Origin of the sequence: Gardnerella sp. DNF00109 (assembly GCF_049262845.1) — a bacterium.
Lineage (GTDB): Bacteria > Actinomycetota > Actinomycetes > Actinomycetales > Bifidobacteriaceae > Bifidobacterium > Bifidobacterium vaginale.
Window position 1 is genome coordinate 692,058 of sequence record NZ_CP058406.1, and the last position, 115,343, is coordinate 807,400.

At 39.8% G+C, this 115,343-nt stretch carries 88 protein-coding genes, 6 tRNA genes, 1 pseudogene, 1 CRISPR repeat array and 2 riboswitches (2 of these 98 cut by a window edge); of the genes and pseudogenes, 68 read left to right on the forward strand and 27 right to left on the reverse strand.

The window, feature by feature from the left end; all coding sequences use genetic code 11:
- The 4 genes in view from cas5e to cas2e are tightly spaced (at most 25 nt apart) and all read left to right on the forward strand, a layout consistent with a single transcriptional unit that may run on beyond the window.
- Positions 1-700: the 3' portion of a type I-E CRISPR-associated protein Cas5/CasD gene (gene cas5e, locus HXT20_RS02600; RefSeq protein WP_004138504.1), read on the forward strand. 176 nt of this gene lie to the left of the window's left edge; only the last 700 of its 876 coding nucleotides appear in the window; its start codon lies off the left edge, out of view; the stop codon is at positions 698-700.
- The gene (gene cas6e / locus HXT20_RS02605) at positions 701-1,348 is read left to right on the forward strand and encodes a type I-E CRISPR-associated protein Cas6/Cse3/CasE (RefSeq protein WP_004112674.1); all 648 of its coding nucleotides are present in this window, start codon (positions 701-703) and stop codon (positions 1,346-1,348) included. It abuts the gene before it with no gap.
- 25 nt (positions 1,349-1,373) lie between these two features.
- The gene (gene cas1e, locus HXT20_RS02610) at positions 1,374-2,315 is read left to right on the forward strand and encodes a type I-E CRISPR-associated endonuclease Cas1e (protein WP_004112676.1); all 942 of its coding nucleotides are present in this window, start codon (positions 1,374-1,376) and stop codon (positions 2,313-2,315) included.
- A gap of 1 nt (position 2,316) precedes the next feature.
- Complete coding sequence (gene cas2e / locus HXT20_RS02615; RefSeq protein WP_004112679.1) at positions 2,317-3,396, forward strand: type I-E CRISPR-associated endoribonuclease Cas2e; 1,080 nt, start codon at positions 2,317-2,319, stop codon at positions 3,394-3,396.
- A 107-nt stretch (positions 3,397-3,503) separates the two neighbouring features.
- A CRISPR array of direct repeats spans positions 3,504-4,875; the repeat unit is 28 nt; unit sequence GTATTTCCCGCATACGCGGGGGTGATCC.
- 216 nt (positions 4,876-5,091) lie between these two features.
- Here cas2e and HXT20_RS02620 read toward each other — a convergent pair.
- The 3 genes from HXT20_RS02620 to HXT20_RS02630 form a co-directional block, all read right to left on the reverse strand.
- Positions 5,092-5,421: a hypothetical protein gene (locus HXT20_RS02620; protein WP_032836392.1), complete on the reverse strand. Its 330-nt coding sequence runs from the start codon at positions 5,419-5,421 to the stop codon at positions 5,092-5,094.
- 12 nt (positions 5,422-5,433) lie between these two features.
- Complete coding sequence (locus HXT20_RS02625; RefSeq protein WP_004138100.1) at positions 5,434-5,595, reverse strand: hypothetical protein; 162 nt, start codon at positions 5,593-5,595, stop codon at positions 5,434-5,436.
- A 104-nt stretch (positions 5,596-5,699) separates the two neighbouring features.
- Positions 5,700-5,984 (reverse strand): hypothetical protein, encoded by a 285-nt coding sequence (locus HXT20_RS02630; RefSeq protein ID WP_013399556.1) that lies wholly within the window; start codon positions 5,982-5,984, stop codon positions 5,700-5,702.
- 170 nt (positions 5,985-6,154) lie between these two features.
- Between HXT20_RS02630 and HXT20_RS02635 the strand changes: the two genes are divergently transcribed.
- The 4 genes from HXT20_RS02635 (at position 6,155) to HXT20_RS02650 (ending at position 6,542) form a co-directional block, all read left to right on the forward strand.
- A tRNA-Gly gene (locus HXT20_RS02635) sits at positions 6,155-6,227 on the forward strand.
- Positions 6,228-6,255: 28 nt separating this feature from the next.
- Positions 6,256-6,326: transfer RNA gene (locus HXT20_RS02640), tRNA-Cys, on the forward strand.
- Between the two features lie 31 nt (positions 6,327-6,357).
- Positions 6,358-6,429, forward strand: a tRNA-Val gene (locus tag HXT20_RS02645).
- A 40-nt stretch (positions 6,430-6,469) separates the two neighbouring features.
- Positions 6,470-6,542, forward strand: a tRNA-Val gene (locus HXT20_RS02650).
- Positions 6,543-6,813: 271 nt separating this feature from the next.
- Here the strand turns inward: HXT20_RS02650 and HXT20_RS02655 are convergent.
- The 3 genes from HXT20_RS02655 to HXT20_RS02665 all read right to left on the reverse strand — a co-directional run bounded on the left by HXT20_RS02655 (position 6,814) and on the right by HXT20_RS02665 (position 9,585).
- Positions 6,814-7,746, reverse strand: a complete 933-nt coding sequence (locus HXT20_RS02655) for a LysR family transcriptional regulator (protein ID WP_004111907.1) — start codon at positions 7,744-7,746, stop codon at positions 6,814-6,816.
- Between the two features lie 106 nt (positions 7,747-7,852).
- Positions 7,853-8,539 carry an HAD family hydrolase gene (locus tag HXT20_RS02660; protein WP_180964952.1) on the reverse strand — a complete coding sequence of 229 codons (687 nt, stop codon included), beginning with the start codon at positions 8,537-8,539 and terminating at the stop codon, positions 7,853-7,855.
- Positions 8,540-8,553: 14 nt separating this feature from the next.
- A complete protein-coding gene (locus HXT20_RS02665) occupies positions 8,554-9,585 on the reverse strand; it encodes an ADP-dependent NAD(P)H-hydrate dehydratase (RefSeq protein ID WP_422114439.1) in 1,032 nt (343 codons plus the stop codon).
- A 326-nt stretch (positions 9,586-9,911) separates the two neighbouring features.
- On the opposite strand from HXT20_RS02665, the gene HXT20_RS02670 reads away from it, so the two are divergent.
- The 5 genes from HXT20_RS02670 (at position 9,912) to thrS (ending at position 16,015) form a co-directional block, all read left to right on the forward strand.
- Positions 9,912-11,096 carry a metal ABC transporter solute-binding protein, Zn/Mn family gene (locus tag HXT20_RS02670; RefSeq protein ID WP_004115334.1) on the forward strand — a complete coding sequence of 395 codons (1,185 nt, stop codon included), beginning with the start codon at positions 9,912-9,914 and terminating at the stop codon, positions 11,094-11,096.
- A gap of 94 nt (positions 11,097-11,190) precedes the next feature.
- Positions 11,191-12,003, forward strand: a complete 813-nt coding sequence (locus tag HXT20_RS02675; protein ID WP_004115331.1) for a metal ABC transporter ATP-binding protein — start codon at positions 11,191-11,193, stop codon at positions 12,001-12,003.
- The gene (locus HXT20_RS02680) at positions 11,993-12,937 is read left to right on the forward strand and encodes a metal ABC transporter permease (protein ID WP_004138003.1); all 945 of its coding nucleotides are present in this window, start codon (positions 11,993-11,995) and stop codon (positions 12,935-12,937) included. Before HXT20_RS02675 ends, HXT20_RS02680 begins: the two co-directional genes overlap by 11 nt.
- Positions 12,938-12,939: 2 nt before the next feature.
- Complete coding sequence (locus HXT20_RS02685) at positions 12,940-13,839, forward strand: metal ABC transporter permease (protein WP_004111893.1); 900 nt, start codon at positions 12,940-12,942, stop codon at positions 13,837-13,839.
- A 145-nt stretch (positions 13,840-13,984) separates the two neighbouring features.
- Positions 13,985-16,015 (forward strand): threonine--tRNA ligase, encoded by a 2,031-nt coding sequence (thrS, locus tag HXT20_RS02690; RefSeq protein WP_004115326.1) that lies wholly within the window; start codon positions 13,985-13,987, stop codon positions 16,013-16,015.
- A gap of 118 nt (positions 16,016-16,133) precedes the next feature.
- Here the strand turns inward: thrS and HXT20_RS02695 are convergent, their stop codons facing one another.
- The 5 genes from HXT20_RS02695 to HXT20_RS02715 form a co-directional block, all read right to left on the reverse strand.
- Positions 16,134-17,048 (reverse strand): dihydrodipicolinate synthase family protein, encoded by a 915-nt coding sequence (locus tag HXT20_RS02695; protein WP_004115323.1) that lies wholly within the window; start codon positions 17,046-17,048, stop codon positions 16,134-16,136.
- A 123-nt stretch (positions 17,049-17,171) separates the two neighbouring features.
- Positions 17,172-17,945 (reverse strand): amidohydrolase family protein, encoded by a 774-nt coding sequence (locus HXT20_RS02700; protein WP_004111888.1) that lies wholly within the window; start codon positions 17,943-17,945, stop codon positions 17,172-17,174.
- Between the two features lie 66 nt (positions 17,946-18,011).
- Complete coding sequence (locus HXT20_RS02705; protein WP_004111886.1) at positions 18,012-19,298, reverse strand: MFS transporter; 1,287 nt, start codon at positions 19,296-19,298, stop codon at positions 18,012-18,014.
- 142 nt (positions 19,299-19,440) lie between these two features.
- Complete coding sequence (locus HXT20_RS02710; protein ID WP_004111884.1) at positions 19,441-20,232, reverse strand: SDR family oxidoreductase; 792 nt, start codon at positions 20,230-20,232, stop codon at positions 19,441-19,443.
- Positions 20,233-20,365: 133 nt separating this feature from the next.
- Entirely contained in the window at positions 20,366-21,649 is a 1,284-nt protein-coding gene (locus HXT20_RS02715) for an enolase C-terminal domain-like protein (RefSeq protein ID WP_174142820.1), read from the reverse strand.
- A gap of 489 nt (positions 21,650-22,138) precedes the next feature.
- On the opposite strand from HXT20_RS02715, the gene HXT20_RS02720 reads away from it, so the two are divergent.
- Positions 22,139-23,182 (forward strand): LacI family DNA-binding transcriptional regulator, encoded by a 1,044-nt coding sequence (locus tag HXT20_RS02720; RefSeq protein ID WP_004138220.1) that lies wholly within the window; start codon positions 22,139-22,141, stop codon positions 23,180-23,182.
- Between the two features lie 155 nt (positions 23,183-23,337).
- On the opposite strand, the gene fucO is transcribed toward HXT20_RS02720, so the two are convergent.
- Positions 23,338-24,489, reverse strand: a complete 1,152-nt coding sequence (fucO, locus tag HXT20_RS02725; RefSeq protein ID WP_248902377.1) for a lactaldehyde reductase — start codon at positions 24,487-24,489, stop codon at positions 23,338-23,340.
- Between the two features lie 577 nt (positions 24,490-25,066).
- Here fucO and HXT20_RS02730 point away from each other — a divergent pair.
- The 3 genes from HXT20_RS02730 to HXT20_RS02740 all read left to right on the forward strand — a co-directional run bounded on the left by HXT20_RS02730 (position 25,067) and on the right by HXT20_RS02740 (position 30,428).
- Positions 25,067-25,894, forward strand: coding sequence for an ABC transporter ATP-binding protein (locus HXT20_RS02730; RefSeq protein ID WP_004111879.1), 828 nt, complete (start codon positions 25,067-25,069; stop codon positions 25,892-25,894).
- A 17-nt stretch (positions 25,895-25,911) separates the two neighbouring features.
- Positions 25,912-28,605: an ABC transporter permease gene (locus tag HXT20_RS02735; RefSeq protein WP_009994141.1), complete on the forward strand. Its 2,694-nt coding sequence runs from the start codon at positions 25,912-25,914 to the stop codon at positions 28,603-28,605.
- Positions 28,606-28,976: 371 nt separating this feature from the next.
- A complete protein-coding gene (locus HXT20_RS02740) occupies positions 28,977-30,428 on the forward strand; it encodes a conjugal transfer protein (protein ID WP_422114440.1) in 1,452 nt (483 codons plus the stop codon).
- Between the two features lie 206 nt (positions 30,429-30,634).
- Here the strand turns inward: HXT20_RS02740 and HXT20_RS02745 are convergent, their stop codons facing one another.
- Positions 30,635-31,366: a response regulator gene (locus tag HXT20_RS02745; protein WP_422114441.1), complete on the reverse strand. Its 732-nt coding sequence runs from the start codon at positions 31,364-31,366 to the stop codon at positions 30,635-30,637.
- 23 nt (positions 31,367-31,389) lie between these two features.
- Complete coding sequence (locus tag HXT20_RS02750; protein ID WP_422114442.1) at positions 31,390-33,918, reverse strand: histidine kinase; 2,529 nt, start codon at positions 33,916-33,918, stop codon at positions 31,390-31,392.
- Positions 33,919-34,047: 129 nt separating this feature from the next.
- Here HXT20_RS02750 and HXT20_RS02755 point away from each other — a divergent pair, with 129 nt between their 5' ends.
- The 4 genes from HXT20_RS02755 to HXT20_RS02770 all read left to right on the forward strand — a co-directional run bounded on the left by HXT20_RS02755 (position 34,048) and on the right by HXT20_RS02770 (position 38,402).
- On the forward strand, positions 34,048-35,427 hold the full coding sequence (locus tag HXT20_RS02755) for an alpha/beta fold hydrolase (protein ID WP_032833823.1): 1,380 nt from the start codon (positions 34,048-34,050) through the stop codon (positions 35,425-35,427).
- A gap of 156 nt (positions 35,428-35,583) precedes the next feature.
- The gene (gene proC / locus HXT20_RS02760) at positions 35,584-36,387 is read left to right on the forward strand and encodes a pyrroline-5-carboxylate reductase (protein ID WP_004115289.1); all 804 of its coding nucleotides are present in this window, start codon (positions 35,584-35,586) and stop codon (positions 36,385-36,387) included.
- A gap of 57 nt (positions 36,388-36,444) precedes the next feature.
- Positions 36,445-37,533 (forward strand): redox-regulated ATPase YchF, encoded by a 1,089-nt coding sequence (gene ychF, locus HXT20_RS02765; protein WP_004111854.1) that lies wholly within the window; start codon positions 36,445-36,447, stop codon positions 37,531-37,533.
- A gap of 113 nt (positions 37,534-37,646) precedes the next feature.
- Entirely contained in the window at positions 37,647-38,402 is a 756-nt protein-coding gene (locus tag HXT20_RS02770) for a L,D-transpeptidase (protein ID WP_004115287.1), read from the forward strand.
- 80 nt (positions 38,403-38,482) lie between these two features.
- Here the strand turns inward: HXT20_RS02770 and HXT20_RS02775 are convergent.
- Positions 38,483-39,545 (reverse strand): annotated as a pseudogene (locus HXT20_RS02775) (YeiH family protein).
- Positions 39,546-39,793: 248 nt separating this feature from the next.
- On the opposite strand from HXT20_RS02775, the gene HXT20_RS02780 reads away from it, so the two are divergent.
- From HXT20_RS02780 to HXT20_RS02790, 3 genes are all read left to right on the forward strand, one after another.
- Positions 39,794-40,162, forward strand: a complete 369-nt coding sequence (locus HXT20_RS02780; protein WP_004138317.1) for a DUF488 domain-containing protein — start codon at positions 39,794-39,796, stop codon at positions 40,160-40,162.
- A gap of 343 nt (positions 40,163-40,505) precedes the next feature.
- Positions 40,506-41,795, forward strand: a complete 1,290-nt coding sequence (locus HXT20_RS02785) for a uracil-xanthine permease family protein (RefSeq protein WP_004111840.1) — start codon at positions 40,506-40,508, stop codon at positions 41,793-41,795.
- Between the two features lie 131 nt (positions 41,796-41,926).
- On the forward strand, positions 41,927-45,535 hold the full coding sequence (locus HXT20_RS02790) for a UPF0182 family protein (protein ID WP_422114443.1): 3,609 nt from the start codon (positions 41,927-41,929) through the stop codon (positions 45,533-45,535).
- Positions 45,536-45,621: 86 nt separating this feature from the next.
- Here the strand turns inward: HXT20_RS02790 and HXT20_RS02795 are convergent, their stop codons facing one another.
- Positions 45,622-46,413, reverse strand: a complete 792-nt coding sequence (locus tag HXT20_RS02795; protein WP_004111838.1) for an ABC transporter permease — start codon at positions 46,411-46,413, stop codon at positions 45,622-45,624.
- A 314-nt stretch (positions 46,414-46,727) separates the two neighbouring features.
- Between HXT20_RS02795 and HXT20_RS02800 the strand changes: the two genes are divergently transcribed.
- The 3 genes from HXT20_RS02800 to mfd all read left to right on the forward strand — a co-directional run bounded on the left by HXT20_RS02800 (position 46,728) and on the right by mfd (position 52,136).
- Complete coding sequence (locus HXT20_RS02800; RefSeq protein ID WP_004138058.1) at positions 46,728-47,780, forward strand: ABC transporter substrate-binding protein; 1,053 nt, start codon at positions 46,728-46,730, stop codon at positions 47,778-47,780.
- Between the two features lie 164 nt (positions 47,781-47,944).
- Positions 47,945-48,544 (forward strand): aminoacyl-tRNA hydrolase, encoded by a 600-nt coding sequence (gene pth / locus HXT20_RS02805; protein ID WP_004111835.1) that lies wholly within the window; start codon positions 47,945-47,947, stop codon positions 48,542-48,544.
- Positions 48,534-52,136: a transcription-repair coupling factor gene (mfd, locus tag HXT20_RS02810; protein WP_116437798.1), complete on the forward strand. Its 3,603-nt coding sequence runs from the start codon at positions 48,534-48,536 to the stop codon at positions 52,134-52,136. Before pth ends, mfd begins: the two co-directional genes overlap by 11 nt.
- Positions 52,137-52,169: 33 nt before the next feature.
- Here mfd and HXT20_RS02815 read toward each other — a convergent pair whose 3' ends face one another.
- The 3 genes from HXT20_RS02815 to HXT20_RS02825 all read right to left on the reverse strand — a co-directional run bounded on the left by HXT20_RS02815 (position 52,170) and on the right by HXT20_RS02825 (position 54,958).
- Positions 52,170-52,910, reverse strand: a complete 741-nt coding sequence (locus HXT20_RS02815) for an ABC transporter ATP-binding protein (RefSeq protein WP_004111829.1) — start codon at positions 52,908-52,910, stop codon at positions 52,170-52,172.
- 58 nt (positions 52,911-52,968) lie between these two features.
- Entirely contained in the window at positions 52,969-53,973 is a 1,005-nt protein-coding gene (locus HXT20_RS02820; protein ID WP_004111826.1) for an ABC transporter substrate-binding protein, read from the reverse strand.
- Between the two features lie 187 nt (positions 53,974-54,160).
- The gene (locus tag HXT20_RS02825) at positions 54,161-54,958 is read right to left on the reverse strand and encodes an ABC transporter permease (RefSeq protein ID WP_004115260.1); all 798 of its coding nucleotides are present in this window, start codon (positions 54,956-54,958) and stop codon (positions 54,161-54,163) included.
- A riboswitch (TPP riboswitch) is annotated at positions 54,949-55,051 on the reverse strand. Its footprint overlaps the gene before it by 10 nt.
- Positions 55,052-55,199: 148 nt before the next feature.
- On the opposite strand from HXT20_RS02825, the gene eno reads away from it, so the two are divergent.
- The 8 genes from eno (at position 55,200) to HXT20_RS02865 (ending at position 64,329) form a co-directional block, all read left to right on the forward strand.
- The gene (gene eno, locus HXT20_RS02830; protein ID WP_004111823.1) at positions 55,200-56,495 is read left to right on the forward strand and encodes a phosphopyruvate hydratase; all 1,296 of its coding nucleotides are present in this window, start codon (positions 55,200-55,202) and stop codon (positions 56,493-56,495) included.
- A gap of 221 nt (positions 56,496-56,716) precedes the next feature.
- Positions 56,717-57,631, forward strand: coding sequence for an L-lactate dehydrogenase (locus HXT20_RS02835; protein ID WP_004111821.1), 915 nt, complete (start codon positions 56,717-56,719; stop codon positions 57,629-57,631).
- A gap of 182 nt (positions 57,632-57,813) precedes the next feature.
- Complete coding sequence (locus tag HXT20_RS02840) at positions 57,814-58,434, forward strand: FtsB family cell division protein (protein ID WP_014554626.1); 621 nt, start codon at positions 57,814-57,816, stop codon at positions 58,432-58,434.
- Positions 58,435-58,494: 60 nt separating this feature from the next.
- On the forward strand, positions 58,495-60,123 hold the full coding sequence (locus HXT20_RS02845) for a DUF501 domain-containing protein (protein ID WP_422114444.1): 1,629 nt from the start codon (positions 58,495-58,497) through the stop codon (positions 60,121-60,123).
- 41 nt (positions 60,124-60,164) lie between these two features.
- Positions 60,165-60,248: transfer RNA gene (locus tag HXT20_RS02850), tRNA-Leu, on the forward strand.
- A 211-nt stretch (positions 60,249-60,459) separates the two neighbouring features.
- Positions 60,460-61,629 (forward strand): branched-chain amino acid aminotransferase, encoded by a 1,170-nt coding sequence (locus tag HXT20_RS02855; RefSeq protein ID WP_004111815.1) that lies wholly within the window; start codon positions 60,460-60,462, stop codon positions 61,627-61,629.
- 181 nt (positions 61,630-61,810) lie between these two features.
- The gene (locus tag HXT20_RS02860) at positions 61,811-62,566 is read left to right on the forward strand and encodes a trimeric intracellular cation channel family protein (protein WP_004111813.1); all 756 of its coding nucleotides are present in this window, start codon (positions 61,811-61,813) and stop codon (positions 62,564-62,566) included.
- 71 nt (positions 62,567-62,637) lie between these two features.
- Positions 62,638-62,829, forward strand: a riboswitch (Lysine riboswitch).
- A 51-nt stretch (positions 62,830-62,880) separates the two neighbouring features.
- A complete protein-coding gene (locus tag HXT20_RS02865; RefSeq protein ID WP_004115255.1) occupies positions 62,881-64,329 on the forward strand; it encodes an amino acid permease in 1,449 nt (482 codons plus the stop codon).
- 66 nt (positions 64,330-64,395) lie between these two features.
- Here HXT20_RS02865 and HXT20_RS02870 read toward each other — a convergent pair whose 3' ends face one another.
- Both HXT20_RS02870 and HXT20_RS02875 read right to left on the reverse strand, forming a co-directional pair.
- Positions 64,396-65,319, reverse strand: coding sequence for a hypothetical protein (locus HXT20_RS02870; protein WP_009994097.1), 924 nt, complete (start codon positions 65,317-65,319; stop codon positions 64,396-64,398).
- Between the two features lie 208 nt (positions 65,320-65,527).
- Positions 65,528-65,603, reverse strand: a tRNA-Asn gene (locus HXT20_RS02875).
- Positions 65,604-65,879: 276 nt separating this feature from the next.
- Here HXT20_RS02875 and HXT20_RS02880 point away from each other — a divergent pair.
- Complete coding sequence (locus HXT20_RS02880) at positions 65,880-66,641, forward strand: M23 family metallopeptidase (RefSeq protein ID WP_004115249.1); 762 nt, start codon at positions 65,880-65,882, stop codon at positions 66,639-66,641.
- Positions 66,642-66,735: 94 nt separating this feature from the next.
- Positions 66,736-68,550 (forward strand): AMP-dependent synthetase/ligase, encoded by a 1,815-nt coding sequence (locus tag HXT20_RS02885; RefSeq protein ID WP_004111801.1) that lies wholly within the window; start codon positions 66,736-66,738, stop codon positions 68,548-68,550.
- Positions 68,551-68,556: 6 nt separating this feature from the next.
- On the opposite strand, the gene HXT20_RS02890 is transcribed toward HXT20_RS02885, so the two are convergent.
- The 4 genes from HXT20_RS02890 to HXT20_RS02905 all read right to left on the reverse strand — a co-directional run bounded on the left by HXT20_RS02890 (position 68,557) and on the right by HXT20_RS02905 (position 72,207).
- Positions 68,557-70,275 (reverse strand): hypothetical protein, encoded by a 1,719-nt coding sequence (locus HXT20_RS02890; RefSeq protein WP_004115246.1) that lies wholly within the window; start codon positions 70,273-70,275, stop codon positions 68,557-68,559.
- Between the two features lie 77 nt (positions 70,276-70,352).
- Positions 70,353-71,159 carry a fructosamine kinase family protein gene (locus tag HXT20_RS02895; protein WP_101886438.1) on the reverse strand — a complete coding sequence of 269 codons (807 nt, stop codon included), beginning with the start codon at positions 71,157-71,159 and terminating at the stop codon, positions 70,353-70,355.
- A gap of 89 nt (positions 71,160-71,248) precedes the next feature.
- Positions 71,249-71,692: a DUF2871 domain-containing protein gene (locus tag HXT20_RS02900; RefSeq protein ID WP_004111798.1), complete on the reverse strand. Its 444-nt coding sequence runs from the start codon at positions 71,690-71,692 to the stop codon at positions 71,249-71,251.
- Between the two features lie 74 nt (positions 71,693-71,766).
- The gene (locus tag HXT20_RS02905) at positions 71,767-72,207 is read right to left on the reverse strand and encodes a hypothetical protein (RefSeq protein ID WP_004111796.1); all 441 of its coding nucleotides are present in this window, start codon (positions 72,205-72,207) and stop codon (positions 71,767-71,769) included.
- 205 nt (positions 72,208-72,412) lie between these two features.
- On the opposite strand from HXT20_RS02905, the gene leuS reads away from it, so the two are divergent.
- From leuS to nusB, 22 genes are all read left to right on the forward strand, one after another.
- On the forward strand, positions 72,413-75,397 hold the full coding sequence (leuS, locus tag HXT20_RS02910) for a leucine--tRNA ligase (protein ID WP_422114445.1): 2,985 nt from the start codon (positions 72,413-72,415) through the stop codon (positions 75,395-75,397).
- A 150-nt stretch (positions 75,398-75,547) separates the two neighbouring features.
- Positions 75,548-76,339 carry a ComEA family DNA-binding protein gene (locus HXT20_RS02915; RefSeq protein ID WP_004117231.1) on the forward strand — a complete coding sequence of 264 codons (792 nt, stop codon included), beginning with the start codon at positions 75,548-75,550 and terminating at the stop codon, positions 76,337-76,339.
- A 26-nt stretch (positions 76,340-76,365) separates the two neighbouring features.
- Complete coding sequence (locus tag HXT20_RS02920) at positions 76,366-78,189, forward strand: ComEC/Rec2 family competence protein (RefSeq protein ID WP_246979131.1); 1,824 nt, start codon at positions 76,366-76,368, stop codon at positions 78,187-78,189.
- A 126-nt stretch (positions 78,190-78,315) separates the two neighbouring features.
- Complete coding sequence (gene holA / locus HXT20_RS02925) at positions 78,316-79,287, forward strand: DNA polymerase III subunit delta (RefSeq protein ID WP_004111788.1); 972 nt, start codon at positions 78,316-78,318, stop codon at positions 79,285-79,287.
- Between the two features lie 118 nt (positions 79,288-79,405).
- Positions 79,406-79,921, forward strand: coding sequence for a tRNA (adenosine(37)-N6)-threonylcarbamoyltransferase complex ATPase subunit type 1 TsaE (gene tsaE / locus HXT20_RS02930; RefSeq protein WP_020760277.1), 516 nt, complete (start codon positions 79,406-79,408; stop codon positions 79,919-79,921).
- A 38-nt stretch (positions 79,922-79,959) separates the two neighbouring features.
- A complete protein-coding gene (gene tsaB, locus HXT20_RS02935; RefSeq protein ID WP_004117227.1) occupies positions 79,960-80,754 on the forward strand; it encodes a tRNA (adenosine(37)-N6)-threonylcarbamoyltransferase complex dimerization subunit type 1 TsaB in 795 nt (264 codons plus the stop codon).
- Positions 80,755-80,774: 20 nt separating this feature from the next.
- On the forward strand, positions 80,775-81,383 hold the full coding sequence (gene rimI, locus HXT20_RS02940; RefSeq protein WP_004111784.1) for a ribosomal protein S18-alanine N-acetyltransferase: 609 nt from the start codon (positions 80,775-80,777) through the stop codon (positions 81,381-81,383).
- Positions 81,376-82,440, forward strand: coding sequence for a tRNA (adenosine(37)-N6)-threonylcarbamoyltransferase complex transferase subunit TsaD (gene tsaD, locus HXT20_RS02945; RefSeq protein WP_014554613.1), 1,065 nt, complete (start codon positions 81,376-81,378; stop codon positions 82,438-82,440). Before rimI ends, tsaD begins: the two co-directional genes overlap by 8 nt.
- Before the next feature lie 36 nt (positions 82,441-82,476).
- Positions 82,477-83,577, forward strand: coding sequence for a tRNA (adenine-N1)-methyltransferase (locus HXT20_RS02950; protein WP_048730251.1), 1,101 nt, complete (start codon positions 82,477-82,479; stop codon positions 83,575-83,577).
- A 21-nt stretch (positions 83,578-83,598) separates the two neighbouring features.
- Entirely contained in the window at positions 83,599-84,156 is a 558-nt protein-coding gene (locus tag HXT20_RS02955; protein WP_004117220.1) for a SixA phosphatase family protein, read from the forward strand.
- 176 nt (positions 84,157-84,332) lie between these two features.
- Complete coding sequence (gene metE / locus HXT20_RS02960; RefSeq protein ID WP_116437794.1) at positions 84,333-86,669, forward strand: 5-methyltetrahydropteroyltriglutamate--homocysteine S-methyltransferase; 2,337 nt, start codon at positions 84,333-84,335, stop codon at positions 86,667-86,669.
- Entirely contained in the window at positions 86,666-87,520 is an 855-nt protein-coding gene (gene metF / locus HXT20_RS02965; RefSeq protein WP_004111779.1) for a methylenetetrahydrofolate reductase [NAD(P)H], read from the forward strand. Before metE ends, metF begins: the two co-directional genes overlap by 4 nt.
- A gap of 49 nt (positions 87,521-87,569) precedes the next feature.
- On the forward strand, positions 87,570-90,842 hold the full coding sequence (locus tag HXT20_RS02970; protein ID WP_174143019.1) for a bifunctional [glutamine synthetase] adenylyltransferase/[glutamine synthetase]-adenylyl-L-tyrosine phosphorylase: 3,273 nt from the start codon (positions 87,570-87,572) through the stop codon (positions 90,840-90,842).
- Between the two features lie 107 nt (positions 90,843-90,949).
- Entirely contained in the window at positions 90,950-92,179 is a 1,230-nt protein-coding gene (gene pyrB / locus HXT20_RS02975) for an aspartate carbamoyltransferase (RefSeq protein WP_422114446.1), read from the forward strand.
- A gap of 87 nt (positions 92,180-92,266) precedes the next feature.
- Positions 92,267-93,679, forward strand: coding sequence for a dihydroorotase (locus HXT20_RS02980; RefSeq protein WP_422114447.1), 1,413 nt, complete (start codon positions 92,267-92,269; stop codon positions 93,677-93,679).
- Between the two features lie 84 nt (positions 93,680-93,763).
- Positions 93,764-94,798, forward strand: coding sequence for an orotidine-5'-phosphate decarboxylase (gene pyrF / locus HXT20_RS02985; RefSeq protein ID WP_422114448.1), 1,035 nt, complete (start codon positions 93,764-93,766; stop codon positions 94,796-94,798).
- 188 nt (positions 94,799-94,986) lie between these two features.
- A complete protein-coding gene (locus HXT20_RS02990; protein ID WP_422114449.1) occupies positions 94,987-95,895 on the forward strand; it encodes a dihydroorotate dehydrogenase electron transfer subunit in 909 nt (302 codons plus the stop codon).
- A 6-nt stretch (positions 95,896-95,901) separates the two neighbouring features.
- A complete protein-coding gene (locus tag HXT20_RS02995; RefSeq protein ID WP_004111773.1) occupies positions 95,902-96,897 on the forward strand; it encodes a dihydroorotate dehydrogenase in 996 nt (331 codons plus the stop codon).
- Positions 96,898-96,959: 62 nt separating this feature from the next.
- Positions 96,960-97,652 (forward strand): orotate phosphoribosyltransferase, encoded by a 693-nt coding sequence (gene pyrE, locus HXT20_RS03000; protein WP_004111772.1) that lies wholly within the window; start codon positions 96,960-96,962, stop codon positions 97,650-97,652.
- Positions 97,653-97,779: 127 nt separating this feature from the next.
- Positions 97,780-98,721, forward strand: a complete 942-nt coding sequence (locus HXT20_RS03005) for a hypothetical protein (protein ID WP_004111771.1) — start codon at positions 97,780-97,782, stop codon at positions 98,719-98,721.
- Positions 98,722-98,856: 135 nt separating this feature from the next.
- A complete protein-coding gene (gene efp, locus HXT20_RS03010; RefSeq protein ID WP_004111770.1) occupies positions 98,857-99,420 on the forward strand; it encodes an elongation factor P in 564 nt (187 codons plus the stop codon).
- Between the two features lie 163 nt (positions 99,421-99,583).
- The gene (gene nusB / locus HXT20_RS03015) at positions 99,584-100,087 is read left to right on the forward strand and encodes a transcription antitermination factor NusB (protein ID WP_422114450.1); all 504 of its coding nucleotides are present in this window, start codon (positions 99,584-99,586) and stop codon (positions 100,085-100,087) included.
- A gap of 129 nt (positions 100,088-100,216) precedes the next feature.
- On the opposite strand, the gene HXT20_RS03020 is transcribed toward nusB, so the two are convergent.
- Both HXT20_RS03020 and HXT20_RS03025 read right to left on the reverse strand, forming a co-directional pair.
- On the reverse strand, positions 100,217-100,837 hold the full coding sequence (locus HXT20_RS03020; RefSeq protein WP_422114451.1) for an InlB B-repeat-containing protein: 621 nt from the start codon (positions 100,835-100,837) through the stop codon (positions 100,217-100,219).
- Positions 100,794-102,020: an InlB B-repeat-containing protein gene (locus HXT20_RS03025; protein ID WP_422114452.1), complete on the reverse strand. Its 1,227-nt coding sequence runs from the start codon at positions 102,018-102,020 to the stop codon at positions 100,794-100,796. Before HXT20_RS03025 ends, HXT20_RS03020 begins: the two co-directional genes overlap by 44 nt.
- A gap of 597 nt (positions 102,021-102,617) precedes the next feature.
- On the opposite strand from HXT20_RS03025, the gene dcm reads away from it, so the two are divergent.
- The 9 genes from dcm to HXT20_RS03070 form a co-directional block, all read left to right on the forward strand.
- Positions 102,618-103,964 (forward strand): DNA (cytosine-5-)-methyltransferase, encoded by a 1,347-nt coding sequence (dcm, locus tag HXT20_RS03030; protein ID WP_116439847.1) that lies wholly within the window; start codon positions 102,618-102,620, stop codon positions 103,962-103,964.
- A gap of 56 nt (positions 103,965-104,020) precedes the next feature.
- Complete coding sequence (locus HXT20_RS03035) at positions 104,021-105,439, forward strand: MvaI/BcnI family restriction endonuclease (protein WP_020760290.1); 1,419 nt, start codon at positions 104,021-104,023, stop codon at positions 105,437-105,439.
- 78 nt (positions 105,440-105,517) lie between these two features.
- Positions 105,518-106,732: a glutamine-hydrolyzing carbamoyl-phosphate synthase small subunit gene (carA, locus tag HXT20_RS03040; RefSeq protein ID WP_004111767.1), complete on the forward strand. Its 1,215-nt coding sequence runs from the start codon at positions 105,518-105,520 to the stop codon at positions 106,730-106,732.
- Between the two features lie 29 nt (positions 106,733-106,761).
- On the forward strand, positions 106,762-110,157 hold the full coding sequence (carB, locus tag HXT20_RS03045; protein ID WP_075038646.1) for a carbamoyl-phosphate synthase large subunit: 3,396 nt from the start codon (positions 106,762-106,764) through the stop codon (positions 110,155-110,157).
- 3 nt (positions 110,158-110,160) lie between these two features.
- The gene (gene pyrF, locus HXT20_RS03050; RefSeq protein ID WP_004111765.1) at positions 110,161-111,060 is read left to right on the forward strand and encodes an orotidine-5'-phosphate decarboxylase; all 900 of its coding nucleotides are present in this window, start codon (positions 110,161-110,163) and stop codon (positions 111,058-111,060) included.
- Between the two features lie 22 nt (positions 111,061-111,082).
- Positions 111,083-111,700: a guanylate kinase gene (gmk, locus tag HXT20_RS03055; RefSeq protein WP_004111764.1), complete on the forward strand. Its 618-nt coding sequence runs from the start codon at positions 111,083-111,085 to the stop codon at positions 111,698-111,700.
- A 109-nt stretch (positions 111,701-111,809) separates the two neighbouring features.
- Entirely contained in the window at positions 111,810-112,094 is a 285-nt protein-coding gene (rpoZ, locus tag HXT20_RS03060) for a DNA-directed RNA polymerase subunit omega (protein WP_004111763.1), read from the forward strand.
- A 113-nt stretch (positions 112,095-112,207) separates the two neighbouring features.
- Positions 112,208-113,434, forward strand: coding sequence for a methionine adenosyltransferase (gene metK / locus HXT20_RS03065; RefSeq protein WP_004138151.1), 1,227 nt, complete (start codon positions 112,208-112,210; stop codon positions 113,432-113,434).
- 25 nt (positions 113,435-113,459) lie between these two features.
- A protein-coding gene (locus tag HXT20_RS03070) for a primosome assembly protein PriA (protein ID WP_009994738.1) crosses the window boundary here: on the forward strand, positions 113,460-115,343 show its 5' portion. 567 nt of this gene lie beyond the right edge of the window; the window shows 1,884 of its 2,451 coding nt (coding positions 1-1,884); the start codon lies at positions 113,460-113,462; its stop codon lies beyond the right edge, outside the window.

A 115,343-nucleotide genomic window follows, 5' to 3' on the forward strand; every position in this document is an offset into this window, starting at 1 on the left:
TGATTTAGATTTTGCAGTACGAATAGATCAGCAAGGAAATTTGCTTAGAGATTATCATATTGCTGCAAAATATAAGTCTAACGGTGACTTTGAAAAAAATTACGTTACAAATCGTTACTATCTAGAAGATGCCATATTCCTAGTTGCAATAGGATCCGATAATGAGCAACTTATTTACAGTATTAACGATGCGTTGCGCTCGCCGTATTTTCAATCTAGTTTAGGCAGAAGATCATTGCCTCCTACTGCTGACTTTATTCTAGGAGTAGAAGATTGTGGAGTAATTCAGGCTCTATTAACGCATGAGTGGCTTGCAAACAAGTGGTCTAAAAAAAGATTTAATACTTTTAGACTATCTGATTCATCAGAGTCTGCTGATGAATCATGCAATGAAGTATTTATATCCTTATACGCTGATTCTGATTTAGTAGATAAAGCTGCAGCAGAATTAGTTAAAGACGATACTAGTACTTATAAAATTCAGGGATCAGTTTGCAGATTGCGCAAGGATTTCGTTAATTCTTTCTCTAACAAGGAAAGAAAATTCGGATTCCGTTACGAGTCAAAAGTGGAAATACCTATTAAGAGAATTCTCCACAATAATTCGGATTCGGAAGGTATTTCATCAGATAGTAAGCATGTGAAATCTACTGGAGATTTTATTGCTGAGCATGATGCTTTTTCTGGATTGGAGTCTTAAATGTCTTATTTAAGCAGAGTTGAAATTGATTATAAAAAGCCCTCATCATTGAGAGATCTTAAATCTGTCGGAGCTTTTCACAATTGGGTTGAGCAAAGTTTTCCCGACGAATGGGAGAATCATGAAAGAAGCCGAAAACTATGGAGAGTTGATGTTCTGCATGGAAAACATTACTTGCTTATAGTGAGTGATTCTGAACCAGATTTGCAACGTCTAGAGATGTATGGTGTTGCTGGAACAGCGTCAAGTAAGAATTATGATAAGTTTTTAGGCTCACTGATGAATGGCATGAGAATGCAATTTCGTGTGACGCTTAACCCTGTTGTTTCTATTTCTGATACTGCTGAAACTCGCACTACTAGAGGTAGGGTAGTACCACATGTTACTTATGATCAGCAGATGAATTTTTTGCTTAATCGCGCACAAAAATTAGGTTTTTCGTTGAACGAAAATGAATTCGCTATTGTTGAACGCGGATATAGCTTATTTACAAAGTCAGAAAAACCTATTCGATTAAGTAAAGCTGTTTATCAAGGTATTTTAACAATTAGTGATGCAAAGATTATGCGTAAAACACTGTTAGAAGGAATTGGCAAAAAGAAAGCGTATGGCTTTGGAATGATGACAGTAATTCCTTTAGACAATTAAATAAATGATTAAAGGCTGTAACAGTATGAAAAAGAAATTCGGTGCCAAAAAAGCTGAAATACCAGAGCTTCCACGTATAAGCGACAGAGTGAGTTTTATATACGTAGAGCATGCGAAAATTAATCGTCTTGATAGTGCTGTTACAGTCTTTGATGCAAATGGAACTATAAGAGTTCCTGCTGCAATGATTGGCGTTTTACTTTTAGGCCCTGGTACTGAGATTACTCATAGAGCTATGGAATTACTTGGAGATGTTGGTGCAAGCATAGTTTGGGTTGGTGAGCATGGGGTTCGAAATTATGCTCATGGTAGAGCATTGTCAAGAAGTTCAAGATTGTTGGAAAAACAAGCAAAACTTGTTACTAATAATAGGTCTAGACTGAGCGTTGCGAGAAAAATGTATCAAATGCGTTTCCCTAACGAAAACGTATCGTCATATACTATGCAACAATTGCGAGGTCGAGAGGGCGCTCGTGTTAGACATGTATATAGGGAAATGTCTAACCAATACAATGTCCAATGGAATGGTCGCGATTATAAAATCGACGATTTTGAAAGTGGCACTGTTGTTAATCAAGCATTGTCTGTAGGTAACGTATGCTTATACGGTTTAGTGCATAGCATAATATCTGCTTTAGGTTTAGCACCTGGATTAGGTTTCGTACATACTGGACATGATCTTTCTCTCGTATATGATATTGCAGACTTATATAAAGCTGAATTAACTATTCCTGCGTCTTTTGAAGTTGCTTCTCAGTGTGAATCCGAGGATGACATTGAACAGTTAATGCGTTTGAAGATGCGCGATTGCTTCGCAAATTGCAACATAATGTCTCGTATTGTTAATGATATACAAAATCTTCTTGAAATACCAATTGACGAGCAAATTACTGTTGATGTAATACATCTTTGGGACGATAAGGAACTTCTAGTAGATTCTGGAATAAATTACAGTGAGGTGAATTGATATGCCGTTAACTGTGATTACGATGACTAACTGTCCACTATCTTTAAGAGGTGATTTAACCAAGTGGATGCAAGAAATAGCTACAGGCGTTTACGTCGGCAATTTTAATAGTCGAGTTCGAGAAGAATTATGGAAGCGCATAGAAGACAGTGTTGGAAATGGTGCTGTAACAATGAGCTTTTCTTCCAGAAATGAAATTGGCTACGATTTTAAAACTATTCATTCGCATCGTGAGGTGGTTTATTCGGATGGATTACCTCTGGTACGTATTCCAACAGTTGATACATTAGAAAACGATATTAAACATGGATTTAGCGATGCAGCACATTTTCATAACGCAAGGAAATTTTCAAATGTTAGGCGTAAAAGTATTAATACTACTTCTAATAAAATTGAAAATAATCTTACAACTGAAAGTATTAGTTATCTAAGTTATGATAATGTTTCTCAAAATGCAAAATTTACTACAAATAATGAAGAAATAACTTGTACAGATTACTGGAAAGATTTTATTGGTAAAACAAGTAAGAATTTTGTTGTAATAGATTGCGAAACTACAGGTTTAAATAGCAAAGTTGATAAAATTATCGAAATTGGAGCCGTTAAGTTCATTGATGGGAAAATTGAAGAATTCCAGAAATTAATAAATATTAATTGCGATAGCGTTAGTAATTTTAACAAAAATAATTTTATTCCTAATGAAATTATTGAGCTAACTGGTATTACATCCAACATGCTTGAATCTTATGGTGTCGGATTAGATTTAGCATTAAGAGAATTTATTGATTTTGTGGGAAAATTACCATTATTAGGATATAACGTATCGTTTGATATTGGATTTTTTAATTCGGCTTTATTCTCATTAGATGAGAAACTCAGCAGTGCTTTTTCTGTTAATAAAGTTATTGATATTTCACGTTTTGTGAAGCATGATAGGAGGTTTTTGAAAAATTATCAGTTGAAGACTGTTCTGCATGAGTATAACATTTCTGAGTCAGTTCCTCATAGAGCTCTCCTGGATGCTAGGCTAACGGCGCGTCTTGTTCTTAATTTGACAGAATTGTTAAAGTTTCTTTCATAAGGTTATAATTTTGAAGGATTGTGTGCAACAATGGGTTAATTTTGAAAAGTAAATAGTTTTTACTATTTAGTCTTGGAAAAATAGCTATTTTATTGGGATTTTTAAGTGTATTTCCCGCATACGCGGGGGTGATCCCATTTTTCTATATCAAAGCTGCCGACTTTACTCGTATTTCCCGCATACGCGGGGGTGATCCTCTCATTTTTGTAGCGACATACTATAACGAATCGTATTTCCCGCATACGCGGGGGTGATCCCGTATCCTAAGACTCGACGAAAACAATAATCCAGTATTTCCCGCATACGCGGGGGTGATCCCAAAGGAAGGAAACGCCGCAAACGCTAATATTTGTATTTCCCGCATACGCGGGGGTGATCCTAATCCGCGCATTGCCAGCGCAGGTTACTATCGGTATTTCCCGCATACGCGGGGGTGATCCCTAAACCAATTGCCTTTTCAATGTCTGCGTCAAGTATTTCCCGCATACGCGGGGGTGATCCCCAAGGACGACAAGGAATCGCCCTTTGCGCCACGGTATTTCCCGCATACGCGGGGGTGATCCCCAAGGAGATAAAAATGGTTTTAATGATTCAAGCGTATTTCCCGCATACGCGGGGGTGATCCTTATTCCTGCGATAAGTTTTTCTACTTCACAGCGTATTTCCCGCATACGCGGGGGTGATCCCCACACGAAATAGGGGATATTATGAGCACACCAGTATTTCCCGCATACGCGGGGGTGATCCCTGTCGTAGAGGCAGTAGGTGCCCGAGCCGTCAGTATTTCCCGCATACGCGGGGGTGATCCTATCCGATATTGAGCAAGTTGAAGCAATGCAGGGTATTTCCCGCATACGCGGGGGTGATCCCCAGACGAAACAGACGCGCGTGCTGAAACATTGGTATTTCCCGCATACGCGGGGGTGATCCTATAGTTGACTCTTGTTCACGAGAACGCGCGGAGTATTTCCCGCATACGCGGGGGTGATCCCTCTTTTAATTTTGATATACGGTCAAAAAAGCCGTATTTCCCGCATACGCGGGGGTGATCCTAAGCATCATACTATCTAAAGTTGTCGCAAAAAGTATTTCCCGCATACGCGGGGGTGATCCCTCATGTGAAAAGCTTTTCTCTTGTCTTTTCACGTATTTCCCGCATACGCGGGGGTGATCCCTGTGCGAGTGTTATTATCTTTTGCTGTGTTTTGTATTTCCCGCATACGCGGGGGTTATCCCGCTTGTATCATATGTTTTATTAGTGTTTGTAAGTATTTCCCGCATACGCGGGGGTGATCCCGAAATCCTTTAATGATTGGCGATGATGTATATGTATTTCCCGCATACGCGGGGGTGATCCCTGAACTTGATAATTTGGTTAATGTTGCTAATAGTATTTCCCGCATACGCGGGGGTGATCCTCGTGGAGTTTTACGAATCCAGCTGGCGACTTGGTCTTTCCCGCATACGCGGGGGTAATCCTAAGCACCCTAAAAACGCGGCGGGTATAACCACGTCTTTCCCGCATACGCTGGATAAAACCTACATGTGCGGCAAGTGTGGTTGTAGTAGTCTAGTGGTGGATATGATGCGGACGCACAAGTGGAGGTTAAAACGCTACGCGGCGTATTATATCGCGCGCGCTGATTGTTTTTACAATAGGGTAGGCAAATAAAAAACTTGCCTACCCCTTATTTTTTACTGTTGATTGTTTGACTCTGCTTTAGCTGCTTTACTAACCGTCCCTTTCAGCTCTTGCCATGATGACGGCAACTCTACGGGGCGGTGTAGGCGACGCATTGCCCAATCGCGGATCGTGTCATAATCCCACGCGGGCTTTGTTGTTAGTACGCCGACTGAGTGTGTTGGTAGTGGGATTAAACCACGGAGGTTACTCGCATCTTGACCATCTAAGGCTGCACGCCTAGAGCGCACGAGATATTGGCGCATAGACTCGTAGCCGACGCCAAGAAGCCGCGCAATATCATGTAGTGATACGAGTACTGTTTGACCGTTCTCATCTAACATAATAGGCTCCTTTTATTTTTCCTTACTGTTGTCTGTTAAGCCAGCAGATAAGCCAGCGATGCCAGCAGCTAGAGTGAATCCAATGCCAGCGAATGGCACTTGTAGAACAACGTTTGTTGCCGCGGTAATAGCGCAGATGGCTGAAATAATGCCTAATACTCTTGTTTTACTCATAATCGTGTGGAAAGATTGAGGCTAGGGGTTCTAGCCAGTATCGTTGGTTGGAACCCCCGTTTTTTTTGCCCATAATCCCAGCATAACACCATGACTCTTCTTGCTCACCGTCTAGCAGTGCCTTCAGCAACGAGTAGTCGAATAAGCTCAGCCGCGTCAGCTGCACTATTAGGCAAAACGATAGGGTTACGAGAACGGTTAGCAGCATACATGCGAATTGTTTCATAATTCCACAATGGTGCTTCTTGCACAATGCCTGCCAACGCGTCTGGGAGTGGAAAATCCGCAATTGTGAGCGTGCCTGCTTTCTGCTTTTTCCTAGTAATCACCAAATACTGGCGAATCGTATGACTTCCAACGCGTGTTTCGTAGCGACCGTAATAAAACATGAGCACTTTAATAATTGGCGCAAAACACAATATATAAATCTCGAATACTATACAAACTTCTTGAGCACACCAAGCGACACGCCAAAAGACGCAAAGCTTGCATTTGAGAATATTTCGGGTATAGTAGTTACTCGTGCTTCGGCGCTGGCAGTTGTCAGTGTGAGAGCATTGCGGACATAGCTTAGTTGGTAAAGCGCAACCTTGCCAAGGTTGAGACCGCGGGTTCGAGTCCCGTTGTCCGCTCTAGGTCCGGTGAGTTATTCGACCTTACGGTGGGTTAGCCAAGCGGTTAGGCAGCGGCCTGCAAAGCCGTATAGATGAGTTCGACTCTCGTACCCACCTCGATTAAGCGGGTTAGCTTAATAAACAACCTGGGCGGTTGGCGCAGTGGTAGCGCACTTCCCTGACACGGAAGGGGTCACAAGTTCGAACCTTGTATCGCCCACTCGAAAGGATTGCCTTTCACGCATAATTAAAAAAATTTTGGGTGATTGGCGCAGCGGCTAGCGCACTTCCTTCACACGGAAGGGGTCATAGGTTCGATTCCTATATCACCCACAATATTGTTCAGTTTCGCGGTATGATATACCGCATTTTTTGTATCTACTGGTATGCCTCGGTATTAGTCAGCATTTTGTTAATACATTTTTCGTGTATAGGTTGACTTAAGAATAAGCGTAGCATCAAAATTAAACACTATTTTTGAGTTACACACAAAATAGTGTTGGATAATGTAACGGTGCTGAATAGTGTAATTCCCAAAATCTCGCAGTTACGCTGTTCAGTTACACTGTTCAGTCATGTTGCTTAATCACGCTGCTCAGTTCTACTATTTAGCTCTATTTATTACTTGATATCCGTGTTTAATTAACACAGATTCGAGTTGAGAAAGATACGCAATTGCTGCAGGGGAAAGATTCGTGCGCTCATTCTTAATCCACCCAACAAGCATGGTTTCTTCGCAATCCAGCGGAATGGTCACGATTTTCTCGTTATTCAAGTCGCCATTGTCGATTCCAGTGCAAATCGTAAAACCATTAAGACCAATAATAAAGTTCAAAATGGTTGCGCGATCAGTAACATTAATCTTTTTAGGCGGATGTTGAGGCCATACCGCTTCCTCCGTAAAGAAGAAGCTACCATCCTCACCCTGCTCATACTGAATAAACGGATATGGTCGCAAATCATCCAAAGTGAGTTTTTTATGACCCGCAAGTGGATTGTTTCTAGAAATAAACACATGCAATTTAGCGCGGAAAAGTGGATGGAATTCAAGATGCTTTTCTCGAAGCATCTTTCCAATAACGTCTTTGTTGTAGTCGGAAAGATAAAGCAAACCAAGGTCTGCGCGCATTGAAGTCACTTGATTAATAATATTTTTTGTACGAGTCTCCCTTAGTGAAAACTCATACTCGTTAGAATCAATGCTGCGAATCATGTCTACAAAAGCTTCAACAGCAAACATGTAGTGCTGAGTTGCAACGCTGCAAAGCTGTTTTCTAGGCTTAGTGCTGTTGTATCGCTCTTCAAGCAAATCTGCCTGGTCTAAAACTTGTCGTGCGTATGTTAAAAACTCAGCTCCGTCAACAGTTAGAGCAATTCCTTGAGAAGATCTAGTAAAAATCTCAATTCCAAGCTCTCGCTCCAATTCTTTTACGGAAGAGCTTAACGCTGGTTGTGAAACATAAAGTTCATGCGAAGCTTCGTTCATAGATCCGCACTCTACGATTTTCACAATGTACTTTAATTGCAGCAGCGTCATTATTAAGAGCCTTCCGATTTTGGGATTTATACTTGACTATTTCCAACTATTACAACTATAACAACTATAAACTAACGCCTATAATCTTGCGACTTTGGCTTAGTGCTTATAATTTAACGCCCAGCGATGCTAAATCTTTGCGAGCTTGTTCGGTAGTAGTAAAAACAAACCCATGCATTCCAACATTATGCGCGCCATCAATATTTACTGGCTTATCGTCGAAGAAAACAGTTGTTTGCGGTTTCAATCCAAATCTGCTCATAGCAAGTTCAAAAATCTCGGGCTGTGGCTTATGCAATTTTTCAACGCCAGAAATAATCGTACCTTGTAAAAGCGTGTTCAATTCTGGGAATTTACGCAATGCGAGTGGGAAAGTTTCTTTAGACCAGTTAGTCAATCCCCAAACTCCGTAGCCAGCTTTGCGTAAATCGTGCAATAAATCAACCATTCCAGGCATCATTTGCGTAAGAACTTGGTCATAGTGTGCGCAATACCATTGAAAAGCGTTACTAAGCTCCTTGCCAAAGCGCCTTTCATATTCTGGCAAAAGGTCTTTTAGTAGTTCGCCGCCGTCCATGCGGTCTTCAAACTCATAGAATCCAGCCAAATCGTCTTTTCCAAAAGTACCATTAGGGCAAATAGTGTCTACCAAATCTGGGAACTGTTTTTGTAAACAATTCCTGCAATTCCACTCGAGCAAAACTTTGCAATAATCAAACATTACGTCGTGAATTTCAACAGATTCTACATTTTCATTTGTGTTGATATTTGTGTTGATATTTGTGTTTTTCATTTTTTCTTCTTTCACTAATTAAGATTCATTAAAAGACCAATAATGTAAGGCAGCGCATTAATAATATCGCTTGCTACAATTGGGTGATCTGAAGTTGAATCATCATTTGATTCCACTATGTCTTGCGCCAATTGAGTGTAATTGTTTTCGCTGTTGATTTTAGATGCTAATGATGCTGAAATTCCATGGATTACAGCTGCGCTCGCTGCAATAAAAGCATAGTTTTCGTTTTCTGCGTAATTCGCGTAGTTTTCTGCACAATTTTCATTATTTTCTTTGCTTTCGCGTTGCGCTAATAATGCTCCTAGAATTCCTGCTAGTACATCTCCTGAACCTGCGGTTGCGAGCCAAGATGGAGCGCATTTTGCAATATAAATGGGAGAGTGTAGTTCTGATGGTGATGCAACTGCTGTTGTTGCGCCTTTAACTAGCACAGTTGCTCCAGTAAGATCGGCTGCTTCTTGAGCGTAGTGTGTTGGATTGCTAGATATTTGTTGTGCGCTTATATTCAAGTCGTATCTAGTAAAAAGTGAGCTTAATTCTCCTGCGTGTGGAGTGAGAACCACTTTTGTGCAAACCTGTTTTGGCAGTAAATCTAACGCTCCAGCATCTACGCATATTGGTGGAAGATTATCTTTTTGACTTATTGATTGTTCTTTCGAATTATTATTTTCTTTCGTATATTGCGCAAGAATGCTCGCAATGTATTTTCTTTGATTTGCGCTAGCTTCAGTATCGCAATGATCCGCATCTGGTATTCCAGATCCAACTGTTATAGCGTCGATTTTTCCAGTCAATTGTTCCGAGGCTACTACTTCTGGAGATGTTTGTAATACTAAGTTTTGTGCGCGAAGAGGACCGGCATAACGAACCATTCCAATATTTGCGTGTGACGCAGCACTCGCGCTTAATATTGCAGCTCCAGGATACTCATTAGAACCCGTTACTAATCCCAGAACCCCACGCGAGTATTTATTGTAAAAAGGCTTAGGCTTTTTTAGACATTTGTTTACATCTTTTGCTTCTATGTTTAGAAGTTCACTCATGCTTACGATTGTAGTGAATATCTGGGATTGTTATTTGTGGGATTGTTATTTGTCACATTGCATTCGCTATATACACCATTTATTTATATAACGCAAGAAAAATCGCAATTATATCAGACAAAAAATTTGCGACACGCCACTTTTGAAAAAATATAATAAATTTTCAAAATTTCATTGACCATCCATCATATTTTTTCTATGCTTTTAAACGTTATTGCTAACGATAATCTTTCCTAATTAAAAATAATGGAGAAAGTGAAAACGCTTTTTAAACAGATTACAAGACTTGCAATAATGTGAATTCATAGATTCCGGAAAGGAAAATAGTGAAAACTGCACGAATTTTTGCCACCGCAGCCACCGCCGCTTTGCTAACTGTTGGTTTGTGCGCATGTGGATCAACAGCTAAGACAGCAGATCAAAAGACTAACGGTAATCAAGTAAACGTAGTTGCAACCACCACTCAAATCTGCGATTATGTAACTCAAATCGCATCCACTGCAGATGCAAAATCTGGATTAAGCCTTAATAAAACCGATTCTCAAGGCAAAAAGTCTGTGATTGGCGCGCCTCAAGACAAAGCAAAGTCAACAATCAACCTTACATGCTTACTCGCTCCAAACGCGTCTGCACACGAGCATGAGATGACTCCAGCGCAATCCAAAGCGCTTTCTAAAGCAGATTTAATGCTTGTTTCTGGAGTAGATCTTGAGCACTTCTTAGATCAGGCTGTAAAAGCTACTGGATTTAAGGGCACGATGGGAGTAACTTCGGGCATTCTTACCGCAGACGAAATCAAGGATTCAAAGGCAGAAGCTGCTAAAGAAAAGAATCTTCCTTACAAGATTGACCGCGGTGTTGAAAAGGTTCATGCTGAAAAATGGCCATTCCCACCAGAAGAAGGCGAGAAAGAGCCAGAATTCCAGTATGATCCACATATTTGGACTAGCACCAAGAATACTATGATTCAAGTCAAGAATATTGGTAACTTCCTTGGCAAAGCTCTTCCAGAAAGTAAGTCAATCTTCGATGAGCATGTTGAAAAGTTCGTTAAGTCTCTTACTGATTTAGACTCTTGGGCTACTGAAGCTTTGAACAGCGTGCCGCAGGAACATCGCGTTCTGTTTACTTCGCACGACGCATTCGGATACTTCTCACGCGACTACAATGTTAAGTTTATTGGCGCAGCTCTTTCTGACTTCAACAGTCAGCAGGATGCAACTGCAGACCATATTAAGGAGGCTGCAGAAGCTGTTAAAAAGTCTGGTGCCGTAGCAATCTTTGCCGAAAATTCCAACAATTCAAAGTCTATTAAGGCTGTGGCTGCTGCTGCAGGCGTAAAGGCGATTATTGGCGACGATGCGCTTTATGGCGATTCCCTTGGGCCTGTTGGCTCTGCTGGCGAGACCTATATTGGTTCCATTGTCCACAATGTTCAGACTCTTGTTAAGGCTTGGGATGGCAAAGTTCCAGACCTTCCAGAATCTGTAAAAACTGCTTTGAAAAAGTAGTTAATAGGTGGCTATATAAGTAGCTGAAAATAATAAATCACTACAAAAGTAGTTACAAGAAGGTTAATTTATAGTGAATAAGAGCGTCCTAGCAATGAAAGATTGCGACCTAGCATACGGTTATAAAACTGTTGTGACTGGGCTTAACGGAAGTGTAGAAGCTGGAGAGGCTTTAGCTTTAATAGGACCTAATGGTTCTGGAAAAACAACGTTTTTGCAGGCGATTATTGGTATTGTGCGAGTAAGCCATGGAAGCTTAACAATGCCAAAAACGGTTTCTATAGGCTACGTTCCTCAACAAGTTGATTTGGATTTGACTTTTCCAATCACCGCTCGTCAGGTTGTAGCAATGGGCTTAAGCAGGCAAACTGGATTCCTCGGTTTGCTTAAAAAAAGCCAGAAAAAATCTGTTGAGGACGCTCTTAATCATGTTGGTTTGCTAAATAGAGCAGATGTGCGATTTGGTGATCTTTCTGGAGGTCAGCGCCAGCGAATATTGCTTGCTAGAGCTATTGTTGCGCGCCCTACGTTAATTCTTTTAGACGAGCCTTTTAACGGATTAGACGAGCCGAATCGAAAAGAACTGCTCAATATTATGAAGTCCGCAAAAGAAGATGGGATTTCGTTTGTTGTCTCTACTCACGACTTGGTAATCGCGGACGCGATTTGCGAAAAAGCCTTGCTTTTGGCTGGTCGTCAAGTAGCTTTTGGGCCTCTTAGAAAAGTCATGACTAAAGAAAACATATCTTTGGCTTATGGTGGAAGTATGCCAGCTGCAAGTGCGGGTCTTACTTTGAATCAATTAGCAAACAAAGATGATTCGTTAAATGCGGCGAGTGTCACAAGCACTTTTAGTGATTCAAGCATTTCGGGCACTGCTTTAGGAGACGAATCCAATGCTAGCTGAATTGGTTGAGTCTTTGCGCAAAATCCTCGAGCCTATACCAGGATTTGACTTTATTGCATCTGCTCCATACATTTTCAGACCTTTCTGTCTTCTTATTGTTCTTGCGATTGCTAGCGGAATAGTTGGCGTGTTTGTTAACTTAAGATGCGCCGAGTTTAATGCGGAGGCTTTGGTTCACGGGATTTTTCCTGGAATCGTAGTCGGAGCGTTATATGGTGGAATTGGGCAAATTATTCCAGGAGCTTCGATTTGCGCAATTTTTCTGGTTGCCGCTCTTGTGTGGGCATCTAGGTCTCAAAAAATCAACGAGTCAATAATAGCAACAGTTTTAACAACATTTTTTGCGCTTGGAATCGTAATATCTCTTAAAAAGGGAGATATGTCTGGACAGCTTGAAGCACTTATGTTTGGACGTTTGCTAGATGTTACAGACGATAGAATGACTCAAGCAATGCTTATTTGTTTATTTGCAATCGTATTACTTGTTCTAACTTGGAAGAAGCAAATTGTTGTTGCGTTTGACCGCGCTAGTGCTCCTTTAATGGGTGTTAATACTTTACTTGTAGATATTGTGCTAAATGTTGCAATTGCGTCTGTTGTAGTTTCTGCATCTTCGGCTGTTGGCGTACTTCTTGTTATTGGATACCTTGTTATTCCTGGAGCTAGCGCAAGATTGGTTTCTCGCACTGTTGGGCGTATGGCGTTTGTTGGCGTTGCGGTTGGTATTTTTGGCGTTTTATTAGGCATGTACGCTATGAACTTGGAACTTGATCATCCAGTTTCTCCGCAAGCTGCAGTGGCACTAAGTATTTGCGCAATGTTCGTAGTCGTTTTGATTTTAAGATTCTTATACAGAGTTACATACGCACTAGTGTTTTCTAAAAAGTTTTCTAAAAAGAAAAAGTCTAGCGCAATAGATGGTGGTGGAAAGTAATAATGGTAAGTATTTGGCAAATTATTGCTCTTCCGATTGTAGAGGCAATCGCTGTTGGAGCATTATGCGGTTTTGTTGGATCCTTGGCTTTGCTTAATCAGCGTATTTTCTTCACCGAGTCTATAACTCACGCTGCTTTTCCAGGAGCTGTTATTGGAGTTGTAGTTACATCTGTTTATACGATTGACCAAAACGTTTTGTCTATTGGTCTTTTTATTGGCGCTGCTTTGGCTTGTATTGTTTTGTCTTTTATGATGCATGTGCTTTCTAAACTAAAGGGCATATCTTCTCAAGCATCTGCTGGAATAACTCTTACTGTTGGTTTTGCAAGCGGCTACTTTTTAAACAAGTGGTTTGCTCCTCTTCCATTGCGAATTGAGGGTTTTTTAACAGGATCTTTGCTTAATTGCACTCCTGCAGACGTGATTTTTGCGATTATTGCATTCGCTCTTGCACTAGGATTGTGGAGTTTTAATAGTGCTAATTTGATTCACTGCTCTTTTGACTCCACTAATTACAAAGCTTTAGGAGGCAGAAGCGGATTAATGCAAGGAATTGTTCTTGCGCTAATAATCATTACAGTTTCGGTAATTATTCCAGCTGTTGGAACTGTTGTTTCGGTATCTTTAATCGCAGCTCCTGCAGCAGCACTAAAGAGCAGAATGCGTTCCATTAACAAATTTGTGTTTGCGTGCGTATTGTCTTCTATTTTTATAGCGCTTTTAGGACTTGCCTTAGCTGTGATTTTAAGACTTTCTGCTGGAGGAACTATCGCGATTTGCGCTGGATGCTTCTATTTAGTTGTAAAGCTTAGTGAAAGCATTTTTTTGAAAATACATGAGATTTATTCTGGTTTTTGCAAAAAATCGTTGTTAAAAAGTCGCTCTGTTGTTCTAGAGTAACAGAGAATTGCGCGTGAAAAATGCGTGCGATTGACGTCGTTTTTTTGCGCGTTTTATTTATGTTTTAATCGCGTAAGTTTATCGACGCCACACAAGTCCAGGTCTGCACATTAGTAACGCAAGACCCCGATAGAAAAGGACAATTATGGCTGAAAATACCATCTCCATCACAGTAAACAATGAGCGCAAGGAGGTGGATGCAAGCTTCACTGGCGTTGAACTTTTCGCGGAAGATAAGAATATTATTGCCGTGCGTTTAAATGGCGAGTTGCGTGATTTGTACACGTCTCTTCATAACGGCGATACCGTGGAATCAGTAGCACTTGATAGTGAAGATGGCATCGCAATCATGCGTCATTCCGCTACACACGTGATGGCTCAAGCTGTTCAAGAAATTCGACCAGACGCAAAGTTGGGCGTAGGTCCTGTAATTAAAGACGGCTTCTACTACGATTTTGATGTTGATACTCCATTTACGCCAGACGATTTGAAGCAAATCGAAAAGCATATGCAGCGCATTATTAAAGAGTCTCAAAGCTTCCGCCGCCGCGTTGTAACAGAGGATGAAGCGCGCGAAGAAGAAGCAAATCAACCTTATAAGTTGGAGTTGATTGGAGATAAGGAAGCGGCTCTTGATCCGGCTGCTGCTGGCGAAATCAGCAAGCATGAGCTTAGCATGTACGACAATTTGGATCGCGAAGGCAATAAGGTCTGGAGTGATTTGTGCCGTGGACCTCATTTGCCAAATACGCGCTATATTAAGGCTTTTAAGCTTGAGCGTGTTGCTGCAGCTTACTGGCGCGGTTCGGAGCATAATCCTATGCTTCAGCGCATTTACGGAACTGCATGGCCTAGCAAAGAAGAGCTTAAAGCTTATACAACTCGCATGGAAGAAGCTGCTAAGCGCGATCATCGTAAGCTTGGCCAAGAAATGGATTTGTTCTCATTCCCAGACGAGATTGGTCCAGGCTTAGCAGTGTTCCATCCAAAGGGTGCTGCAATCATTAACGCAATGGAAGATTATTCGCGCGAACAGCACAGAAAGCATCACTACAGCTTCGTACAAACTCCGCATATTACTAAGGGCGGCTTGTATGAGACTTCCGGCCATTTGCAGTGGTACAAGGATGGCATGTATCCTCCAATGAAGCTTGACGAAGAGCGCGACGAGAATGGCAATGTAACCCGCCAGGGTGCTGACTACTACTTGAAGCCAATGAACTGCCCAATGCATAATTTGATCTTCAAGTCTCGCCAGCGTTCGTACCGCGAGCTTCCTTTGCGCTTGTTTGAGTTTGGTACTGTGTATCGCTACGAAAAGTCTGGCGTTGTGCATGGCTTAACTCGCGTTCGCGGATTGACTCAGGATGATTCGCATATTTACTGCACTCGCGAGCAGATGCGCGATGAGTTGAAGAGCTTGCTTAACTTTGTGCTTGGTCTTCTTAAAGACTTCGGTTTGAACGACTTCTACTTGGAGCTTTCCACTAAGGATGAGCACAAGTTCGTTGGTTCCGACGAGATTTGGGAAGAAGCAACTAACACTTTGGCAGAGGTTGCTAAAGAGTCTGGTTTGGAACTCGTGGACGATCCAGGTGGAGCTGCATTCTACGGCCCGAAGATTTCTGTGCAAGCTCGCGATGCAATCGGCCGCACTTGGCAGGTTTCTACTATTCAGCTTGACTTCAACTTGCCTGAGCGCTTTAAGTTGGAGTATATTGCAGCTGACGGTAGCCACCAGCGCCCAGTTATGATTCACCGCGCACTCTTCGGCTCTATTGAGCGTTTCTTCGCGATTTTGCTTGAGCATTATGCCGGCGCGTTCCCAGCATGGTTGGCTCCAGTTCAGGTGACTGGCGTTCCTGTTGCAGACGAGTTTGCTCCGCACTTGCAAAAGTTTATTAGCGATTTGGAAGAGAATATGGTTCGTTGCGAAATGGACAGCTCCGACGATCGCTTTGGCAAGAAGATTCGTAACGCTTCTAAGTCTAAGGTGCCTTTCACTTTGATTGCTGGTGAAGAGGATGTGAACAACAATGCTGTGAGCTTCCGCTTCCGCGATGGTAGCCAATTGAATGGTGTTCCAGTTGAGCAAGCTAAAGAGTGGATTTTGTCCATTATTAAGCAGCGCGTTCAAGTGAATACTGCAGAAGATTTTGAGCGCTACACAAAGTAGCATTCGCGATGCAACTTACGTAGCATAAATCAACGTAAGTCAATACAAAACAAACCCGCACTTCTTAACGTTGTGCGGGTTTATTCCTTTTATTCTTGATTTATTACGAGTGACTTAGTTACTTAAGCAGCGCACGAATTGCTTCGATTTGCTCGCTATTAACTTGACTTGCAGGCTCGCGAACAAGCGTGCTAATCGGCAATCCCTTAAGATTTACAGCAGCTTTAATAGCAGAAATAAACAAGTCGGTAGTGTTGTAAACTGCCATCAAATGGCTGATTCTTTTAGCACATTCAATAAGATGTGCAAAATCGCCAGCCTCATACGCCTTATGCAAAGATGCAAAAGTTTCTGGCTCTACATTTGTAAGACCACAAATCACGCCGTTTCCTCCAGCAATCCTGTTAGGAGTGTAATACTCATCAAAGCCAGAGAAAACAACGAAATCTGGGTTTACGCGTCTAGTGGCTTCAATCATTGCGCGAGTATGGCTTATAGTATCTACCGTATCTTTAATACCAACAATATTCGGGTATTTTTCAGCAAGACTTGCAACTAAGCTTGGTGTTAAATCGCTGCCAGTTCGAGCAGGGAAGTTGTATAGAATAACGGGCAAGCTAGTTGCGTTAGCTATTGCGCCAAAGTATCGTTCGGCAGTTGGTGCAGTTGGTCCAAAGTAGTATGGAGATACAGCTACAACAGCGTCTGCTCCGCAACTTTCCGCAAACTTAGTAAAGTCAAGTACTTCGTTAAGATTTGTGTTTCCAACGCCTATAAGAACTGGAACTCTGTGATTAACATGTTCAATAGCAAACTTAGCAGCTTCCTTTTTTATACTAAGTGGATATGCGTAGAATTCGCCGATGCTGCCAAAAATCAATATGCCATTAATCCCAGCATCAATCAGATGGTCTAAGTGCTTTGCCCATAAGTTGTAGTCAATGCTTCCGTCATCTTTGCTTACAGTTATTGATGGGCAGAAAACGCCCTTAAAAGCATGCAAATCAAGCTTTGCGCTACTAGAAGTAATCATAAAATTCGTCCTTTTATTAATTATTTTGTGTATTGAATTATGGGGTATAAGACTTTAACTGGCAAAATCTTACACCCCATAAGCAATGATTATTCAAATCGATTATTCAAATAACTTAATTAATTACAGTTTAATACCATACGCCTTCTTTGCATTATTCATAAAGAAATCTTCGTCGTCGCCGAAAAGCTCAACCATTAAGTCAAGATGCTGCTTAAGTGAAGAATTCAACTTAACAACTGGCCAATTGGAGCTAAAGAGTAGGCGATCAGGGCTAAAGGTGTCTTTTACAAACTTAACAATATCTGGATTTACTGGATTATCTCCCGAAATCTTAATATAGCTGTGTGGAAGCTTTGCAAACGCACGCAAAGCATTGCAAGAATCGTCGTCTAATCCTGGAACATTGCCCAAATGGTTTAGAACAACAGTAACTTCTGGAACTTGCTCAAAAGCTTTAGCCATATCTCCAAGTTCTTCGCCACGATTGCAAAGCTCGAAAGGCATGCCCTTCTTTGCCATTGCCTTAAGACCACCAATAAACGAAGGCTCTAGGCAACGTCCGCGTGGCTCGCTTGGAATATGAAGAGGCTCGCGAATACCGGTTGCGTGAATTGGAACGCGCATAAACGGATCCAACGTGACTCTAAGCATTTTAGCTAGAATTTTAGGATTAGGATTTTCGCCAATAAGCCTATCTTCTAGCTCGTGGTCTGCAGCATCAACCTCAACGTATACGCCGCCGAGGAAGTCAACTCCTAAATCTGCATACTCTTTTTCTAGCTGCTCTAGAGTAAAAGTGTGGTTTAACTTGTCTAAGCCATCAAGCCAAGGCAAGACTTGCTTTGTTGGATCCCAAATATGAAAATGTGAATCCAAAATACGAAGTTGAGACATAATAAATTTTCCTTTCTAAAGACTTTCAAATAAAAACTTTGTAAAGACTTTGTAGTTATTCGCGAATTATTTAGCTTCTACAAGACCAATCTTTGAGCCCCAAAGAGCGTACCAAGCAACATACAAGAATCCTGGAACTGTGAGCAATACGGCGGCTTCGATTCCAGCAAAATCTTGTACCAAACCGAAAACTAACGGAATGATTGCAGCGCCAACAATGCTCATAACGAGTGCAGAAGAACCAGTCTTTGCTGCTGCTCCATGAATTCCCTTAAGAGTAAGAGAGAAGATTGTTGGGAAGCCAATGGAGATAAACAAGTACGCTACAATGTAGGCGATTACAGAAATCTGACCAAGTCCAAGGAATGCAACAAACATAAGCACTGCGCTTAAAGTCATGTACAATCCAAGAATCTTGCCACCATCAAACTTTGCCATCAAAGGAGTTGTAACAAAGCGGCCGATTGTAAACATTAAGGAAACGATTGCAAGCATAGAAGCAGCAACACCAGTGGTGATTCCAGTACCCCAATGCTTTAGAGCAAAGTCGGAGAACATTGCCATTCCAGCAACTTGAAGTCCAATAAAGATGAATTCTGCAATAATTCCAAGAGTAAAGTATGGCTTGCTCATAAGATGAATGAAGGAAGAATCACCCTTGCTTTCCTGGTCTGCCTCAACGTCTCCTGGAGGAGTAGGGAGTTTAAAGCAGAAGAAGATTGCAATAATCGCAATAAGAACAATGCCAATAACAATGTAAATCAAGCGAGTATCGCCAAGGAACTTTAGCTTAGCAACGTCGAAGCCTGGCTCGTTCTTAGCAACAGTTTTGCCTAAAATTTGACCAAGAATAAGAGGTCCAACAATGTTTCCAACTCCGTTGAAGCTCTGTGCCATGTTGATTCTAAAGGATTCGCCCTTCTCATCGCCAAGCTTAGTAATGTAAGGGTTGCAATTCGTTTCCAAAGTTGCTGCGCCCAACGCTATAACAAACATTGCAACTAGGAACATTGCGTAGCTTGCGGTAGCTGTTGCAGGGATTACCGCAAATGCGCCAAGAGCAAAGAGTGCGAGGCCACTAATAACGCCGCCCTTGTATCCAAAACGCTTTGCGATTAAGCCTGCAGGAATTGCCATAACGAAGTATGCGCCAAAATATGCTACCTGCAGCAATGCTTTTTGAGTATTATTCAGTTCAAGATAATTGCCAAATGGTGAATTCAGTGCATTGACCAAATTCATGGTCAAGCCCCATACAAAGAACAAAGATGTTACCAATACGATGGCAATCATAGCTTTTGAGCCATTTTTACTATTCTTAACGACGGCATTGTCGTTTTCTTTTGTAGTCATCGTCACTCCTGTGTGAGAATAATTCTAAAAGTTTAAGATTTTAAGTTCTTAAATGATTTTGTGCAATGGTGCGCAAACACACATTCGCATTGCGCACCATTTACTAGCTAAACTGCATTAATCTTAAATTTGCATTTGTGATTTAAGACAAAGCTCGATCAAGATGCACGTAGCCTCCATCAACGAATACCCACTGACCAGTGGTGTGCGAAGAGCGATCCGAAAGCAGGAATGCAGCTTCGTTTCCAATCTCTTCCGTAGTAGTCATGCGGTTTTCCAGAGGAATCTTGTCTGTAATAACCTTCAAGCGAGCTTGCTGAGCAGCTTCGTCACCAAATGTCTTAATCCAATCTGCATACAGTGGAGTCCAGCATTCCGAAACAACAATCGCGTTTACGCGCACGCAATCATGGACAAGAGCTGCAGCCCATTCGCGAGTCAAGCCTAAGATTCCGCCCTTTGCAGCAGCATAAGCGCTAGTCTTGCCCTGGCCAGTTAGAGCAGTCTTAGAAGAAATATTCACAACAGCTCCGTGGCTTTCCTTCAAGTACTTTACAGCAGCATGAACAGTTTCGTAGTAGTGAGTGAGGTTTCCGTGAATCGACTTCTCGAAGTCGCGCCAAGAAGTGGATTCCAAATCCTTGTTGTCGTTAACGCCAGCGTTATTTACAATGCCGTCAATATGACCATACTTCTTATAGGTTTCTTCAATAATTGGTGCAATCTCGTCCGTGTCGTTCAAGTCGAGAAGATAAACATCGTAGTTCTTTGTGTATTGCTCAATATCTTTGCGGAATGTTTCTTCTGCAGCGTCCGCTCGGTTAATAACTACTGGAATTGCGCCTTCTCGAGCAAGTTGAAGCGTAATGCCTTTACCAATTCCCTTGAATCCACCTGTTACAATGAAAACCTTGCCTTCCAAATGCAAATCCATAATGAACTCCTTTGTTAAATGATGTGGTTTGCTTTTAGTTAATTTTTAAATTATAAAATTTTATGATTTATTTTTTACAAGTGGCTAATCGTTAATCACTATGCGACTAGCCACTTGTTTTTTTTTACTATTTTTAGCCGCGATAAAGGTACTTTTCGGCTGTTTCCAGCGTCATCTCAGTGCCATTACCTGGTGCAGTTGGTGCAACGTAATTGCCATTCTTGATTTGTGTTGGATGTACAAAGTGCTCGTGCTGATTGTCTACGTATTCAATCATGCGACCTTCCTTTGTTCCAGAAACTGCAACATAATCAAACATTGCAAAGTGGCATACGGCTTCGCACAATCCAACTCCGCCTGCGTGTGGGCAAACTGGCTTGTTAAACTTACGAGCAAGCAAGTATTCGAGAACAACTTCTTGTGGACCTGCAACTCGAGTTGCGTCGATTTGCATGATTCCAAATGCGTTTGCTTGCAAGTATTGCTTGAACATGATTCTGCTTTGCATTTGCTCGCCAGTTGCAACTGGTATTGGGTTGATTGCGCGAGCGATTGTTGCGTGTCCAATAACGTCGTCTGGGCTTGTTGGCTCTTCTACCCAAGCCAAGTCAAAGTCGTGGAAGCGATTAATCCAAGTAATTGCTGTTGGAACATCCCACACTTGGTTTGCATCTACTGCAAGATGAACATCTGGACCGATTGCTTCGCGCGCGAGTGCGAGTCTTCGCAAATCGTCGTCTACATTTTGACCAACCTTAAGCTTAATTTGCTTAAAGCCTTTAACTTGCGATTCTTCCTTAGCGATTGCAACCATCTTCTCGTCACTGTAACCGAGCCAGCCTGCAGCAGTGGAGTAGCCTGGGTAGCCGTTTACAAGCAAGTCAGCAATTCGATCTTCCTTGCCTTTTTGACCATCTTGCAAGAACTCGATTGCTTCTTCTGGCCTTAATGCATCGGTCATGTAGCGGAAGTCAAGGGTAGAAACTAATTCCTTTGGATCCATCTCGGCAAGTAAACGCCACAATGGCTTCCCAGCTCGCTTTGCTTTAATATCCCACAATGCGCTTAAAATCGCGCCAATTGCCATGTGTTCTACGCCTTTTTCAGGACCTAGCCAGCGAAGTTGTGAGTCGTGAACAAAAAGATCCCATGCAAGTCGCATGTTGTCTAGCAATTCTTCCACGTTCCTGCCAATAAGCACTTGAGACATGGAGTCGATTGCTGCGCAAACAACATCGTTTCCGCGACCAATCGTAAATACAAATCCAACGCCTTTAATGCCATCGTCTAGACTTGTTTTGATTTCTACGTATGCTGATGAATAATCTGGATCTTTGTTCATTGCGTCGGACCCAGAAAGCGTTTGCGACGTAGGGAATCTAAAATCATAGGTTTTTACTGATGTGATTGTACTCATAACGATTCATGCTCCTTTGCTTTAACATCGTTGTGACCTACTCCTATATTCTATAACTAAATAATAGAAAAATGTTCTAATCGTTAGGAAATTTTCGTAAATAATTTTTTGCGAATTTTTCCTAATCTCACGTTTTGTGATAAATGTCATATTTTGGATTTTAAGAATATTGAAAAATTGAGCTTTTATCTTTTATAACTGTTAAAAAATGATCACTTTTAGCATCGAGGTTATCTTTTAAATTCTGATTATTCGGCGTGTCGTAAGAAAATTTCTCGACTTTGTGTAGTCTGTAGCGAAATAACATATGATACTATTTCTATTAGGCCTGATAAGTCAAGCAATAATGCGATTTTTCTATTTTTTGAATTTTCGCATTGCTGCGGATTAATGCAAAATTAAGCAAGAAATTTTCTCTGCATTTGTTTGTGGTTTAAGAAAAATTTTGCGGCTTATAAGCATATGAGCATAGGAATTAGGAGAGTGCATATGCCAACTCGTAGTCACGCAACTAGCATTGCTGAAAATGAATCTTCAAAACCTCGCATAACGGAGTTGGCTAAAAAGGCGGGGGTATCGCCTTCTACAATTTCAAAGGTTATTAACGGTAGAACTGGCGTTTCAGATGAGACTCGCAAAAAAGTAGAAGAAGTTCTTTTAAAAAGTGGGCGCGAGTATTCGCTTGTAAGCACTAAGGTATCTCCGACAATTGAATTATTAGTAGATTATGTGGCAAATAATGGCACGATTGAGATGATTACTTACGCATCTCGTTGGGCGCAAAGAGAAGGATTAGCTCTTACAGTCGCTCAAACCGATAATGGTAAGAAACGTGATGAGTGTTTGCGTGGAATTGTAGATAGAAATCCTCTTGGTGTTATATCTCAAATGTCTGATCTTACGCAGAAAGATAAGGAATTTTTGCGTATGCGAAATATTCCGTTGATTATAATTGATCCCGTGTCTCTTTCTAATGGGGAAGATCACACGATTTCAATCGATAATTGGACAGGAGCTTATGAGCTTACAAAACATCTGATTAATCTGGGGCATAAGAGAATAGGCGTTATAACTGGTCCTCTTAATGTTCAATCTGGTGTAGCCCGATTTGCTGGCTATAACGCTGCAATGGAGCAGTCTGGCTTGACGATTGATAAAGATTTGGTTAAAGAGGGGGATTATCTTCCTGAACGCGGCTATGAAATGGCTTGTAAGATTTTGGATTTGCCTGAAGAAAAGCGTCCTACTGCTATTTTTGCTTGCAACGATATTACAGCTGTAAATGTGTATCGTGCTGCTCGCGAACGCGGTATTAAGTTAGGATCTGAGCTTTCTGTAGCTGGGTTTGATGATGTGTATCCTGCACAGTATTTGATGCCATCTTTAACAACTGTTAATCAGCCTTTTGACTCAATAGCAAAGAATGCCATTAGAATGATTCTTGAGATTAGGGAAGGTAAGGAGATTGAGAATCAACTGGTTCTTCCTGCACATGTTGTTATTCGAGACAGCACTCAGACTGTTGTCGATTGATAGAAGAGTTATTAGATATAGAATTTGACTTATGATTTATGGCTTATGACATAAATCAAATAAATGTGGACGCAGCCTAAATCAAGAGCTTAAATCAAGATAAGTTGCGTCCACAAATATTGCGTATTTATTTATTATTTTATTATTTTAGAAGACTATATCAAGCTTGTGTAAATCTTGCGAATGTCTTCCAAAGTGGCCTTGCGTGGGTTTCCTGGAGTGCAAACATCTGCCAAAGCGTCGTGGCTTAAGCCTTCAATATCTGCCTGTGTAGCTCCAACTTCGCTAATCTTAGTAGGATTTCCAAGCTTAACCGTTAAGTCGTGAACAGCCTTTACAGCAGCATTGCGTACTGTTTCGAGGTCATCGGTGTATGCGTTTGGAACGTCGAATGCAGCAGCAATATCGCGATACTTTTCGCCACTGTAATCCTTGTTATATTCCATAACAGGAGCGAGCAAAATTCCGTTTGCAACGCCATGAGCAACGCCAAGGCGACCGCCGAGTGGGTGAGCCATGCCGTGAACCAAGCCCAAACCAACGTTGGAGTATGCCATGCCAGTTATATAGCTTGCGTAAGCCATTTGTTCGCCTGCTGGAACATCTCCATCTGCGCTCTTTGCAAGGTTTTGTGCAATCATGCGGATTGTTTGCAAAGACAAGCAATCCGAAAGGCTCCATGCGCCTGGAGTAATGAAACCTTCGATTGCGTGGGTGAGTGCGTCCAAACCAGTTGCAACCTTAAGCGAACGTGGCATGGAATCGGTGAGGTCTGGGTCTACGAATGCAACGATTGGAATATCGTGAGGATCTACTGCAACGAACTTGCGAAGCTTTGCTGTATCGGTAACAACATAGTTGATTGTTGTTTCGGATGCGGTTCCTGCTGTTGTTGGTACGCCAAAGATTGGCACAGAAGGATTCTTTGTATCTGCAACGCCTTCTAGAGAAAGAACATCGCCAAACTCTGGGTTGGCTACAATAATTCCAATGCCCTTGCAGGTATCTTGTGGAGAGCCGCCGCCGAGACCAATAAGGAAGTCTGCGCCAGATGTCTTAAACTTTTCTACACCGTCTTGAATGCATTCAACAGGTGGATTTGGCTTTACATTGTCGAATACTTCGTATGGAAGACCAGCGGATTCTAGAACGTCTGTAACTCTTTTAACGGTTCCCGTCTTTACAAGAACTGGATCTGTTACTACAAATGCTTTTTTAAAGCCGTGTGCTTTAGCAACGTTTGGAATCTCTTTGATTGCTCCGCGGCCGAAGTAAGCAGTCTGGTTGAAAATCATTCTATAGACCATGCGAAAATCTCCTTTGAGTTTCATATTGGCATACGCCAAATTTTTGGTAGTCGACTAATATTTTACAATATTGCATGACATTTGGCGAGTGTGTTAAATAAGTGTTTTGTTACTAAAATTAACAAATAAACAATTAAAATGAACATAAACTAACTAATTTTATGCATTTTTATTTATTTTAGATATAAATAAGCACATTTATAAAAATTCGAGCACATGATTTGCAATGAATATGTTGAAAGAAAAATATTAATCACGTTAAGAAAAATTCTTTAATTGATTGGTGTTTTAGTTATCTAATTGATTTATTTTGAATTAAATAATCTATTTGGAATGCAAATTTAGATCTGTAATATTACGCCTGTGAATTTAAGCCTCTCATACTGGCTCTCATACTAAAGTATGACGATTTTATATAAGAGCATTTTTATATCAAAATTTAATATCAAAATTCCTATTATTTCAATGAGAATATCAGCCTTACGCACTATAGAGAATGCGTTTTTAATCCCGTAAATTGTAATTGTAAGGTAATTCCAATACTTGTAAGGAACTGCAAAAGTAAGCGAGGTGCAAAATGAGTGTTGAAAATAGTCAAGATACGCGTTTTACGCAAATGAATTATTCCGCTCAAGAAGGTTTGATTGGCGAGACTGCGGTTGCAGCTTTGCATGTTGTTAAAGATTTTGGCAAGGGTGCAGGCATTGTTCACGCTTTGCGAGATGTAAGCGTTAGTTTCGAGCGCGGCAAGTTTACTGCGATTATGGGTCCTTCGGGTTCTGGAAAGTCAACTTTAATGCATTCTTTGGCTGGTCTTGACAGCGTTAATTCTGGAAAAGTTTTGGTTGACGGCCTAGATATTACAGGCATGAGTGATAAGCAGCTTACGCTTATGCGCCGCGAGATGGTTGGTTTTATTTTCCAAAGTTTTAATCTTCTTCCAATGTTTAGCGCTGAGCAAAATATTCTTATGCCTCTTACTTTGGCAGGCAAAAAGCCAGATAAGCAATGGTTTAATACTTTGGTTAATACTCTTGGCTTGCAAGATCGTTTAAAGCATAGGCCTGCTGAGCTTTCTGGTGGTCAGCGTCAACGCGTTGCAATTGCTCGAGCTTTAATCTCTAAGCCTTCCGTAGTTTTTGCAGACGAGCCTACTGGCAATCTCGACTCTGCTTCCAGCTTGGAAGTTTTGCATTTCTTGAAGAAGTCTGTAACGGAGCTTGGTCAAACTGTGATTATGGTTACTCACGACGCTGTTGCAGCGTCTTACGCGGATCGGGCAATCGTGTTTGCAGATGGTCAAATCGTTGAAGACGTGCAAAATCCTACTGCAGAAGGAATGAGCAAGATGCTTATGGAGCGTAGCGAGGCTGGCGTTAATAATCAGCCTGCTCAATTGCAATAAAAGGTGGTGAACTTAGAATGTGGAAAATCGCACTAAAACTTATGCGTAAAAGCGTGCGCATGCTAATCGCCTCTGGAATTGCAATTCTTATAGGCAGCATGTTTATGAGCGCTACTTTGCTTTTTGCAAACAGCGTTGATGACTTGATGGTTCGAAACGCAACAAATGAATTCGGTAGCGCAAATTATGCAATCTCATTTAGAAATCCTAACAGTTCTCCGAGTAGTGAAATTCATTATAAAGATCTTCATTTAGACGAAATATCGAAGATGCCTGGTGTTAACGGTATTCGTAGTGACGATGCTACTGCGCTTGTAAGAGTAGAAAAAGGTGATAAATCAGTTACGAGTATTGCTTGGTCTAATGGTTTGTATGGAAATCTTCCTGTGTATAAATCAACAGAAGGTAGAGATCCGCAAGAAATAGGCGAAATCACGCTTATTAAAAGTATTGCTAAATCAATACATGCAAATATTGGCGATACTATAACTTTGGTTAAAGTAGATGACACTGGCGGAGATAAAGAAAAATCGTACGATGTTCGTGTGGTTGGTCTTGTTGACGATGGAGAACATTCTCAAATACCATTTTCAAATCGCGGCACGTATCTTGGTGGCATAACGAACGATTTTTGTGCAAAACTCGAAAATATTGAGAATTTTGACAATCAAGTTGTGCAAAGCAAAGTGTACATGAGTATTGATGAATCTAAAATAAACGATTTATCTCCTAAGATTAACGCTTTGCTTCCTTCGAGATTCTCTCTTATGTCTAGGCACGAAGTTGGTGTGAGATCTGTTCGAAATGTGTCTAACGGCACTAATTTTGTGACTATGTTTTTGCTATCTTTTGGTATTCTAGCGTTGCTTATTTCTTCGCTTGTTATAGCAAACACATTCCAAGTGCTGGTTGCTCAACGCAGACGAACTCTTGCGCTTTTGCGCGTAATTGGCGCACAATCTCACCAGCTTTATGCTGCAGTTTTGCTTGAAGCTGCAATACTTGGAGTTATTTCCGCGGCTGTTGGTGTGCTTTGCGCAATCGGATTTATGGGCGCAATTAGTAACGTGAATATTAATTCTGGACCGTTATCTAAGATTCCTTTGATTGTTTCACTTCCGGCAATTGTGTGGCCAATAGCAATTGGCACGATTGTAACAGTTCTTGCGTCTATGAGTGCTGCGCGATCTGCTACAAAAGTAACGCCTATGGAAGCGCTACGACCAATGGATTTGATTAAAGATAAGCGTGCAAGCATTATTCGCGCTGTTTTTGGCGTTCTGTTTATTGTTGTAGGTATTTTAGCTACTGCTTTAAGTGCTACTTCTTTAGCGAGTATGATTGCTGGGAAGTCACCTAATGCTGGTTCTGACTCTTGGATGACTTTGCTTGGAGCAATGTTTGGTTGTGCGCTTGTTTTCATCGGAATTATTATTACAGCAACATTCTGGATGCCGTTCGCTATGAAGGCAACTGGCGCAATCATGGCACTTTGTGGGCCTGCTTCTAAAGTTGCCAACGCAAACGTGCAACGAAACCCTAGAAGAGTTGCAGCAACTGGAACGGCTTTGCTTATTGGCGTAACGCTTGTTTCTACAGTAGTAACGGGCGCAATATGTGGTAAAGCAACTCTTAAAGGTGTTGTTGATGACCGTTACAGTGTTGACATTATTATTCAAGGCAAGAATGTTGATGAATCTCTAGCTGCCGATATTTCAAAGATTAGTGGAATAAAGCATACTGAGTTGCTTCCTGCAGTTCCTATGACTTTTAAGAACGCTAAGGGCAAAACTGAGTATGCTATGGCAGCTGGAGTTGATAATGTAAATCAACTTAAAAATGTAATGCACACTGACCTTGATGGCGTTAATATAAACAAAGATTCTATACTTTTGCCTAAGTTTAATGAAGAAGGTGGAGAACCTTTTGAGCTTAAAAAAGGAAACCTTGATCTGCAAGCTTACGTAGAAAAGTACAGTTCTGGTGAAACAGACAGTGATAATATTACGCCATTTACTGGCACGAATACAGACTCTAGTAATAACGATAAGAGCATTACTGTAAAGCAAGTTCAGTTTAAGAAGTATAGAAATGTTAATATATATTCAAGGAATACTGCTTTTGTTAGCAAATCTTACTTCAATAACTACCTTAAGCCTACAACGCATATTCTGCTCATTTCGGTAGATTCTAGCAAAGCTAATCTTGTAGATATTGTTAAAAATATTAGAAATATTACATCTAGCTATGCGGAGGTTATGGCTGCTGGAAGCGTGTTTGAGCGAGCGCAGTGGGAGAGTGCTATCGACGTAATGATGATGTTGCTTGTTGGCTTAATAGCAGTAGCTGTTGTGATTGCTTTAATAGGCGTTGCAAACACATTAAGCTTGTCTGTTATTGAGAGAACCAAAGAATCTGCAACTTTGCGCGCAATAGGCATGACAAGAGGCCAGGTTAGAAGATCTCTTGCGTTGGAAGCAACGTTGATTTCCTTAACAAGCACCGTTTCTGGCTTGATTGTTGGAACAGTGTTTGGGTGGATTGGATCCTACATGGTGTTTAGCGTAATTGGCAAAGTTCCGTTTGTAGTTGATTGGGCTATTTACGCGGTTCTTGCTCTAATCGCTTTGCTTGCAGCGCTTCTTTCTAGCGTTCTTCCGGCTCGTAGAGCAGTGAAGTCTTCGCCAGTAGTTGCGCTCGCAGAAGAATAAACTATATGTTGTTATAACATATATTAAGTTAATTATAAAAACAGAAATAATGCTGGTGTAGTTGTGCATCAGCATTATTTTTTTCTACATAACGTGCGACACGCAGAAAAAATAATGTGATGTACATCAAAAAAATAAATAAATTTTATGCATAAAATACAATTGTTTAGATATTATTAATATGGATTTATATTTTTATCGGGAAAATCGAAAAAATTAAGTATTAAATATTTGTTATAACAAGTTAATCGAAAAATTTTTCGATTATTTGACGTTGGAATCTTATTTATTTCTCTGTTATGCTCTTTGGTTGACTGCTGACATAAGCATAAATTAAATATGAGGCCGCTACGAGCAAGGAGTAGAAGAATATGGTAACGGTCAATAAAAAATCTGCCGCAGTGATTGCAGGAATCGTGTTGTTATTAATGCAAAGCCCAATGCCAGCGTGGGCACAAGAAGCTGTAAGTGGATCAGAACCAAATAATGTTGTCGATGCTTCTGATAACAAATTCGGTAAATTAGAAGATTTAGATTTGGGTGCTAAAGATCCAGAGACACAAGATGAATTACTTTCTAGTCGTAAAAGTGCAAAAAATAATTTAAAGATTTATGAAAACAAGTTAAAAGAATTAGAAATAAAAGTTAAGACTTTAAATGAACTTGTAAAAAAAGAATTGGAAGATAGTAATAATAAAACTGATAAAATTGAAGAATTAGAACGCAGAATGGAATCTGCTTCTGAATCTGATTTTGATCGTCTTAATGGAGAGAAAATCAAGCTAGATGAAGATAGAAAAAATATAGAAAACAATCTTAGAGACAATACTAAAAAGTTGAATTCTGCTGAAGAGGATTTGAGAAAATATAATATATATTCACAAAATGCAAGGCAACAAGTAGCAGAATATGAACGAAAACTTAAGGATAATTTTGGTGTAGATATCAATGATATTAATAAGGAAGAAAATAAGGTTCAAGAAGAAACAATGAAGCCGGATTCTCCTACACCAGCTCCACGTACAGAGTCAGATACTACAGTTGATACGTCAAATGACTCTACTAAGTCGAAGAAAGAAGTTGAGAAGTCCATTCCAGAAGTAAAATCTCCAGATACTAAAGTTATTGAAGAAAAAGCTGCACAAGAAAAAGATTCTGTGCAGACTCAGCCGAAGGATTCTAAAGTTGATTCGCGGTCTTCAGATAATAAATTTGCATCTTCTGAATATAGATCTTCGCAAGTAGAATCATTAGAATCTAAGAAATCTAAAGCGAAGAGTGTTGAAGTTGAATCGACTACTTCTTCATCTTTAGCAGCACGCCCAGCAGAATCCTCTGTAACACCATTTGCTCCAGTTTCTGAATCAAAGGTTATCCCACAGAATGCTACATCCAAGGAAATTCCTGCGGCTTCTGTTGGAAACTCACAAAATGCATCTGCTGTTTCTCCTGCGTCAGATGTTTCTGCTGCTTCCGCAAATGTGAGCACTACTGCATCAGTTGCAGCGCAGACAGCATCGCCAGTATCTCATCCAGCAGAATCCGAAGCAAATAACGCTTCTAGTAGCGAAAAAAGCGATTCTCAAAATACTGAAGAAGATAAAAAAGATGAAAATACGGAAAATGAAGAGGTAAAAGAAGATTCCAAAGCTGTTGAAGAAGCCGATAAGTTATCTGAAGCTAAAAGCGATAACGCAAAAGCACCATCGAACAACAATAATCTTGTAGTTGCTGGCGCTGTTGTAGGAACAATGGCAATAGGTGGTTCTGCAGCTGCAGGTATTTATATGAGTCGCGGTGGCAAAATTCGCTTTTCTAAATAAAACTTAGGATTGCTGATAATCAAATACAGATAGCTAAAATAGCTTAATGCGAATATAAATAGCACAAATAATATAAAAAAATTAAAATGCGGTTGCAATTCGATCGTTCAATGAAGAATAGATTAATTTTGCAGCCGCATTATTTTATAGAAAAGATTTATTGTTTATAAGAACAGCCGCATTATTTTTTATTTTTATAAGAATAATTAAACAAGACCATTTTCGTAAGCGAACACAACAGCTTGAACTCTGTCTCTTGCTTTGATTTTTCCCAAAATATGAGCAACATGCGTTTTAACTGTTGGCAAGCTAATAAACAGTTTATCAGCAATCTCTTGGTTAGACAGTCCGTGAGCAATTTCAATGAGTACTTCGCGCTCGCGATCTGTTAAATCATTTAAGTAAGAATTGTAAGCGTTTGCGTTTTGTTTGCTTCTAGACGCATTTTCTGTATTTTCTTCTTCCGATGCAATACTTTCGTTGCTCGGCTTAGAAATCATCGACTCAATTAAGCGCTTTGTAGCAGTTGGAGCAATAATTGCGTTTCCTTGATACACAGTTCGTATTGAATTAAGCAATGTTTCTGGCTCTGTATCTTTAAGCAAGAATCCAGATGCGCCCGTATGAATTGCAGCCATAACGTATTCGTCTAAATCAAAAGTTGTTAAAATAACAATGCGCGTATTGCTACTAGCATCTTCTTGCAAGATTTTGCGAGTTGCTTCCAAACCGTCCATGTTAGGCATGCGCACATCCATCAAAATAACGTCTGGATGTTCTTTTGACGCAACTTCTACAATTTCATTGCCATTTGAAGCTTGCGCAACAACTTGCATGTCTTTTTGCGAGTTGATTACCATAGCAAATCCTGCGCGCACAAGCTCCTGATCGTCTGCTATTGCGACTCGAATTACTTCATTGTTTTCCATATGTTCCATAGTATCAACTTACTGTTGCTTATTTAATGTGTTGTGTTTAATGCGTTGTGTTGAATTTGCTCATCAAGTGGTGCAGCAGGGCGAACCGCAATCTCAGAAACATTTGCACTATTATTTGCTGAATTAACGCTTGATCCTGTTTCTCGCAAAATTCCAAGCAATTTTCGCATATATTTTAGTGCTGAACGACCTTCGTCACTAATATTTTTGAAAGCTTTACTAATTGCTTCACTTTGTTCTTGTAGTTGCTCAGGTTCTTTTGACTTTTGATTTTCTGCATTACTATTTGTTTTTTCGTATTTATTAAGCATATCAATTCCGCTATTTGCGGCATCAATTACTTTATGCAATGTAACTGCAACTTTTTGCTGAATATTTGCGCTAATACGCTGCCTTTCGGCATTTGCTGCAAGTACTTCTAGCTGTTTTTGTTCTTGTTCTAATTCTGTTCTGCGCGCTTTTAGAATCAGCAAATTATTGTCATCGTTTCTGCGGTAATAAGCAAATGCAATAGCAGCAAAACAAATTAATGCAACTATAAAACCAAAAATTAATCCTACGGACGCCATTTGCATAATGTCATAAAAATTAGTTGTGTACGCATTAGATGCAAAAAATCGTATTGGAGTTTCATTTTGTGGAATATTTTTTGATGCAACACCAATTTTTACAGCAAAAATAGCAGATTCGGCGAGCACTACTGCGCTAACCCATTGCCATGCGTGCTTTTTGCCATAGAGCACAGCCGCATAAACAATGGTTGGTATAAAGAAATTAGCAAATAAAATATTAGGCAAGCATATAAGTTGTATTGCAGAAAATGCTGCTGCAACAATTGCGCACGTAGTCGGAGCTTTTCTACGAAACATAAATGGAATCATAGTAGTAAGCGTAAGTATTCTATAAAGTATTTGTAATGAAAGCGAGCTTGAATATTGTGAAGTCATTCCAGTTCCAACAATAAAATCGTAAGTTGGTATAAAAAGCATTAGAACAGTCCAAGGTGATGCATAAATAACATCGCCAATAAGCCAATGTTGTTCAAACCATTGTGATACTTTCTCAATCCTATTTTGTGAATTATTTGTCGCTGGCAAAACTTTTGATGAGGTTTTATCGCTTGTATTTTCTGGTTTTTCTTGCGTTGATAATGGATTATTAACTTTTACGTTTTTATAACTAACATTAGGAATACTATTTAGTGCAGAAGCAGTAGTGTTTGATTGGTCTGTGCTGTAAGAATATGGAATAAAAGCAACAATACTAAATGTTCCATCATTGAGTTTTCCATAATCAAGCGTTCCGTGAAGATTTTCAATGCGCTCTTTCATGCCAATCAAACCATAACCATTTTTATGTGGCACACCACTATTTTGCTCTTGATTAGCTTCAAGCTTGTGTACTTCGTTTGTGATTTTTAGTGTTAATCCTTGTTCGTTCCACTGTTCGTGAATGTTTATTTTAATGCCATTTCCTGCGTGCTTCCGAATATTAGTAAGAGATTCTTGAACAACGCGGTATGCAACGGTTTGTGCGTCCGTGTTAAGTCTATTTTGAGAATTTATGCCATCAACAGTGTGCCAAAAAATGTTATTAGGAGATGCAATTTTTGCTTGCTCAATAAGCGAAGGTATGTGATTAAAATCCAATTGAGCGGATGGAGCGTCTGTTAAAGCTTCTAGCAGTCGACGCATGTCGTGAACGGCGCGCTCGGCTTCGTTTTTAATAATATGCATTGTTTTTTTAGCAAGAGAAATATCTTGTGTTGCTGCATAGCGACCACCGTCTGCTTGAACAATAATAATAGAAAGCGTGTGAGCAACAATATCGTGCATATCCCTAGCGATTCTAGCGCGCTCTGCAGTAACAGCAATATGCTGAGCTTTTTTTCGGTACGCGCGAATATCGTTATTGTTCTCTTGTAAAAGTTGAATAGTGTGCACGTGAGTGCGCTGCCAGTAGCCAATAATAACCGTAATTGTAGTAATAATAATTGCAAAAATTATAGTAGGAATTGCAAAATCAAGTATAATTGAAACGCAGTTTCTTATGTTGCTACTATTTATATTTTGTACACTACAAGAATAACTAGCTTTTAAATGATTGATGCCATATATTGGCCCCATTACAATATTCCACGATATTGCTGCGCAAGATAATACTGTTGTTACGTAAGCTGCAATAACAAAAGCTTTTGAATGTTCTGGATTTCCGCGAGCAATAGCATTAACAAGCAGCACAAAACCAAAGAAATCAGCAAAAAGTTGAGTAGGGCCAAATATTACTTGCAAAATGCATGCAACAATAAAAATAACAGCTGTGTGTTCGGGCCATATTCTTCGTACTGAAAGTAATGATGCAACAACAATATTTATAAGATAGGTTGTAATTAGTGAACTTTGCGTCAAGAATCCGTCAACATTGTTTACAGGATACCGATTGCTTGAAAGTGTAAAAAGAATAAGTGGAATAATGCCCCACAATATATCGTTTAGCGTAAGCTCAGTGCGTAAGCGTTGTATGGCTTTGTTAAACGTGTGAGATATTTTCATAACTACTAGGCTAGTACACGGCACTTTATAGAACAATCGAACTTTAGTATGATTTATATAAGAGTGTGTATTTTTGTATGTGATTTGTTGTTGCAACGTTGCATGCGAGTGCGGAAAGGAATGTTTACAATGGCACTGCTAGCAAAGTATTACGTACCAGGATTGTATGTAGAAGAGCGCGCAATCGATGTTCCTTTAGACTGGGAGCAAAACACTCCAGGCGATTCTATTAAAGGGGAGACGATTCGCCTATTTTGCAGAGTTATTTGTGCTCCAGAACATGTGCATGACGATTTGCCTTTGCTAGTGTTTTTGCAAGGAGGCCCAGGGGGTCAGTGCCCTCGTCCGCTTTCGCCGTCTAGCGATGGTTGGATTCAAGATGCCGTTAAGCATTTTCGTGTTGTTCTTCCAGACCAGCGTGGCGTTGGGCGCTCTTCTAGAGTAGATGCTTCTACGATTAAGCGCATGGCAGACGACGGCGTGAGTGTAGAGAGGCAAGCATGGTATTTAAAGCGATTCTTAGCTGATTCTATTATTCGCGATTTTGAGCATTTGCGCTTAACTGAGTTTAATGCAAAGCCGTGGGTTTCTTTGGGTCAAAGTTATGGTGGATTCTTAACGCTTACGTATTTGTCTCTTTTCCCACAGGGCTTACTTGCAAGCTTTACAACGGGCGGTATTCCTCACATTCCAGCTAATGCTCTAGAAGTTTACGAGCACACGTTCCCGCGTATGGCTAGAAAAACTGAGCAATTCTACGAGCGTTATCCGCAGGATGTTGCGCGCGCTGCAGCTATTGCAGATAGGATTTCTCAAGGAGATGTTTTCTTGCCTAATGGCGAAAAGCTTACGGTTGAGCGCTTTCAGACTCTTGGTTCATCTTTTGGCATGAAGCCAAGTTTTGAAAGAGTTCATTGGCTTATTGACTCTGCATTTTCGGATGGAGATGGCTCTCTTAAGGCGTTTAAACATGGTGGTGGAACAGCAGACGGCTATTTAAGCGATGAGTTTCTTTATGGAGTTATGGATGCAACATCTTCTAGTCCGCTATATTGGCCACTGCAAGAGTTCATTTATGCGGATGGTGAATTAGATCATCCGATTCGTTGGGCAGCTCAGCAAGTTCGAGAAACAATGCCAGAGTTTGCTGGCAGCGCGCGTCCTCTTTTGTTTACTGGCGAAGCTGTGTTCCCGTGGATGTTTGATCAGCAAAAAGCTTTGCAGCCTTTCTTGCCAGCTGTTGATTGCATGATGAACGATATTCAATTTGGCAAGATTTACGATTTAGATCAACTTGCAAATAATGAAGTTCCTTTGCAAGCAGCGGTTTATTTCGACGACTTGTATGTTGATTCTGGTCTTCAGCTAGATACTTTATCTCATATTTCTAATTCTCATTATTGGACAACTAACGAGTTTGAGCACGATGGAGTTCATGGAGACTTTGTGTTCCGTCATTTGTTAGAAGAAGCAAAAAATCGTGGAGATTTAGAGTCTATATATAAGTGATATAAGTCGTAATATAAGTGATATAAGTCGTATAAGTAACTTTTGATTAAAGTACCTAACAAATGATTAGATATACAAGTTGTATGTACAAATGATTAGATGCTTAATAAAAAGTTAGTGTTTAGTTTATTGTTTACTTATTAGGGAGATTTGTTAATGAGTTCTAACTCAATTGGAACCGTTGGATTTATTGGCTTTGGAAACATGGCTCAAGCGATTGCGCAAGGCTTGATTCGCGCTAATGTTTTGCAAGGAAAAGATATGGTTGCATGCGCAGCCCACTTTGAAAAACTTGTTAATACTACGAGCAAATTTGGAGTAAAAGCGTTAAAAAGCGCGTGTGAAGTTTGTGATGCTAGTGATATTTTAATTCTGGCTGTAAAACCAAATCAGATTGAAGAAGTTCTGCATCCTATTGCAAAAACTATTGTGGACAGAAAAATAGCAATCATATCCGTTGCAGCAGGCTGGAGTCTTAAGCATTACCAGAATCTACTTGGCAAAGATGCTAACGTGCAATGCATTATTCCAAACACGCCAATCGCAGTTTGCCAAGGAGTTACTTTAGCAGAAGACGAAAATACGCTAACCGATAGTCAGCTAGAAGCTTTTAATGCGATTTTTAATCCGATTTCTTTAGTCGAGCGAGTAGATAGCGAGCACATAAATATTGCAATGTGTGTTTCTAGTTGTGCTCCGGCTTTTACTGCTATGTACATGGAAGCTTTAGCGGATGCTGGCGTAAAGTATGGTCTAAAGCGAGATTGCGCATATCGTTTGGCTGCAAAGATGATTGAGGGAGTCGGTGCTCTGTATATGGATACTCGCATTCATCCAGGCGTTATGAAAGACGCTGTATGTTCTCCTGGCGGCACTACGATTCGAGGTGTTTCAAAGCTAGAATCGTGTGGTTTTAGGGGAGATGTTATTAGCGCGGTTGATGCAATTCAACAAAAATAAAACAATACGAGTATAGTAGAGTCGTCAATTCCTCTAGCTGGTCTAAAGTAGGTAATTATGTCTTTAACAATTGGAATCGTAGGTTTACCTAACGTTGGTAAATCGACTATGTTTAATGCTCTAACAAGAAATAACGTTTTAGCAGAAAATTATCCGTTTGCAACAATCGAACCAAATACTGGTATTGTGCCTTTGCCAGACAAACGTTTGCCTGTTTTAGCGAAGCTTGTTAAAACCGAGAAAATAGTTCCAGCAACCGTTACATTTGTTGATATTGCAGGAATCGTTAAGGGTGCAAGCGAAGGCGAAGGCTTGGGCAACAAGTTTCTTGCTAATATTCGTGAAGCAGATGCCATTTGCGAAGTTGTTCGTGCATTTAACGATGATGACATTGTGCATGTTAATGGCAAGGTAGATCCAGCAGACGATATTGACACAATCAACACGGAGCTTATTCTTGCTGATTTGCAAACAATCGAGAATGCTTTGCCAAAGTTAGAAAAAGATTTACGTGGCAAAAAAGTTACTCAAGAATACGTAAATGCTGTAAATAAGGCTAAGGAAATTCTTGAATCTGGTAAGACGATTGATCAGGCTCATAATGAGAAGTTGATTAATAAAGACGACGTTTACGATTTGCATTTGCTTACTGCTAAGCCTTTTATTTACGTGTTTAACGTTGACGATTCGGAGCTTTCGGATGACTCTTTAAAGTCTAAGCTGGCGGCATCTGTAGCTCCAGCAAAGGCTATTTTCTTGAATGCGCAATTTGAGTCGGAGCTTACTGAGCTTGATGAAGAAGATGCTCGAGAAATGTTGGCTGATGCGGGCTTGCAAGAATCTGGATTGGATCAGCTTGCGCGCGTTGGCTTTGATATTCTAGGTCTTCAAACCTATTTGACGGCTGGCGTTAAAGAAGTTCACGCATGGCAAATTCATAAGGGTTGGACAGCTCCGCAAGCTGCAGGCGTTATCCACACTGATTTTGAGCGTGGATTTATTAAAGCAGAAGTTGTTTCTTACGATGATTTTGTTGAGGCTCAAGGCTCAATGGCAAAAATCAAGGAAGAAGGAAAGCTTCGTCTTGAAGGACGCGATTATGTTATGCAAGACGGAGATATTGTTGAATTTAAGTTTAATGTGTGATTGTCTAAACAATTCGTCTAAACAATAATCATATTAATGTGTAACGGCGCTGCTTAGGTACTGTAGTATAGTATCAAAGTAGCGCCTTTTATCTTGTTTATTATGGAGATTTTATGAATATATTTTGTGCTTTAAAAAGCGTTCTAAGGTCACTTATTGCGCGATTAGTGAAATATATTATTAGCTTAAAATCTCCAGAAAATCGCAAAATTTTCTATAAGCGCGTTTCTACTGTTCTAGTTATTTTAATCTTTTTCAGCTTTGTCGGTTTTCAGGTATCTCACGTAATTGAAGAAGCAAATAGTCGAATCTCTAATAACACAAAATCTTATTATTCAAAACGCAAAAACAATAAGAGTAATAAAAACAATAAAAAATCTAAAACAAAGATAGATTATTCAAATAAGTCTTTAGATAATCCATTAATTAAATCTTCTGATTTATGGAAAATTCCTACAGGAGGTCAGTATCCGAATCTTTCTGGGGTTGATGCAAATCATTTACACGTAAAAGTAAATCTTAAAAAACAACGTGTTTATATTTATGCGAATAATAATCTTGTTTATACGATGATTGTTAGTGCTGGAATGGATGAATCAACTCCTAAAGGTGATTATAAAATTGGTGCGCGAGGTGACCATTTTTATAATGATAGAGAAAAGATGGGTGGCGACTACTGGGTTGGCTTTATAGGTTCCGAATATTTATTCCACTCTGTGCCAACCAGGTTTAATTTTGGTGATTATATTGTTCCAGAGGCTCAAAAGCTGGGTGTTCCTGCATCTCATGGATGTGTTCGATTAAGTGTGCCTGACTCTAAGTGGTTCTATTCGTATATTCCAGATGGAACTTCTGTACACATTGAATAACTAAAATATTTATTGATTATATATGCAAAGAGGATTCCCTTAAAGGGAATCCTCTTGTTTCTTTTATGATGTCTGTTCTATTAGAAGAACAAAATACTTGCACCACAAGCTAACACAACTAGCACTATAGAAGCCAAGAAGCTTGCCAAGAACGCTGCTTTTCCTTGCTTAAATATAACTCTAAAGTTTACGTTGATTCCAAGAGCAGCCATAGCCATTCCAAGGAAGACGTATCCTGCATCAACAAGTAGGGATGCGTAAGACGAAACAAAAGGCACATACGTACCAATAACGGATGCTGCAATAAATCCAAGCATAAACCATGGGAAGTTGATTTTGCGCTTTCCGTTATCTTCTACTTGGCTGTGACGAGCATTCCACCAAATTGCAATAAAGATTGATGTAGGAACAAGCATAAGAACTCGTGTAAGCTTCATGATTGTTGCAACGTCAATACTCCCAAAAGCTCCGCCCTGCTGCAACAGCGTGTGCAATTTCGTGAAGGGACGCTCCAGCAGCAATTCCAAGCTGCTGCTTAGTCATTCCAAAATGAGGAAGAATAAAGATTTCTGCCAAAGCATAAATTGTGCCCATTATTGCAACTGTTGCAACAGCCATAACTTCGTTTTGTTCTTTTTCATCCTCTTCTTGTGGAGGTACAGGCATGGAGCCAGAAAGACCCATAACAGCTGCCGCTCCGCAAATACTTGTTCCACCTGCTGTTAGCATTGCAAGCTGAGGACTTACTTTAAGAAGTTTTGCAATGTTATAAGTAACGCAAACCATAACAGCAACGAGTACAGCTGCGATTGGTAGGCACTTTAAACCTTGAGTAAATAGAACGTGCAAATTTAGCTTAAAGCCTAGCAAAATAATACCTAGGCGAAGAAGCTTATTTGCAATTAGACCAGCAGAAGATTTAACTCCAGCTCTTCTAGAATCATTATTCAACTTGTATACGTGCAAAGGCAGCTGCAGAGCCATACCAATAAGCAACGCAATAATAAGTGCTCCCAAAAGGCTTAAGCCTGGGAACTGCTTGAGCCAGCTACCAATTAAGGAAGCTAGAAGAGTCAACACCGCTATAAGAGCCATGTTGATGGTGCAGATTTTCTTTTTCCATGTATCAAAGAAATTAACCATTTAGCTAAGTATTCTCTCATAATCGGACAAAAATGAACAAAAATTCAAAAAAATTTAAACATTTATTTGCATTTCGGCTTGATTACAAGCAACACGCTAAAAATAAAAATCACATAATAAAACATATTCGATAAAAATCTATCGTAGTTTTGTATTAGTTCCATTCGGATTGTGATTAATTAAATCTTGTTGAAAAAAATCATAATTGTGTAATCATTATATGTAGTTAAAGAGGTAATGAGGTAATTATGTGCAATATTAATATTCAAGTTAAACGCATTTATGAATCATCTGATGAACATGATGGCTTACGAGTATTAGTAGATAGATTGTGGCCTAGAGGAATAAGTAAAGAAAAGGCAAATCTTGATTTGTGGTGTAAAGATATTGCTCCATCAAGTGATTTGCGAAAATGGTTTGGGCATAAGTCTGAGCGTTTCGAAGAATTTGCTAATCGTTATATTGAAGAGCTAGACGAGAATCAAGATTGTGTAAACCAAATCGTAGATATATGTAGAAAAAATAAAAAAGTAACGTTTTTATATGGCGCGAAAGATCTGCGTATAAATCATGCAATTGTGTTAAAAGATTACATTCAAAATGTTTTGCAAAATTAAGATTGTAATAATCAGATTTAATACGTAAGCAAAAGTTTATAAGTATAAACTTTTATTAGTATTAATTATTTGTGTTTTATCTGTTTTCGACACACCGATTTTCCTTGATATTTCAATGAAAATCACATGTAAATTTGTTATTTTTAAAATTGCCTCGACACTTTATGATTAGTACATTAGAATGACCATTTGGCTAAGGGGCGGCGGTTGATGGCGACCTCTGCGGAAGCTGCCAAACCTGCGCTCGAGTAGTGCTTGTTTTTTTTTTTAAGCTGGCGCTTGTTTTTTGTAGTTGTTCGACTACAAACATATATACGAACTCGTTTTACACAAGGAGAAAACGATGAAATCGTTGTTTACATGGCAGCTTCATGGTGACGGAAAAACTTTGAAGCCAGGAGAAGTAGTAGAGCCAGATGAGCGTCTAACTTGGACTCGTACTGCTGGTATTGGCGCTCAGCATGTTATTGCTATGTTTGGCGCAACATTCTTAGTGCCAATTCTTACAGGCTTTGATCCGTCTACTACTTTAATGTTCACGGCTCTTTCCACAGCACTGTTCTTGTTGATTAACGCAAATAAGCTTCCTAGTTATTTAGGAAGCTCTTTTGGTCTTATAGCACCTGTTATGGCTGTAACTGCTGCGCATAAAGGTATTGCTGTAGCAAGCTTTGGCATTATGTGCACAGGTATTCTTCTTGCTTTAATCGGTGTGCTTGTGCATTTTGCAGGAGCAAAGTGGATCGACATTATTATGCCTCCTGTTGTTAACGGTGCAATCGTTGCAATCATTGGCTTTAACTTGGGTCCAGCTGTTTGGGGTAACTTCCAAAAGGCGCCAGATACTGCTTTAGTAACTTTGGTTGCAGTTATGCTTATTGCAGTAATTTTCCGCGGTCTTCTTGGACGTTTAAACATTTTGCTTGGTGTTCTTGTTGGCTACGCTTACGCATGCTTCCAGGGTCAAGTTGACTTTAGTAAGATTGAGCAAGCTTCTTGGATTGGCTTCCCTAAGTTCCACACTCCGCAAGTCGACTTCTCTGTTTTGCTTATGTTCTTGCCAGTTGTGCTCGTTCTTATTGCAGAAAACGTTGGTCACGTTAAGTCTGTAGCTCAGATGACTGGCCGCGACTACGATTCCAAGATTGGTACCGCTTTGTTTGCAGACGGCTTAGGTACTGCAATTGCTGGGTGCTTTGGCGGCTGCGGTACTACAACATATGGCGAAAACATTGGCGTTATGGCTGCAACAAAAGTGTATTCTACTGCCGCTTATTGGTGCGCTGCATTCTTCGCATTCGTATTAAGCCTCTGCCCAAAGTTTGGTGCAATCGTAAACTCCATTCCAGCAGGCGTTTTGGGCGGCGTAACCACTTTGCTTTACGGCATGATTGGCATGATCGGCGTGCGCATTTGGGTAGAGAACAAAGTGAACTTCGATAAGCCAGTTAACATTATGATTGCTGCAATCGTTATGATTATTGGCATTGCTAACTTCCAATTTGCTGTTTCTGGAATTCAGTTTAACGGTATTGCAATCGGCACTGTTGTTGTGTTGGTTGTGTATCACATTATGAAAGCAATTGGAAAGCTTACTGGAACAATTGCTAAAGATGATCCAGATGTTGCTTAGCATAAATGCTTCAATATGATTTAATTTAATCAAATTAGGCGCGTTCGCTACTTTGTGAGCGCGCTTTTTTGTAATTATTTTGATTACACAACAAGTAGATTGGGAATAATTAATATAGTATTATTAACTTTATGTTGAAAGTCATCATAGAAATAATCATTGGCGTTGCACGGGCTGCTTTTGGCGCGTATATGGCTAAAAAACCTGAAAACACTAAGGTGTATAAGCGTTCTGATTATTCAAGCGATGGAAAGAAAAAGAGCAATCAAAATAATGATTTTGCCGATACTTCTTCCGATACTTCTACGTATGATTCCAGCGATCAAGATGTAGTTATAGAAAGCGTTGATGAAGATAATAGCAATGCAAATGTTGTTGCTAAAGATGCTTCTAATGATGAGTCTAATAGTGAAAACAAAGATAAGACTTCTTCAAAGTTTGCAAAAAAAATAAAAGATTTGGCAGACTATTATAGTGACGATGATGACCTCGGTGACCTTTTTAGTGATCTATTAGAAGCTAAGAAAAAACTAGAAGACGAAGGCGATTCGCCAAAAAATAGCGATACTAGCGAAGATAGCGAAAATAGCAAAAATAGTGAAAATCGCGAAAGCAATACTAGCAATATTAGCGATAATAGTAAAAGCAATAAAAGCGATAATAAAAGCTCAAACAGTAAGGAGAATAATCGCTATATGAGAATAGATTTTGATGTAAATAAGTTTGTTGGAAAATCAAGAAAATGGCGTTGGATTATTGTTGCAATAGTAGTCGCAATAGCGTTTATATGCTCAATTATTTTTGGTTTTTCTACTTTTATTACAGATTGCATGTGGTATGCGCAACTTGGATTCGAGAGCGTAATTTGGATTCAACTAGCCGCTAAAATCGGCGTTTGGGCTTTGTATGCTCTGCTTATGGCTGCATTTGGGTATTTGTCTGCATATATTGCGATTAAAAAACGCCCTGGAAGCGAAGATGGCGTATATGTTAAAGAAAAAGGCAATATTTTAGACACCAAAAAGGGAATAAGCTCTAAACTTGCAATGCATGTTGCAGGAGTTGTGTCTTTGATTGTAGGCGCTGTGTTTGGAATGCAATTCTACAATCATTGGGTGCAAATTTTGCTTATGTTTAATTACCAATCGTTTGGTATTAAAGATCCACAATTTGGATTTGATAACGGTTTTTACGTGTTTGCTTTGCCAGGATTGCGACTTTTTACAAGAGCGTTTATTGTTCTTCTTGCTGTTTCTTTGCTATTTAGCGTTATAACAAACGCTTTAATGGGAGCTGTAAGGATTACGCTGCCTGTAGGCGGCAAGGGCATTTTTAACATAACTAAAAGTGCAAGGCGCCAAATTTCTGCGTGGTTTATGCTCGTTATTATTTTCTGGTCCGTTTTGCAAATATTAGATGTATTTGCGATTGTAAATTTGGATGGTTCTAAGATTACTGGCGGATCTTACACAGATATGAATGCTGGCGTTCCTTCCAGCATTGCAATGGCTGTAATAACACTAATTGTTGGAATTGTTATAACAGCGTGGCTGCTAAAGTCTCATGCTCTTAATGGAAATGTAAAAATCGGTACGCGTTTTGCTGTAGCTGTTAAAGCTTGGCGCACGCCTGCTATAGCTGTTGCGTCTTTAGTCGTATGCGCTATGGTTTTGTCTTTTGCTTGGCCTGCTCTTTTGCAACGTTTTAAGGTAGCACCGAATGCTCAAGAATTAGAAGCCACTTATATTCAGCGAAATATTGATGCAACTAAGTTTGCGTATGGCTTAAATAATGTTAAAAAAGAATCGTATAACGCTACTTCGGAAGGAAAATCGGGAGCGCTTGCAAAAGAAGCGGAGTCTACTGCACAAATCAGGCTTTTAGATCCTCAAGTAACTTCTCCAACATTCCGCCAATTGCAGCAATCTAAGCAATACTATACTTTTGCAGATACTCTTTCTGTAGATAAGTACGACATTGATGGCGTGAGCCAAGACACGGTTATTGCTGCAAGAGAGCTTGATTTAGCTGGAAACGATAATCGAAATTGGGTTAATGACCACACTGTTTATACGCACGGATATGGCGTTGTTGCAGCTTACGGAAATAAGGTTACTGCAGATGGTCAGCCGCAATTTATGGAATATGGAATTCCAACTCAAGGAAAGCTTACAAAGTTGAAGAAGTATGAGCCGCGTATTTACTTCTCGCCAAACGCTCCAAAGTATTCTATTGTTGGTTCTCCAAAAGGCACTGCTCCTTGGGAATTTGATTATCCAACTGGTTCAAATGGTGCTTTAACAACGTTTAAGGGAAATGGTGGACCAAGAGTAGGAAACTTCTTCTCTAGGTTGTTGCACGCTATTCGTTTTGAGTCAGATCAGATTCTGTTCTCTGATAGAGTTACTTCTGATTCGCAGATTTTGTATGATCGTGATCCTAAGACTCGCGTTTCTAAAGTTGCTCCATACTTGACTTTAGATGGACGCGTTTACCCAGCGGTTGTTGACGGACGAGTTAAGTGGATTGTTGACGGATACACAACGTCCGATTCTTACCCATATTCGCAAATGACTGATTTTGGTCAGGTGACTCAGGATTCTACAACCACAACATCTCGTTCTATTAAAGGCTTAACGAATCAGCGAGCAAACTATATTCGCAATTCAGTTAAAGCTACTGTTGATGCTTACGACGGTTCGGTTGATTTGTATGTTTGGGATAAAAAGGACCCTGTGATTAAGGCTTGGAGATCAATATTCCCAGGTCATTATCACGATATTTCTAAGATTTCTGGCGATTTGATGAGTCATATTCGATACCCAGAAAGCTTGTTTAAAGTGCAAAGGCATTTGCTTGCAAAGTATCATGTTGACAGCGCAAGCCAGTTCTTCTCGGGAGAAGACTTCTGGCAGACTCCAGTAGATCCTACAGAATCTCAAAGTCTTCAGCGAGAAGATATTTTGCAACCTCCATACTATTTGACTTTGCAAACTAGAGGAGCAAACAAACCAGTATTTTCGCTTGTTTCCACATATATTCCTGCTGGAAAAATCACTCGAGAAATCCTAACTGGATTCTTGTCTGTAGATTCCGATGCTGGAAATGTTGCTGGAAAAGTAAGCGAAAATTATGGCAAACTAAGACTTCAAGAGTTACCTAAAGTTTCAAATGTTCCAGGACCTGGTCAAGCTCAAAACAACTTTAATGCTAATGCAAATGTTTCTAAAGAGTTGAATTTGCTTGAATCTGGCTCAACCAAAGTTAAGCGTGGAAACTTGCTTACATTGCCTCTTGGTGGAGGATTGGTTTACGTAGAGCCTGTTTACGTACAATCTAGCGGTTCTACGAGCTACCCATTGCTTAAGAAAGTATTGGTTGCTTTTGGAGATCAAGTTGGATTTGCTGACACTTTGGATGAAGCGTTAAACCAAGTGTTTGGAGGAAACTCCGGCGCAAACGCTGGCGATGCTTCCAATAATTCTGGCTCAAATGAAAATGTCTCCAATAAAAATAATGCAAATAATGCCAATAAGAGCGATGCTAAAAGTAGTGCAAATGCACCTGCAAAATCTAATTCTATTAGTGAAAAAGCTAGGATTGCACTTAAACGAGCAGCTCAAGCGTTGAAGGATTCTGATTCTGCAATGAGATCAGGGAATTGGCAAGCATATGGAAAGGCTCAAAAAGAGCTTAGCGATGCTATTAATGATGCAATGAGTGAAGAAGCTGTTAAGTAGAATTAGAAGACAGTTTTGGAACAATAAAAATTAATGCCGAACATAATCGATTACATTATGCTCGGCATTAATTTTATATATCAGTTTTACAGTTGATTATCTGGATCTTCATCGTCTTCCACAGGACCTAGAAGAAGTTTTTCAGCTGTATTTATAACAAGCATTAGAAGAGCTGTAAGAATTATTATTGCTATAGTTGCTGAAAAAATAAGTGGAGTTCTAAAAGAGTTATATGCGGATTGAAGCCAAATACCCAAGCCGTTTCTAGCTCCTAAATATTCTGCTGTAGCAGCTGTTCCCAAAACATATGCTGCGCTAATTTTAATTCCTCCGAAAATTTGCCTAGCCGCTACGCGCAACTTAACATGCCACAAAGTCCAAGTAGCATTAGCTCCACAAGTTAATGCAACATCGGTATAAAAACTAGGAACTGCGTCTAATCCTCGAACAGTTTGAACAGCAATAGGAAACATACTAAAAATCATTACTATTACTATTTTTCCAGACATTTCAAATCCAAACCAAATCAAGAAAATTGGTGCAATAGAAATTAAAGGCATAGTTTGAGCCGCGCACAGTAGTGGGAATAAAGCAGACTTAACTAGCTTAGAAACATGGAAAAATACGCCCAGAAGAATTCCGCATATTATTGCTAGTGCAAAGCCAATAACTGTTTCTTGAGTTGTTATTAGTGCAGCAGGCAATAAAGTAGGGAATGATTCAATTGTGTCTTGAGCAATAGAAGTTGGTGCAGGAATAAGATTTGGCGATATCTTATAGTGTTGGCAAGCAAATTGCCATAGAATCAGCACAATTGCTATTGATATTACAGTTGGCAGACACTTTGCAAGCGTAGTCTTTAAACGCGATTGCGTCATTTATTTTCAATCCTTTTCTTGAATATTAAACTAGTGACATAAAAATAGCGACTGCTGCCCCAATCGCATAAATTCAGAAATAAGAATAGCACGTGTATTCTATCAGAATCTTATGTTTGTAACATGATTATTAATTTGTCGATTGAATCGTGCATAATCAAAATGTTTCGTGAGTCAATGTGTGGCAAACCTAGTCAAACTCTTAGCTTGATAGGGGGCATTGAACGGCGCGGGCTAGGCCCTTGATACCGTTTTCTGCCAAGTCTGTGCTGCATTTCCCAGAAAATGGTAAGTAAAAACAAAGTAGGGAACTCATGAATATGCGTGTTTTAAAGCGTAGTCTTGCGTTTATTCTTTCTGCATTTTGTGCATTATCTCTTTCTGCATGTGGATTTGAGGGTAATAATCAAAACTCGAATCTTCGTAAAGTATCTTTTATGCTTTTTTGGGCACCAGATACTAATCATATTGGTGTCTATGTTGCAAAACATAAAGGTTGGTTTAAGGATGCAGGATTAGATGTGGATATGCTTGCTGTTGCTCCAACTGGTTCTGAACATGCTGTAGACAGTGGTGCAGCTGATTTTGCCCTTACTACATTAACTAATGTTGCTGATTCTTCTACAAAGGGAGCTAATCTTGAGCAGGTTATGCAAGTGCAGCAAAAACCAAGTGCAATTTGGTGTGCTCTTGCTAAAAACAATAAGATTCATTCTCCTAAAGATTTTGATGGAAAAACTTACGCGTCTTTTGGTGCTGCAGAAAGTGATGTTGTAATTAACAGAATGATTCAGCATGATGGTGGCAAGGGTAAATTCGATAAAGTTACTGTTGGAACCTCAACTTTCCGTACTCTTGAATCTGGAAAAGCAGATTTTGGTGGGTTTTATGCGACTTGGGAAGGTGTCCAAGCAGATATGTTCGGTCCTAAGCTTCGTTGTTTTAGGTCTAGAGATTATGGAGTTCCTGGTCAGCCAGATACGATTGGTATTATTACTAATAAGCGAACAATTAAACGTGATCCTAAGCTTGTTCGCGCATTCGTTAAAGCTGCAAAGCGTGGGTATGAATACGCGTATTCGCACCCAGATGAAGCATCTGACATTTTGGTTAAAGAAGCTAAAGATGCAAATCTTAATCCAAAATTTGTTAAACGCAGCATGAAACTGATCGTCGATGGTCAGTATTGGGGAAACCACGCAGATATTAAAAGTGGAAAGTTTGTGTTTGGTACAAGTGATGTTAAAGGTGCTCAAGACTACTTTAACTTCTTAAGCCAAGGAGGAGCTTACACTGATGCAAAAGGTAAGGTAACTCATAAAACTCCTCAAGCTAAAGAATTATCCACCGACGAATTCTTAAAATAGTTTTTGCGAAAGTTTTAAACAATAACCGCATTATTTAAACAATGACCGTCTTATTGGTAGAATAGTGCACAGTATATGAGGGCGTATCGAGAGCCTACGTATTTAAGTAGTATTCAATCGGTACGCCCATTTCGTTGTTGAGTTTATGAGTTGGAGTGTGCGCTATGGCATCGGATTTTTGGCTGATTGTAGGACTTGGAAATCCTGGATCGAAGTATGAAGGTACACGTCATAATATGGGATTTATGGTTGCAGACGTGCTAAGTGAGCGTTGGTCAATATCTTTTTCCGACCATAAGGGCTTGTCAAAATTAGGCAAGGGAGTAATGAATTTAGACGGTAAATCGGCGAAGTTTTTCCTCGCTAAGCCGCTCACATTTATGAACGATTCTGGTGCTGCTGTTTCGTCAATAAGCTCGTATTATCAGATTGAAACTGACCATATTGTGATTATTCATGACGATATGGATTTGGATTTTGGTCGGATTAAAGTAAAATCTGGCGGTTCTGCTGGAGGTCATAATGGTATTCGTTCTATTGATCGCAGTCTTGGAACTCCGCAATATGCTCGTGTGAGAATGGGTGTGGGGCACGCTCAACGCGGAGCGCACGCGCATGATAATACTGTTAATTGGGTTTTGGGTGGTTTTGCTGGTGCGCAAAAATCTGAACTTCCTAATTTTTTGGCAGATGGTGCTGATGCAGTAGAAAGTGTGATCTTCCGCGGACTTAGCGCCACTCAGGAGCATTTCAATGGCAAATAAATCTGATTTTTTTGCTAACAATATGTCAGATTCTAAAGATTTTATAAATTCTAACGTTTCTTTTGAAAATATACTTAAAGATATTTTAGATAAAAATGAAGCGTTTAAATCTTTAGTTTCTAACGTGCTAGATTTTCCGAATCCGCTTACTGTAGCATCTCCTTTAGGTTCTAGACCTGCTATAGCAGCTGCAATATCAAAGAGTAGTCCTGTTGTTCTAATTACTCCATCTGGTAGAGATGCTAGTGACGCTGTTTCTTCAATACGCGATTGGTATGATGGAGATCCTCAGGATATTGCCGAACTCGAGGCTTGGGAGACTCTTCCTCATGAGCGTCTTTCTCCTAGAGCAGACACTGTGGCAAGTAGAATGTCGGTTTTTAGAAGATTAAAACATCCTCAAAGTGGCAAAAATAGAATGTTTAGCCCAATTCGTGTGCTTGTTATGCCAGTTCGTTCTATTATTCAGCCAGTTGTTGAAAATATTTCAGACGTGGAGCCTCTTGTTTTTGAATGTGGTAAAGAAGTTCCTATAGATTCTGCTGTAAAACGTCTTGTTGAAAACTCTTATAATCGCGTTGAGTTGGTTATGAATCGTGGAGAATTTGCGGTTAGAGGTGGAATAATAGATGTTTTTTCTCCAACGATGAATCATCCTGTTAGAATCGAATTTTTTGGAGACGAAATCGACACGATTAAGCAGTTTCATGCATCTGATCAGCGCACATACGGTGAGAATATTAATAGTATTTGGGCTACTGCTTGTAGAGAATTACAGCTTACAAAAGATATTCAAAATCGTGCAAAATCTTTGATTGGTAAAATTCAAAATGCTGACGAAATGTTGGAATCCATATCGAATGCAATACCTGTAGAAGGTATGGAGTCGTTGCTTCCAGCATTAGTTGACAAAATGGAACCAGTAGAAAATCTGCTTCCAAAAAATTCTATAATATTGATCTCTGACCCAGAAAAATGTAGGCGCGCAGCTCAAGATTTAAGTAGAACTGCTAATGAATTTTTGGCAGCAAGCTGGCATGTAGCTGCATCTGGTAGAGGAGCAGGTGCTCCAATCACATTCGATCAGGCGAGTTTTCTTGATTTTGATGAAACTTTAGCAAGCTTAGAAAATAAGAATCATCAGGTAATAAATTTAACGAGTTTTGGATCTGATAAGTCGCAAGCAACCGTAGGTCTTAAAGAATCTGACGAAAATAAAATTGTAAAAAATAGCCGTCTAGAATTGAGCATTAAATCTCCTCAAGAATTTAGAGGAGACAATGAAAAGATTTCTAGTGGAATATCTGGTCTTATAGCAAACGGATTTAAAGTTTACATAATTGCATCCGCATATGGAACCTTATCTAGACTAAGTCGCGCAATACAATCAACTGGAATTTTTGATTTTGTACCGATTCAATCGCAAATAGTGGACGGATTCATAGATGAACAAAGTAAAATCGCTATTCTTACAGAAAGAGATTTGACTGGAAAAACATCTTCTGCAAGCGCGCTTAAAACTCCTAGGAGAAGACGAAAATCAATAGACCTTCTAGATCTTAAACCAGGCGATTTTGTTGTTCACGATCAGCATGGAATCGGCAAATTTATAGGCATGAGGCAGCGAAATATAAAAACCTCAAGTGGAGAAGCTACTCGTGAATACTTGGAAATTGAATACGCGCCAAGTAAACGTAATGCGCCTGCCGACAAGCTTTTTATTCCAACCGATCAACTCGACTTGGTTAGCAAATATATTGGGGCTGAAATTCCAAAGTTAAACAAACTTGGAGGATCAGATTGGGCTGCTACAAAGGCAAAAGCTAGAAAGCATGTTCAAGAAGTTGCAGAGGATTTAATCAAATTATATTCAGCCAGAGCATCTACTAAAGGTTTTGCCTTCAGCTCTGACACTCCGTGGCAAAAAGAGCTGGAAGATGCATTTCCGTATCAAGAAACGCCGGATCAGCTTACTACTATTGACGAAGTTAAACAAGATATGCAGAAGCCAATTCCAATGGATAGGTTGATTTGCGGAGATGTTGGGTTTGGTAAAACGGAAATTGCTGTTCGAGCTGCATTTAAAGCTGTTCAAGACGGTAAACAAGTAGTTGTTCTAGCGCCAACCACTCTTTTGGTTCAGCAGCATTACGAGACTTTTACTAACCGTTTTTCTGGCTTCCCTGTAACAGTTGCCGCAATGAGCAGATTCCAGAGTGCAAAAGAAATAGACGCTACAATGCAAGGAATAGAATCAGGGCAAGTAGATGTTGTTGTTGGAACTCATAAACTTTTAAATCCAAATATAAAATTTAAAGATTTAGGATTAGTGATTATAGACGAAGAACAACGTTTTGGTGTTGAACATAAAGAAACTTTAAAAGCTCTACGAACAAATGTAGATGTGCTTAGCCTTTCTGCAACGCCTATTCCTAGAACGCTTGAAATGGCTGTTACGGGTATTCGTGAAATGTCTACGCTTGCTACGCCTCCAGAAGATCGTCTACCAGTCTTGACTTATGTTGGAGCATATGAAGATGCACAAGTTGCAGCCTGTGTTAAACGTGAATTATTGCGTGGAGGACAAGTATTTTACGTTCATAATCGCGTAGAAGATATTAGTAAAATTGCCTCTAATATTCAAAAACTTGTGCCAGATGCTCGAGTGGCGATTGCGCACGGAAAAATGGGCGAGAAGCAACTTGACACTATTATTCGTGATTTTTGGCATAGGGATATTGATGTTCTTGTTTGCACTACGATTATTGAAACAGGATTAGATATTTCTAATGCAAATACGCTTATTGTAGATCACGCTGACAGATTCGGTTTAAGTCAGCTTCATCAATTACGAGGACGAGTTGGAAGAGGTCGTGAGCGCGCATACGCATACTTTTTGTACGATCCTACTAAGCCTATGACTCAGCAGGCTCACGACAGGCTTGCAACAATCGCTCAATATACTGCTCTTGGCTCTGGTTTTGATGTTGCTATGAAGGATTTGGAATTGCGCGGAACTGGCAATTTGCTTGGAGATGCTCAGAGTGGGCATATTGAAGGAGTCGGATTCGATTTATATGTTCGGATGGTATCTGAAGCTGTTGAAAAATATAAGGAACCAGATCATAAAGAGTCCATATCTGTTTCTATTGATTTGCCAATAGAAGCCTCAATTCCAGTATCTTATATTGATTCAGATAAATTACGTTTGGAAGCTTATAGGAAGCTTGCTGAGGCTCAGAATGATGAAGACTTAAAAGAGATTTTCAATGAGTTAAGCGATAGATATGGAAATCCTCCTAAATCCTTACAAACATTATTTGATGTTGCAAGATTACGTTTTAAAGCTAAACAAATGGGTATTAATCAAATAAGCATGCAAGGTAAAACTGTGCGCGTTATTGGCGTAGATCCAGCTCAATCTGTTTGGATGCGTTTGAGTAGGATCTACAGGGGAGCACAGTTTAAGCCTGTAACCCACACAATGATTTTTCCATCTCCTTTTGCGTCTGTTTTAGGGGATTCATCGTCTATGAGTGAAAAAGAGATAGTCGAATGGGCTAAGCAACTTTTAGAAGACATTGATTGGTAAAAATTAATAGGTGAATTTTAAATAGTGGACATGTCACTTTAAGGCAAGTCTTAAATCATCTTCAATAGAAACATGATTTGTAGGTCTTCCTTGCGAATCAACACTGCTCCTATCGATATTCCATTGCCTTGATATTACGCCATTTTGAAGCATTAGAATACGATCTGATAATCTTACAGCTTCCGCAATATCGTGAGTAACCATGATTGTGCTCCAGCCGTTTTGTGTTCTTAGCTTAGCTAGAAGATCTTGCATGTCTAGTCTTGTTAAAGCATCTAATGCGCCGAAAGGTTCGTCTAAAAGCAATAGCTCTGGGTTTCTTACTAATGCTCTAGCTAAAGAGACGCGTTGAGCTTGACCGCCAGAAAGTTGAGAAGGCCATTTATTGGCGTATTCTTCTAATTGCATTTTGCTAAGAGCATTATTTGCAAGTTTTTTAAGATTGTTTTTACTGTCTGAAAGACCAAAAACAACGTTTTCACCAATTTTTAGCCATGGGATTAATCTTGCATCTTGGAATCCTATAGCCTGCATGTCTGTAACGTTTATACTGCCGCTTGTAGGTTTTAGTAAACCAGATATTACTTTAAGAAGCGTTGTTTTTCCACAACCTGATCTGCCAATAAGTGAGACAAACTCGCCTTGCTTAATGTTTAAATTAATATCTTTCAAAACCTTATAAGTGTCGTCAAATGCTACTTCAATATGCGTTAAAGAAACACAGTAGGAATTGTTGACATTATTAGCATTATTTTCATTGTTTTGAATGTTCATATTAACTCCTACTGTGTTTTGATTTTGAAAATTATTTAGCGTATTTTAAAGGTTTAGGTTACTTGCTGCAATCCATTACGGAATCATCCAAGTTTGTTGGAGCTTGCTTAATTAAACCATATTTTACGTATTCTTTTGCCTGAACCTTCATCATTTCTAAGCCTTTCTTATCGATTGGCTTAATTGTTGGATTATCGAATTTTTCAATCTGCTTAATGATTGTATCGCTTGCTCCAAGTTGCTTATAAGCATTCCCGATAACATTCTTTTCTTTATGTGACTTATTAGCTTCGCGAACAAGAGCGTTATACATTTTTTTAACGAGCTCAGGATGCTTCTTAGCAAATTTTCTAGAAACAATGTGAATGGTAACATTCATGTTGCCATACTTTTTAGCGTTAACAAGTAATTTTGACCCAGGGGTTGTCATCGCTGCAGCAAGATTCTGATCGAATGAGGAAATTGCATCAATCTGTCCAGATGTAAATGCTGCTTGGAAGTTCTTAGGGCTCATCTCTACTTTATGCACTTTAGAAACGTCTAATCCGCTTTTATCGAATGCGCGGTGAAGCATGTAATCGCCAGTATCACCGTTGTGAATAATAGCAACTTTCTTTCCATATAAGTCTTTTAGTGTTTTTGCGCCGCTTTTTGCGGATGCAACGATTCCTTGAGAATCACCATTGTAATATTCGAGCGCAAATGCAACCCAAGGTTGACCTTCTGCAATCAAATCAATAAATCGTCCAGTTCCAGTAGTTGTTGCATCAGCGCTTCCGCTCATAACTGCGGTAAGACCATCAACTGGAGTGTATGGTCCAGTATAGGTGACTTTTGCTTTTCCAAATTCTTCCTGAAGGAATTTTTCATTTTTTAACGTCGTTAAATAGTTTGCTGTAGAAAGATAAGCAACCCTCATTATTCCCGTATCTTTGCTAGAAGATTGGGAGTTATTTGCAGGTTTTTGAGCTCCGCCGCAAGATGCAAGAGCGATAGTTGCGCAAAAAGCGCATATTGCTGCAATAGAGCGTTTGCTAGCAATTTGTATTTTGAAATTAGCCATGATTTGGCTCCTTTACCTTTATTTTGTGTTTTTCTTATTTGGTTTATTTGGTTGTTGATTAAATTTTGTTGATTAAATTTTTATAAAAATTGACTTATTTTTAAAAGTATCGTTAAAAGTATCTCTAAAATTCACAGAGGATTTTATAAATTCTTTATTTACGTGAATTTCTAAAATCAACTCTTTGTTAAGATTCTCTATTTACTCTGCGTTCTGGCATAAGCCAATATTCGAATATGTTTGCAGTAACTTCTGATCCAAGTCCTGCAATCGCATATAAAATAATGCATGCCATCATTTGATCTGGTCTAAAGAATTGTTGAGCTCTAGAAAGAATATATCCGATTCCTATTGAAGAATTAACTGTTTCACAAGTAACTAAAGCAACCCATGCTACGGAAATTGAAAATCGCAATCCTGTCATAAAATTAGCTAGTGTTCCTCGCATAAAAATTGTTGTAAAAACAGTCGATTTTTTAACGTTATAAGCCTTTGCAAGTTCTATTAGTTTAGGGTCAATGTTCCTTACTCCATCTCGAATATTGACATACATTGGTCCAAAAACACCAAGCGCTATAAGCATTATTTTCATCATTTCGTCCACACCTAGAAAAATGATCAATAAAGGTGCTAATGCTGGGAATGGGATGGATCTGAGCATATGACTTGGTTTATTTATTACTGATTCTCCTATTTTGCTTCCGCCAGAAATGATTCCAGATGGCAAAGCAAAAGCAATTCCTAAAAGAAGACCAGCTACAACTCTAAATATGCTTATTGCAAGAGACGGTAGTAATATTCCTTCGTTGTTTAAGTCAACAAATGCTTTTATTACCTCGCTTGGAGATGGCAAAGCGCGATTTTCGGCAGGAGTTAAGGTTGTTAAAAACCATAAAAAAAGAATCGCTATAGTAGAAAGCCAAGCTTTTAAAGAAATAAAAGCTTTATGATGCAGTTTTGCAATCGCGCTAAAAAGGTTATTCATAACGACATTCCCTTCGATAGTTTTAGCTATATCAGGTTCGACGGGTATAATCTCAGCAATTACAATTAAATAATTGCACCCCGTGTCAGTTTGTTATTATCGTATAAAGGCATGGACAAATCGCGAAACGCTTAGATTATATAGGCTTGTATCTTTAACGACTTACGCTACGAAATAACGTCCATAAAACGCATTAATCTTGAATATGTTACACAACCAACAAAATGAATAAGGAGTAGTTGTGGCAGCTATTGAAAGCGTATATGCACGCGAAATTTTGGATTCTCGTGGAAATCCTACCGTTCAGGTTTATTTGGAGACCGAAGATGGCGCTCAGGGTATTGGCTTAGTGCCTTCTGGTGCTTCGACTGGTGAGGCTGAGGCTTGGGAGCGTCGTGATGGCGACAAGTCCCGTTATCAGGGCAAGGGTACTTTGGAAGCAGTTAAGGCTGTTAATGAAGTAATTGCTCCAAAGGTTATTGGCATGGATGCCTCTGACCAGCGTGCTCTTGATGAAACCATGATTGAGCTTGATGGCACTCCAAACAAGGGTAAGCTTGGCGCAAATGCTATTCTTGGCGTTTCTCTTGCTGCTCTTTATGCAGCTGCTGAATCTGCAGAGCTTCCATTGTATCGTTACATCGGCGGAACTAACGGACATATTCTTCCAGTTCCAAACATGAACATCATGAACGGTGGCGCTCACGCTGATTTTGCAACTGATATTCAGGAATACATGATTTCTCCATACGGTTTCGCAACTTACAGCGATGCTTTGCGCGCTGGTGTTGAGGTTTATCACACCTTAAAGAACGTTTTGAAGAAGGAAGGCTTGGCTACTGGTCTTGGTGACGAAGGTGGCTTCGCTCCAAAGATGAAGTCCAACGAAGATTCCTTGAAGTACATCATGGATGCAATCGAAGCTGCAGGTTACGAGCCAGGAAAGCAGATTGGTATTTCCCTCGATGTTGCTTCTTCTGAGTTCTACAACAAGGAAACTGGCAAGTATCGTTTCGACGGCGAAGAGCGCGAATCTGCTTACATGCTTGATTACTACGAGAAGCTCATCAACGAGTATCCAATCGTTTCCATCGAAGATCCATTCCAGGAAGAAGGCTGGGATGATTGGGCAGCAATCACCAAGCGTCTTGGTGATCGTTTGCAGTTCGTTGGCGATGACTTGCTCGTCACCAATCCAAAGCGTTTGGCTAAGGGTATTGAGCTTGGAGCAGCTAATTCCTTGCTCGTAAAGTTGAACCAGATTGGTTCCGTTACCGAAACCCTCGACGCTATTGAGCTTGCAACCAAGAATGGCTTTACTTCTATGGTTTCCCACCGCTCTGGTGAAACCCCAGATACAACCATTTCTGATCTTGCTGTTGCTAAGAACACTGGTCAGATTAAGACTGGTGCTCCTGCTCGTGGTGAGCGTATCGCTAAGTACAACCGCTTGCTTGAGATTGAGGAAGAGCTTGGCTCTACCGCTCAGTACGCTGGTTACAGCGCATTCAAGGCTTGCAAGAAGTATATGAAGTAATATACTAGGGCTTTTATAAGTTATTCATAAGACTTGTTTAAGCTTTTTAAGCTTTGAGCTGAAGCTTATTTTCGGTCAGTCGCAATAAAATGCGGCTGGCCGTTTTTGTATATTTTCAATGATTTCTTAAAATTTTAAAAAAATTTTTCTAAAATTACTTTCATTATCTCCAGAATAGTGCTATTTTTATGAAAAACTAAAAACAGAAGGAGATGTTTCATATGAGAAAAGTCGCTGTTATAGGCATGGGTAATGTTGGTGCTGCAGTAGCCCATCAGCTCATTATTGGTGGTCACGTTGACGATTTGTATCTTTATGATTCAAATGAAGCAAAAGTTAAGGCTGATGCTCTTGATTTTGAAGATTCAATGGATAATGTGCCTTTTAACGTTAATATTACAGTAAATGATTATGAAGCATTAAAAGACGTAGAAGTAATCGTAAGCGCCTTGGGTCATATAAAACTTTTGGATGTTCCTCATCCAGATCGTTTTGCGGAGCTTAAGTATAACCGTAAAGAGGTTGCAGAAGTTGGTGCAAAAATTAAAGCTTCTGGATTCCATGGCGTTTTGATAGATATCACTAATCCTTGTGATGCTATTTGCCAGCTCTACAAGGAAGCTACTGGACTTCCATACGAAAGAGTTATTGGTACTGGCACTCTTCTTGATTCTGCCCGTTTGCATCGTGCTGTAGGAAAGTTCTTCGGAGTTCATCCTAAGGCAGTTAAGGGTTATAGTTTAGGCGAGCACGGCGATTCACAGTTCGTTGCATGGTCTACGGTAAAAGTGTTAGAGCAGCCAATTACTGATCTTGCTGAGGAAAAGAACATTGACTTGGATGCTGTTGATGATGAAACTCGCGAAGGCGGTTTCACTGTGTTCTATGGAAAGAAATATACCAACTACGGTATTGCTGCAGCAGCTGTTCGTTTAGTGAATGCTGTAATGACGGATTCTAGAGAACAGATGCCTGTATCCAATTATCGTGAAGAATATCATTCTTATCTTTCTTATCCAGCGATTGTTGGTCGAGATGGCATTATTGAGCAGTGCAAGCTTGATTTGACTGAAGAAGAGTTGCAAAAGTTGCAGCATTCTGCAGATACAATTTTGAGCAAGGCTCAAATGGAATAGTTGGAAATCTAAGTTTTAAAGAATTTTGAGTATGATTTTGTGACCAGCTCCTATGTGGATAGCTGGTCACAATTTTTGTATTTTAGCGTGTATGTTATTCATATTGTGTAATAATGATTTTTTAGACTAAAAGTAAATATAAGGTGTATTTACACGTCGAATATTTAAAGTAACTTAGAAGTATGGTTTTGAGAAATCGCCGCACGGCAACAAGTACAGTTGATGAATCAAATCAGCCAAAGAAAAAAAGGCTGTTTTCTGGTTCGTTCGTATTTGTTTTTATGATAGTAGTGGCGTTTCTTTGTTCTATAGAATTTGTTTCAACAATTCGAAATTATGCGTTAAGCTTGGCTGAATTACACGCTTTGCAAAGAGATGAGGCTGCTCTAAAAGACAAAAAACAGGAGTTGGATAATAATATTGATCGCTGGAAAGATAAAGCGTATGTTACTGCACAAGCTAGGGATAGGCTAGGATTCATATTCCCTGGAGAGCAGGCTGTTAGAGTTGAACACCCAGAAGCTGTTACAGGAGTTGTGCCAGAATCATTTAATAAAGATGAATCACAGTATGAGGAAAGAAAAGCTCTTCCTTGGTATAGTGATTTGTTCTATTCACTTCATAAAGCAGATAAGCCAGATGATATGAGTATGAAATCTCAAGACGATGACGTTAACGATTCTAATAAGGATAAGACTTCTAAGCATAATAAAATGGATAAAAGTCGCCAGCAAAATAAGCACCAGAAAAATAAATCGTCAAAATCTACAGATAAGAAACAGAGTAATACAAGTAGACAGTAGTAAGAAAATATTAAAGTACTTTATTTTAAAATCATGCAAATGCATAGGGGAGTTAAAAACATGGATTTGAATATACAATCCTTAGTGGATAGTTTGTTGGAAAACCCTGCAAGTGATGCAGATAAAGACATTGTTAAACGTCAATTGGGAAGATTCCCAAGGGGAATGGTTGCAGTTGGAGCTAGATGCGCTTGTGGACGTCCTCTTGCTGTTATTACAAGGCCATGCTTAGAAGATGGAACTCCTTTTCCAACTACATGCTACTTAACAAGTCCAGAAGCGGTTAAAGCGGCTTCGCATCTTGAAGCACAAGGTTTTATGAAGGAATGCAACAATTTATTGAATAATGACAATGATATTGTTAAAAAATATGAGCAGGCACATAAATACTATTTAGAGTTTCGTCACGAATTAGCTATTCGATTAGAAGATAGTGAAGAACATATTAAAGATATGAGTGCTGGGGGTATGCCTGTTCGTGTTAAGTGTTTGCATGCCTTGCTTGCGCAAAGTCTTGTAATGGGCAAAGGTGTGAATCCTATTGGCGATCTGGTGTTAAGCAAGGTAAAAAATGAATTTGATCCTAATGTTTGTAAGTGCACTACTCCTTGGAGTGATGATGCTGATGAAATTGAGACTGAGAAATTATTAAATACAAAATCTTTTAGCACCAATACAATCATTGGAACTAATAAATCGGTTTGCGTAGCTGCAATTGACTGTGGCACGAATTCGATTAGATTAAAAATTGCAAAAGTTAATGCTAATGGTATGCGCGATGTTGTTCCTAGAATGCTTAGAGTTGTAAGGCTTGGTCAGGGAATCGACGAAACGCATATGTTTGCTGAAGATGCTTTGCAGAGAGTTAAATCTGCTGCCAAAGAATTTGCAAAAGTGCTTAGCGAACACAAAATAGATGCTATTCGTTTTGTAGCAACATCTGCAACTAGGGATGCGCTAAATAGAGACATTTTTGAACAGATGATGTTTGATGAGCTTGGCGTACGCCCTGAAGTTATTAGCGGAACAGAAGAAGCTGCTTTGAGCTTTTTGGGAGCAACAAGTGTTGTTTCTAGAAAAGATTTGCAAGCCCCTTATGTTGTTGTAGATTTAGGTGGTGGGTCTACTGAGATTGTTCTTGGTGGAGACGGCGTGAATATTGCGGAAGATAAAGTGGATTCCGCGTATTCAATGAATATTGGTTCCGTTAGAATGACTGAGAGACACTTGCATACAGACCCTCCAACAGAAGAAGAAATTTCTTGTGCTATAAAAGATATTGACAAAAATATAGACGAAGCTTTTAAGCATGTTAACGCTGGTAAAGCTCGCACAATTATTGGTGTTTCTGGCACTGTTACAACTATGGCAGCCCTTGCTATTGGATTAAAGCATTATGACCATAAGGCTGTTGATGGAGTAAAAATCGCGTTGGATCAGGCATATACAGTTAATGACAGGTTCTTGCATATGACAAGAGAACGTAGGCGTACTTATGCCACTATTCATCCTGGAAGGATTGATGTTGTTGGTGGAGGTGCAGTTGTGTTGAGTCGTGTGCTTGAACGACTTGCAAAAGCTGCATATGAAGACCATGGTGGAGTTCTAGATACTTTTGTTGCTAGTGAGCATGGTTTACTAGATGGAATCACGTTAGATTTGGGTCGTAGAATTCTCGCCACACGCTGAGTTGTTTTTAATTGTATTATATGGCATAATAATTGACTGTTGCCTCCGTGGCGGAATTGGCATACGCATCAGACTTAAAATCTGACGCCCTTACGGGCTTGTGGGTTCGAGTCCCACCAGAGGCACAAATGTTACGCTGCGAGTTTATTTTTTACGTATTTAATGTTAATTTTTTGTTGCAATTCGTAAGATTTTTGGTTTAATTAGTCTTTTTTCTATAAAAATATCTGTTTACAGTCTTGCGTTAATCGAGAATCGTACTAATCTATACCATTAATTGCAATAAAAGCAATAATAAAAATACAAGTAATATCGCAAATTAGGAAAAGAGACATAATGGCTGATTTAGAGGTTGCTCCAGACTTTAAAAATGCCTATGATTCTTACGATCATAGTGATTCTGATCTGTTGAACAAACTGGCTGGCAATTTTACTGTTTTGCCTAACGATAATCCTGTTTCGGATGCAAAGCGAGCAGAGCTGATTGATAAGCCTGCTTTTGGTCAGATTTTCTCCGACAATATGGTCCATATGTCTTGGACCAAGGGAGAAGGCTGGTCGGATAGACGTGTTGAGCCTTATGGGCCATTAAAAATGGATCCAGGTGCTTCTGTGTTGCATTATGCCCAAGAATGCTTTGAAGGTTTAAAAGCATACAAGCGAACTGATGGATCCATCTGGCTTTTCCGTCCAGATATTAATGCGGCACGATTCCAGAATTCTGCGAAGCGTTTGTATTTGCCAGATCTTTCTATCGACGATTTTATTGGATCTGTTGCAGCCTTAGTTAAGCGAGATAAAGAGTGGGTTCCAAGCCGACGCGAATATACTCTTTATATGCGTCCGTTCATGTTTGCTTCCGAGCCGTTCTTAGGTGTGCGAGAAGCTCATGAGGTTGAATATTGTGTTATTGCTTCTCCGTCAGGACCATATTTTAAAGGTGGCTTGAAGCCAGTTAGTATTTGGGTTGAAGATCAGTGGTTCCGCACTGGCCCTGGTGGTACTGGTTTTGCTAAGTGTGGTGGAAATTATGCGGCTTCCTTGCTCGGTGAATACAAGGGTATTGAACACGGTTGCGAACAGGTTTGCTTCGTTGATGCAGCAACTAAGACCTATTTGGAAGAGCTTGGTGGAATGAACGTGTTTGTTTTGCACAAGGATGGTCATTTGGAAACTCCATCTCTTACTGGTAGCATTCTTCCAGGTGTTACACGTCGTTCTATTATTCAGCTTGCAGAAGAAGCGGGTCACAAGGTTGTTGAAACTATGATTCCACTTCAGGGATTGCTTGACGATATTCGCTCTGGTGAGGTCACTGAAGTCTTTGCCTGCGGAACTGCTGCGATTATTACGCCTATTGGTCGCTTTAAGTCAGATGACTTCGATCTTAAGGTTGCTGATGGTGGAGTTGGTGAGTTGACTCAGGCTTTGCGTGATGAATTGCTTGGTATTCAGCTTGGAGATGTTGAAGATACTCACAACTGGATGTGGAAGGTGTGCGACTAGTTAAAAGCTGTTTAAGAGCTATTTAAAAGTCGTTTTAAATCCGTTAGAGTTTTTAGTATTTGGCGCGTCATTTTTTATATCTTATAAAAGGTGGCGCGCTAATTGTATGCTTAATTGGTTATAGGCTTATTAGGCGGATTTTGTTTTTTAAGTGTTTAACTAACCTTGGAAAGGAAATATTGTGGAAGGGGCTTTAGGAGATAACATTTTCTTCCTTGTTGTTGAATACATTGCTATGGGTTGCTGCGGAATGGTTGGCGGAATGTGGGCTATTCGCAAGAATTATGATATCTTTGCAATAATCACAACGTCATGGCTTACAGCATTGGGTGGCGGAATTGTTAGAGACGTTCTGCTTGGAGCTTTGCCGCCAGTTGGAATTGCAGATAGGGGATTTGTTTTTACTGGTCTTGCTTCGGGTGTTATTGTTGCTTTCGCTCATCTAGAAATTGATGAGTGGAAATGGCTTATGTTAACTCTTGACGCTTTAGCATTGGGGCTTTTTGCTGTAAATGGTACCGCTAAAGGCTTGGATTTTCACATGTCTGGAATGGCGTCTGTGTTTTTAGGCATGGCTACAGCTCTTGGTGGTGGATTAATTCGAGATATGGTTTTGAATCAAGTTCCTGTAATTGTTCGAGATAAGCATTGGTATGCGCTTCCTGCTGCAGTTGGGTGTGTTTTGACGGTATTTGTTGTAAAAGCACAACGTGCAGGATGTTTTGACGTTATTACAGAGATGATTTTAGATACTCTTATTGTTGTGCTAGTAGTTGCGATGCGATTAATGTCTGTAAAGTTTGATTTAACGCTTTTTGGTGCAATGAACCGCAAATCGCCAATAAAAATAAGTAAATATCGCAGACATAATGCATATAGTCGTAAAATTTCCGATAAAGCCATAAAAAATACAGAAAAAAATAATCAAAATAAATAGAAAATATAGTCTAATCTGAATAAATATCGGTTAGTGTCTAGAGTTTGTCTTTGCCTATCTCAATAATGAAACACATCGACCAGAGGTCGCGCTCAACAAGAGTAGCAATCATTAGCCAGAAAGAGGCGTTAAGTGATTTGCAAAAGGGGAGAGCGCCGAAGTTTGTAGGTTATTCTTTCTAGCTTACAAGCTGGGACTTGGCTTAATAAGCCAAGGACTGTCGCAGCAATTTTGGCAATTTGCTGCGGAGTGCTATCGACATGCATACTGTTGCCTGTTTGCCTCTGTTTGAATATTGTCAAAAGGAGGAAACAATGAATAACGACAGTTCATCAACTACTGAATCTCAAACTGTGCATCGCAGTTTAAAAACACGCCACATTTCCATGATTGCTTTGGGTGGAAGCATTGGAACAGGCTTATTTGTAGCTAGTGGCGCAACAATCCACATGGCAGGACCTGGTGGCGCGCTTTTGGCATACGCTGCAATCGGTATCATGGTTTATTTTCTTATGACATCTCTAGGAGAGATGGCAACATATATGCCAATTAGCGGGTCTTTTGCATCATATTCTGGAAAGTTTATTGATCCTGCTTTAGGATTTGCAATGGGTTGGAATTATTGGTTTAACTGGGCAATCACGGTTGCTGTAGATATAAGTACGGCAGCAATTGTTTTGCAATATTGGCTTCCTAATGTTCCAATATGGGTATTTTCGCTAACAGTTCTTGTTGTTATTCTTTTGATTAACATTCTTACGGTTAAGTGCTTTGGAGAAACAGAGTACTGGCTTTCGATTATTAAAGTTGTAACCGTTATTATATTCCTTGCTATTGGTTTGCTTACGATTGTTGGAATTTTAGGCGGAAAAGCGCCATTTCTAAGCAACTTTACACATAAAAATGCTCCATTTGCTGGCGGAATCCCAGCTGTTTTAGGTGCGTTTGCAATTGCAGGATTCTCGTTCCAAGGAACAGAGCTTATTGGCATTACAGCAGGTGAATCTGCAACACCAGATAAGAGTATTCCAAAGGCTGTAAAGCAAGTGTTTTGGCGTATTGTTTTGTTCTACATTCTTGCAATCTTTGTAATCGCATGCATTATTCCATACACAAGCCCAAGTTTGCTTGGATCGGAAGCTAGCGATATTTCTATAAGCCCATTCACTCTTGTGTTCCAGCGTGCAGGATTGGCGATTGCAGCAACAATCATGAATGCCGTTGTGCTTACATCTGTTATCTCGGCAGCAAACTCTGGAATGTATGCTTCTACTAGAATGCTTTACGCTCTTGCAAAAGATAATCACGCTCCAAAGATGTTTGGAAACGTAGATAGAAGAGGTGTTCCAATGCAATCTTTGGTTGCAACGTTTGTTGTAGCTCTTTTAACATTCTTGATGAGTATTTTTGGAACTCAAATTTACATGTTCTTAGTTGCTGCAAGTGGTTTGACTGGATTTATTGCATGGGCAGGAATCGCAGCTGCGCACTACAGGTTCCGCAAAGCGTATATTGCTCAAGGAAAGTCTTTGGACGATCTTGTTTATAAAGCTAAGTGGTATCCATTCGGTCCTATCGTGGCTCTTGTATTGTGCATTTTGGTTATTGTTGGCCAAGATCTTGAATCATTCCACACGCTTAATTGGCAAGCAATTGGCATAACTTATATGTCTGTGCCGCTGTTCATTGTGCTTTATGTTGGATACAAGATTAAGCACCACACTAAGGTTATTCCTTTAGATCAAGTTGATTTAACAAAGTGATTAGAATATAAAAAATGCGCTCAGTGATTTTGCTGAGCGCATTTTTATATTGATTAACAGAGGTTATTATTTGTCTCCGTCGTTAGAAATTTTAGGATCTGGCTGTTCCTTCTTTTTCTCTTCCTCTTCCGTCTGCTTTCTTTCTTCTTCCTTCTTTTTCTCTTCCTCTTCAGCTTGCTTCCTAGCTTGTTCTTCAGCTTGCTTCTTAGCTTGTTCTTCTAGCTGCTTCTGTAGATTTTCGGCAGCATCCCTAATTCGCTTTCTTCTTTCTAATTCTAAACGTCTCTTTTCTGCATCAGCCTTTGCATTTGCTTTAGCTTTAGCAGCTTGCTCGTCAGCTTGACGCTTTGCTTCTTCAATCTTTTTCTGCATGGCGTTATCTGCTTGAACTTTTTCTTCTTGAGTAGGAGGAATATTTTGAATAATAATATTCGGCTTACGCTTTACCTTAGGAGCTATACGAATAACAGGAGCAGTAATCTTCTGCAGTTCCTTCTGGCTTTCTTCAGCCTTCTGCTTCTCCTGTGCATTCGCTGTAGTATCTGTAGATGCTGCAGAAAGCTTATCAATCATTGCAGAAGTCACTCCACGAATACGCTGAGCATTGTCAGAATACCATTGAGTTGCAGCTATAGCTTGAGCTCCCTGAGACCCTAACTCTTCTGGAGAATTAGCATTGCATACAACTGTTTCTGGCAAACGCTGCTTCAAAAGCTTAGCAAGTAATTTGCCATTTTCTGAGTTATCTTGAGCAAAAGAGATAAGAAGAGAATTTTTAGTAAGTTTTTTCCATGACTGGCTTGCTTTGCTAACTTGTGCAACCTTAATTTCGCACTGTTTTCTAGCTTCTTTCATACGAGATGAGTGCTGAATGCTCCAGCAAATACCACCAACGCCTAATACTAAAGCTAATACAATGACGCCAGCAATGAGAATTATCATCTTCTTTTTATGACCATTATTCGTGGCTTCGGAGATGTTTTCTAACATGTATCATCCTCTGTTTTTATCAATCTTCGCCAAGAATTGCTTTTTGCAAAACAACACTTATAGTTTACGCCAAACTAAGTACGTGACCCTTGTAGTTTGTAGCATTTTTGATGATTTGCAAGACAAGCGATATCATTTGCGATTCATTAGAATACAATATTCAAATAAATTCAAAACAAAAAACCACCAGACTTGCTGGTGGTTTTCTTGGCTCCTGCGGCTGGGCTTGAACCAGCGACCATTCGATTAACAGTCGAACGCTCTGCCAACTGAGCTACGCAGGAATATCCTTTGCGCTTGGCTGTGTGCCGTGCACACGACATTTATATTACACGGAATTTTATGATATGCAAATATAGCGTGTTTGGGCGTGTCGAAAACTCATAATCGTTGGAATACCAATGATTTGTACGCTTTAACCACATTGATAAAAAAGTGTTCCTAAAAAAAGAATTTTGTGAAAAACTTTCAAATATAAGCGAAAACCTTTAAAGAATGCAGATTTTTGCTGTTGAAGCATAAAACAAATTTGATTTATGAAAGGAGAAAAATAAAATATCATGAGAAAAATATTTGATTTAAAAATGATTAAGCCCAGAATCTTAAAAGTCAAAAAATTTATATTAAAACAAAAATCACAATTTGTTAGAATACTGATTTTTATTATTCTGATTGTAATCATGTTGATTATTCATAGTTGCATAAATCCTACAATAAACAAAAGTATTGAGTATGAATATTTGCAATCGAATCAAACTGATTATAGTGTATCTTCATTTGACGCTGGTTGCATAGAAAAATCTTTTGTAGGTAAAAAGCAAAAAATAGTCGCGAATACAGTTAGTCAAGTTTCAACAGCTTCAACACTAAAAGAAACTACAAATTGTAAATCAAGGATGGTATGGCCAGTAAAAAATGTAAACATTATTAAAGATTTTGATGCTCCAGCAAAACCATGGCTCGCAGGTCATAGAGGAGTTGATTTGCGAGCAGAGGAAGGAACTGAGCTATATGCTCCATCAGATGGAATAATAAATTTTGCTGGACTTGTGGCTGGAAAATCTGTTGTAACAATCAAACATGGAGTTTTGTCTTCCACATTTGAGCCAGCATATACGGATTTACCAGTTGGAACAGTTGTTAGAAAAGGTCAATTTTTTGGTTACGTAACAGTTGGATCAGATCATTGTGACAATTTGTGTATTCAATGGGGTTTAAAACGAAGAGACAGGACTTATGCAAATCCAAGGAAAATGGTAGCGAAAAAACGAATAATTTTAAAGCCCAAAGAAGAGACAAAAGAAGAAAAAAATAGTCTGTAAAATGCGTGTCGTATAGTGTAATAAGAGTCTTGGGCTTAAGACATTGACCTAAGATTATTACATAAGATTTTCTTAAACATATTAGGGAGCGAATATGCAAAAGTATTCTCGTAATCTCGATGAGAAAATTGATTACAATGCAAACATTTTTTCGCTTCTTGAAAGTCGCGTAGAACGTAAGCCGAACGATTCATTGGTTGAGTATGTAGGACGCGACGGGGAATGGAATTCCTACAGTGCTAAAGACTTTAAAGATTTGGTTATATCGGTAGCAAAAGGATTCATAGCACACGGTGTGATGCCGGGAGACACTATATCGATAATAGCGCATACTTCATGGCAGTGGACTGTGCTTGATATGGCAATAATGTCTATAGGCGCGTTAACAGTGCCAATTTATGAAACAAGTTCTGCAGTGCAAATAGAAAATATTATTAACGATTCTAGAGTAAGCATGATTTTTGTTGAAGATGAAAATATGCGTGAAACTGTGGAAATATCAAAGAAGTCATGTCCAAGCCTTAACGATGTCTATGTATTAAGCAGAGACGCAATAGATGCGCTAATTGAGTATGGAAAAACAGTTACAGACTCAGAGTTTTATGAAAGAGAAAAAGCTGTTAAAGGCGATGATCTAGCTACAATCGTTTACACATCTGGATCTACAGGAGACCCGAAAGGTATAGAACTTTCGCACGGAAATTTTGTGTTTATAGCGAAATCTGGAATGCTTTCCATGCCAGATATAGCATTAAAAGGCAAACCAAGACTTCTTTTATTCCTTCCTTTAGCACATGTATTTGCAAGATTTATGCAGTTCTTCTGTTTTGCGGGAAATGTAACACTTGGATTGTCAAGCAACCTTAAAACAATACTAAGTGATTTTAAAAGTTTTAAACCAACTTTCATACTTGGTGTACCTAGAATATTTGAAAAAATCTACAATGCTGCCTCTCAAAAAGCTGGTAGAGGAGTAAAAGGATTTATATTTGCTCAAAGCGTAAAAGTGGCAAAAGAATGGTCAAAAGCTCAACAATCGGGGAGAATGATTTCGCCAATGCTGGCTATAAGCCACTCCTTATGTAAAAAGCTCGTTTACAACTCAATTTTGCAAGTTTTTGGAGGAGACGTTGAATATGGTGTTTCAGGAGGAGCGCCATTAGACAAATCGATTTCGCATTTCTTCAATGGCATGGGATTGCCAATTCTCGAAGGGTACGGAATGACAGAAACATGTGCTCCGTCAATGGTAAATCCAACGAAAGGCTATAAAATCGGAACAGTTGGTTTGCCAGTACAGGGAGTGTCTGTAGCAATAGATGATGAGGGAGAGCTTTGTATTAAAAGTCCCGCTGTTTGCAAAGGATATCATAATCATCCAGAGATAACTGAAAAACAAATAGTAAATGGATGGTTGCATACAGGAGACTTCGGATCTTTAGATTCCGACGGTTTTGTAAAAATTACTGGTCGCAAAAAAGATCTGATAATAACAGCTGGCGGGAAAAACGTTTCACCTAGCATACTCGAAGCATCAGTTATGACTTCTTCAATTATTTCTCAATGCGTTGTTATTGGAGACAGAAAACCTTTTATCTCTGCGATTATTGCGTTAGATCTTGCAGAAGTGAATTCTTGGCTGAAATCTCGAGGAGCAAGCCCAGTGCGCTCGCTGGAAGAGGCAAGAAAAAATTCAATCGTCATAAGTTCCGTAGAACAAAGCATAGTTAAAGCAAATTCTAATGTTTCTAGAGCAGAATCAATCAGAAAATTTGAGATTGTTCCAGATGCTTTTACTCAAGAAAATGGTTTAGTTACACCAAGCCTTAAAGCAAAGCGCAATGCTGTTATAGAACGTTATAACGATCTTATCGAAAATAAGATTTACGCTCCAAGACCAAGAAAATAACGTACTTTACAGTCCTGCATCTGCAAGAGTTACGTATCCAGGGTCAATCAAAAGAGCTTTAAGATTAGTTGCGCTTACAGCGAGAATTGGTTCTGTTATTACGGGTATATCTTTTTCTGATCCACTGTTATTTACAAAAATAGAAATATCTTCGAGTTGAGATAATTTTCCATTAACATTTAGAGAACTACATTCTTGAGCAACATCAGTAGAGATTTTCTGAATGTTTTCGATAGAAGTCATCCATTGCTTTCCATTTACAAGATTTGGTAAAGCATCTTTGTAAGCGCCGTAGCCAGTAATAACAGGCCATTTTGAGTCGTTTAACAATTCATTCGCTGAATCTTTAAGCTCAGAATCTTCAGTATTTTTATTCTCTTTATTGGATTCAGATGAATTCAAATCATTATTTTTTGTGCTAGATTTTTGTGATTCATTATTTTTCGCAGTAGAAGCAGGCGTTGGAACCTTTTTCTTAGTCAAATTTCGTTTTCCTATAAAGCTTCCGATTATATCTGGAAGAGTAAAGGAAGGGTTGATATCCGCAGAGCTTCCCTTATACCCAAGGTCTTCAAGAGCTTTTTCCACTTGCATAACAACTTGATCATCTAAAGCAATAATGCCATCTACGTGTTTTGTGGAAGTTGTTCCGTTATCATTCTTTATTACTAATCTCGAATTAAGTTCTGCCTTAACAGAGTCAGAATTATCTGCGTCGAAAGCAGCATTTTCCCAGTCATTCTCTGTTGAATCCTTACTAAGTTTTCCAGAAGGTGAAATCATTAATCCAGATGCGAAATAAGGTTTTAGAATTTTCCAGATTCCAGCAAAAGCAAGTCGCGCGAATTCATCATCAAATTCTTGAATTTTGGAACTTGAATTATCAGAATCTGAATTACCATGAGTATTTACTCCAAAATGCATATGAACATCTTGTTTTTGATTGTGGCAAGGCAAAAGTACTTCTACGCTTTTTGGATTATCTTTAGAAGCCTGATTTAATGCTAATTTTTGCACAAGAGTATACGCTTGAATTTCTCCAATGCTCTGAGCAGAAGAAAGTTTGAAGAATGCATCTGGCTTAAAATCTCTAGTAAGCCTAGATAACATAACGACATGCATGCCAGCTTTTTTAGCCAAATCTAATGACGATGTAAGTCTATTTTCTGCTTCCTCTTGTGATTTTAGATCTTCTTCTTTTAGTTGCTCTTTAGGTGTTGTGGGTTGAGTTACGTAATCACCATAATTATTATTACCGTTTTTATTACTCCAAGGAGCAACAACAATAGTCGTATTAGAAAGTTGCTTTTTTACGATGCTATGGATATCTCTGATACTTGTTTTCTTGTTTTTATTTTTAGAAGAATTTTTTGTTTTTAAAGATGTAATCATGCTTACAACGTAATCTTGAATATCTTGACTTTGATCGTATAAGCTGCTGGACGATTTAGTAGTAATAGAATTTTCTGAAAATCCTTGCTTTTTTAACGATTTTACTATTTCTGGAACAAGATTATCCCATGTACTTAATGGAGTTTTTCTACTTAAATTTAGACCATCAGAAGGCGTAAAAACTATAACGTTGCCGTGATTCACTTGAGGCTTTGCGCTAGGCGATGCGTTTTTTGCATTGCTCGATCCGCATGCGCAAATCGCAAGAAGCATTGTACTAGATACTACAAGAGCAATAGTTTTGCGCAAAATATGCTTATGCGTGCGAATCATAGTAGTTAAGGCCTTTCGTAAATTTTAGTTTTGTGCTTACTTTTATATTAGTTTCTATTAAATTATCTAATGCAAATTTAGCGATTAAGCAAATCCAAGCACATATCTCGGTATTCGCTAACGTAGCCTCCACCAAAGAAGACACAATGTCCAGCAATAGGGTAGAGTTGCCAAATTGTCATGCGATTTTCAAAACCAGATTTTAATGGATGAACAGATTGATAGCCATCTAAAATTTGCTTAAAATAGCTGATCCCAAACAGTTGCAGCATTGCTAAGTCTTCCTCACGATGGCCGCCGTGAGCTGCAGGATCAATTAAAACAGCTTCTGTGTGTTCGCCATCTTCGCTTTTAGTCCAAAGCACATTTCCACTCCACAAGTCTCCATGAACTCGCGCTGGTTTATCTTCAGCTGCTTTTCCCAGCAAATCTGGCAGAGCATCAATAACTTTATTTGTAAGATCTAAATCGCTTTTTGTAAGGCTTCCTCTAGAAATACCAAGATTTACCATTGGTAAAAGTCTGCCTTCTGCCAAATAGTCAATAACATTACTCCAAGTGCCACAATCCATTTTTACAGGGTCGCTTAATGGTCCAAAATAGCATGTGCCATCATAATCTGCAGGTGGCTCCCCAAAATATTTCGCACCGAAATCGTGCATATGCGCCAAAGATGCTCCAAATTCAAACGATGCTAAAGGAGTAGGGCTTGTAGTTTCAATGCGTTCAATGTTTAAGTAGTCTTTTCCCCAATCAAAAACTTTAGCTACTTTAGGCCCGCCATAGTCGTAAGCTTCTCGAAGCCAATTAAGGCCACGACCTTCGCATTCAAAGAATCGTTCTGGTGCGTATGATCTACTCTTTTTATACACGTTATTACTCATAGCAACCTTCTTAATGTAGTAGCATATGCGGCTTATAGTTACACACTTAATAAATATTTTATGAATAAACTAAATTATTCCTATCATCACTATTCTAATGAAGTATTAGCACAATGAGCGATGCTGCGTTTAATTTGCAATAAGATTAGTACAATACTTACGCCAAGTAGGATGTGTCCGATTCCTGCTAAACCAGTTATGGAAAAATCTATAGATGGACTGAGATGTAGACGCATTACTTGTGCAATTCCACGAGTAATCATCATTACTGCTGTTAGGTTGAGTCCAATATGATAAGTTATTAAGATTCTCGTAGTTTTTTCGTTACTAAAACTGAAGTTTTTCTCAAATAGTATGAGTAACAGAAAAACAACCATTCCAAGCATAAAGTAGTGTGTGTGAACTATAGCAAGCACAGTCTTTTCATGGAAAGCATTAAATTTTGTAAATTCGCGATAAAAGACGCCGCCAATCATGGCGAAGACAGCATACAACAAAGACGTATTAATATAACGTTTCATAACATGGTTCATAGTAACTTCCTTACGTAGAGTGATAGTCAAATATTTCTTAGTAATGTTGATGTTGTTACAAGTGTTTGTAAGCGCTATTGCATAGTATGAGTGTTTTTGTAACGCGGACATGCAGTTTTAGCAAAATGATACCCAAAAAGCAATCCTGCTAGAGTAAGAGCAGAACCTAATCCCGTATAAAATACGGCTATAAATTGTTCTGGAGCTATATTTGTTGCACGAAGAACAATTCCAAAAGTCATCATAAAAGCCATGATTATGAAAGATTTAACGTCAAAGAATTTAAGGAAAAATTGCTTGTTTTCTTTGTATGCGTTAATCCTAGCAGTATGTTTTTTAACAAGTTTTCCGAAAATAAACACTTGGAATATTGCAAAAACAGCTAAAGATAAAGCGAAATTAATAGGAGATAAAAAGTTTGAGTATGCAATAATACCAATCCTAAGAATGTTGAATCCAGCAAAACACCATACAATGCATGCGATTAATAAAAGTGTGTTCTTTGATACCTTCATAACTAACCTCGTTAAATCACATTATTCTTAATAAAATCTTATGTTGAACGTTTAAAACAATTGTAGTAATGATTTTTATGAAAAACGCTAAATAAGAGTATTTTGTGAATTGTGCATTAAAACTTTCAAAAAACACAATAAAATATGATTAAAAGTTGTAAAAAGTGTTGCAAATTGACGATATGAGTCGCTATAGTGCTTGTTTATGGAAGACAACGATCAACAGTATTCAACAGCTGACAATAAAGCTACTATTGCTGAGCCAGCTTTTCGTTACAATGCGCAGCTCGCACAAGATATTGAGCAGCGCTGGCAAAAGACTTGGGACGAGCAAGGCACGTTCTGGGCTGCTAATGTTAAGGGCGATTTGAAGGATGGCGAAGGCAGATTGGCTTGTGGCCGTCCTTCTTTCTTTGCAATGGACATGTTCCCTTATCCTTCTGGAAAGGGCTTGCATGTTGGGCATCCTCTTGGATATTTGGCAACTGATGTTGTGAGCCGATATCACCGTATGAAGGGCGAGAATGTTCTTCACGCGATGGGCTACGACGCTTTTGGACTTCCTGCAGAACAATATGCTGTTCAAACAGGTCAGCATCCTCGCATTACTACTGAGGCAAATATTGCAAATATGCGCAGGCAGTTGCATCGCATGGGATTGAGCTTTGACGATCGTAGATCTTTTGCAACTATTGATACAAACTACGTTCGTTGGACTCAATGGATTTTCTCGAAGCTTTATGACGCTTGGTATGACCCTGATTTTGTACGCAAAGATGGCGGTAAAGGTTCTGCTCGACCAATTGCTGAGTTAGTTGATGAGTTTAAGAGCGCAAAGCGCGAAATTCCTGGTTTTGCTGACAAAAAGTGGGAAGAGCTCAATAAAGTAGATCAAGCGGATGTGTTGAATGACTTCCGCATTGCTTACATTTCTAAGTCTCCTGTAAATTGGTGTCCAGGATTGGGAACTGTGCTTGCAAACGAGGAAGTTACTGCAGAAGGTAAATCTGAGCGCGGAAACTTCCCAGTATTCCAGCGCAATCTTCGTCAGTGGTCCATGCGAATTACAGCTTACGCGCACCGTTTGGTTGAAGATTTGAATACTATTGACTGGCCGGAAAAAGTTAAGCTTATGCAGCGAAACTGGATTGGCGAATCTCACGGTGCTTCCGTGCATTTTGAAGTTGAATGTGCAGATGGTGAAACGCGCGATTTGGAAGTATACACTACTCGTCCAGATACGCTTTTTGGTACAACTTTTGCTGTTGTTTCTGTAGATCACCCGATTCTTGGGCACGTTCCAGAAGCGTGGGAAGCTAGCGTTCCAGAAAGCTGGAAGGGTGGCTACGCAAGTCTTAAGGAAGGATTGGCAGAGTATCAGGCTCAAGCTCGCGCTAAAACCGCTAAAGAACGTACGGAAGATGCTGGTGCAAAAACTGGTTTGTTTACTGGTCTTTACGCAATTAATCCTGTAACTGGAGCAAAACTTCCGCTGTTTGTTGCAGATTATGTGCTTATGGGTTATGGAACGGGCGCAATTATGGCAGTTCCTGGCGGTGACCAGCGCGATTATGATTTTGCTAAAGCTTTCGGCTTGTCTGTAATTTACACTGTTAAGCCTTTGCCTGATTCTGTCGAAAAGCTAGAAGATTATGATGGCAAAGCTCCGTTTGTTTCTCACGATGGAATTGTTATTAACTCTTCTGTGGAGCATACTTATAAGCTCGGTGACGCTTTGTCTATTAACGGTTTGCGCGTAGATGAAGCTATTAAAAAAGTGACGACTTGGCTTGAAGCAGCAGGCGTAGGCGTTGGTAAGGTTTCTTACAGACTTCGCGATTGGCTGTTCTCTAGGCAGCGCTACTGGGGTGAGCCATTCCCAATCGTTTATGATGAGGATGGTGTTGCTCACCTTGTGCCGGATAGTGAGCTTCCAATTGCATTGCCAGACGTTCCAGATTATCAGCCAAAAACTTACGCTCCAGACGACGCAAATTCTGAGCCTGAAGCACCTTTGAGCCGAAACGAGGATTGGGTTAAAGTTCAGCTTGATCTTGGTGACGGTGTAAAAACCTACTATCGCGACACCAACACTATGCCAAACTGGGCTGGTTCATGCTGGTATTACATGCGTTACTTGGATCCAAACGACGCTGAGCATATGGTTGACAGCGACGAATACGACTATTGGATGGGTACGAATCGACCAGGCAAGGAACATGTTTCTGGAGGCGTTGACCTTTATGTTGGAGGCGTAGAGCATGCAGTTTTGCACTTGCTTTACTCGCGCTTCTGGCATAAGGCGCTTTACGACTTGGGTTACGTTGATTCTGCTGAGCCTTTCCATCGCTTGTTTAACCAGGGTATGATTCAGGCTTACGCTTACACGGATGAGCGCGGGCAGTACGTGCCAGCTGATGAGGTTGAGGAAGGCGCTAATAACGGCGCTGGTGAGCCAACATTTACTTGGCACGGCGAAACCGTGAATCGCGAGTTTGGAAAGATGGGTAAGAGCCTAAAGAATATTGTGACTCCAGACTACATGTACGAAAACTACGGTGCAGACACGTTCCGTTTGTATGAAATGAGCATGGGTCCACTTTCTGAGTCTCGCCCATGGAATACGCGTAACGTTGTTGGAGGCATGCGATTCTTGCAACGCTTGTGGCGTAACGTTGTAAACGAAGAAACTGGCGCTTGCGTAGTAACAGAAGATGCTTTGGACGAAAAGACGCTAAAGCTTCTTAACAACACGATTGCAGAAGTAACTGTAGAAATGGAAGCAATGCGTCCAAACACTGCGATTGCTAAGCTGATTGTGTTGAATAATCACTTAACGTCTCTGCCTCACGTGCCTCGCGCAGCAGTTGAGCCGCTTGTTCTTATGCTTTCTCCAATTGCACCGCATATTTGTGAAGAAATGTGGAGCAAGCTTGGACATACTAAGTCGATTGCTCACGCAGATTGGCCAGTTGAAGATTCCCGCTACGTTGGTGCGGATACTGTTACAGCTGTTGTGCAAATCAAGGGCAAGGTTCGCGCAAAGCTTGAAGTTGACCCGAATATTGATGCTAGTGAGCTTGAAAAGCTTGCTTTAGAGGCCGTAGCTGATCGCTTGGGTGGAAAGAAGCCGCGCAAGGTAATCGTGAAAGCACCAAAGATTGTGTCTATTGTGCCAGATGAAAGCTGAAACTCAATGTTTTCTAGGCAAAATAGCCTTTAACCACATTGGTTAATTTTACTTGAAAGATGCTTATCTTCATTTAATAGTGGAGGTAAGCATCTTTTTTTTTATTTAACAATCAAAAATAAATAGTCTGAAACGAAGGAGGTGGTTAAAATGAACAAAAACAATAGTAACGTTCTAGAAAGATTGGCAGCTATTGATGCTTTAAATAATAATTATGAAAATTCAAATTATTTGCAAAATACTTTGAATGATGATTCTAAAAATCGCATATTGGCACAAGAGAAAAACAATTCTATAGATTATCAGCTTGCTGATTTTTGCATAAGCTCAAAAGATTCTGCTTCAAATATTGATAATCTTAATAAACGAAATAATTTTGAAACAAGAAATCTCGTTAGATTACGAATAAAACCAGTACATGCTTTGTCTATTATGCTAATTCTCGTAGTATTCTTAGCATCAAGTTTAACCATGCTCATATGTCAATCTAGAACTTATAACAAGATTTATTCTTATCAAGCACAGAGAGAATCTAAAGTTAAATCTTTAAGTAAAAAATTTGAATCAAATAATAAAGATGATGATGAATATAGCAATGATTCTAAAGAGGATTCTAAAAAAGACTTACATACAAATGAGACTAAAGATTTAACTGTTAAAAATAAAAATGAAGATTTTAGTGATAGCACGCACAAAATTAATGAAAATGATATAAGCAAAAATAATAGTGTCAACAAAGATAAAAGCGGTTGCATAAATATAAACACAGCAGGGTTGGAAGAATTACAAACTCTAAAAAGTATAGGGCCAAAAATGGCTCAAAGAATATTAGATATGCGTAAAAAGTTGCGTGTTTTTAAGCGGGTTGAAGATCTTATGCAAGTTAAAGGAATTGGGCAAAAGACTTTTTTAAAACTTAAATCAGCAATCTGCATTAAGTAAATTTATGTGATTTTTAAGGTTGGAAAATGAAAGAATTATATTGGGATCTTGAAAATGGAAACAAAGATTTTAGGCTTGTTCCTATTGCGTTTAGCGTATGGTTTGGTTGCTTATTCGCTCGATTTATAGTTGATTCACAACAAGATTTTTTCTGTATGATAATCGCAATATTATCATTTGCTCTTTTGTGCTTTTATACTATTTTTTCAATGGGAAATTGCATTTTTACGTGCCGCTTAAAGAATACAACTGATTACAAAAGTCGCATAAAATCAAAGTTTTATGAGTTAATTAAAAAATTAAAAATAATAGGATACAAGCATGCTTTTTTAACAAGTTTTTGTACGTTTCTAGCAGCTTTTATAATGTGTTCAATTATTCTAAACATAGAACATATGGACCCTGTTTTTAATGCTATTAAAGATCTAAAGCAAAGTGATACAGAATATAAATTTAATAGAAAAAACGATGTTCAATCCATCAGATTGCTTATGGATATAACGTCTCCTCCAAGAGTATCGCAATCCTTTAAGGGGGATTGCGTATTAAACGTGAATGTAAAACAGATTGAAATTATGGATAAAGAAAAAGTTATTAGTAGGAGTAAAAGCTTTGTGTCTGCCAAACTTTACGCTTTTAATCCAGATTGCAAAATAATGAACTACGGATACAAGATAAGTAGTTTTGGAAAAATTTCGATTTCAAAATTTGACTCTCATGCGATAGAAATTCAAGTTCCTAAAGCAAACAAAACAGATAAAACGAAATTATATAAAGTAGAAGTTATTGAAAAAGCTAATCTTTTTAAGAGATTACTAAATACATTGTGGAAAGAATTTTACAATGTGACTAGTTCTTTAGATGAACAGGGTCAAATGCTTGTTCCTGGTCTTACTGTAGGACTTTTGGGACAAGAGCATTTAAGTGATGTAGAAGATTTACGAAAAGTTAGTATCGATAGCACTTATGCGAATACTATGAAACAAAGATTCAAAATAGCTGGAATAATGCACCTTATGGCGGTTTCTGGAGGACATTTTTTGCTTTTATCTTGCGTTATTCGTAAGACATGTGCTTTTTTGCTTTTGCCAAGAGTAGTGAGCGCAATATTTGAAGCTTGTGGTCATATTCTTTTATCGTGTATTGTGTATCCGTCGGCATCTGTTCTTAGAGCGCTTATAATGGGTTTAATTTCTGCCGGGGCATTAATGTTTTCTAGACAATACCAGTCTGCTAGTGCTTTAAGTATAACTGTTATAAGTGTTCTTTTTATTTGTCCAAAATATGCATGGGATTATTCGTTTGCTCTTTCTGTTTGCGCAACTTTTGGAATAATTGTTTGTGGAATGTCTTTAAGAAGAATCTTTTTAAGATATATGCCGTCTAGTCTTGCAAGCGCATTAAGCATAACGTTGTGTGCACAGTGTTTTACGCTTCCTGTACAAATATTAATGCAACCGCAAGTATCTTTTATATCTGTTATAGCGAATTTAATTGTTGCACCTTTTGTTGATTTTGCAACAATATTTGGTCTGCTTTCGCTTATATGCGCTAATTGGAGTTATTCTATTTCTCTGATTTTTGCCACAATTTCATCTTTTGGAACAAACATTATGGCAAATTGCGCATGGTATTTGGGAGATTTACAAATTGGAACAATACCTTGGGTTAATGGATCTTTAGGTGCGTGGCTAATCGCGTGCGCTGAATTCGCTATCTTTTTATTAGTACTTATCATAAATAAATATTTTAGAAAAAGTGAATCATATAATAGTTTAAGGATATTTTTACAAGTTAAGTCAAATCGTTTTAAGCAGCTTATAAATGATTCAACAAAACTTTTTGAATGATTAAGTGTTTTAAGTTTTATATAGTTTGTACAATTAATAGGCGTGCAAAATTAAGCGGATTAAATAAAAACAAGGATATTCGCGTTAGTTAAATCGTGAGAATATAAATATTCTTAAGGAGTACGTATGCAAGCGTTAAAAAAATTTGCGCCATTTACAGTTGTAGTTGGCGGTGATGCGTATTTAAATGATCTAAACGCGCGCGACTTAAAAACTCGCATATTAGGCTCCTACCCAGATGCAGATGTTATAAATTTAGACGCATTAAATGCCGATAAATATGCTTTTATAACTGCTACAGGACCATCACTTTTTTCTAGCGGAACAATTGTTGTTATTAATAATCTTGAACAAGCTAATGAAGATTTAGTTGAAGCGATAATAGAGTTTTGTACTAGAGAATCTAAATCTAATAACAATGATTGCTGGGTTATTGCGCGCCACGAAGGAGGTGTTAAAGGAAAGTCAATTGTTACAAAACTTGAAAAAGCTGGAGCAAGTAAAATAACTGTACCAGATCTTAAAAAAGATGATGCAAGATTGAATTTTGTGCTAAGTCTTTTTGAAAGGCAAAATCGTAGTATAGAGCCTGCAGCAGCTGGACGCATAACAGAAGTCTTAGGCGGGAAAACCGACCAGTTGGCGGCTCTTTGTTCTCAATTGTGCTTTGATTTTGAAGATAACCCAATCACACTAAAAATAGTTGACCAATATTTAATATCGGATCCGCAAGTAACTGGATTTTTTGTAGCAGATAAAGCTGCAGAAGGTAACTATGCTCAAGCTATTCTTGCATCAAGAAGAGCGATTTTACAAGGCGTTGATGCTATAGCATTGATTGGGGCTTTGGCTGCAAAAATGCGAATAATTACAAAGGCTATAGCTGTTAAAAACGGGGAAATTTCTAATGCTCAAGCAAAAGTTAACCCTTGGGCGTTAAAAATGGCTATGAGGGATTTAGGTGGATGGAATGATGATGGGATTCGTAAGTGTTTTAAATGTTTAGCGTGGGCAGATGAGCAATGCAAAGGCGGAACAAGTGATGCTGATTACGCTTTAGAAAAATGCATTAGCATGATTGCTTGTCGTGGGCGTTAATGTGAAAATTTTAAAAGCATAAAGTGTTAAAACATAGAGCGTTAAAAGTCTAATATGAAAGTGTGTGATTTTGGAAAATCATAATATCAAAAAGCTAGTAATTCCAACTGATTCGTGTATGCGAGATCTTGGAAAAACTATTGCAAAAATAGTGCATGAGACAGATGTTATTTTGCTTTCTGGTCCACTTGGTGCTGGAAAAACAACGTTCGCGCAAGGTTTTGGACAGGGCTTGGGAATAAAAGATCCGATAGTTTCCCCGACTTTTACTATTGCTAGAGAGCTAAAAGGCACATTTTCTGATGGAAAAGTTGCGAATCTTATTCATGTAGATGCTTATAGGCTTGGTGGAAAAGATTATGCTCCAGGGCAAGACACTGTTTCTAGGCTTTTAGATGAGCTTGAATCTTTAGGTTTAGATGAAGCATTGGAAGAACCAGGAGAGGGAACTGTTGTGCTTATGGAGTGGGGAGAACAGATGGCTGGTGTTCTTGCTGATGTTCGTCTTGAAATTCATATTGATAGACCGATTGATAAAGAAAAGTCAAATGAGTTTACAAGTGAAGGTAAGCGCGTTGTAACGCTTGTTCCAGTCGGAGGAGACTGGTGCGATCGCTTAAAAATTCTTGATTAAGAGTAAGCTAAATTGGTTGGTTAATTTAAGGAACAAAAATGAGCAATACGCTGATTATAGATACGTCATATGGTTCAACAGTTGGAGTTGTAGGTTATAAGCCAATAGTGGAAACGGATTCGCGTACACATGTTGAAAAGTTGCAAGTAAACATTGATTTTGCAGTAAAAAATGCTGGTCTAGAGCTTAATCAAATAGACGAGATTGTAGTTGGAGTAGGCCCTGCTCCTTTTACAGGTTTAAGAGCTGGGTTGGTTGCAGCTAAGGCGATTGCTTTTGCGAATAACGCAAAGATTCTAGGATGCAACAGTTTGCTTCCACAAAGTTTAATGATTCGTTCTGGCGCTTTTGAAGAATCGCTTAAAGATGGCGTTATCTCTAATAGTGAAATAGTCGAAAATAATGAATCTTGCGTAGCTAAACACACGTATGTTCTTTCGTTAAATGACGCTAGAAGACGCCAAGTTTATATGAGTTTATATGACGATAGTGGTTGTGCAGTAATAGAAATGGACATTGATTATCCTGCAAATATTGTTGAAAGAGTAAATCAATATTTTGAATCAAATAATATTTGCGATTATTGCGTTTGCGTTGCAGGCCATGGTGCTAAAAAATACGCTGAAGATTGGAAGAAAATCGGGAATATATGCTTAATTACAGAGGCGAGTGCTCTTGATTTAGGCGTAAAAGGATTAGAGATATTTAAGCTGTGCGCAAGTCAAAAAGACGTTATTGAACCGCTTTATTTAAGAAGACCAGACGTATCTGTTCCAAACCCGTTGAAGCACGTTTTGGGATCTGGCGCTGCTACAAAAGTGGCGGAAAAATAGGATTCAAGCGAAGTACACATATGATTGTAGACATAACTCGCTCAAAATATCCAGCTTGTGCATCAAATAGTCAAAGCTGCGCAATAGAGAAAATTGATTATGCAAAATATGAAGCAATAGTTTCTCAAATTGCAAAAATCGAAGCAGACTTGTTTGGACCAGGATGCTGGAACAAGAACATGATTTTGCAAGAGTTACAAGCACCAATGCGCGCGTATTATGCAGATGTTGATCTAAACACAAATACGGTAGCTGGGTATGCGGGATTTTGGTTTGATGGCGACGACGCTCAAATAATGACAATAGGTGTTGCAAAAGAATATCAAAAGCGAGGAATTGCAAGCAATCTTCTAAAAACTATGATTGAAAATGCAAAATCAATAGGCGCAAAACGAATGCTTTTAGAAGTTAGGGTAAATAACAATCCAGCGCTAAAACTGTATGAAAAATTCGGTTTTACAAAAATGGGATTAAGAAAAAGATACTATATGCCAGAAGGAATAGACGCATATACAATGTGCGCACAAATAGACGATTTAGAAGACTTAGAAAATTTAAAAAGCTCAAAAAGCTTAGAAGAATCTAGCGAAGCTTATAACAGCGCTAAAAGTGAGGATAATAATGAGTGAAACAATGAATAAAACAAGCGAGCCAATAGTTTTAGGCATTGAATCAACTTGCGATGAAACGGCAGCCGCAATCGTTAAAGGAAGAACATTAGTTTCTAACGTTGTAGCATCCTCAATGCAAGAACACGCACGCTACGGTGGTGTTATACCAGAAATCGCATCACGCGCGCATGCAGAAGCATTCGTGCCAGTGGTATCAAAAGCATTAGCAGATGCAAATATGGATTTAAGCGATATTGACGCTATAGCAGTAAGTGCAGGTCCGGGATTAGCAGGATGCTTAGCTGTTGGAGTTTCGGGAGCTAAAGCACTAGCAAGTGCAGCAAAAAAGCCGATTTATGGAATAAACCACGTTATTGGACACATTGCAGTAACACAATTGCAATTCGGCGATGTACCTAAAGACGTTCTAGCGCTTATAGTTTCGGGAGGTCACACTTCTCTTTTGCATGTTAATAACATTGCGCGCAGTATAGATGTTGTTGGAACAACATTAGACGATGCAGCTGGCGAGTGCTTTGATAAAGTAGCTAGATTGCTAGGATTCCCTTATCCAGGAGGTCCGCATATTGACAGGCACGGGCGCCTTGGGGATCCAAATACGTTGAAGGTTCCGCAAGGACTTACGCAAGGTCGTTCTGGCAAAGAGCATCCTTACGACTTTAGTTTTTCGGGTGTCAAAACAGCTGTTGCGCGTTGGGTGGAAGCTCGCCAAGCACAAGGCTTAGAAATACCAGTGGACGATGTTTGCGCATCTTTGGCAAACTCTGTTGCGGATGTTCTTTCTCGCAAAGCTATGATGGGCTCCGAGCAATACGGTTCAAAAACTTTGTTGATTGGTGGCGGATTCTCTGCAAACTCGCAACTTAGAGAACATCTTTTAGAGCAAGGCAAAGAGCATGGAATCGAAGTTCGTTTGCCAGAGCTTAAGCTTTGCACTGATAACGGAGCAATGGTGGCAATGCTTGGTGTGAATTTGGTGGAAGCAGGCGTTCGTCCGTCCGCTCCAGATTTTGCAATCGATTCAGCAATGCCACTTACAACCGTTAGCTTATAATAGTAAAAGTCGTTCTGAAGATAAGTGAGGTGTTTTGTGTACGAAAGCTATGCACGTAGAGGAGTTTTGCAAGTTGGTGAAAAAATCCAATTCACCGATAGAAAAGGCAAGCGAATCACAGCACAGCTTACTAAAGGCGGAGTTACACAAACCGAACACGGCATTATTTTGCACGACGATGTTATTGGCAAAACTCAAGGTGTTGTAGTAACAACAGTTAGCACAAAACGTGATTTTGAGCGTAGCAATAAGCAGCTTGACGCATCTAAAGAATCAAACAAGCCATGGATGGCAGCCCGCGCAATAGGCGGATGGGATTATGTAGTTATGCGTCCGCGATTGGCGGATTACGTTTTATCTATGCCAAGAGGCGCTCAAATCATGTATCCAAAAGATATTGCACAAGTGATTTCTTTAGGAGATATTCGCTCTGGAATGCGTGTTTTAGAGTCGGGAGCAGGATCTGGCGCGATGAGCTTAAGTCTTTTAGACGCTGTTGGTCAAATTGGTGAGCTTACAACAATAGAGCTTAGACCTGATTTTGCTAGAATCGCGCAACTAAACGCAACAATTTACTATGGCGAAAAACCAGAATGGTGGAATCTTTTAACTGGAGATTTTGACTCAGTAGCAAAGTCTCTTCCAGAAGGCTATTTTGATCGCATTATGCTAGATATGCTTGACCCTTGGAACAGGCTTGAACAGGCTTATAGAGTTATTGCTCCAGGTGGAGTATTGGTTGCGTACGTAACAACTACAACGCAAATGTCTAGAATGGCACAAAGTTTGCGAGCTTCGGGAGTTTGGACAGAACCAGAGATTCAAGAAACTTTAGAAAGAACTTGGAAAGCACAAGATTTAGCAGTTAGACCAGATCACGCAATGATAGGTCATACTGGTTTTCTGGTTATTTCGCGCGCAATGGCGCAAGGATTTAATGCGTTAAAAAAGCGCGATCGTGCTACAAAAGATACTGTTAGCGATATTGATGACTTAACTCCCGAAGAGCGCGCAGAACAGTTAGAAGACTTGTCTCTTAGAGATATATCCGATAGAAAGCTTAGAAAAGTCCTTAGAGATTTAGATTTGCAAATCGCACAATTACCTAACTCAAATCCAAAGCCTGATAAGGCTTAACTGAAGACTGAGGAGATTAAAATGGCGGCGTCAATCAAAAAAATCGTTAAAAAAGTAAAGCACGCAAAATATGTGCTGCTACTAATGCGCCACGCAAAAGCACAGCCGCCAACAATGGGAGACGATTGGGGAAGGGACCTTAGCGATAAAGGTTTAAAACAAGCAAAAATAATGGCAAAAGGTTTGCAATCTCTAAAGCTTGTTCCAGACTACATTATTTGTTCAAGTGCAAATCGCACCGAACAAACGATGCACAAAATGCTTAAAAAGTTCGGAGATTCTCCAATAGTAGCGTCAAGAAAAAGCTTATATGATGGCGGAATGCAGTCTGTAATGGATGAGCTTTGTGCGATTAGGAGCGATTCTAGAATAACAATGATTATTGGTCATGAGCCAACAATGTCGATGGCTGCGCAATGGCTTTCTTCTCCAGATTCAGATCCTGATATATTAGGAACAATGCGACTCGGGTTAGCTAATGCTTCGATTATTGTTTTAGTATCCGACGTACCTTTTGCATCTTGCGGTTTGCGAGGAGCTAAAGCGTTGGGAATTATAACCCCAAAGGATTTTGAATAGTAAAATACGCATAAATTTGCATAAAATCCTTATAAAATTTGCATAAAATCCACACGAATCATCTGCATAAATCTGCATATAAGTTTAGGTTATAACGACACCCCCAAATAGCTAATGACCTCATTAAGCCAAATGTTTGCTAGGCTGAATCAGGTTGTTAATTATTTGGAGGATATATGCATACTGTTCTTACGTCCGTACAGGGATTTCCACGAATCGGCGCAAATCGCGAGCTTAAAAAAGTTATTGAACGCTATTGGAAAAAAGACACAACTCTAGAAGAAGTAAGACAAGTTGCAAAAGATTTGCGCAAAAAGCATTGGAAAATCCAAACAGAATCTGGAATAGAACTTATACCAAGTAATGATTTTAGCTATTACGATCAAATGCTAGACACAGCAATCTTGCTTGGTGCAGTGCCAGAACGGTACAAGAATCTAGAGTTTGAAAATGCAGAAGATACGCTTTTTGCAATCGCACGCGGATATCAAGGTGAACGCGGAGACGTAACAGCGCTTCCAATGAAAAAGTGGTTCACAACCAACTACCACTACATTGTTCCCGAAGTAGAAAATCCGCAAGATTTGCATTTAGCTGGCACAAAACCATTCGACGAGTTCAATGAAGCAAAAGCACTCGGAATTGAAACAAAACCAGTGTTGATTGGACCATACACCTTCTTAAAACTAGCGCGCACCCCGCAAGCACAAGAATTAGAAGCAAACAAAGAGACGATTGAAGCATTAGCAAACGCGTATTGCGATATTGTAAAACGATTTGCAAGTCTTGGAGCAAAATGGTTGCAATTCGACGAACCATACTTGTGCTTAGATAAAGAAGATGGAGATTTAAGGATTTTTAGCGACTTATATAATCCGATTCTTCAAAGCAGATTTGAAAGCGCGGATAATGCTGAAAACGTTAAAATTTTGCTTAACACTTATTTTGGCAATATTTTAGACTCGTACAAAACACTAAACGATTTGGCATTTGATGCAATTGGCTTAGATTTTGTAGAAGGCAAAGAAGAAAACCTTGAAGCTTTGCAAAAATATGGAGTAAACGAGAAAACAACTATTTTTGCAGGAGTTGTAAACGGCAGAAACATTTGGAAAAATGATTACGCGCAAAGCCTTGGCTTGCTAGATGCTTTGCAAAAAAACGTTACTAATCGCATAGCTGTTTCCACTGCATGCTCGCTTTTGCATGTTCCATTTAGTACGGATGGAGAAGAGCTTGGCGAAGACGTATTAAAGCATTTTGCGTTTGCTGTAGAAAAGTTGAAGGAAGTAAGCGAAATCGCTAAGCTTTGCGTTTTGAATGATGATGAGCTTAAAAATAGCGAGGAATTAGCGCAAAATCAGGCATTATTCGATGGGTCTAGAGTAAAAGTAGACGAAAATGTTAAAGCGCGAATCGCAAGTCTTAAGCCAGAAGATTTTGAGCGAAAGCCATCTCGCGCGGAGCGTCAAAAATTACAAAAAGAAGCATTAGGATTGCCTGATTTGCCTACAACAACTATCGGATCCTTCCCTCAAACAAAAGAAATAAGATCGATTCGAGCGCTTTATAGAAAAGGCGAAATTAGCAAAGAAGAATACAACGCGTTTATTGCCAAGCAAATAGACGAGTGCATAGAACACCAGGAGCGCATTGGCTTAGACGTTCTTGTACATGGCGAATTTGAGCGAAACGACATGGTTGAATACTTCGGCCAGCATTTGCACGGATTTAAGTTTACAAAAAACGCTTGGGTGCAGTCTTATGGAACTCGATGCGTAAAGCCTCCAATCGTTTGGAGCGACGTTTCTAGAGCGCAGCCAATCACAGTAGAGTGGAGTGCGTATGCTCAAAGCCGCACAAACCATGTTATGAAAGGCATGCTAACGGGGCCTGTTACGATTCTTAACTGGTCTTGGCCTCGCGAAGATATTACGCACGAAGAGCAAACTCAGCAGCTTGCTCTTGCTATTCGAGATGAAGTCTTGGACTTGGAGCGTGCTGGAATTCGCGTAATTCAAATCGATGAGGCAGCGCTACGAGAAAAGCTTCCGCTTAGACGCTCGGATTGGCATAAGAAGTATTTGGACTGGGCGATTGCAGCTTTCCGTCTTGTGCACTCTGCCGTAGCTGCTACTACGCAAATCCACACTCATATGTGCTATTCGGAATTCAACGACATTATTCGAGACATTGATGCAATGGATGCGGACGTGATATCGTTTGAAGCTTCGCGCGGAGATCTAGTTGTTTTGGACGCTATTCATAACGCGAACTTTGAAACAGAAGCTGGCCCTGGTGTTTATGATATTCACTCTCCTCGCGTTCCTAGCGAAGATGAGATTGTTAACAGGATTCACGAGATTTTGCACAAAATGCCAGCAGACAAGCTGTGGATTAATCCAGATTGTGGCTTGAAAACTCGCGGAAATGCAGAAACTTGGGTTAGCTTGCAAAATCTTGTTTCGGCAGCTAAAAAAGTTAGAAGCGAATTGGGCGGTAGTCTAAAATGACGTACAAACCAAAGTTTTCGCTAGAGGTGTTTCCGCCTAAAAGAACATCTCCAATAGGTACGATTTACGACACTTTAGATGGCTTAAGGGGATTGGATCCAGATTTTATATCTGTAACTTATGGAACTGGAAAATCTTCGGATCGAACTGCTACTGCTAGAATCGCCAACACTATTCGATCGGAGTATGGCATTAAAACTGTTGCTCACTTAACAGCAAGATACTTGGATTATGACGATGTTGACGAAGCTTTAGATATGTTTGATAAGGCAGGCGTTAGTGGCGTTTTAGCTTTGCGCGGAGACGTTATTGAAAATCAGAATGCTGCTGGAGTATTTAATCACGCAAGCGATTTAGTATCATATATTCACTCAAAGCGCCCAGATTTGCCTATTTTGGGTGCATGCTACCCAGAAAAACATCCAGAAGCTGCTACTTTGCAAGAAGACATCGATAATCTAAAGCGAAAAGTTGATGCTGGAGTAACTCACTTGATTTCGCAACTTTTTTACAATAATGATGACTTTTTGCACTTTAGGGATTTAGCTAGAAAAGCTGGCATTAACGTTCCAATTGAAGCTGGAGTTATGCCTGTTGTAAATGCTAATCAAGTTAAGCGAATGACAAAAATGTGCTCTTCTAAAATAAGTGAGCCAGTTTTAGCAATGATTGAGCGATGGGGAAGTAACCCAGAAGTCTTGCAAGACGCTGGAAGCATATTTGCGTCTCAACAGATTAACGATTTAGTTGCGGAAGGCGTAGATGGGATACACTTGTACACAATGAATCGTCCTGGTGTTACCAGAAGCATTTGGTCAAACGTTAAGCCACTTTTTACTAAGATAGTGTAAATTTGTAGATTTGTGGTGCAGTGCAAGGATCATGTTGTACTGCACCACAATGTACAGTGGCGTTATGAGCAGTCAAAAAAGCAGTAATAGCGATCTAGATCATAATTTAGGCACTGATTTAAAACAGCATGCGGATTTTAATTTAAGTTTTGCTAAAGAAACTGACTTATCATACAGAACTCTAGTTAAAGCTGGATTTGCTCGTCCAGAATCTGCTCGTAAAACCATAGAAGATATTTGCAAAAATTGTGAGAATAACTCAATTAATGTGCTCAAAATCTTAGAAAGCATAAATAGAGTAGAAGATCCAGATTACGCAATTTTAGCGTTTAAAGATATATATCAATCTCAGAAAAAAACTGTTGAAAATATTGCGGAGAACTCGAATAATTCATTAATAACAAGCACACTTGCGTCTTTAATGCAAGTTCTTGGAGCATCTAAATCATTTGCGATGCTAATGAGAACGCACACCGATTTAATAAACGCTGCAGCAAATGACCCAAATCACTTACTACACATGACTTTAGAAGAACGTGTTTCGGATTTACTTCAAGCTATTCAATCTTATAGTGCAACAGTAGTAAACGAAGAAAAAGATGACGAAAAGAATTGCAATTCGTGCACTGTTCCAATAAGCTCTATGCCTTTTGCACAAGCTGTTTGTGCTCTTAGAGCGAGATATCGCCAGCATATTGCCGCAATTATGGCATATGATTTGGCGAGCGCAGACCCTGTAGAATTACAGCCAGACATAAGTCGTAAACTTTCGGATGCTGCGGATGCGGCTCTTGAAGCTGCGCTTGCGATTGCGCGCGGGCAAGTTTCTGGATCTTGTTGCTGCAGGTTTGCAATAATAGCAATGGGAAAATTGGGAGCGCAAGAAATAAACTACGTTTCAGACATTGACTTAATATATGTAGTAGAACCAACTAATGGCGTTAAACAAGATGAAGCTTTGCGAGTTGGGTCTTCTATTGCACTTGTTTTGCAAAAAGTGTGTCAATCGGTTGTTATGGGTTGTGCGGAGCCACCATTATGGCAAATTGATACAGCGCTAAGACCAGAAGGCAAAGATGGACCTCTTGTTAGGCGCTTGGAATCACATCACGAATACTACGAAAAGTGGGCAAGTAGCTGGGAGTTTCAAGCATTGCTGAAGTCGAGGCCAGCTGCAGGAGATGCGCAGCTAGGTAAAGATTATAGACAAATGGCAGATTCGCTTATTTGGAAAGCGTCTGGTAGAGAACACTTTGTTGCAGATTGCCAACATATGCGACAGCGAGTAGAGTCTTTGATCCCTGTGTCTCAGCGAGATTTAGACATGAAGCTTGGGCGCGGAGGATTGCGAGATGTTGAGTTTACAGTTCAAATGCTGCAACTTGTGCACGGAAGTGAAGATAAGTCTTTGCGAGTTAGAGATACTTTAGGCGCGCTTAATGCACTATCTGCTGGAGGATACGTTTCTAGGTCGCAAGCTGCAATTTTGGCAGAACACTACCGTTTTGAGCGTGTTCTTGAACATCGCCAGCAAATGTGGAGTATGCAACGCACTCATTTATTCCCAGATTTAGGTGCCCAAGGAAATGGTGGATTAGATCGCGCTAGAAGCATTAGTGCGGAAGAGCTTAACAATAACGAACAAATCAGGCGTCTTGCTAGATCTGTTAGACTTAAGCCAGAAGAGCTTGTTGCACGATTCGACAAAGCGCGCCGAGAAATTAGGCACTTGCATAAAGATATTTACTACCGTCCAATGCTGCCAATCAATGCGCAAACGGATGCGGATCCTATTGTGTTGTCTGCAGAAGCTGCTCGCGCTCGCTTTGCATCGATCGGTTTTGCTGATGCAAAAGCTGCACAAATGCATGTTGAAGCGCTTACTGATGGACTTTCACGCGCTGCTAAAATCCACAGAATTTTGCTCCCAGCAGTGTTGAAATGGCTTGGAGAAGGGCAAAATCCCGACATGGGTTTGCTTGCTTTTAGGCGACTTTCCGAGCGTTTTGGTGGAAAAAACACATATCTTGGATTTTTGCGTGATTCTCCTAGCGCAGCTCGCAGGCTTTGTCATGTTTTGTCTGATTCGCGTTATTTAGGCGATGCAATGATGAAGTCTATACAGTCAATAACTTGGCTTGGAGACGATTCGGCTCTTACACCTAGAGGCAGAGAAAGTCTAGATATGCAAACGCGAGCAATGGTGGCAAGATATTCAAGCAGTATTGCGGATTTTGCACAATTTTTGCGCGCTTTAAGAAGGCAAGAAATTGAGCGAGTAGCACTTGCTTGGATGTGCGGGATTATCGACGATGATACTTCTATGCAAGCGATGAGTGATGTGTTTGATGCTGTACTTGATGCTGCCCTGCAATGGTCTATGAAAGATGCGTCTTTAAAAATGGGCTTAGATGAGAGCAAAGCTTCGATTGCCATTATTGCCCTAGGACGTTATGGCGGAAGGGAAGTTAACTTCTGCTCGGATGCGGATATGATGGTTGTTTATAAGCCGACGTCTAATGGTGATGATTGCAAGATTGAATATGATTCCGTATCTGATCTTGCTCACCGTTTCGCGCAGACTACTGTAGACATATTGCGCAATATTCTGCAAGGTCCTCTTACTTTAGAACCAAAAATCATGGTCGATTTAGATTTGCGACCAGAAGGTAAAGATGGTCCGCTTGTGCGTTCTCTAGAATCGTGTGAGCATTATTACCAAAAGTGGGCTAGTACGTGGGAAAATCAAGCACTTTTGCGCGCGCGTTTTGCTGCAGGGTCGAAAGATTTGGCAGATGATCTGCTAAGCGGAGTAGTAAACGACTTGCGCTATTCACCAGATGCTCTTAGCGAATCTCAATTGGCGGAAATTCGTAAGCTTAAAGCGCGTATGGAAGCAGAACGCTTACCAAGAGGCGTTAGTAGAGACAGACATTTGAAGCTTGGTCGCGGTGGTTTAAGCGATGTTGAGTGGACTGTTCAGCTTTTGCAATTGCAATATGCTGGAAAATACGAGTCCTTGCGAGTAGTTGGCACAATGCAAGCGTTGAAAGCGCTTAAAGAATTGAATTTGATCGAAGATGAAGACGCAAATGTGTTAGAAAAATGCTGGCATATGTGTTCTGCAGTGCGAAATGCGAACTTCTTGTGGTCTGGTTCCTTGGAGCGCGCGGATGTTATTCCAACAGACTCTTATTCTTTAGGCGGAATCGCAACTTATCTTGGGTACGATCCAAACCAAGGTCGCGTTTTTGAAAACGATTTAATGGCTGTTATGCGTCAATGCCGCGAAGTCATGTCCCGTCTCTTCTACTGTCGCTAATAGTTGACATTTTATTGTGTCGGTAAGTCTGACAAATCGTGTACAATCTACAAGGTCGCGTGTGGTCGCGGTCGTTTGCCAACTAGCGAAAGGTAAGCGGTTCTATTATGACGAACGCATTTTATGATTCTTCTAATCAGGTTTTTTCTCGTTGTGCAATTGCTCAATCGTTAGCAAACAAAAGCGTTGTTACATTAGACGATATTTCTACAGCTCAAATACGAATGCTATTAGATAAAGCACGATATATTGACGAGCACAGAAAAGAAGTGGCCCACACTTGCGATGGTAGAGTGTTGGCCACTCTTTTTTATGAGCCGAGCACGAGAACGCGACTAAGCTTTGAAACAGCAATGCTTCGCTTAGGTGGAAAGGTGATCGGTTTTGCAGGCGCACAGCTTTCTAGTGCAAGCAAAGGCGAAACGGTTAGTGACACTTTAAAAGTGGTGTCAAATTATGTAGATGTTGTAGCAATGCGTCATCCTAAAGAAGGTGCTGCATTTGTGGCGTCGCATGCAGGAAGTGTTCCTGTTGTTAATGCAGGAGACGGCGGCCATATGCATCCTACTCAAACTCTTGCAGATTTAGCTACAATTCTTGCACGATTTGGCAGGCTGAATAATTTAACAGTTGGTTTATGCGGAGACCTAACATACGGTCGCACTGTTCACTCGCTTATTGAAACTTTATGCCGCTTTGGAAACGTTCACTTTGTGCTAATTAGCCCAGATGAGCTTAAAACTCCTCAGTACGTAATCGACCGCATTAATGATACACCTTCGTGCTCTTACGAAGAAACGCACAATTTGATGGAAGTTATTGGCAGTCTAGACGTTCTTTACATGACTCGCGTGCAAGAAGAGCGTTTTACAGATCGCGAGCAATACTTGCGACTTCGTGACACTTACATTTTGACAGAAGAAAAATTGCAAAAAGCAAAATCTTATATGCCAGTGCTTCATCCACTTCCTAGAATTAACGAAATCGCTGTTGATGTTGATGACGATCCTCGTGCAGCATATTTTGAACAGGTTAAGAATGGCATGCTTATGCGAATGGCATTAGAAAGCTCTGTTCTTGGAGATGAGCTTCCAGGATATGAACCGACTGATTTTGTGAATGTTCCTAAAGATGAGTTGGAAGCTCACGATTCTCATGGAATTTCTTTGGCTAATCCTCGCGTTCACATATCTGACGAGAATGCTCCAGAAAATCTTATATGTTCTAACTCTCGTTGCATAACAAACAGTGAGTTGACTCTTAAGCGTAGATTCTATAAAGCTGAGTCAGATAGACATGAGTATCATTGCTTGTATTGTGATGAAGAATTGCAGTGAATTCAAGTAGAATACACGTAAATAACATAATTCAAAATCAACAATAAAACTGAATAAAAAATAGAAATAAGCAAAACTAGGAGCAATATGAACGACTCACGCATGTTAACCTTGCGAAATATTGCCGTTTGGGATACTGGCGAGCGAATCGATTTGGTTATAGATGGCGTTAGACAAGACGCTTTAATTGAGAAAAACGCTCGAATTTCGGGGGAAATTGATGCAAGTGATTGGATTGTTGCTCCTGGTTTTGCAGACCCGCACGTGCATTTTAGGGATCCTGGTCAGACTGATAAAGAAACAATGATGACTGGGGGCAATGCTGCTGCTGCCGGAGGATATACGAATGTGTTGATTATGCCAAACACAATTCCAGCTGTTGACGGTGAGCCTTGGAATGATGCTCCTTTTGATGTAGAAAACGTTATAGATTTTTTGCAAAGATACGGGTGTATTTATGGCGTAAAACTGCCAGTACACTACGATTTAAGTGTTTGTGCTTCAATAAGTAGGCAAGGTTTAAAACCAAGCAATATTGAGCTCTGGAAAAAATATGTTCATGGTGTTGATGATAATCAAAAAACTTCGCCTATGAAAAAGCATCCAATTACTGCAATAAGTGATGATGGTTCTGCTGTTACAAATTCGATTTTGCTAGACGTTCTTAAAATGGCGAAAGAAACAGGATTACCGCTTCTTGAGCATTGTGAGCACCATGATTATGGTTCGGTAAACGAAGGACCAGTTGCTAAAATTCTAGGCGTTGGCGGAATTCCTGCATCTACAGAGCTTGCGATTGTTAATAGGGATATAGAAGCAGTTCGCAAAACAGGTGTTCACGTGCACTTCCAGCATGTTAGTACGGCTGCTGCTTTTGAAGCTATTCGCAAAGCCAAGAAAGAAGGTTTGCCGATTACTTGCGAAACAGCCCCACATTACGTTGCTCTTTGCGATGAGGATGTGCTTAAGTATGGGTCAATGGCAAAGATGAATCCACCGTTAAGATCTAAAGCGGATCGACAGGCAACTCTTGCTGCTATTGCAGATGGCACTATAGACATGATTGCCACAGATCATGCTCCTCACACAGCAGGTGATAAAGCTGGCGATTTTGCTAATACTCCAAATGGGATTATTGGTTTGGAATGTGCTTATGGCGTATGCCGTAAAGTGCTTGTTGACGCGGGGTATACGGATGATAAGCACTTAATTGAACTTATGTCGATTAATCCTATGCAATTTATGAGTAGAAGGCCTACAGATGTTGCAGCTTTGCTTAACGTGTCTTCTCGTTGCGCCGTGAGACGAACATTAAAATTAAGTGAAACTGAACATCCAGAAAATATTGATTTAGTGCTTATTAATATGCGTGAAAAATGGAGCGTTGATGCGAATTCCTTCCATTCAAAGGCTCGTAATACTCCGTTTGAAGGATGGCAGTTACAGGGAAGACCAGTGGCTACTATTGTTGGCTCAGAGATCGCCTTTTCTCGTATGTAATTTGTGTATTTTATAAGTCGTGTTTTATAAGTAAAGACAAAGACTAAAAACTAAAAAATAGTTTGCGGCTAGTAGAGGAACAATATGGACGAACTGATAGAAGAAATAGCAGCGAAGCAAAACCCTACTGTTGTTGGATTAGATCCAAAGTCTGGGATTTTGCCTGCGCAAATTTTAAGTGGATTATCTGATGAAGTTTTGCAAGAAGTCGAAGATGAAGAGGCTTTGCCAACCTTGCTTGCTGCATCGTACTTTGAGTTTAATCGTGCGATTATTGATGCGATTTACGACATTGTTCCAGCTGTTAAGCCGCAAATTGCAATGTATGAGGCGCTTGGTTCCGCTGGAATAGACACTTATGCTATGACTTGTGATTATGCAAAATCACGTGGGTTATTTGTTATTGGTGACGCAAAACGAGGCGATATTGGTTCCACGGCAGCTCAGTATGCAGCACATTTGCGAGGATTCGCTAATCTTGATTCGTATTTCAAAGATGATTCTTACGATTTTAACGAATCTTTAGTTAATCTTCTTAAAAGCGCTAGTACAAAAGATGTGTGGCACGAGGATTCGCTTACTGTAAACCCGTATATGGGTTCAGATGGTGTTAAGCCATTTATAGATGAGGCAGTAGCGCGTAATAAAAATATTTTTGTTCTTCTACGCACATCTAATCCTTCTAGCAAAGAGCTTCAAGAACTTGTTGTTGAAGATGGCAAACCAGTTTATGAGCATATGGCAGGTTTGATAGAAAAATGGGGTGAATCAAATATTGGGACTAGAGGGTATTCGCGAGTAGGAGCAGTAGTGGGAGCAACGCATCCAGAAGAAGGTAAGCGTTTGCGCGAGATTATGCCGCACACTTTCTTCCTTGTTCCAGGTTATGGTGCACAAGGTGGAACGGCACAAGATGTTTCTGGAATGTTTGATGAAAATGGTCGAGGTGCAATAGTGAATTCTTCTCGCGGAATTATTGGTTCTTGGCGAAAATCGCAAGATTATGTTAAAAACAAGTCTTCTCTTTCTCTTAATAATATTCTTGAGATTGTATCTGATTCTGCTCGCAAATCTGCTTTAAACATGAGGGATGATTTAAGACAAGCAGTATATAAATAAATCGTGTGTTAGTGTTAATGCAAAGCGAATCACAATTCGGAAATGTTTCAAGGTCATTGTGTCAAAATTGTGAATATGCGCGTGTAAAAACAATTATGCATGTATAACTAAATATAACTAAAACTAAAAATAGCTAAAGATAGCTAAATTACGCAACGATACGACTACATAAGGTAGGGTAAAACTAGATGAGTGATGGCATGTTTATTCAAACTCGAAAATCTTTGAGAAACGCCATATTTACGTTACGTGAAGACGCTTATGATTCTTCGGGCGCAGATTCTTTTAGTGCAAAAAGTTTGCACGCTAATGATTTAAAATACACTCGTCTTTTAGGTCGCCGTGCTATAGAAGTTCTTGATAATCAAAAGCTTGATGAAGGTGTGTATCGCTTAGTTTTGCGCGATGATGCTATTGCTAAAACTGCCACTCCTGCGCAATTTGTTAACTTATATTCTCCAGATTCTACGACTATGCTTCCTCGACCATTTGGTGTTGCAAGCGTTGATGGAGATACTTTTACTCTTATTTTTGCTGTGATTGGTAAGGGCACTGCCGAGTTTGCGCAGCTTAAAGCAGGAGACACTGTAGACGCTTTAGGACCATTAGGATTGGGCTTTGATATTTCTAAGCCAGCGCACTATGTTCTTGTAAGCGGGGGATTGGGTGTTCCTCCTTTGATTTGTGCTGCACAGGCGATTGCAAAAAACAAGAATTGCAAAGTGACTGCGGTTCTTGGATATCGCGATAATCATTTTGCTGACTCATTTATGAAGGAATACGTTGATAATGTTTATAGCATTAGCAACGCGCAAGGAACTGTTATTACTTTGCTTAATGAACTAGAGCAAGAAAATCATTTTGATTTTAATGGCGATTTGCCTATTGTTGTTCTTTCTTGCGGTCCTATGCCAATGATGAAGGCTGTAGCTCATTGGACGCATGAGCGTAATGTTAAATGTCAATTAAGCCTAGAAGCAAGAATGGGATGCGGATATGGAACTTGTGTTGCTTGCGTTGTAGATACTTTAGAAGGCAGACTTAAAGTTTGTAACGAAGGACCAGTGTTTGACTCTGAAAGATTAGGCTGGGAGTAAAAAGATATGAGTAACGAAATGAATAATACTTTAGAGAATGTGCAAAATAGCGCGCAAAATAATGCATCAACTCTTGGATTTGACACAAGCCACGTTTGGAAGCACTCAACTAAAGTTGCTGGAGTTGAATGGAAAAACATGGTTGGAACAGCGTCTGGCACGTTTCAGCTTGCGGCTTGCGCTCACTTTTACGACGTGAGTCAGCTTGGTGCAATTTGCACAAAAGGTGTTTCACCTGTTCCTTGGCAAGGAAATCCTGCTCCGCGCACTGCAGAATCGCCTTCTGGAATGGTGAATGCTGTTGGTTTGCAAAATCCTGGAGTTGACCACTATTTAGTAGACGAGCTTCCAAAGTTAAAAAAGCTTGGAGCGCTTGTAATCACAAATGTTGCTGGCCACAGTGATGACGATTATGCTCAAGTTGTTGAAAAGCTTGCAGATTCTTCTGCAGACATGCTTGAAATTAACGTAAGTTGCCCAAACGTGACTCACGGCGGAATGAGCGTTGGCACGGATCCAGTGGCATTGCACCGCTTAATTAAGCGACTTCGCGCAATGACAGATAAACCAATGATTGTAAAAATGACTCCAAACGTTACTGATATAGTCTCGATTTGCAAAGCTGCTGTTGATGCTGGAGCGGATGCGTTAAGCATGATTAATACGCTTGTTGGTTTGCGAATTGATATTCGAACAGGCGAGCCGATTATTGCAAACCGTACTGGCGGTGTTTCAGGTCCTGCTATTTTCCCGATTGGACTTGGGTTTGTGTGGCGAGTGCGTCAAGCTATGCCAGATATTCCAATTATTGGCATTGGTGGCATTGATTCTGGCGAAAAAGCTTTGGAATACTTGTATGCTGGCGCGAATGCTGTAGAAGTTGGTGCTGCCGCTTTGGTAGATCCTACTGCTCCTATTCGCATTGCACGCGAGCTTGACGATTTGCTTGATTCGCGTCCAAAGCTTGCGTCTTTACTTGCCGAAGGAAAGACTTGGCGCTGAAATTAAGTATTTAGAAAGTATTTAGAAAGTATTCAAAATTATTTTAAGAAAGAGAGCTAATTATGGCAGAATTAGACGAACGTTTTACAAAGTTTTTGCTTGATTCAGGCGCACTTAAATTTGGTGACTTTACGCTAAAATCTGGTCGTCAATCACCTTATTTTATTAACGCTGGAGCTTTTGACGACGGAATGAAAATCGCGAGCTTAGGGGCATATTACGCTCAGCGCGTTGTTGCAGCAATTGAAGATGGCAAACTTCCGAAAGATATTGATACTGTTTTTGGTCCTGCTTATAAGGGTATTCCGCTTGCAGTTTCTACGGCAATGGCTTTGACGAATAATCACAATATGCCTGTTGGTTTTACTTTCGATCGCAAAGAGCGAAAGGACCATGGCGACGGTGGAATTATGGTTGGAAAACCGTTAAAAGACGGCATGAAAGTTCTGTTAGTTGACGACGTGATGACAGCTGGAACCGCAGTTCGCGAAACTTTGCCAAAGCTTAAAGCAGAAGCAAATGTGCAAGTTGTAGGCTTGATTTTGGCAGTAGACAGAATGGAACGCACGAAAGATAGTGAGCTTTCTGCAGTAAAAGCAGTAGAGCAGGAGTTTGGATTCCCAGTTTTGCCAATTGCTAACGTGCGTGAAATTTTTGCTGCAGCACAAAAACTTACTAATAATGACGGAAGTGCTGTTATGGATGAGAATTTAGCTGCTCGAGCTGAAAATTATTTGCGAGAATATGGTGCGTAAATTGTCTGTGCAATATAGACTTATACAATTATAGACTTATATAATTAAGCAATTATATAAGTCATGTATGAGTTGTGTTCTTGCTATTTTATTCATACATAGGTTTGTTAAACAGGAATGGCGGATTATGAAAGAGGACAATAACGAATATCAGGATTTGAATGATATAGATTCATTTAATAATCCGCCTGAGTATGAGCAAGATGCCATTTTTGATCGGTCTAGTAATGATTCAAACAGATCATTATTAAGCGATAAGAAAGCTATTGCAGTGATTATATCTGTTTCACTTATTGCAGTAGCAATTGTTATCGGAATATGGTTATCTTTGTTTGCGCATAGTTCTAGTAATATAAACGCTGGCGAGCCATCTAAAAAGTGCGTGCAGTTGCGTACACAAGTTCTTTCAGCTAAAGCTAATCTTAAAAAAATCATTTCAAGCCAAAACGTGCATGATGCTTCTGAAATAAAATCTTCCGATTTTGATGCTGATTTTGATTCAGTTAAGGATGCTGTTGACGATTTTCAATCTTCCTTAAATTATGCCAAGGATGATTTGAAAAATGATATTTTAGATTGCCCAGTTGGAGCTAGTTCTTACGATTCCCCATCAGTTGAAAATAAGTTTTCCAACCAGTTGGATACTTTGAGTAAAGATGCGGATTTGCTTAAAAAATCTTCTGATAATCTTTTAAAAACACGCAGAACTGCTTTTGGTGATCAATTGTTAAATCTTGTTAAAAAAGCTAGAGAGCTTGTAGAAAAAGCGAAAGATTTGCCTATTTTAGCTGTTGCTTCTAAAAGTCTAGAAAATGCTATTAATGATGCTGGTAATGCTCTTGCTAAAAGCAGCAATAATTATCAAGAGTTAAGACAGTCTTATCAAAAAATAAAAGCTGTTATAAGCCAGTACGAAGATAGAATTAAAAAAATGAGCGATAGATTTTTAAGTAGAGATGGCAATGGGTATCCTTTTGATGCTCCACATCCTCAGGATGATCAAGGTGGCTATATTCCAATGGGTCGTAGTCAAAACTCAGAGTCGTCGGAACAAAACGATCAAGAGTGACGAATAATCGCGTTAAATGCGTGTTGTTATTTCAGTTGTTATTTTAATTAGTTGACGCTTTGTGGCATAATAAGCAAGGTTTATTTCTTAGCTGCGTAAATTGCAGCTTTAATTAACGAAAGAAACGGATAACTCGTGGCACAGACTACCAATGATATTAAGAATGGATCGGTTTTGAACCTTGACGGTCAGCTTTGGACCGTCGTTAAGTTCCAGCACGTGAAGCCAGGCAAGGGTCCTGCTTTTGTGCGTACCACCATTAAGAACGTGCTCTCGGGCAAGATTGTCGACAAGACTTTTAATGCCGGCATGAAGATGGAGTTCGAGACCGTTGATAACCGCACGTTGCAATATTCATACGAAGATGGCGACAACTTCGTCTTTATGGATATGACCACTTACGACCAGGTTTATATTCCTAAGGTTTTGGTTGGCGAGCAGAGCAAGTATTTGCTTGAAGGCACCGACTGCATCGTAAGCTTCCATGACGGCACTCCTTTGAGCGTTGAGCTTCCAGCTTCCGTGATTTTGACTATTACTCACACTGAGCCAGGCTTGCAAGGCAATCGTTCTAACGCTGGTACTAAGCCTGCAACCGTGGAAACTGGTGCTGAAATCCAGGTTCCACTCTTCGTGGGTGAAGGCGAAAAGGTGAAGGTCGACACTCGTGACGGCTCTTACCTTGGTCGTGAAAACTAATTAAATTTTTTGTATAAAGCGACTCGGCGGCGATTCTTGTTGCTGAGTCGTTTTATTTTGCAATAGCTATTTTGTGCAATATTTGATATATATTGATGTAAGTTTAATTCTTGTAGACTTTAATGATCTATAAGACTATGTAGTTTGATAGAAAGACGATACTATGGCACGTTCCACCGCTCGCAAAAGGGCTTTGAATACGCTGTATGAAGCAGATGAAAAGAATCAAAATATTCTTTCTTTGCTTGAAGAACGTTTGAAGGAGCCAGGTGCGCAAACTCCTCTTCCAGATTATGCTGTTGATATTATTCGAGGAGTTGGTGAACGTAGAAATAGGATTGATAAGACATTGAATCGTTATTCTACTGGCTGGAAAGTCGGAAGAATGGCTGTGATTGATCGTAATATTTTGCGAATAGCCGTATGGGAGATTCTCTTAAACGACGAAGTTCCAGATAAGGTAGCTATCGATGAGGCTATTTCTCTCGCAAAAATGTATAGTGATGATGATGCTATTGCGTTTATTCATGGCTTGTTAAGCGCGATTATGGCAGACAAAGAAGCTTGCTTAGCAAAGTTTAATGGTGAGGCATCTGCGGAAGATGCTGCTGCGGAATCTAGCGAAACTGTTATGGACGCTGTTGCTGACGCTGGTGCAGTGTGCTGACTGCGTGAGTAACGAAAAAGCGGCATTGAGCGTTACGAAGTCGTATCTGCAGTATTAACGAATAAACATTGAAATAGACATCTGCCTGCGTTTCGATTGACGCAGGCAGAGTTATTTTTTAGCAGTGTTTTAGTGTTTTCTCTTAGATGTGCTTTTTAGTGCGACTGTTTTAATAGTTGTAGCGATTACTCCAGCAATAGTTAGCAGTGCTGCGTACCATTCTGTGCGTAAGTCGAATCCTGTGTTTGCTAAGCCAGACTTTCTGTTACATGCTTGTACATGTTTGAATTCATTATGTTTTTGCTGAACGCCAGTGCTTATAGTTGTTCGATTCGACATTTGTGCTGTAATCTTACCCTTATCATTGCTGAATCTTTCTATGTTCTCATTTAGCTTATGCGTTACCTGAGGTATTACTGATAGATAAGATATTCCGGCATTATTGTCATTAGTGTCAAAAGGCACATATTGAAGTGGAGAATCGTCCTGATCTTGTTGTTTTGAAGGATTTGGCTTATTAATGTAGTCATTAGGTGAAGTTGGATTAGGGTTGTTCTTTGGTGGGTTGTCTTTTGGTGGAACTGGAGTGTAAATAGCATATACTGTCAAATCGCTGTTAAGTTTTAGATTTGCGGCGGCAGTGGCGTTGATTGAGTTTCCTGTGCCATCCGCTTTAGTGTTCCACTCTTTAAAGGTGTAGTTCGCTTTAGTTGGGTTTTGTTGGTAGAGCGAATAAGTTCGATCCTTCAAGGAAGTATTTTTCCTCTGGATTGCCGCCATTTTGCTTGTAAAATGCCACCTTTGCAACCCATTGCGCTCTCAATAAGAATTTTTGATCGCCCGGTTCGTCTATTTTTGAATCGTTGTAAAGAATCCAACGGTTGTCGTTACTGTAATCGGAGAACTTGTTTTCATTGCTCCAATACCAGATTTTCCCACTCAGATTGTTAGGAAATGCTTTTCCGTTAAGCGTAGTCGGGAATTGTGTATACCAGCCGTTAAAGTGAAGCCCATTTTTTGTTGGATTTTTAGGAAACTCGACAGTGTTATCGCCTTTTACTGGATTAGATACGTTTGTAGTGCTACCATTTATACTTCCGCCTTCGGGATTAAATGTCACATTCAATTTTCCTAGTGGAATACGTACAATCATGGCCTTCGGTTTACCATCTTTATCTTTTATATCATATGTTATCTTGAAAACGTTGTAGCCTTTGCCGTTAATGTATGTTTTTTCGTCTGTGTCGCCTTTTTCGTAAACATCTTCTGACAAATGGTAACCGGCATTAGTTAGCGCAGATGGGTCAACTGTAACGGTTAGAACATCGCCATCTTTCCAGTAACCGCCAAAATGGTAAACTGAATCACTCTTTTTTATAACATTACCGTTTGAATCTACATATTGTGATACTTCACTGTTATTAACAGTGTACGTTTTGCTAGTAGGTTTGTTTTTGTCTTTGTTGCCGTTTTTGCCTTTATCTTTAGCAGTATCTTCAGACTTACTTACGGTAATTTGAAGACTATTCCACAAGTTCTTAATAGTATTATTTACATTGCTCATTGCGCTCTGGTATGTATGGCCATAACTAGGATCTTCTGCATAATCAAAATCGAATACTAATGCGGATGTGCCTTGTTCATGTGTAGGAAAGCCATTGTTATTTTGTGTTGGTGTTGTTGTAAGCACGTTCTGTGCTGCAAAAATAGCTGACGCTATTGAGCTAGAATTTTGTTGTTTAGGCTTCTGTTCTGGTTTAGTTTGCTGAATTGCTTTAGTTTGTTGTGCTTGTTGAGATAATTGTGTGTTTGTATTGGTGTTTGCATTGGTTCCTGTATTGTTTATTGTTGCATTATTGCTGACAGCTACGTTTGCTTCAGCTGTAGTCGCGCATAAAATCACGCTGCTGCTTAGCAGTATTGAAGAAGTCAAAATTGCTATTTTTTTGGCATGATTTTCTCATGATATGTACGTCCTCGAAATAAATAGTAATAAATACAAAATTGCTGCAAAATATTCGCTAATTTGAGCAAATTGCAGAAAACCCACATGTATATGCTAGATACTATTTGGACATAACAAAAATTTTTTACCGGGGGGGGGGAATTGTGTTTCCTACTGCGAATAGCGTGTCGCGCGTGTCGCAAAAGTGACTTTTGCATTCATGTGATTTCACATTTTCACTGTGAATTCTCGGCGTTTGCGCGACGATCTTCCTGAACGCTTAGAGCGCGAGTGTCAGTCATTTTGTGGAATATTACAGGAGATTGTTTCGACATTTCTTTTACACGTTTGTAAAGGAAATGTCGTTTTTGCAGATTTGGGAAACGTTTGCACGGGTAGTGAATGTGTAGAAAACAGATTCGATTATCGCAAAACTCTTGTATTACAAAGTCTAATACATGATTTCTAACATAACTTTTGGTATATAGCTCCCGTTTTTCCGGTACTAACTGTACGATGCATCGGATTCTTATTTATATTAATAATCTGGGAATTTTTGTCATCATAATGAGGTATATTTTTCCCATGTGCTTTAAAGCTTTTACAGGAAATTTGTTAGATGACTCATATGATAATGCTTATAATTTGATTTCTTTATTGAGGGAATCTATTACGCGTAGACAGCTTGCTGAGTCTTTACATGTTTCAACATCGACTGTTGAAAGATGGGAATCTGGAAAAGTTGATTGTAAACAAGCTTATATTCCGGCTTTACGTGATTTGTATTTTGGTACTACACGTGAAGATGGAGTTGATTTTCGCACAATAGATTTATTCGCGGGGATAGGTGGTATTAGAAGAGGTTTTGCCGCTAATGGTGGTCATGCGGTTTTTTCGTCGGAATGGAACGAGTTTTCTGCTAGAACTTATAGAACGAATTATGGTTTTGCAGAGAATATGTCTGGCGATATTACAAAAATTGATGCAAAAGATATTCCAGACTGTGATGTTGTTTTGGCAGGTTTCCCATGTCAACCTTTTAGTGTAGCTGGAGTTTCTAAAAAGCGTAGTCTTGGAAGAGAAACTGGATTTAGGGATAAAACACAGGGTACATTATTTTTTGATGTTGCACGTATTATTGCTGCAAAACAGCCAGCTGCATTCCTTCTTGAAAATGTGAAGAATCTTACATCGCATGATAATGGAAGAACTTTTAAAGTTATAATTGATACTCTAAAGAATGATTTAGGATATGAAGTTCACTGGAAAGTCATTGATGGTCAGAATTTTGTTCCTCAACATAGAGAACGAATTTATATTGTTGGTTTTCGCTCTAAAACAGATTTTAATTGGGAAGATTTAAGATTTCCTGAGCATAAACCGATACTTGCTGATATATTGCATAAAAGCGATGGAACGGAACCTTATTTGCCTTGGGATGGAGATAGGTTCTTTAATTTTGATAATAATTCTGTTCAAGCTAAATACACTCTTACAGAGAGACTTTGGAAGTATTTGCAGGATTATAAGTTAAAACATGAATCAATGGGGCATGGTTTTGGCTACGGCCTAGTTACACCAGATATGGTGTCTCGTACAATTTCTGCTAGATACTATAAAGATGGATCTGAAATACTTGTTGAACAAAAAGGTAATCGCCCACGTAGATTGACTCCAAGAGAATGTGCTAGGTTGATGGGTTATCCAGATGATTTTCGTATTCCTGTTTCAGATACTCAAGCTTATAGACAATTTGGTAATTCTGTTGTTGTTCCGGCCGTTGCAGAGGTTGCTCGTATAATGCGTCCGCACATAGTTAATATTATGAAAAGTAGTGAATATTGTAAAAAAACCAATAATGTAGAAGAAGCTGATAAGGCTATTAAAGAGGCAAAATTATTTGCTATATCTGGTGCTAGTAGAAATAGTTAATATAACTATTACAAAAGTTATTTTTAAATTATTATCATGTTTGATATTATTCAAACATGGAAAGTATTGATATCAAAGATGATGCCAATTGGTATGACAAGTTGGATATACGCCAAGTTTGTGCTTTACTTAATGAAGCTGGTGCGGATAGTATTTGGGTGAAAAGGCTCGTTGCTAATAATAATTCTAAGCAGCAGGTTTGGCTTGCTGGAGATCCTTCTGATTTGTCATTTCTTCCTTTAGGTGTTCCAAAATATGAAAAATCTAATTCAAAAAAGAAAAGCTCTAGTGATTATGTAATACAAATACCTATTCCTTGGAAATGGGTAACTCCAAATGGAATATTTGATGCGCCTAATTCTAAAATGTGCTACTATCCTCAATATCCAGAAGTAAGATTTTCTGGATTTTTACAAGGTTGTGAATCTGGTCCTTCTGATCTTATGAACGAAACTAAGCGTGGTCATGAAGAAGGAAGATGTTTATTTTTTGGAGCATTCAAGAAACACAATTCTCACGAATCCTATGTTTTAGGTTTAGTTGTTGGAGCATCTTCTCCAGCGGCTCAATACGTTCCTAGAATGGATACTTTTTCAAATGGTCATATATGCAAGGTTGTAATTAATGATGAAAATAATAACGAATTTTCAATTTTAGAATCTGCGCTTGTGAATGTTATAAATAAAAAGATTGTTCCTTGGAGATTAACAAATGATGGGAAGATTGTAAAACCTTATATTGCTCAAAATGCGCCTGGATTAACTTTGGAGGCGGAACTTGGAATAGGGGAAAATGCTATTCCAAGTCCTGATTTTGATGTTTGGGAATTAAAAGCAATAAAACAGTCTTCTTTAGAAAAAAGAAATAACCATAAGATCACCTTATTTACTCCTCAACCCGATATTGGTTGGATTACATCTACAAGCCAAGCTGACTTTATATTACGTTATGGGCATGTTAGTAAAGAAGATAGTGATGGTAATCCTATTGAGTATTATCTTACTTCCAGTGATATTAAATATGATTCAGAAGAAAAAGATAGCGCTAAGCTGATAATAAAAATTATTGGTTTTACTAATGCAAAGAACTTTGATCCCAATGGGAAAATTGCATTAATTGATAGCAAAACTGGAGAACTTGCTGCAGGATGGTCATTCTTAAAAATTCTTGAACATTGGCAGAGAAAGCACAACAGGGTTGCATATGTTCCATATGTTTATGAGAGTGTTGAAGGACAAAAGCTGGTTGAATTTGGTCCGCTTATAACTCTAGGAATATCAACAAGTTTTGGATTATTTTTACAAGCATTTAATGACCGTAAGATAATTTTCGATCCGGGAGACAAACTTTCATTCATTGATAACAAATGGAAACCTAAATCGAGGAGTCAGTTCAGAATTAATCTTAATGACGTATGTGCAATTTACAAAGAAATTCATGAGATTGATTTAAGAGATAGTAGTAAAAATTTCTGATATTAAATATCGGCGCGTCGCCGTCCGCCAATCTGAGTAGACTTGCCACGAATAACCTAAAGCCATAAGGGGGTTAAGGTGGGCTATAACGACACCTTCGCCGGATTCGGCACTGATGATGCAGTATTAGTATTGGAAGACGGACAAGTTTACGTTGGTAAACCATTTGGCGCAAAAGGTTCTACGCGCGCTGAAATCGTGTTCTCTACAGGAATGACTGGTTACCAAGAAACGCTTACTGATCCAAGTTATGATCAACAAATAGTTGTTCAAACGTTCCCACACATAGGAAATACGGGAATTAACAATGAAGACCCAGAATCTTCAAAAATATGGGTTGCAGGATACGTGGTAAAAGCTCCAAGCCCTATTGTTAGCAATTGGAGATCCACTGGTTCCTTGGAAGATGATTTAGAAAAACAAGGAATAGTAGGAATCAGTGGTATTGATACAAGAATGCTGGTACGACATTTACGCTCAGTTGGCGTTATGCGTGCCGGCATTTTTTCTAATGAAGCACTGATAGACAAATCTACTGGAGCAATTCGCACAGTTGCGTCTTTTGTGAATGAGATTAAACAAACTCCTCAAATGCAAGGCTTGCGACTAACTGACGAAGTTAGCACGCAAGAAGCTTATACGATTGAGCCTTGTGGAGATTATGAGGGCAAGGAGCCTCTTTACACTGTTGTAGCTGTGGACTTTGGTATAAAAGCCATGACTCCGCATCGTTTGGCACAGCGTGGATGCCGTGTGCACGTTGTAAGCTCCTCAATAAGTTTTGAGTCACTTCAAGCACTTAACGCAGATGGCGTGTTCTTCTCGAATGGACCAGGTGATCCTGCTCAAGCAAATCGAGAAGTGGAATTATTGCGTAACGTGTTAGACGCAGGATACCCATTCTTTGGAATATGCTTTGGAAACCAGCTTTTAGGTCGCGCGCTTGGGTTTGGAACGTACAAGCTTAAGTTTGGTCATCGTGGCATAAATCAGCCTGTAAAAGACGTGACTACTGGAAAAGTGGAAGTTACGGCTCATAATCACGGATTTGCTGTAGATGCACCTATTGGTAAGACTGTTCAGTCTCCTTACGAAAATGGACATTTTGGTCGCGTAATAGTATCTCATGTAGATCTTAACGACAATGTTGTAGAAGGCTTGCAATGCCTTGATATTCCAGCTTTTTCTGTGCAATATCATCCAGAAGCAGCCGCAGGACCTCATGATGCATCGTACTTGTTTAACCGCTTTGTAGAACTTATGCAAAATCACAAGAATAAAAGCGAAAAATAGTAGGTATAAAGGGATAAAAGGAATTTATAATGCCAAAACGTGCTGATATTAAATCCGTAATGGTTATTGGTTCTGGTCCAATCGTAATTGGTCAGGCTGCAGAATTCGACTACTCTGGAACGCAAGCTTGCCGAGTCCTTCACGAAGAAGGAATCCGCGTAATTCTTGTAAACTCTAATCCTGCTACTATTATGACGGACCCAGAGCTTGCAGACGCAACATATATTGAGCCAATAGACACGGCAATTTTGGAGCGCATTATTGCTAAAGAGAAGCCAGATGCGCTTCTTCCAACATTAGGTGGTCAAACTGCTCTTAATGCCGCAATGGACTTGGGTCGTGCAGGAATCTTAGAAAAGTATAATGTAGAGCTTATTGGTGCATCTCTTGAGGCAATCGACCGCGGAGAGGACCGTGAGCTTTTCAAAAAAGTTGTTGAAAAAGCTGGGGCAGAAAGTGCAAAATCCTTTATTGCTCACTCAATTGAAGAAGTAGACAAAATTGTTGAAACACTAGGGTACCCAGTTGTTGTGCGTCCAAGCTTCACAATGGGAGGTTTAGGCTCTGGAATTGCTCACAATCAGGAAGAATTACACCGCATTGCAGGAGCAGGCATTCACTATTCTCCAACAAACGAAGTGCTTATTGAAGAAGGCATTGAAGGTTGGAAGGAATTTGAGCTTGAGCTTATGCGAGATTCCAAAGACAATGTTGTTGTTGTGTGCCCAATCGAAAATGTTGATCCTGTAGGCGTTCACACAGGCGACTCGATTACAGTTGCTCCATGCTTTACGCTAACAGATCGCGAGTATCAAAAGATGCGCGATATTGGCATCGCGATTATTCGAGGTGTTGGCGTTGACACTGGCGGATGCAATATTCAGTTTGCAATCAATCCTCGAACTGGTCGCATTATCGTAATCGAAATGAATCCGCGAGTTTCGCGTTCTTCTGCGCTAGCATCTAAAGCAACTGGTTTCCCGATTGCAAAAATCGCTACAAAACTTGCCCTCGGATACACTTTGGACGAAATTCAAAACGATATTACGCGTTCAACTCCTGCAAGCTTTGAGCCAACGATTGACTATGTTGTAACTAAGATTCCGCGCTTTGCTTTTGAAAAGTTCCCTGGAGCAGACACTACGCTTACAACTTCTATGAAGTCAGTCGGCGAAGCAATGGCTTTGGCTGGAAATTTCCAGGAATCTCTTGGAAAAGCAATGCGATCAATTGATAAACGTCACGCTTGCTTTAATTGGGACGGCGAGCGCCCAAGTAAAGAAGAAGTTGCTAAGCTTCTTGAAGAAATTCATACTCCAACCGAGCACCGCTACTTGCAAATTCAGCGCGCGCTCTGGGGTGGGGCTACGCCTGAGCAGATTTTTGACGCAACAAAGATAGACCCATGGTTTGTTGAGCAGCTTTCGTTAATCAATAAAACAGCTTTAGAGGTTCGTGAAGCAGAAAATTTGACGCCAAAAGTGTTAAAGAATGCTAAGCTTGCTGGTCTTTCGGATGTTCAAATTGCGCATTTGCGTAATCTTGGCGACGAAGGCGAAAACATGGTTCGAGAGCTTCGCTGGGCGTATGGATTGCATCCTGTTTACAAAACGGTTGACACGTGTGCTGCCGAGTTCGACGCTGTAACACCTTACTACTATTCTTGCTACGCTGACGAAAGCGAGCTTAAGCCACGCGATCGTGAAGCTGTAATCATTCTTGGCTCTGGTCCAAACAGAATAGGTCAGGGTATTGAGTTTGACTACACTTGCGTTCATGCTGTGCAAGAGCTGGGTAAGGATTACGACACAATTATGGTCAATTGCAATCCTGAAACAGTTTCTACAGACTACGATATGTCGGATCGCCTTTACTTTGAGCCGCTTACTTTTGAAGACGTGCTCGAAATTTACCAAGCAGAAAAGAAGCTTGGTCCAGTAAAAGGTGTTATTGTGCAACTTGGCGGCCAAACTCCACTTTCGCTTGCAGCGCGCCTTAAAGCTGCAGGAGTTCCAATTTTGGGCACTACGCCTGAGGCTATTGATTTGGCGGAAAATCGTGAGCTTTTCGGTGAGGTTCTTCGTCAAGAAGGCATGAATGCTCCGCGCTACGGAACTGCATTAAGCCTTGAAGAGGCTAAAGATGCTGCTCACGCAATTGGTTACCCTGTTCTTGTGCGACCAAGTTATGTGCTTGGCGGTCGAGGAATGGAAATCGTGTACGATGATGCTCAGCTTGCAAAATATGTGGATCGTGCTTTACAGGAAGCTCAAGCAGACACTGTTGTTTCTGGTCGTTTGCCTTCGCCGCTTTTGATTGATAAGTTCCTTCAGGACGCTATTGAGATTGATGTTGACGCACTTTACGACGGCAACGAGCTTTATATTGGCGGAATTATGGAGCATGTTGAGGAAGCTGGCGTACACTCTGGTGACGCTGCTTGTACTCTTCCTCCAAGCACGCTTTCCGACGATCAAATTCGTAGACTTCGCGAGGGCACGCTTTCGATTGCTCGCGGATGCTCAGTTCGTGGTCTTATTAATGTGCAATATGCTTTTATGGCAAACACTTTGTACGTAATTGAGGCGAATCCTCGAGCATCTCGTACTGTTCCGTTTGCGTCTAAAGCTACGGGAGTTGCTCTTGCTAAAGCTGCTGCTCGAATTATGGCTGGGGAAACAATCGCACAGCAGCGAAAGCGCGGTCTTCTTCTTCCTAAGGGAGATGGTGGAGATATTCACCCAGGCCAGCAAGTTGCTATTAAAGCTTCCGTCTTGCCTTTCAAACGTTTCCGCACGCATGTTGGTCGCACAGTCGATATTTTGCTCGGACCAGAGATGCGCTCTACTGGAGAAGTTATGGGCTTTGACCGCGACTTCCCACATGCTTTTGCTAAGAGTCAGCTTGCAGCGTACAAGGGCGGTTTGCCTACAAGCGGCAACGTGTTTGTATCTGTAAGTGATGCAGATAAAAGACAATTGCCGCTACTTGCAGTGCGCCTAGTAGAGCTTGGATTTACGATTTGGGCTACAGAAGGTACGGCATCTGTTCTTAGACGTTACGGCATTGATTCCGTTATTGTTGATAAGCTTTCTAGCCTTGGCGACACGGCGAAGGATGTGCGAAATGACGTGCCTTCGCATGAAAGAATCGGCAAAAACGTGGTTGAGCTGATTGAGAATGGTAAGATTGATATGGTGTTGAACACGCCGAATTCCAGAGGGTCGCGTACAGATGGTTATGCTATTCGTGCAGCTGCTGTTGCAGCAGACCTTCCGCAATTCACTACAATTACGGAGTTTGCACCAGTTCTTATGGCTATAGAAGCCGTTAAGAACAACGATTACCAAGTGATGAGCATTCAGGAGCATGCAAAGCAACTGTTTGCAATCGAGAAGGCAGAAAACGAAGAAAGTCGGGCTTAATACATGACCGAAAGCATACGAGAGCAGGAATTGCAGGCGCAAAGATCCGATTTTGGATTGCGTCTAAAAAACGCTATGGCAAAATATGGGCCATTATGCGTTGGCATAGATCCGCACCGCAAGATGCTGCTTAATTGGGGATACAAGATGGATGCTCAAGGAGCAGAATTGTTCTCCATGCGTATGCTTCAGGCCATGAACGGCAGAGCTGCTGCCGTAAAATTCCAGTCGAGCATGTTCGAGCGTTACGGGTCTAAGGGGTTCGCGGCGCTCGAACGAGTGCTGTATGCTGCAAGACAAATGGACGTAATTACTATTGTTGATTGTGGTCATGGTGGTTTGTCTACAACAATCTCTGCGCTTGCCGACGCATACTTTAAGCCAGATGCGCCTCTTCTTACTGATGCTATTACACTTCTTCCGTATTACGGAGCTAGGTCAATGGGTGGGTTGATTAATGAGGCTCTTAATAATGGCAGGGGCGTGTTTATTGCTTCTCTAACGTCTAATCGCGAAGGCGCTAGCTTGCAAACTGCTATTCGTCAGACTGGTTCCTACCGCGGCACAACTGTTGCTCATGGTATTGCTCAAACTGCGCAAATTTTTAACAATAATACAAAGGGCATGGGTTCCGTTGGCTTAATTGTTGGAGCCACTATTGGAGATTGGATGAATGGCGGTGGAATCGATTTAACGAGTTTTACTGGTCCTATTCTTTCTCCAGGGTACGGTTGGCAGGGAGCGGAAGCTAACGATTTGAAAACGGTTTTTGCTGGTACGCATGGAAATGTTTTAGTAACAGTTTCTAGGTCTATTGCTTCTCATGGTCCAGATATTGGTGCATTATCTACTGCAACTGAACGAATAGCTTGGGATATTCGTCAAGCTTTAATGGATTCATGAAAATTATTTAAGAGAGTCAAATATGGTTAGTTTAAACGATACACAGAGTATGCCAGTCGCTACTAAAAGGCGTTTGATTGTTCTTACTGGTCCTACTGCAGCTGGTAAGGGCACTGTTGAGGGAGTATTGCGCGAAAAACATCCTAATATTTGGCTTTCTGTTTCTGCGACTACCAGAAAACCTCGTTATGATGAGTTTAATGGAATTCATTATTGGTTCATTGATGAAGAAGAGTTTGAGCGCAGGAAGAGGAACGGAGAGTTTCTGGAGACTGCTCTTGTTCATGGAATGGCACATTATGGCACTTTAATTCAGCCTGTTTTAGATCATCTTGCTCAAAACGTTCCAACGCTTCTAGAGATTGATCTTCAGGGAGCTAGGAGAGTTAAGCAGGAAGCTTCTAGATTAGGTTTAGAAGTCGTATACGTATTTATTGCCCCTCCTAGCTTTGAGGAGCTTAAGCGTCGACTTATTGGTAGAGGCACTGAAACTCCTGAGCAGCAGGCTAAGCGTTTGCAAACCGCTAAAGTAGAAATGGCTGCGTCTAGCGAGTTTGATTTTGTGATTGTTAATGACGATGCTCAGCGCGCTGCAGATGAACTTTGGAAGATAATAGCTAAAGAATACGATTTAGATTAATTTAAATTAATTTAGATTAATCTAAATGAGTAATTCCTAAATATCCTTGCAATAGCTTACAATAGTCTACTTGGAAACTATTGTGGCACCATAGAATATGGAGAACATTATGGCATTGGGCACTAAGCCAACACCTACGGGACTTGCAAATCCGCCTATTGATGATTTGATGCAGCATGCGGATTCCAAGTATGCGCTTGCCTTGTTTGCCGCAAAACGAGCACGGCAGATTAATTCTTATTTCACTCAGCTTAACGAAGGATTGTTGCAGAACGTCGGTCCTCTTGTTGATTATAGAAACCAGGAGAAGCCTCTTTCTATAGCATTCCGAGAAATTAATAAAGGTTTGCTGGTGGAGAATCTTGGTGAAGATGATATGAATGAGGGAAATTAAGTTTTCTTTACATTTTTAATTGCAGCCGTATTATCCTATGCTTGTTGGTATTGGATATGCGGCTGTTATTGGTTTTAGCGCATAAGTTTTAATTTTTTAATTAAAGGGGAGTTATGTCGGAAGCTAAACTTATTTCTGCAGAATCTGTTACAGAAGGTCATCCTGATAAGCTTTGTGATCAGATTGCAGATGCGATTCTAGATGATATGCTTCGTCAAGATTCTCATGCGCATGTTGCTGTTGAAGTTTGTGCATGCGTAGGACAATTTGTAGTCTTCGGGGAAGTTAGGGGAGAAGTATACACCGACATACCAGGCATTGTTAGAAAAGTTGTACGCGAAGTAGGATACAACAGTTCAACTGTTGGATTGGATGCTGATTCATGTGGAGTAATGGTTTCGCTAACTGAGCAAAGCGCGGAGATAAATCAAGGTGTTTCTAGATTAGATTTAGAATCCGAAAGTATTGCGTCTAAAGAAGATCGTTATAAAAGCCAAGGCGCAGGCGATCAAGGCGTTATGTTTGGATATGCTAGCGATGAGACAGACGCTTATATGCCACTTCCAATATATCTAGCTCATCAGCTTGCCCAGCGCCTATCCTACGTGCGAAAATCTGGAATTGTATCTAAACTTAGACCAGACGGTAAAACACAGGTTACAATCGAATATGATGAATTTGGGAACCCTGTTCGTTTAGATACTGTTCTTATTTCAACACAGCATGACCCAGATGTGAGTCATGATTGGCTTAGAAATCAACTTGTCCAAAACGTTGTAGAGCCTGTTCTTAACAAAGTGTTAGGGAAAAACGTAAATCATAATGATTACAGAATGCTTGTAAATCCAACTGGATCTTTTGTTTTGGGTGGTCCTGCAGCAGATTCTGGTTTAACAGGCAGAAAAATTATTGTAGACACTTATGGAGGGGCTGCACATCATGGTGGTGGAGCTTTTTCTGGCAAAGACCCTAGTAAAGTGGATCGTTCTGCAGCCTATGCTGCGCGTTGGGTTGCTAAGAATCTTGTTGCCGCAGGTTTAGCCCATAAAATAGAGGTACAAGTTGCATATGCGATTGGAATTGCAGAGCCTGTTAGCGTGAATGTAGAAACTTTTGGAACCGAAGCTAATGGAATTACTCGTTCAGATATTTCTAAGATTGTTCGAAAAGTCTTTGATTTACGCCCAGCAGCAATTATCGACGAGCTTGATTTGCTTCGACCAATCTACTCGAAAACTTCTGCTTATGGACATTTTGGAAGAACAGATGTTGATTTTCCTTGGGAAAGACTTAATCGTGTTGATCAGATTAAGAATGAGGTAAAATCTTTAAAAAATTGATTTGAGGATTTAAAAGGATGTGCTAATGCTTGAGCAGCCTTCACTTGATGGTTTAGCGCGCAAACCACGTAGGCGTAAGAAGAGTGATTCAACCCAGAGTCAAGCTGATAATTGCCCTATTGCTCATATTGTGCTGGATGTTCAAGCATCTCATCTCGGTAAAACTTTTGATTACATTGTTAGCAAAGATCAGGATGATTACGCTAAGCCAGGGTGTATGGTCCGCGTAAAATTTGGTACTAGACGCGTAAATGGAATTATTTGGAGTAGGAGTGAATCAAGCACAACACCAATATCTTCATTAAAGTTTATTGAAAAAATTATTCCAATAGGGGAAGTAGTTTCTAAATCTTTTATGGAAGATATTTCTTCAATAGCTGATGCTTATGGTGGAACAAGAGCTAATATTATTAGACTTGCTTTACCTAGAAGAATTGCTGGTGTAGATAAAGAAAATTTGCTGGACGATATTCATTTATCTAAAAGAGTAAAATGGATTAATGAATTACAAAAAAATTTTAGGTCTAATGATACTTGCGCGATATCTCAATACGATGGAAGTGAGAATCTTAGAAAAACAACATATGCTCGTATGATTGCAACATACAATAATGCGAATCTTCTTAAACAATCCTTAGAAGATGTTCATAAACCGTATTATTTGCATCATGAAAATAGTTCGCTTTCGAATAATTATAAGAATAATTGCAAAGCTTTTCTTATAGATGCCTTACCAGGAGCAATGAGATGGGCTCAGGATTTAGCGTGGATTATTGTAACTGCAATAAGAGCTGGTCGTCAAGTTGCTGTTGTTCTTCCTACAATTCGCGAAGTAAACGATGTTATGCGTGCCCTTATGGTTTATGGTCTTAAACCTTATAAAAAATCGCAGAATCCAAGTGGAACTTTAAGTGGAGATGTTGCTCGTCTTTGTGCATATGATTCTCCAGCAGACAGGTATAGAGCGTGGAGAGCTATAGAAAAAGGAATTGTTCCATGTGTTTTAGGAACAAGATCTGCAATGTATGCACCAGTTGAGTCGCAAGCGCTTTTTGTGATTGTAGAAGATGGCGCATATCAGTACGCAGATGGTATGATGCCTTACGCTCAAGCTAGAGGAGTTATGCGATTGCGCACACAAAATCATAATGGCGTTTTCATAACAATGTCTTTTGCTAGAAGCGTAATAAGTCAAAACGAATTAAAAGGAAAAAATCTTGCTGCAAAAGTAAGTGGACCTTTAATTGAAATTAAACCATTTAATACTATTGTTAGTAATGCTTGCCCATGGGTTCGTCTACTTAATTTGGATAACCTTAATAAGATAAATGACCCGAGTGCAGGATCTAGAATACCGTATACTGCACTAGCGTCGATTAGACAAACTTTAGACGCAAATCTGCCTGTTTTACTTGTTACAGCACAAGACGATACTGTTCAGCGTGCTGCATGCAAAAAATGCCATAGTATGGCTCGTTGTAAACGCTGTACAGGTCCTCTTGACTTACCTATAGATGGTTCTGCTCCTAAATGCGCATGGTGTGGAAGTGCTGCGATTGGCTGGAAGTGCTCGAATTGTTCTAGTGGATCTAACTTTATCGAGGCTATTCGTGTTGGCGTCAATTTTACTGCCAAAGAAATATTTAAGATTTTCAATGATGTTCCAATTATTATATCTTCCGCGAAGCAGAAAAGTGGTGTTATAGAGTGGATTGACCAGAAGCCGATGATTGTCATTTGTACTTTAGGAGCAGAACCTCGAGTTTTAAGCTCATCTAAAAATTCTTGCGGAGAATATGGTCTTGTTGCGATTTTAGACGCGTGGACGAGTCTTTACAACACTGGTTTAGATTCTCGAATAGACACTTTGAATGCTTGGATGAAAGCAGCTTCAATGTGTGCGTCAAAA

Bases quoted from the DNA above. Each gene is read 5' to 3' on its own strand.
- HXT20_RS02855 (WP_004111815.1), top strand. From the start codon at position 60,460: ATGGCTGATTTAGAGGTTGCTCCAGACTTTAAAAATGCCTATGATTCT.
- HXT20_RS02800 (WP_004138058.1), top strand. From the start codon at position 46,728: ATGAATATGCGTGTTTTAAAGCGTAGTCTTGCGTTTATTCTTTCTGCA.
- metF (WP_004111779.1), top strand. From the start codon at position 86,666: ATGACGTACAAACCAAAGTTTTCGCTAGAGGTGTTTCCGCCTAAAAGA.
- metE (WP_116437794.1), top strand. From the start codon at position 84,333: ATGCATACTGTTCTTACGTCCGTACAGGGATTTCCACGAATCGGCGCA.
- HXT20_RS02705 (WP_004111886.1), bottom strand. From the start codon at position 19,298: ATGACTACAAAAGAAAACGACAATGCCGTCGTTAAGAATAGTAAAAAT.
- HXT20_RS02870 (WP_009994097.1), bottom strand. From the start codon at position 65,319: ATGTTAGAAAACATCTCCGAAGCCACGAATAATGGTCATAAAAAGAAG.
- pyrB (WP_422114446.1), top strand. From the start codon at position 90,950: ATGACGAACGCATTTTATGATTCTTCTAATCAGGTTTTTTCTCGTTGT.
- HXT20_RS02915 (WP_004117231.1), top strand. From the start codon at position 75,548: ATGAACAAAAACAATAGTAACGTTCTAGAAAGATTGGCAGCTATTGAT.
- ychF (WP_004111854.1), top strand. From the start codon at position 36,445: ATGTCTTTAACAATTGGAATCGTAGGTTTACCTAACGTTGGTAAATCG.
- HXT20_RS02785 (WP_004111840.1), top strand. From the start codon at position 40,506: ATGAAATCGTTGTTTACATGGCAGCTTCATGGTGACGGAAAAACTTTG.
- pth (WP_004111835.1), top strand. From the start codon at position 47,945: ATGGCATCGGATTTTTGGCTGATTGTAGGACTTGGAAATCCTGGATCG.
- HXT20_RS02750 (WP_422114442.1), bottom strand. From the start codon at position 33,918: ATGAAAATATCTCACACGTTTAACAAAGCCATACAACGCTTACGCACT.
- HXT20_RS02880 (WP_004115249.1), top strand. From the start codon at position 65,880: ATGAGAAAAATATTTGATTTAAAAATGATTAAGCCCAGAATCTTAAAA.
- HXT20_RS02845 (WP_422114444.1), top strand. From the start codon at position 58,495: ATGGATTTGAATATACAATCCTTAGTGGATAGTTTGTTGGAAAACCCT.
- HXT20_RS02620 (WP_032836392.1), bottom strand. From the start codon at position 5,421: ATGTTAGATGAGAACGGTCAAACAGTACTCGTATCACTACATGATATT.
- tsaE (WP_020760277.1), top strand. From the start codon at position 79,406: ATGCGAGATCTTGGAAAAACTATTGCAAAAATAGTGCATGAGACAGAT.
- nusB (WP_422114450.1), top strand. From the start codon at position 99,584: ATGGCACGTTCCACCGCTCGCAAAAGGGCTTTGAATACGCTGTATGAA.
- HXT20_RS03035 (WP_020760290.1), top strand. From the start codon at position 104,021: ATGGAAAGTATTGATATCAAAGATGATGCCAATTGGTATGACAAGTTG.
- pyrF (WP_422114448.1), top strand. From the start codon at position 93,764: ATGGACGAACTGATAGAAGAAATAGCAGCGAAGCAAAACCCTACTGTT.
- HXT20_RS02885 (WP_004111801.1), top strand. From the start codon at position 66,736: ATGCAAAAGTATTCTCGTAATCTCGATGAGAAAATTGATTACAATGCA.
- HXT20_RS02865 (WP_004115255.1), top strand. From the start codon at position 62,881: ATGAATAACGACAGTTCATCAACTACTGAATCTCAAACTGTGCATCGC.
- HXT20_RS02890 (WP_004115246.1), bottom strand. From the start codon at position 70,275: ATGATTCGCACGCATAAGCATATTTTGCGCAAAACTATTGCTCTTGTA.
- metK (WP_004138151.1), top strand. From the start codon at position 112,208: ATGTCGGAAGCTAAACTTATTTCTGCAGAATCTGTTACAGAAGGTCAT.
- cas2e (WP_004112679.1), top strand. From the start codon at position 2,317: ATGCCGTTAACTGTGATTACGATGACTAACTGTCCACTATCTTTAAGA.
- HXT20_RS02820 (WP_004111826.1), bottom strand. From the start codon at position 53,973: ATGGCTAATTTCAAAATACAAATTGCTAGCAAACGCTCTATTGCAGCA.
- HXT20_RS02895 (WP_101886438.1), bottom strand. From the start codon at position 71,159: ATGAGTAATAACGTGTATAAAAAGAGTAGATCATACGCACCAGAACGA.
- rpoZ (WP_004111763.1), top strand. From the start codon at position 111,810: ATGGCATTGGGCACTAAGCCAACACCTACGGGACTTGCAAATCCGCCT.
- HXT20_RS02630 (WP_013399556.1), bottom strand. From the start codon at position 5,984: ATGTTTTATTACGGTCGCTACGAAACACGCGTTGGAAGTCATACGATT.
- HXT20_RS02755 (WP_032833823.1), top strand. From the start codon at position 34,048: ATGGCACTGCTAGCAAAGTATTACGTACCAGGATTGTATGTAGAAGAG.
- pyrF (WP_004111765.1), top strand. From the start codon at position 110,161: ATGACCGAAAGCATACGAGAGCAGGAATTGCAGGCGCAAAGATCCGAT.
- HXT20_RS02795 (WP_004111838.1), bottom strand. From the start codon at position 46,413: ATGACGCAATCGCGTTTAAAGACTACGCTTGCAAAGTGTCTGCCAACT.
- HXT20_RS02740 (WP_422114440.1), top strand. From the start codon at position 28,977: ATGGTAACGGTCAATAAAAAATCTGCCGCAGTGATTGCAGGAATCGTG.
- tsaD (WP_014554613.1), top strand. From the start codon at position 81,376: ATGAGTGAAACAATGAATAAAACAAGCGAGCCAATAGTTTTAGGCATT.
- HXT20_RS03005 (WP_004111771.1), top strand. From the start codon at position 97,780: ATGAAAGAGGACAATAACGAATATCAGGATTTGAATGATATAGATTCA.
- HXT20_RS02700 (WP_004111888.1), bottom strand. From the start codon at position 17,945: ATGTCTCAACTTCGTATTTTGGATTCACATTTTCATATTTGGGATCCA.
- HXT20_RS02955 (WP_004117220.1), top strand. From the start codon at position 83,599: ATGGCGGCGTCAATCAAAAAAATCGTTAAAAAAGTAAAGCACGCAAAA.
- HXT20_RS02625 (WP_004138100.1), bottom strand. From the start codon at position 5,595: ATGAGTAAAACAAGAGTATTAGGCATTATTTCAGCCATCTGCGCTATT.
- pyrE (WP_004111772.1), top strand. From the start codon at position 96,960: ATGGCAGAATTAGACGAACGTTTTACAAAGTTTTTGCTTGATTCAGGC.
- HXT20_RS02980 (WP_422114447.1), top strand. From the start codon at position 92,267: ATGAACGACTCACGCATGTTAACCTTGCGAAATATTGCCGTTTGGGAT.
- HXT20_RS02995 (WP_004111773.1), top strand. From the start codon at position 95,902: ATGAGTAACGAAATGAATAATACTTTAGAGAATGTGCAAAATAGCGCG.
- thrS (WP_004115326.1), top strand. From the start codon at position 13,985: ATGGCTGAAAATACCATCTCCATCACAGTAAACAATGAGCGCAAGGAG.
- gmk (WP_004111764.1), top strand. From the start codon at position 111,083: ATGGTTAGTTTAAACGATACACAGAGTATGCCAGTCGCTACTAAAAGG.
- cas6e (WP_004112674.1), top strand. From the start codon at position 701: ATGTCTTATTTAAGCAGAGTTGAAATTGATTATAAAAAGCCCTCATCA.
- proC (WP_004115289.1), top strand. From the start codon at position 35,584: ATGAGTTCTAACTCAATTGGAACCGTTGGATTTATTGGCTTTGGAAAC.
- HXT20_RS02825 (WP_004115260.1), bottom strand. From the start codon at position 54,958: ATGAATAACCTTTTTAGCGCGATTGCAAAACTGCATCATAAAGCTTTT.
- HXT20_RS02660 (WP_180964952.1), bottom strand. From the start codon at position 8,539: ATGAAAAACACAAATATCAACACAAATATCAACACAAATGAAAATGTA.
- HXT20_RS02840 (WP_014554626.1), top strand. From the start codon at position 57,814: ATGGTTTTGAGAAATCGCCGCACGGCAACAAGTACAGTTGATGAATCA.
- HXT20_RS02665 (WP_422114439.1), bottom strand. From the start codon at position 9,585: ATGAGTGAACTTCTAAACATAGAAGCAAAAGATGTAAACAAATGTCTA.
- HXT20_RS02920 (WP_246979131.1), top strand. From the start codon at position 76,366: ATGAAAGAATTATATTGGGATCTTGAAAATGGAAACAAAGATTTTAGG.
- leuS (WP_422114445.1), top strand. From the start codon at position 72,413: ATGGAAGACAACGATCAACAGTATTCAACAGCTGACAATAAAGCTACT.
- HXT20_RS02770 (WP_004115287.1), top strand. From the start codon at position 37,647: ATGAATATATTTTGTGCTTTAAAAAGCGTTCTAAGGTCACTTATTGCG.
- HXT20_RS02655 (WP_004111907.1), bottom strand. From the start codon at position 7,746: ATGACGCTGCTGCAATTAAAGTACATTGTGAAAATCGTAGAGTGCGGA.
- mfd (WP_116437798.1), top strand. From the start codon at position 48,534: ATGGCAAATAAATCTGATTTTTTTGCTAACAATATGTCAGATTCTAAA.
- HXT20_RS02780 (WP_004138317.1), top strand. From the start codon at position 39,794: ATGTGCAATATTAATATTCAAGTTAAACGCATTTATGAATCATCTGAT.
- HXT20_RS02905 (WP_004111796.1), bottom strand. From the start codon at position 72,207: ATGAAGGTATCAAAGAACACACTTTTATTAATCGCATGCATTGTATGG.
- HXT20_RS02990 (WP_422114449.1), top strand. From the start codon at position 94,987: ATGAGTGATGGCATGTTTATTCAAACTCGAAAATCTTTGAGAAACGCC.
- tsaB (WP_004117227.1), top strand. From the start codon at position 79,960: ATGAGCAATACGCTGATTATAGATACGTCATATGGTTCAACAGTTGGA.
- rimI (WP_004111784.1), top strand. From the start codon at position 80,775: ATGATTGTAGACATAACTCGCTCAAAATATCCAGCTTGTGCATCAAAT.
- cas1e (WP_004112676.1), top strand. From the start codon at position 1,374: ATGAAAAAGAAATTCGGTGCCAAAAAAGCTGAAATACCAGAGCTTCCA.
- HXT20_RS02970 (WP_174143019.1), top strand. From the start codon at position 87,570: ATGTACAGTGGCGTTATGAGCAGTCAAAAAAGCAGTAATAGCGATCTA.
- HXT20_RS02680 (WP_004138003.1), top strand. From the start codon at position 11,993: ATGCTAGCTGAATTGGTTGAGTCTTTGCGCAAAATCCTCGAGCCTATA.
- HXT20_RS02735 (WP_009994141.1), top strand. From the start codon at position 25,912: ATGTGGAAAATCGCACTAAAACTTATGCGTAAAAGCGTGCGCATGCTA.
- HXT20_RS02745 (WP_422114441.1), bottom strand. From the start codon at position 31,366: ATGGAACATATGGAAAACAATGAAGTAATTCGAGTCGCAATAGCAGAC.
- HXT20_RS02815 (WP_004111829.1), bottom strand. From the start codon at position 52,910: ATGAACATTCAAAACAATGAAAATAATGCTAATAATGTCAACAATTCC.
- fucO (WP_248902377.1), bottom strand. From the start codon at position 24,489: ATGGTCTATAGAATGATTTTCAACCAGACTGCTTACTTCGGCCGCGGA.
- HXT20_RS02715 (WP_174142820.1), bottom strand. From the start codon at position 21,649: ATGAGTACAATCACATCAGTAAAAACCTATGATTTTAGATTCCCTACG.
- HXT20_RS02720 (WP_004138220.1), top strand. From the start codon at position 22,139: ATGCCAACTCGTAGTCACGCAACTAGCATTGCTGAAAATGAATCTTCA.
- HXT20_RS02685 (WP_004111893.1), top strand. From the start codon at position 12,940: ATGGTAAGTATTTGGCAAATTATTGCTCTTCCGATTGTAGAGGCAATC.
- HXT20_RS02675 (WP_004115331.1), top strand. From the start codon at position 11,191: ATGAAAGATTGCGACCTAGCATACGGTTATAAAACTGTTGTGACTGGG.
- holA (WP_004111788.1), top strand. From the start codon at position 78,316: ATGCAAGCGTTAAAAAAATTTGCGCCATTTACAGTTGTAGTTGGCGGT.
- HXT20_RS02900 (WP_004111798.1), bottom strand. From the start codon at position 71,692: ATGAACCATGTTATGAAACGTTATATTAATACGTCTTTGTTGTATGCT.
- dcm (WP_116439847.1), top strand. From the start codon at position 102,618: ATGTGCTTTAAAGCTTTTACAGGAAATTTGTTAGATGACTCATATGAT.
- carB (WP_075038646.1), top strand. From the start codon at position 106,762: ATGCCAAAACGTGCTGATATTAAATCCGTAATGGTTATTGGTTCTGGT.
- HXT20_RS02790 (WP_422114443.1), top strand. From the start codon at position 41,927: ATGTTGAAAGTCATCATAGAAATAATCATTGGCGTTGCACGGGCTGCT.
- HXT20_RS02835 (WP_004111821.1), top strand. From the start codon at position 56,717: ATGAGAAAAGTCGCTGTTATAGGCATGGGTAATGTTGGTGCTGCAGTA.
- HXT20_RS02695 (WP_004115323.1), bottom strand. From the start codon at position 17,048: ATGATTACTTCTAGTAGCGCAAAGCTTGATTTGCATGCTTTTAAGGGC.
- HXT20_RS02710 (WP_004111884.1), bottom strand. From the start codon at position 20,232: ATGGATTTGCATTTGGAAGGCAAGGTTTTCATTGTAACAGGTGGATTC.
- HXT20_RS02730 (WP_004111879.1), top strand. From the start codon at position 25,067: ATGAGTGTTGAAAATAGTCAAGATACGCGTTTTACGCAAATGAATTAT.